At 37.9% G+C, this 115,343-nt stretch carries 95 protein-coding genes, 1 pseudogene, 3 riboswitches and 4 other annotated features (2 of these 103 running past the window's edge); of the genes and pseudogenes, 30 read left to right on the forward strand and 66 right to left on the reverse strand.

All coding sequences use genetic code 11. The features are described from left to right. Together AMET_RS16430 and AMET_RS16435 are read left to right on the forward strand one after the other, a co-directional pair. A protein-coding gene (locus AMET_RS16430) for an FAD binding domain-containing protein (protein ID WP_012064438.1) crosses the window boundary here: on the forward strand, positions 1 to 320 show its 3' portion. It extends 523 nt beyond the left edge of the window; only the last 320 of its 843 coding nucleotides appear in the window; its start codon lies off the left edge, out of view; its stop codon occupies positions 318 to 320. Further along, entirely contained in the window at positions 313 to 777 is a 465-nt protein-coding gene (locus tag AMET_RS16435; RefSeq protein ID WP_012064439.1) for a (2Fe-2S)-binding protein, read from the forward strand. The genes AMET_RS16430 and AMET_RS16435 overlap by 8 nt, the downstream gene beginning before the upstream one ends. A 78-nt stretch (positions 778 to 855) precedes the next feature. On the opposite strand, the gene AMET_RS16440 is transcribed toward AMET_RS16435, so the two are convergent. The 8 genes from AMET_RS16440 to AMET_RS16475 all read right to left on the reverse strand — a co-directional run bounded on the left by AMET_RS16440 (position 856) and on the right by AMET_RS16475 (position 9,484). After that, complete coding sequence (locus AMET_RS16440) at positions 856 to 1,128, reverse strand: hypothetical protein (RefSeq protein WP_012064440.1); 273 nt, start codon at positions 1,126 to 1,128, stop codon at positions 856 to 858. A gap of 393 nt (positions 1,129 to 1,521) precedes the next feature. Then, on the reverse strand, positions 1,522 to 3,702 hold the full coding sequence (locus tag AMET_RS16445; RefSeq protein ID WP_012064441.1) for a DNA topoisomerase III: 2,181 nt from the start codon (positions 3,700 to 3,702) through the stop codon (positions 1,522 to 1,524). Positions 3,703 to 3,833: 131 nt separating this feature from the next. Then, positions 3,834 to 4,451 (reverse strand): CPBP family intramembrane glutamic endopeptidase, encoded by a 618-nt coding sequence (locus AMET_RS16450; protein ID WP_198135357.1) that lies wholly within the window; start codon positions 4,449 to 4,451, stop codon positions 3,834 to 3,836. A 216-nt stretch (positions 4,452 to 4,667) separates the two neighbouring features. Then, on the reverse strand, positions 4,668 to 6,323 hold the full coding sequence (locus AMET_RS16455) for a DEAD/DEAH box helicase (RefSeq protein ID WP_242661310.1): 1,656 nt from the start codon (positions 6,321 to 6,323) through the stop codon (positions 4,668 to 4,670). Between the two features lie 455 nt (positions 6,324 to 6,778). Further along, positions 6,779 to 7,435 (reverse strand): CPBP family intramembrane glutamic endopeptidase, encoded by a 657-nt coding sequence (locus AMET_RS16460; protein WP_041720950.1) that lies wholly within the window; start codon positions 7,433 to 7,435, stop codon positions 6,779 to 6,781. 221 nt (positions 7,436 to 7,656) lie between these two features. Beyond that, positions 7,657 to 8,355, reverse strand: a complete 699-nt coding sequence (locus AMET_RS16465; RefSeq protein WP_012064445.1) for a HEAT repeat domain-containing protein — start codon at positions 8,353 to 8,355, stop codon at positions 7,657 to 7,659. Between the two features lie 181 nt (positions 8,356 to 8,536). Next, entirely contained in the window at positions 8,537 to 9,034 is a 498-nt protein-coding gene (locus AMET_RS16470; RefSeq protein ID WP_012064446.1) for a hypothetical protein, read from the reverse strand. 219 nt (positions 9,035 to 9,253) lie between these two features. After that, positions 9,254 to 9,484 carry a hypothetical protein gene (locus AMET_RS16475; protein ID WP_012064447.1) on the reverse strand — a complete coding sequence of 77 codons (231 nt, stop codon included), beginning with the start codon at positions 9,482 to 9,484 and terminating at the stop codon, positions 9,254 to 9,256. Positions 9,485 to 10,048: 564 nt separating this feature from the next. Here AMET_RS16475 and AMET_RS16480 point away from each other — a divergent pair. Beyond that, positions 10,049 to 10,255, forward strand: coding sequence for a type II toxin-antitoxin system HicB family antitoxin (locus AMET_RS16480; RefSeq protein WP_012064448.1), 207 nt, complete (start codon positions 10,049 to 10,051; stop codon positions 10,253 to 10,255). After that, positions 10,255 to 10,482 carry a type II toxin-antitoxin system HicA family toxin gene (locus tag AMET_RS16485; RefSeq protein ID WP_012064449.1) on the forward strand — a complete coding sequence of 76 codons (228 nt, stop codon included), beginning with the start codon at positions 10,255 to 10,257 and terminating at the stop codon, positions 10,480 to 10,482. The genes AMET_RS16480 and AMET_RS16485 overlap by 1 nt, the downstream gene beginning before the upstream one ends. Positions 10,483 to 10,689: 207 nt before the next feature. Here AMET_RS16485 and AMET_RS16490 read toward each other — a convergent pair whose 3' ends face one another. From AMET_RS16490 to ltrA, 3 genes are all read right to left on the reverse strand, one after another. Continuing rightward, a complete protein-coding gene (locus AMET_RS16490) occupies positions 10,690 to 11,580 on the reverse strand; it encodes an aminoglycoside 6-adenylyltransferase (protein WP_012064450.1) in 891 nt (296 codons plus the stop codon). Between the two features lie 302 nt (positions 11,581 to 11,882). Beyond that, positions 11,883 to 12,398: a cache domain-containing protein gene (locus AMET_RS16495; protein ID WP_012064451.1), complete on the reverse strand. Its 516-nt coding sequence runs from the start codon at positions 12,396 to 12,398 to the stop codon at positions 11,883 to 11,885. 166 nt (positions 12,399 to 12,564) lie between these two features. Then, positions 12,565 to 13,530 (reverse strand): group II intron reverse transcriptase/maturase, encoded by a 966-nt coding sequence (ltrA, locus tag AMET_RS16500; RefSeq protein WP_157047278.1) that lies wholly within the window; start codon positions 13,528 to 13,530, stop codon positions 12,565 to 12,567. Between ltrA and AMET_RS25905 the strand changes: the two genes are divergently transcribed. Further along, positions 13,503 to 13,871 (forward strand): DUF5372 family protein, encoded by a 369-nt coding sequence (locus AMET_RS25905; protein WP_157047279.1) that lies wholly within the window; start codon positions 13,503 to 13,505, stop codon positions 13,869 to 13,871. The two genes, ltrA and AMET_RS25905, sit on opposite strands and share 28 nt — an antisense overlap. Positions 13,872 to 14,128: 257 nt before the next feature. Continuing rightward, entirely contained in the window at positions 14,129 to 16,186 is a 2,058-nt protein-coding gene (locus tag AMET_RS16505; RefSeq protein ID WP_012062311.1) for a recombinase family protein, read from the forward strand. Here AMET_RS16505 and AMET_RS16510 read toward each other — a convergent pair. From AMET_RS16510 to AMET_RS16520, 3 genes are all read right to left on the reverse strand, one after another. Next, the gene (locus AMET_RS16510) at positions 16,144 to 16,587 is read right to left on the reverse strand and encodes a reverse transcriptase N-terminal domain-containing protein (protein WP_012062310.1); all 444 of its coding nucleotides are present in this window, start codon (positions 16,585 to 16,587) and stop codon (positions 16,144 to 16,146) included. The two genes, AMET_RS16505 and AMET_RS16510, sit on opposite strands and share 43 nt — an antisense overlap. Positions 16,588 to 17,854: 1,267 nt before the next feature. Then, complete coding sequence (locus AMET_RS24480; RefSeq protein WP_012064453.1) at positions 17,855 to 18,586, reverse strand: calcium-binding protein; 732 nt, start codon at positions 18,584 to 18,586, stop codon at positions 17,855 to 17,857. A gap of 445 nt (positions 18,587 to 19,031) precedes the next feature. Further along, positions 19,032 to 20,216 carry an IS91 family transposase gene (locus tag AMET_RS16520; protein ID WP_012064454.1) on the reverse strand — a complete coding sequence of 395 codons (1,185 nt, stop codon included), beginning with the start codon at positions 20,214 to 20,216 and terminating at the stop codon, positions 19,032 to 19,034. Positions 20,217 to 20,568: 352 nt separating this feature from the next. Between AMET_RS16520 and AMET_RS16525 the strand changes: the two genes are divergently transcribed. Both AMET_RS16525 and AMET_RS16530 read left to right on the forward strand, forming a co-directional pair. Next, entirely contained in the window at positions 20,569 to 20,793 is a 225-nt protein-coding gene (locus AMET_RS16525; RefSeq protein WP_012064455.1) for an AbrB/MazE/SpoVT family DNA-binding domain-containing protein, read from the forward strand. Further along, positions 20,790 to 21,182, forward strand: a complete 393-nt coding sequence (locus AMET_RS16530) for a type II toxin-antitoxin system death-on-curing family toxin (RefSeq protein WP_012064456.1) — start codon at positions 20,790 to 20,792, stop codon at positions 21,180 to 21,182. The genes AMET_RS16525 and AMET_RS16530 overlap by 4 nt, the downstream gene beginning before the upstream one ends. Before the next feature lie 195 nt (positions 21,183 to 21,377). Here AMET_RS16530 and AMET_RS16535 read toward each other — a convergent pair whose 3' ends face one another. From AMET_RS16535 to AMET_RS16545, 3 genes are all read right to left on the reverse strand, one after another. Continuing rightward, positions 21,378 to 21,941 carry a GNAT family N-acetyltransferase gene (locus AMET_RS16535; protein ID WP_012064457.1) on the reverse strand — a complete coding sequence of 188 codons (564 nt, stop codon included), beginning with the start codon at positions 21,939 to 21,941 and terminating at the stop codon, positions 21,378 to 21,380. Positions 21,942 to 22,313: 372 nt separating this feature from the next. Next, on the reverse strand, positions 22,314 to 22,832 hold the full coding sequence (locus AMET_RS16540) for a GNAT family N-acetyltransferase (RefSeq protein ID WP_012064458.1): 519 nt from the start codon (positions 22,830 to 22,832) through the stop codon (positions 22,314 to 22,316). A 219-nt stretch (positions 22,833 to 23,051) separates the two neighbouring features. Then, positions 23,052 to 24,068, reverse strand: coding sequence for a hypothetical protein (locus AMET_RS16545; protein ID WP_012064459.1), 1,017 nt, complete (start codon positions 24,066 to 24,068; stop codon positions 23,052 to 23,054). A 192-nt stretch (positions 24,069 to 24,260) separates the two neighbouring features. Here AMET_RS16545 and AMET_RS16550 point away from each other — a divergent pair, with 192 nt between their 5' ends. The 3 genes from AMET_RS16550 (at position 24,261) to AMET_RS16560 (ending at position 26,982) form a co-directional block, all read left to right on the forward strand. Further along, positions 24,261 to 24,617, forward strand: a complete 357-nt coding sequence (locus AMET_RS16550) for a type II toxin-antitoxin system RelE/ParE family toxin (protein ID WP_012064460.1) — start codon at positions 24,261 to 24,263, stop codon at positions 24,615 to 24,617. 2 nt (positions 24,618 to 24,619) lie between these two features. Further along, positions 24,620 to 24,889: a helix-turn-helix transcriptional regulator gene (locus AMET_RS16555; RefSeq protein WP_012064461.1), complete on the forward strand. Its 270-nt coding sequence runs from the start codon at positions 24,620 to 24,622 to the stop codon at positions 24,887 to 24,889. Positions 24,890 to 25,395: 506 nt separating this feature from the next. After that, on the forward strand, positions 25,396 to 26,982 hold the full coding sequence (locus AMET_RS16560) for an ABC-F family ATP-binding cassette domain-containing protein (protein WP_012064462.1): 1,587 nt from the start codon (positions 25,396 to 25,398) through the stop codon (positions 26,980 to 26,982). A gap of 151 nt (positions 26,983 to 27,133) precedes the next feature. Here AMET_RS16560 and AMET_RS16565 read toward each other — a convergent pair whose 3' ends face one another. From AMET_RS16565 to AMET_RS16585, 5 genes are all read right to left on the reverse strand, one after another. Continuing rightward, positions 27,134 to 29,068 (reverse strand): ABC-F family ATP-binding cassette domain-containing protein, encoded by a 1,935-nt coding sequence (locus tag AMET_RS16565; RefSeq protein WP_012064463.1) that lies wholly within the window; start codon positions 29,066 to 29,068, stop codon positions 27,134 to 27,136. 69 nt (positions 29,069 to 29,137) lie between these two features. Continuing rightward, a complete protein-coding gene (locus AMET_RS16570; RefSeq protein ID WP_012064464.1) occupies positions 29,138 to 31,507 on the reverse strand; it encodes a homocysteine S-methyltransferase family protein in 2,370 nt (789 codons plus the stop codon). Then, a complete protein-coding gene (locus AMET_RS16575) occupies positions 31,485 to 32,165 on the reverse strand; it encodes a vitamin B12 dependent-methionine synthase activation domain-containing protein (RefSeq protein ID WP_012064465.1) in 681 nt (226 codons plus the stop codon). The genes AMET_RS16570 and AMET_RS16575 overlap by 23 nt, the downstream gene beginning before the upstream one ends. A gap of 23 nt (positions 32,166 to 32,188) precedes the next feature. Then, positions 32,189 to 33,073 (reverse strand): methylenetetrahydrofolate reductase, encoded by an 885-nt coding sequence (locus tag AMET_RS16580; RefSeq protein ID WP_012064466.1) that lies wholly within the window; start codon positions 33,071 to 33,073, stop codon positions 32,189 to 32,191. 13 nt (positions 33,074 to 33,086) lie between these two features. Continuing rightward, positions 33,087 to 34,364 carry an O-acetylhomoserine aminocarboxypropyltransferase/cysteine synthase family protein gene (locus AMET_RS16585; RefSeq protein WP_012064467.1) on the reverse strand — a complete coding sequence of 426 codons (1,278 nt, stop codon included), beginning with the start codon at positions 34,362 to 34,364 and terminating at the stop codon, positions 33,087 to 33,089. A 162-nt stretch (positions 34,365 to 34,526) separates the two neighbouring features. Beyond that, positions 34,527 to 34,642, reverse strand: a riboswitch (SAM riboswitch). A 130-nt stretch (positions 34,643 to 34,772) separates the two neighbouring features. After that, positions 34,773 to 34,896, reverse strand: a riboswitch (SAM-I-IV-variant riboswitch). A gap of 162 nt (positions 34,897 to 35,058) precedes the next feature. Between AMET_RS16585 and AMET_RS16590 the strand changes: the two genes are divergently transcribed. Then, positions 35,059 to 36,021: a CAP domain-containing protein gene (locus tag AMET_RS16590; protein WP_012064468.1), complete on the forward strand. Its 963-nt coding sequence runs from the start codon at positions 35,059 to 35,061 to the stop codon at positions 36,019 to 36,021. 109 nt (positions 36,022 to 36,130) lie between these two features. Here AMET_RS16590 and carB read toward each other — a convergent pair whose 3' ends face one another. From carB to AMET_RS16665, 15 genes and pseudogenes are all read right to left on the reverse strand, one after another. After that, the gene (gene carB / locus AMET_RS16595) at positions 36,131 to 39,358 is read right to left on the reverse strand and encodes a carbamoyl-phosphate synthase large subunit (RefSeq protein ID WP_012064469.1); all 3,228 of its coding nucleotides are present in this window, start codon (positions 39,356 to 39,358) and stop codon (positions 36,131 to 36,133) included. Positions 39,359 to 39,402: 44 nt separating this feature from the next. Beyond that, positions 39,403 to 40,485, reverse strand: a complete 1,083-nt coding sequence (locus AMET_RS16600) for a carbamoyl phosphate synthase small subunit (RefSeq protein ID WP_012064470.1) — start codon at positions 40,483 to 40,485, stop codon at positions 39,403 to 39,405. Beyond that, the gene (locus tag AMET_RS16605) at positions 40,485 to 41,684 is read right to left on the reverse strand and encodes an acetylornithine transaminase (protein WP_012064471.1); all 1,200 of its coding nucleotides are present in this window, start codon (positions 41,682 to 41,684) and stop codon (positions 40,485 to 40,487) included. The genes AMET_RS16600 and AMET_RS16605 overlap by 1 nt, the downstream gene beginning before the upstream one ends. Continuing rightward, positions 41,599 to 42,549 (reverse strand): acetylglutamate kinase, encoded by a 951-nt coding sequence (argB, locus tag AMET_RS16610; protein WP_012064472.1) that lies wholly within the window; start codon positions 42,547 to 42,549, stop codon positions 41,599 to 41,601. The genes AMET_RS16605 and argB overlap by 86 nt, the downstream gene beginning before the upstream one ends. 12 nt (positions 42,550 to 42,561) lie before the next feature. Beyond that, complete coding sequence (argJ, locus tag AMET_RS16615) at positions 42,562 to 43,782, reverse strand: bifunctional glutamate N-acetyltransferase/amino-acid acetyltransferase ArgJ (protein ID WP_012064473.1); 1,221 nt, start codon at positions 43,780 to 43,782, stop codon at positions 42,562 to 42,564. A gap of 28 nt (positions 43,783 to 43,810) precedes the next feature. After that, entirely contained in the window at positions 43,811 to 44,851 is a 1,041-nt protein-coding gene (gene argC / locus AMET_RS16620) for an N-acetyl-gamma-glutamyl-phosphate reductase (RefSeq protein ID WP_012064474.1), read from the reverse strand. A 277-nt stretch (positions 44,852 to 45,128) separates the two neighbouring features. Further along, a pseudogene (msrB, locus tag AMET_RS16625) lies at positions 45,129 to 45,578 on the reverse strand (peptide-methionine (R)-S-oxide reductase MsrB); the annotation flags it as partial. Positions 45,579 to 45,732: 154 nt separating this feature from the next. Beyond that, positions 45,733 to 46,305, reverse strand: a complete 573-nt coding sequence (locus tag AMET_RS16630) for an ANTAR domain-containing response regulator (protein ID WP_012064476.1) — start codon at positions 46,303 to 46,305, stop codon at positions 45,733 to 45,735. A 103-nt stretch (positions 46,306 to 46,408) separates the two neighbouring features. Beyond that, positions 46,409 to 47,734 carry a type I glutamate--ammonia ligase gene (glnA, locus tag AMET_RS16635; protein WP_012064477.1) on the reverse strand — a complete coding sequence of 442 codons (1,326 nt, stop codon included), beginning with the start codon at positions 47,732 to 47,734 and terminating at the stop codon, positions 46,409 to 46,411. A gap of 243 nt (positions 47,735 to 47,977) precedes the next feature. Further along, positions 47,978 to 49,408, reverse strand: a complete 1,431-nt coding sequence (gene gatB / locus AMET_RS16640; protein ID WP_012064478.1) for an Asp-tRNA(Asn)/Glu-tRNA(Gln) amidotransferase subunit GatB — start codon at positions 49,406 to 49,408, stop codon at positions 47,978 to 47,980. A 2-nt stretch (positions 49,409 to 49,410) separates the two neighbouring features. Continuing rightward, positions 49,411 to 50,886 (reverse strand): Asp-tRNA(Asn)/Glu-tRNA(Gln) amidotransferase subunit GatA, encoded by a 1,476-nt coding sequence (gatA, locus tag AMET_RS16645; protein WP_012064479.1) that lies wholly within the window; start codon positions 50,884 to 50,886, stop codon positions 49,411 to 49,413. 39 nt (positions 50,887 to 50,925) lie between these two features. Then, positions 50,926 to 51,210, reverse strand: a complete 285-nt coding sequence (gene gatC, locus AMET_RS16650) for an Asp-tRNA(Asn)/Glu-tRNA(Gln) amidotransferase subunit GatC (protein ID WP_012064480.1) — start codon at positions 51,208 to 51,210, stop codon at positions 50,926 to 50,928. Positions 51,211 to 51,225: 15 nt separating this feature from the next. Then, on the reverse strand, positions 51,226 to 52,518 hold the full coding sequence (gene aspS / locus AMET_RS16655; RefSeq protein WP_041721788.1) for an aspartate--tRNA(Asn) ligase: 1,293 nt from the start codon (positions 52,516 to 52,518) through the stop codon (positions 51,226 to 51,228). A 116-nt stretch (positions 52,519 to 52,634) separates the two neighbouring features. Further along, positions 52,635 to 52,888: a binding site (T-box leader), on the reverse strand. A gap of 125 nt (positions 52,889 to 53,013) precedes the next feature. Further along, the gene (locus AMET_RS26600; RefSeq protein ID WP_012064482.1) at positions 53,014 to 53,376 is read right to left on the reverse strand and encodes a P-II family nitrogen regulator; all 363 of its coding nucleotides are present in this window, start codon (positions 53,374 to 53,376) and stop codon (positions 53,014 to 53,016) included. A gap of 69 nt (positions 53,377 to 53,445) precedes the next feature. Beyond that, positions 53,446 to 54,702: an ammonium transporter gene (locus tag AMET_RS16665; RefSeq protein ID WP_012064483.1), complete on the reverse strand. Its 1,257-nt coding sequence runs from the start codon at positions 54,700 to 54,702 to the stop codon at positions 53,446 to 53,448. 393 nt (positions 54,703 to 55,095) lie between these two features. On the opposite strand from AMET_RS16665, the gene AMET_RS16670 reads away from it, so the two are divergent. After that, positions 55,096 to 56,301, forward strand: coding sequence for an alanyl-tRNA editing protein (locus AMET_RS16670; protein ID WP_041720960.1), 1,206 nt, complete (start codon positions 55,096 to 55,098; stop codon positions 56,299 to 56,301). Between the two features lie 129 nt (positions 56,302 to 56,430). Here the strand turns inward: AMET_RS16670 and AMET_RS16675 are convergent, their stop codons facing one another. The 4 genes from AMET_RS16675 to gltB form a co-directional block, all read right to left on the reverse strand. Further along, positions 56,431 to 57,552, reverse strand: a complete 1,122-nt coding sequence (locus AMET_RS16675) for an RNA-guided endonuclease TnpB family protein (RefSeq protein WP_012064485.1) — start codon at positions 57,550 to 57,552, stop codon at positions 56,431 to 56,433. After that, a complete protein-coding gene (gene tnpA, locus AMET_RS16680) occupies positions 57,549 to 57,950 on the reverse strand; it encodes an IS200/IS605 family transposase (RefSeq protein ID WP_041720962.1) in 402 nt (133 codons plus the stop codon). The genes AMET_RS16675 and tnpA overlap by 4 nt, the downstream gene beginning before the upstream one ends. Positions 57,951 to 58,159: 209 nt before the next feature. Beyond that, positions 58,160 to 59,125: an AEC family transporter gene (locus AMET_RS16685; RefSeq protein ID WP_012064487.1), complete on the reverse strand. Its 966-nt coding sequence runs from the start codon at positions 59,123 to 59,125 to the stop codon at positions 58,160 to 58,162. 276 nt (positions 59,126 to 59,401) lie between these two features. Continuing rightward, complete coding sequence (gene gltB, locus AMET_RS16690; protein WP_012064488.1) at positions 59,402 to 63,895, reverse strand: glutamate synthase large subunit; 4,494 nt, start codon at positions 63,893 to 63,895, stop codon at positions 59,402 to 59,404. Positions 63,896 to 64,451: 556 nt separating this feature from the next. Then, positions 64,452 to 64,542, forward strand: a riboswitch (glycine riboswitch). Positions 64,543 to 64,717: 175 nt separating this feature from the next. Between gltB and AMET_RS16695 the strand changes: the two genes are divergently transcribed. Together AMET_RS16695 and AMET_RS16700 are read left to right on the forward strand one after the other, a co-directional pair. Then, positions 64,718 to 64,987, forward strand: a complete 270-nt coding sequence (locus AMET_RS16695; protein WP_012064489.1) for an ACT domain-containing protein — start codon at positions 64,718 to 64,720, stop codon at positions 64,985 to 64,987. A 20-nt stretch (positions 64,988 to 65,007) separates the two neighbouring features. Continuing rightward, entirely contained in the window at positions 65,008 to 66,366 is a 1,359-nt protein-coding gene (locus AMET_RS16700) for a PFL family protein (RefSeq protein WP_012064490.1), read from the forward strand. A 138-nt stretch (positions 66,367 to 66,504) separates the two neighbouring features. On the opposite strand, the gene ilvB (AMET_RS16705) is transcribed toward AMET_RS16700, so the two are convergent. The 4 genes from ilvB (AMET_RS16705) to ilvN (AMET_RS16720) all read right to left on the reverse strand — a co-directional run bounded on the left by ilvB (AMET_RS16705) (position 66,505) and on the right by ilvN (AMET_RS16720) (position 71,439). After that, entirely contained in the window at positions 66,505 to 68,169 is a 1,665-nt protein-coding gene (gene ilvB / locus AMET_RS16705) for a biosynthetic-type acetolactate synthase large subunit (protein WP_012064491.1), read from the reverse strand. Between the two features lie 18 nt (positions 68,170 to 68,187). Beyond that, positions 68,188 to 69,846, reverse strand: a complete 1,659-nt coding sequence (gene ilvD, locus AMET_RS16710) for a dihydroxy-acid dehydratase (RefSeq protein WP_012064492.1) — start codon at positions 69,844 to 69,846, stop codon at positions 68,188 to 68,190. Positions 69,847 to 69,881: 35 nt separating this feature from the next. Then, entirely contained in the window at positions 69,882 to 70,883 is a 1,002-nt protein-coding gene (gene ilvC / locus AMET_RS16715) for a ketol-acid reductoisomerase (RefSeq protein WP_012064493.1), read from the reverse strand. 76 nt (positions 70,884 to 70,959) lie between these two features. Next, complete coding sequence (gene ilvN, locus AMET_RS16720) at positions 70,960 to 71,439, reverse strand: acetolactate synthase small subunit (protein WP_012064494.1); 480 nt, start codon at positions 71,437 to 71,439, stop codon at positions 70,960 to 70,962. 77 nt (positions 71,440 to 71,516) lie between these two features. Continuing rightward, positions 71,517 to 71,765: a binding site (T-box leader), on the reverse strand. A 215-nt stretch (positions 71,766 to 71,980) separates the two neighbouring features. Next, positions 71,981 to 72,239 (forward strand) — a binding site (T-box leader). Positions 72,240 to 72,392: 153 nt separating this feature from the next. On the opposite strand from ilvN (AMET_RS16720), the gene ilvA reads away from it, so the two are divergent. The 3 genes from ilvA (at position 72,393) to AMET_RS16735 (ending at position 76,649) form a co-directional block, all read left to right on the forward strand. After that, positions 72,393 to 73,637 (forward strand): threonine ammonia-lyase, encoded by a 1,245-nt coding sequence (gene ilvA, locus AMET_RS16725; RefSeq protein ID WP_012064495.1) that lies wholly within the window; start codon positions 72,393 to 72,395, stop codon positions 73,635 to 73,637. 307 nt (positions 73,638 to 73,944) lie between these two features. Then, positions 73,945 to 75,402 carry a hypothetical protein gene (locus AMET_RS26960; RefSeq protein ID WP_012064496.1) on the forward strand — a complete coding sequence of 486 codons (1,458 nt, stop codon included), beginning with the start codon at positions 73,945 to 73,947 and terminating at the stop codon, positions 75,400 to 75,402. 182 nt (positions 75,403 to 75,584) lie between these two features. After that, positions 75,585 to 76,649 (forward strand): tetratricopeptide repeat-containing glycosyltransferase family 2 protein, encoded by a 1,065-nt coding sequence (locus AMET_RS16735; RefSeq protein WP_330368604.1) that lies wholly within the window; start codon positions 75,585 to 75,587, stop codon positions 76,647 to 76,649. A 140-nt stretch (positions 76,650 to 76,789) separates the two neighbouring features. Here the strand turns inward: AMET_RS16735 and AMET_RS16740 are convergent, their stop codons facing one another. The 11 genes from AMET_RS16740 to AMET_RS16790 form a co-directional block, all read right to left on the reverse strand. Continuing rightward, a complete protein-coding gene (locus tag AMET_RS16740) occupies positions 76,790 to 78,118 on the reverse strand; it encodes an aspartate kinase (RefSeq protein WP_012064498.1) in 1,329 nt (442 codons plus the stop codon). Between the two features lie 361 nt (positions 78,119 to 78,479). Continuing rightward, positions 78,480 to 79,367: a triphosphoribosyl-dephospho-CoA synthase CitG gene (gene citG / locus AMET_RS16745; protein WP_012064499.1), complete on the reverse strand. Its 888-nt coding sequence runs from the start codon at positions 79,365 to 79,367 to the stop codon at positions 78,480 to 78,482. 76 nt (positions 79,368 to 79,443) lie between these two features. Continuing rightward, positions 79,444 to 80,985, reverse strand: coding sequence for a citrate lyase subunit alpha (gene citF / locus AMET_RS16750; protein WP_012064500.1), 1,542 nt, complete (start codon positions 80,983 to 80,985; stop codon positions 79,444 to 79,446). 13 nt (positions 80,986 to 80,998) lie between these two features. Next, complete coding sequence (locus tag AMET_RS16755) at positions 80,999 to 81,871, reverse strand: HpcH/HpaI aldolase/citrate lyase family protein (RefSeq protein WP_012064501.1); 873 nt, start codon at positions 81,869 to 81,871, stop codon at positions 80,999 to 81,001. An 11-nt stretch (positions 81,872 to 81,882) separates the two neighbouring features. Further along, positions 81,883 to 82,146 (reverse strand): citrate lyase acyl carrier protein, encoded by a 264-nt coding sequence (citD, locus tag AMET_RS16760; RefSeq protein WP_012064502.1) that lies wholly within the window; start codon positions 82,144 to 82,146, stop codon positions 81,883 to 81,885. A gap of 9 nt (positions 82,147 to 82,155) precedes the next feature. Then, positions 82,156 to 82,713, reverse strand: a complete 558-nt coding sequence (locus AMET_RS16765; protein WP_012064503.1) for a Fe-S-containing hydro-lyase — start codon at positions 82,711 to 82,713, stop codon at positions 82,156 to 82,158. Positions 82,714 to 82,726: 13 nt separating this feature from the next. Then, positions 82,727 to 83,569: a fumarate hydratase gene (locus AMET_RS16770; protein ID WP_012064504.1), complete on the reverse strand. Its 843-nt coding sequence runs from the start codon at positions 83,567 to 83,569 to the stop codon at positions 82,727 to 82,729. Further along, positions 83,569 to 84,855, reverse strand: coding sequence for a methylaspartate ammonia-lyase (locus tag AMET_RS16775; protein WP_012064505.1), 1,287 nt, complete (start codon positions 84,853 to 84,855; stop codon positions 83,569 to 83,571). The genes AMET_RS16770 and AMET_RS16775 overlap by 1 nt, the downstream gene beginning before the upstream one ends. A 105-nt stretch (positions 84,856 to 84,960) precedes the next feature. Continuing rightward, positions 84,961 to 86,415 (reverse strand): methylaspartate mutase subunit E, encoded by a 1,455-nt coding sequence (locus tag AMET_RS16780; RefSeq protein ID WP_012064506.1) that lies wholly within the window; start codon positions 86,413 to 86,415, stop codon positions 84,961 to 84,963. 65 nt (positions 86,416 to 86,480) lie between these two features. Continuing rightward, entirely contained in the window at positions 86,481 to 86,936 is a 456-nt protein-coding gene (glmS, locus tag AMET_RS16785; protein ID WP_012064507.1) for a methylaspartate mutase subunit S, read from the reverse strand. Positions 86,937 to 86,949: 13 nt separating this feature from the next. Beyond that, positions 86,950 to 87,912: a GntR family transcriptional regulator gene (locus AMET_RS16790; RefSeq protein WP_012064508.1), complete on the reverse strand. Its 963-nt coding sequence runs from the start codon at positions 87,910 to 87,912 to the stop codon at positions 86,950 to 86,952. 645 nt (positions 87,913 to 88,557) lie between these two features. After that, positions 88,558 to 88,806, forward strand: a binding site (T-box leader). Positions 88,807 to 88,872: 66 nt separating this feature from the next. Here AMET_RS16790 and ilvB (AMET_RS16795) point away from each other — a divergent pair. After that, entirely contained in the window at positions 88,873 to 90,588 is a 1,716-nt protein-coding gene (gene ilvB / locus AMET_RS16795; RefSeq protein ID WP_012064509.1) for a biosynthetic-type acetolactate synthase large subunit, read from the forward strand. Next, positions 90,581 to 90,883 (forward strand): acetolactate synthase small subunit, encoded by a 303-nt coding sequence (gene ilvN, locus AMET_RS16800; protein ID WP_012064510.1) that lies wholly within the window; start codon positions 90,581 to 90,583, stop codon positions 90,881 to 90,883. The genes ilvB (AMET_RS16795) and ilvN (AMET_RS16800) overlap by 8 nt, the downstream gene beginning before the upstream one ends. Before the next feature lie 49 nt (positions 90,884 to 90,932). Here ilvN (AMET_RS16800) and AMET_RS16805 read toward each other — a convergent pair whose 3' ends face one another. The 3 genes from AMET_RS16805 to AMET_RS16815 form a co-directional block, all read right to left on the reverse strand. After that, positions 90,933 to 92,462, reverse strand: a complete 1,530-nt coding sequence (locus AMET_RS16805) for a DUF1846 domain-containing protein (RefSeq protein WP_012064511.1) — start codon at positions 92,460 to 92,462, stop codon at positions 90,933 to 90,935. Positions 92,463 to 92,695: 233 nt separating this feature from the next. Continuing rightward, complete coding sequence (locus tag AMET_RS16810) at positions 92,696 to 93,940, reverse strand: hypothetical protein (protein WP_012064512.1); 1,245 nt, start codon at positions 93,938 to 93,940, stop codon at positions 92,696 to 92,698. 103 nt (positions 93,941 to 94,043) lie between these two features. Continuing rightward, entirely contained in the window at positions 94,044 to 95,252 is a 1,209-nt protein-coding gene (locus AMET_RS16815) for an ATP-grasp domain-containing protein (RefSeq protein WP_012064513.1), read from the reverse strand. A gap of 106 nt (positions 95,253 to 95,358) precedes the next feature. Here AMET_RS16815 and AMET_RS16820 point away from each other — a divergent pair, with 106 nt between their 5' ends. Both AMET_RS16820 and AMET_RS16825 read left to right on the forward strand, forming a co-directional pair. Further along, positions 95,359 to 96,687 carry a YheC/YheD family endospore coat-associated protein gene (locus tag AMET_RS16820; RefSeq protein ID WP_012064514.1) on the forward strand — a complete coding sequence of 443 codons (1,329 nt, stop codon included), beginning with the start codon at positions 95,359 to 95,361 and terminating at the stop codon, positions 96,685 to 96,687. A gap of 59 nt (positions 96,688 to 96,746) precedes the next feature. Then, complete coding sequence (locus AMET_RS16825; RefSeq protein WP_012064515.1) at positions 96,747 to 98,147, forward strand: YheC/YheD family endospore coat-associated protein; 1,401 nt, start codon at positions 96,747 to 96,749, stop codon at positions 98,145 to 98,147. 211 nt (positions 98,148 to 98,358) lie between these two features. On the opposite strand, the gene AMET_RS16830 is transcribed toward AMET_RS16825, so the two are convergent. After that, positions 98,359 to 99,744, reverse strand: coding sequence for a YheC/YheD family endospore coat-associated protein (locus tag AMET_RS16830; RefSeq protein ID WP_242661312.1), 1,386 nt, complete (start codon positions 99,742 to 99,744; stop codon positions 98,359 to 98,361). Between the two features lie 51 nt (positions 99,745 to 99,795). Between AMET_RS16830 and AMET_RS16835 the strand changes: the two genes are divergently transcribed. Both AMET_RS16835 and AMET_RS16840 read left to right on the forward strand, forming a co-directional pair. Further along, positions 99,796 to 101,007, forward strand: a complete 1,212-nt coding sequence (locus tag AMET_RS16835; RefSeq protein WP_012064517.1) for a UDP-N-acetylmuramoyl-tripeptide--D-alanyl-D-alanine ligase — start codon at positions 99,796 to 99,798, stop codon at positions 101,005 to 101,007. 47 nt (positions 101,008 to 101,054) lie between these two features. Continuing rightward, the gene (locus AMET_RS16840) at positions 101,055 to 101,828 is read left to right on the forward strand and encodes a D-alanyl-D-alanine carboxypeptidase family protein (protein WP_012064518.1); all 774 of its coding nucleotides are present in this window, start codon (positions 101,055 to 101,057) and stop codon (positions 101,826 to 101,828) included. Positions 101,829 to 101,995: 167 nt separating this feature from the next. Here AMET_RS16840 and AMET_RS16845 read toward each other — a convergent pair whose 3' ends face one another. From AMET_RS16845 to AMET_RS24485, 3 genes are all read right to left on the reverse strand, one after another. Then, the gene (locus AMET_RS16845) at positions 101,996 to 103,096 is read right to left on the reverse strand and encodes a YheC/YheD family endospore coat-associated protein (RefSeq protein ID WP_041720967.1); all 1,101 of its coding nucleotides are present in this window, start codon (positions 103,094 to 103,096) and stop codon (positions 101,996 to 101,998) included. Positions 103,097 to 103,107: 11 nt separating this feature from the next. Then, on the reverse strand, positions 103,108 to 104,268 hold the full coding sequence (locus AMET_RS16850; protein ID WP_012064520.1) for a YheC/YheD family endospore coat-associated protein: 1,161 nt from the start codon (positions 104,266 to 104,268) through the stop codon (positions 103,108 to 103,110). A gap of 270 nt (positions 104,269 to 104,538) precedes the next feature. Beyond that, entirely contained in the window at positions 104,539 to 105,294 is a 756-nt protein-coding gene (locus tag AMET_RS24485) for a CAP domain-containing protein (RefSeq protein ID WP_012064521.1), read from the reverse strand. Between the two features lie 207 nt (positions 105,295 to 105,501). Here AMET_RS24485 and AMET_RS16860 point away from each other — a divergent pair, with 207 nt between their 5' ends. The 4 genes from AMET_RS16860 to AMET_RS16875 all read left to right on the forward strand — a co-directional run bounded on the left by AMET_RS16860 (position 105,502) and on the right by AMET_RS16875 (position 107,336). Beyond that, positions 105,502 to 105,780 carry a hypothetical protein gene (locus AMET_RS16860; protein ID WP_012064522.1) on the forward strand — a complete coding sequence of 93 codons (279 nt, stop codon included), beginning with the start codon at positions 105,502 to 105,504 and terminating at the stop codon, positions 105,778 to 105,780. Positions 105,781 to 105,814: 34 nt separating this feature from the next. After that, positions 105,815 to 106,111 (forward strand): hypothetical protein, encoded by a 297-nt coding sequence (locus AMET_RS16865; RefSeq protein WP_012064523.1) that lies wholly within the window; start codon positions 105,815 to 105,817, stop codon positions 106,109 to 106,111. Positions 106,112 to 106,176: 65 nt separating this feature from the next. Continuing rightward, complete coding sequence (locus AMET_RS16870; protein WP_012064524.1) at positions 106,177 to 106,518, forward strand: hypothetical protein; 342 nt, start codon at positions 106,177 to 106,179, stop codon at positions 106,516 to 106,518. 164 nt (positions 106,519 to 106,682) lie between these two features. Beyond that, a complete protein-coding gene (locus tag AMET_RS16875) occupies positions 106,683 to 107,336 on the forward strand; it encodes a hypothetical protein (RefSeq protein WP_012064525.1) in 654 nt (217 codons plus the stop codon). A gap of 64 nt (positions 107,337 to 107,400) precedes the next feature. On the opposite strand, the gene AMET_RS16880 is transcribed toward AMET_RS16875, so the two are convergent. The 3 genes from AMET_RS16880 to AMET_RS16890 form a co-directional block, all read right to left on the reverse strand. Continuing rightward, on the reverse strand, positions 107,401 to 108,195 hold the full coding sequence (locus AMET_RS16880; RefSeq protein WP_012064526.1) for a CsxC family protein: 795 nt from the start codon (positions 108,193 to 108,195) through the stop codon (positions 107,401 to 107,403). A gap of 286 nt (positions 108,196 to 108,481) precedes the next feature. Beyond that, positions 108,482 to 109,444, reverse strand: coding sequence for a glycosyltransferase family 2 protein (locus AMET_RS16885; RefSeq protein WP_012064527.1), 963 nt, complete (start codon positions 109,442 to 109,444; stop codon positions 108,482 to 108,484). Between the two features lie 305 nt (positions 109,445 to 109,749). After that, positions 109,750 to 112,341, reverse strand: a complete 2,592-nt coding sequence (locus AMET_RS16890) for an NTTRR-F1 domain (protein WP_012064528.1) — start codon at positions 112,339 to 112,341, stop codon at positions 109,750 to 109,752. Between the two features lie 574 nt (positions 112,342 to 112,915). Between AMET_RS16890 and AMET_RS16895 the strand changes: the two genes are divergently transcribed. Together AMET_RS16895 and AMET_RS16900 are read left to right on the forward strand one after the other, a co-directional pair. Next, positions 112,916 to 114,067 carry a DegT/DnrJ/EryC1/StrS family aminotransferase gene (locus AMET_RS16895; protein WP_012064529.1) on the forward strand — a complete coding sequence of 384 codons (1,152 nt, stop codon included), beginning with the start codon at positions 112,916 to 112,918 and terminating at the stop codon, positions 114,065 to 114,067. 39 nt (positions 114,068 to 114,106) lie between these two features. Continuing rightward, a protein-coding gene (locus AMET_RS16900) for a nucleotide sugar dehydrogenase (RefSeq protein ID WP_012064530.1) crosses the window boundary here: on the forward strand, positions 114,107 to 115,343 show its 5' portion. The gene runs 71 nt beyond the window's last position; 1,237 of the gene's 1,308 nt are visible here — the first part of the coding sequence; the start codon lies at positions 114,107 to 114,109; its stop codon lies beyond the right edge, outside the window.

A 115,343-nucleotide genomic window follows, 5' to 3' on the forward strand; every position in this document is an offset into this window, starting at 1 on the left:
AGTTGCCTTCCCTATGTATCAAAAAAAGAAAACACTGGGATGTTGGCTATCCCTTAATAACAGTTGCGGCTCTGAAAAAAAATGAGCATATTAAATTCGCCTTTAGTAGCTTATGTTCCTATCCTTTTCGTAATGAAAATATTGAACAAAGTCTGAATAATCAAGAATTATCTTATGAAGCAAGAATCGAAGACGCAATGCAATATATCCCAACACCTATATTGAATGATGTTCATGGATCTGAAGATTATAGAATGTTTGTATTGAAGAATACATTATTAGATATTCTAGATACGATAGGGGGAAAAGAAAATGTATAAATCTGAAATTACTTTAAATGTAAACGGTGAAGAGCGTTCTGTCTATGTACGTCATGCTGATACTTTATTGCATGTATTAAGAGGACAATTAGGTTTAACAGGAGCCAAACCCGGTTGTTTAAATGGTGATTGTGGAGCATGTACCATTGATGTGGATGGTGAAGCGATGAAGTCATGCTTAATGCTTGCTATAGAGGCCGTTGGTAAAAAAGTTATTACAGTAGAAGGGGTGCAGAATACATCAATTAAAACAGCCTTTATTGAAAAGTTTGCCTTCCAGTGTGGTTACTGCACCCCTGGCTTTATTATGAATTCTAATTCACTCATTACAAAATATCCTCAAGCAGATGATACTCAAATTAAAGATTGCTTAGAGTCAAATATTTGTCGGTGTACTGGATATAAAGAAATTGAAGATGCTGTAAAATCAGTACTCTCGAATAACTCTACAGGCTAAAGCATTCTAGCAAAACAATAACTTTAAAAACAATTACAAGTAAGGCACCTATTAAAAATAATTTAGGTGCCTACTGTGTTATGATTGATTTTGTAGCTGTAGCGCTTGTTCTAGTTGTTGAATGGCTTGTTGCAGTTGTTGTTGAACTAGCTGAAACTGTTGTTTTTGAGCAGGTTGAGCACTATTTTGAGCTTGATTTACCTGTTGCGTAGCTTGTTGGAGTTGCTGCTGTGCCTGTTGAACAGCTTGAGGATTAGCTGCTTGTGTGGCTTGTTGAATTGAGTTCAATGCTCTCTGAATCGTTTGCTGTGCTAGTTCAGCTGCTTGTTGAGCTTGTTGATTTTGTTGCATTTCGTTTATACCTCCTCTATGAGTTATTAATCCTGTCCTTTTATCATGCCATGATTATTTTAGGGTTATACGATTTATAATTTTGTTAGTCTTATCTTCAAAGATTTCAGTATAAATAAAATGATACTCCAAATAATATAATTATAAGCATCACATATGCTTATGCTAAAATGTTCCCTCTGGAGGTAAAAGTATAAATACTTACTCCGATGAATTAGCAGTCCAGCAAAGATTTTTCTCTCCTTTATTTAAATCTAAGCCTTGAATACTTGACTAACAAAGCAATTGTTGTATTACTCATGTCCACCTGGGTTGTGTAATGGTGGCGGAATTAACCACCCTTTCTCCTTTTCAAGAAAAAAACCTCCGTTGTATTAACGAAGGTTTTTATATTTAGTCTAATTTCAACTTAGCCAATGCATCCGCTAAGGCTGTATTAATAGGTTCTTCCTTTTTCTGTTGCTTCAAATACTGATTGACTTCTCCCTTTGAAGCTTTGTCTTGGTCTTTTTTCCTTCGTTCTTTAAAAGTAGAGAGTTTTTCTCGATGTCCACAGCTACAAACAAATATTTGTGCCTCGCCTTCGCCTCTGAGCTCCAGCTTTTTCTTACAGTCTGGGCATCTGGCATTGCTTTTTTGTGCAACTATTTTTCGATGACCACATTCTCGGTCCTGACAAACCAGCATTTTGCCCTTCTTGCCATTGACCTCTAGCATATACTTTCCACAGTCTGGACATTTGTTTGCTGTTAGGTTGTCATGTCTAAAGGCAGCCTCACTGTTTTTGATTTCCTTTACAATGGTTTTTGTATACTCCTTCATTCGATTGACGAATGTGTTTTTGTTCAACTTTCCCTTGGCAATGGCACTTAGATTCTGCTCCCATTCTGCGGTTAATCCAGGGGATTTTAGATCCTCAGGAACTAATTGTAGCAGTTGTTTTCCCTTTGAAGTGATGTGAATATCCTTTCCTCGCTTTTCAATTGAAAAGCTACTGAAAAGTTTCTCAATAATATCGGCTCTGGTGGCCACTGTACCTAATCCACCTGTTTCTCCAATGGTTTTAATCAGTGTTTTGTCTTCATTAGACATAAACTTGCTTGGATTCTCCATGGCCGTTAGCAGTGTTCCTTCAGTAAATAAGGCCGGTGGCTTTGTTTTTCCTGTGGTTTTAGATATGGCATTCACCTTCAAAGTATCTCCCCGGTTTAAATTAGGCAGGATTTGATCCGCTATGTCCTCATCTTCTGAGACTTCGGTCTGATGTCCATAAATAGCCTTCCAGCCTTGATGAATGACCATCTTTCCCTTGGCAATAAAATGCTCTTTACCTAACTTGGCATTAATTGTTCTTTCCTCATATTCAAATGGTGGATATAAAACAGCTAAAAAGCGCTTGACAACAAGATCATATATTTTTCGTTCCTGGTCACTTAAGGCACCAAGATAAATTGATTGCTCTGTTGGAATAATCGCATGATGGTCAGAAACCTGTGCATCATCAACAAAGGATTTGTTTGCTTTAATGGAGCTTTGCATCACCTTGGCGGCAAATGCCTTATAGGGGCCGACGCCACAGGCCTGCAATCGATCCTTCAATGTTCCCACAATATCCGCCGTAATATATCTTGAGTCAGTTCTCGGATAGGTTAAGGCCTTGTGGGTTTCATAAAGCTTCTGCATAATGGAGAGGGTTTCCTTTGCAGAATAGCCAAAAATTTTATTGGCATCTCTTTGAAGCTCCGTTAGATCGTATAGCCTTGGTGCATAGCTTTTTTTATGACGTTTGCTAATGTCTACGACCTTTACCTCTTGATTTTGTATAGATTGAATGACTTGATCAATTTTAGTTTCATCAAAAACCCTCATACTATTGGTTTGTTGATCCTGCCAGGTCAGTTTTAGGTCACCGGCTACGACCTGTGCTCCATAGAAGGTTTTAGGCTGAAAGCGTTGAATTTCTTCTTCTCTTTTGGCGATGATTGTCAATGTTGGGGTTTGAACTCTACCACAGGAGAGCTGTGAATTATATTTCGTCGTCAAGGCCCTTGTGGCATTGAGGCCGACGATCCAATCGGCTTCGGATCTCGCAACAGCTGAAGCATAAAGATTGTCATACTCTCTGCCATTTTTCAGCTTATTGAATCCATCCTTGATGGCCTTATCTGTTACAGAGGAGATCCAAAGGCGTTTAATGGTTTTCTTCACTCCGACTTTTTCAATAATCCATCGGGCTACTAGCTCTCCTTCTCGTCCAGCATCAGTAGCAATAATAATTTCCCCTACATCCTTTCGAACCATTTGACTCTTCACTGCATTAAATTGTTTTCCCGTTTTTTGAATCACAACTAGCTTCATCTCATCTGGGAGCATTGGTAAATCTTCAAGCTTCCATGATTTATACTTCTGACTATAGGTCTCTGGGTCAGCCAATGTCACTAAATGCCCTAAAGCCCATGTAACGATGTATTCCTTTCCTTCTAAATAGCCATTTCCTTTTTGATTACAGTTTAAAACCCGAGCTAAATCCCTTCCAACAGAAGGTTTTTCAGCTAATACTAATTTCTTTTTCATATTAACAATCCTTTCTAACTAATCGTTGTTGGTATCAATATTTTATCATTACTTTATTTAGCAGAACATAACGGTCATATTAAAACTGATTCTAACATAGTATTAAGTTAAAGTTTTTGTATATCTTCAAGTTACAATATCCCAAATAGCATAAAACCAATGGTATTAATCGCAAAATTAGCACACATATGAACCAGCCAAGAAGTATAAATAGTGCCACTTTTTTCATTGAGCCAATTGAACAATAGACCAGCTAAGAATAGGCTGATAATGAGTAATATAAACAGTAATGGTGTAAACCAGCTTGTCATAATTGCAATATGGTAGAATGAAAAAGCACTGGCGCTAAAAAGATAGGCAACTCTTCTGGATGTTGTCCTTTTTAAGGTTAAAAAGGCAAAACCACGGAAGAAAAATTCTTCCAATAATGAATTAATAAAGGAAATGTAAAGAGCTACAAAAATAAAATTATTTTTGTTTACTCCGATATTGTTTTCTAAGGTTATGGTAATATTTGTAAAATCAAAGTAGGGACCTATAATAAAATAAGCACCAATAATAAACAAGTATACCCCTATTCCCAGTAGGACAGAAAAGAGAACACTTTTTCTATGAAATATGAAAATACGACCAAGAGAAACATCCCTGTCAATTAAAGAATAACCAAGAGGTAACATTAAAAATATAATCAACTTAATAGCGGATTTGATCGCATAGTTAGGCGAAAGTATGGCATCTACCCATGTCATAATAAGACATCCTACTATAACAAGAAATATAATATTAAAAAGTCTCCTTTTATTTACCATGATTCTTTCCTTTCAGCAAAAAAACATTGCAATATTTATCATTATTTCATCCGTAATTATATCACAATTTTCTTACCAAAACACCTTTCTAACGAGGCTTTACTTCTAAAAACAAAACCGTACTTTTGTATCAGCACGGTTTTACATTTAGATTGATTATCTTGAACGCTTATTGTTACTTGAGGATTGATTGCCTCTAGTATTTTTATTTCCTTTATATCCGCTTTCTTTGTTATCTCCAGGTCTACCTTTATTATCTCCAGGTCTACCTTTATTATCTCCAGGTCTACCTTTATTATCTCCAGGTCTACCTTTATTATCTCCAGGTCTACCTTTATTATCTCCAGGTCTACCTTTATTATCTCCAGGTCTACCTTTGTTATCTCCAGGTCTACCTTTGTTATCCCCTGGTCTACCTTTGTTATCTCCAGGTCTGCCTTTGTTATCGCTAGGTCGATCTCTTTTATCTCCTGGTCTGCCTTTGTTGTCACTAGGTCGATCTCTTTTATCTCCTGGACGGCCCTTCTTGTCAGTAGGTCTATCCCTTTTATCTCCAGGTCTCCCCTTCTTATCTCCAGGTTTGCCTTTCTTATCTCCATATTTACCCTTTTTAAAGTCCTTAGACTTGTCATTACCTCGACCCTTGGGAGATTTCTTAGTATCTTGCTCTTCTTCATCCAGATCTATTTTTCCAGACTTACTTTTTTGTACATCTAAGTCCATCTTAATTACTTTTTCAATAATTTTCAGTTCATCACGATCCCTAGATGTCATAAATGTAATCGCCATCCCGGTTTCTCCAGCTCGACCTGTTCGACCGATTCGGTGAATATAGCTTTCACCATCCTGGGGAATATCATAGTTGAAAATATGGGTAACACCCTCTATATCTAATCCTCTGGCTGCAACATCCGTCGCTACTAAATACTGTATTTTTGATTTTTTAAAGGCCTTCATTACCTTTTCACGTTTAGCTTGTGTCAGATCTCCATGTAATTCATCTGAGTTGTATCCTAGATTGATCAAAGCCTCATTCAGTGCAATGGCCCGCCGTTTCGTACGACAGAAAATAATCGCCATAAAAGGATTGTATTCATCGAAAAGCTGACAAAGCAGGTCCTGCTTGCCTCGATCTGTTGTTTCAATGACCACTTGACGGATTTCATCTAGGGTCACTCGCTTACTTTGAACCTGTATTTGTACTGGATCCTTCATATACTGTTCTGCTAAGGTACGTACTTGGTTTGGCATTGTGGCTGAGAAAAACATATTTTGTCTTCGCTTTGGTATATGGGTCATAATATCTTCAACATCTCTTAAGAATCCCATATGTAGCATTTGATCTGCTTCATCTAAGACCAACATGGAAAGCTTTCCGAGGTTAATGGTTTTACGTCTCAAGTGATCTAATAGTCTTCCTGGGGTTCCAATAATGATATGGATGCTTCCCTTTAGCTTTCTCAGTTGTTGTTCTACATCTTGTCCACCATAGGCCGCTAAAATATTAATACCCTTTACTTCGGCTAGCTTTTTGGTTTCTGCTGTTATTTGAATTGCCAACTCCCGTGTCGGTGTAATAATGAGGGCCTGTATCGTTGGCTTTTCCACATTGACTCGCTCTAAAATTGGTAGAATAAAGGCTAATGTCTTCCCTGTTCCGGTTTGGGCTTGCGCCATCACGTCTCTCTGTGCTAACAGAGGTGGGATCGCCTGTAGCTGCACTGGTGTCGGTTCTGTAATGTCACTTTTATTCAATACATTTTCTATCTCTTCACTAATTCCTAGCTTTGCAAATTTATTTTTCATAATCATTACCTTTCTTTTTTACATATTTTCCATATGTATAATTGATTCATACATTCCATTATACTACATAATACCTCATTGATTGGTTTTTATTTCTATTTCATGAAATATATTAAACAAATGTGGTAAAATTCTACTGGTTTAGCCACAATAAAACAGTCTATTCTTTATATGTGCTTTTTTCAAGTTTTTTATTCGTTTTTCTTTAAAAACTACGCCATTAGAATTTTCCTTGTCATCATTTTCTTAATCGCTTCAATGCCTGATTTGACATTAATTTTCCTATATATTGTTCCCCTACTCTAAAACCGGCATGTGCCATGCATTCAGTTTTGTCAATATCAACTAAATTAATTTTTTCTACAATTTGTTCAAGTGTATTCCTTATTCGATGTTGTTATCAATTAACCCTTGAATATAATTGCAATCAATACTTGAGTTATACAAAATCATTAAAATTACTAATCTAATATATATAGCAAAGTCCAAGGTATGGCATCAGCTAAAAAATGTATGATTATCGCTGGTACAAGACCATTTTTATAATAAATATAGGCAAGTGTTCCTCCAAAAATACTTGCTTGTATATTAACGCCTCCATGTATTAATCCAAATATAAAAGAAGATATAATTATTCCCATTATGATAGATTTTTGTTTTGATTTAATTACCTTGGTGACTAAACATGTAACTAATGTAAAAACAAATAGCCTAAAAAGTATTTCTTCATATAATCCAGCCCTTAAGGAGAGCAAAACTATTTCTTTAAAATTTGAGAAGTTAAGCCAAGATACAGTTGATACATAATTCTGGTTGAAATAATATATTAGCGTATTGGGTATGATTATAACCAAACCTAGCATAATGAGAACGAAGAATTGTTTCTTAAATGATACACTCATATTTCTATACCACCATAAAGGAAATCCAACTTTTGATGCAAAATGTTTGCCTATAAAACCTACTATTACAATAATGATGATATCCGCAAGTATTTTCTCAAAAATGCCTTCATTAAGTTTGTCTTGAATGAATGATACCAATCCTATATTTATAATTGCAATACTAAATGCAATTACCAGGATGTCTGCTTTCAAAAATTTTTTTTTAATCTCCATATACATTTCCCCCATCAATACACTTCATGTCATCTGATCTATTTGTACCCACTATCTTTACTTTCCTTTACGACCTACCACTCCTCTTTGAAAATAGATACCACAGGAGCATAAAATTTATCGGTTTTCACATTAGCATAACGGAAGCCAAACCTATAGTAAACCGTGTAAGGCCATGGACATCACAAAAATGCCTCTAACCTCAATCCAGTAATATAGTTTTATCTCCTGTTAATCTGGTCTATACTTCTAGCTGATTCCCATCTAAATTGTTCAACACTTGACGTAGTATATGGTTTTAACAGACCAAGTACCTTTTCTCCTTTGAACGCTTGCAACGTCCTTAGCAGTTTCCATGTCATTAAGTCATCTTCTTGATATTTATGTAGAAGTCCAATGATATCATCTAAGGATGTTATATCATCATCATAATAAGAGATAAATCCAATTGCATCTATTGCTTCTAATACTTGCAAATAGTCGCCATCATACAAACAGCTTCTAAGTGGTCTTATCGCTGGTTTTCCTATCTTACACAAGGTCCTTGCAATTATATCTCTTGGCAAAGGATAATTATTCTTGTTAAATGGCTTACTGGGTAATGATGTATGCTGGTTATTTCCTACCTTGCCTAAATATTCAATTAATAATTTACTTGCTTTTTCACCGTGACTTCCTATGGATTCCGATAGTGCTATTTTTGTATATAGTTTTTTTTCAGTAACTAACTTAGCTATTAGAACTTTTACAACTTCTATATCCTTATATTCTACTAATAGCTTTGCAGCAATTGTTCTATCTGAAGCTATATCAGATTGCAATAGTTTTAATAATTGCACCTTTGTAAAAGGCCTATAACAGTTCAGCTCATCTTCTTCGATATATCCTCTTTTTCTTATTTGTTCTTCATTACTTTTCATAGACCCCACCCCTTCAAATCCGTTTTGAAAAACCCATAGAGACCTATGTACAACGCTTTTAAGAATATATAGTATCAATGATGCGAGCTTCCAATCAAGAGAAAATCATAGCTTAAATGGTTTGTTATAGGAAGTAGTGACATCTTTTATGAAGTATGCGAAATAAATGATTGAATATAATTTAGTTTAGTTTCTTTATCTTGTTTCCTGTAAATATCCCCATTAATGAGAAGATAACAAAACAAATATCTCTAATGGTCAGAGCATGGTAATAGTATACTCTGGGAATATATGTGAGTGACGCAATATGTTCTCCACCTGAATACATAATTCGAGCCAACTGTATTGTGCCCGTTGTAACAGACCATACAGTATTCCATTTTCCATAAAAGACGATAATGAAATGAAGCAATATAATTAAACTGTAAAACAACACTATTTCCCTATATTTAACTGGTTGCTGCTTTTTACCATACCTTCCGAAAAGAAAGAAAGAGGCTATAGAAAAAGATATATAGTGAGTCACAATGTTTGAGACTCGGGTAACCATTGTAGGACCCTGAACGGTTACTAAAAGCATCTTTAAAATCAAAGACAAAATACCAATTGTAAGATTAGCAATAAGAAAAGCCAAGGCATAATAAAATATAAAGACAAACCACCGCTTAAATAAAGTCATAATCAGACCTCCTTAAGGATATAGTTTCAAATTTTAAACAATATAGGTGAGTTAGTTTATATTTTTCTACAAGTGTGAATTAACAAAGCTCTTAAACTCCTCTTACATAATCCGTGGCAGGACGCCAAGGACGCGGCCCCCTGAGCCTCCGTATCATTCTGTGAGCTATATATGAATGATGTGTCATTTAAGCTATAGATTATGCTCATAACAGACATACTATTTTCTCTTGATTAACATTCCAATAAACATACCGATAAGAGGACAGATTGATAAACTGAGAGCAAATTTAACTATGTCATTTGATATGATAACAATAACCACACCTACCATTGCCCCTATGAGCGTACCTAAAAACATAAAGTTTCCTTTCGGAATCTTTTTATCAATCTTATCAGAAAAAATTGCCATGAAAATTGCGATAATAAATATCCACCAGTAATTTTCCATGAGGATTTTATCTCCATTTCATAAAAGCAAATTTTTATACTGCCAATTTCCCACAAGTGTGTACCGGCCACCAAAATCGTAATCCCCGCATGGACGCGCGGCCTTTGCGTACGATTTCAGATAACTCTTATATTCCTAACACATAGGGATAATATTCCCTATTTCTGTATCACAATTGATAGCTATTTTGTTAAAGCTTCTTACTTCAAGTGCTATAGTATAGTTGATATATTTTCTTCTACACCCTTCAATTAATAAATTGATTTGTCTTTTCCACAACTCCTTCCGCACAAATCTGGTTTTAATCCTATACCTGTTAACGGTCTCACATTTGCAACGCTCCTGAACCGGACCCGCAGTGATCTCCCCCTTTGGTGTAGCTCCGCTCCCGGTGAAGGGATGTGGTGCACTGACCTTTCCCTTGTCACGTGCTTCCAGCACCTTTATGCAAATGCATTGTTAGATGATGTTCAATAAATTGACCCTAACATTAAAATATATTTATTTCTAAAACCACTATGATATAATACTAATAACTAAACCTTTAAAGTGAGGTGCCTTATTATGAATATTAAAGTTACTGTCCTCGTTCAAAAAGAAGATAACTGGTATATTGCTAAATGTATTGAAAATGGTGTTGCTTCACAAGGTAAAACTATCGAAGAATCAATTAGTAATTTGCGAGAAGCCCTTGAACTGTATTATGAAGACACTACACCAGAAAATATTAATGTTCCTACTTTCTTGACTACCATGGAGATTAGGCTATAATGAGTTCTAAATATCCCGTATTATCACCTAATAAAATTATTAAAGCTTTAGAAAAAATTGATTTTCAGAAAGTTTCTCAAAAAGGAAGCCATGCAAAATATAAGAAGTTAGGCATTCCTACAAGAGTAGTGATTATACCTATGCATGATGAAATTGCAAAAGGGACCTTAAAAAGTATTTTAGAGCAAGCTGATATACAACTTGATGAATTCTTAAATCTTTTATAGTAACTCATTCTTAGGAATGAGTTTTTTCATACCTGTGAGATTATTGAATTTTATCTAACGTTCCTGCCATTCCCGACACTCACTGTTCCCTATAGCCCTACCCTAGGAGTGAGTCTGGTCTAACGTACTCCCCTGACCGCTCCCACCAGACCCTAGTAGGAATGGCTTGTTATAGGAAGTAGTGACATCTTTTATGAAGAATGTGAATTAAAGATTATATATATTTTGATAATGGGTCTCATCTGGGTTGTCAGGTAAGTTTTTTACATGTTGTAGATATTCTGACATCAATTTATCATCATCGTAAGGATAACAATAGGAAAATTGGTCTGCAATCTCTGTAGCTAATAATCTATATAATTTACATGCACAAAACAAAGACTTCCAAATGTCTTCATAGTTTCCAGTTGGAAAGGTATCCTTATATAAATTCCATAGGTTTTCATCAAGATATCTTTCAAGGTATTTACCCATTTTACCAGTTAAAACTTTAAAATCATGTTTCATCCCAATATACCAAGATGCAACAGTATCTAAATCGTTTCTAGCTATATTAAGCATTTTGATTGCATAAGGAAGTTCTCTTCTTTTAATTCCTTTTGCTACATTTTGAAGAATCCACCAAAAAGAATTACATGAGTTTTCAAAAGCTCTTTTCGTTGGTTTAGATACAAAATATACTTCAACCCCTGAGAATACTATGCTTTGTAATAATCCATCTTTATCAAGTAAAGTAATGCCAACTCTATCATTTTCAATAACAGTATCAATATTTTCAATTGAAGCGAAGGTTAAATCTATTCTATTACCATCTTTAAAAAGTATTTGATAGTTAAACCTGCCGTTATAGTCAGAGACTTCGTAGTCCTTATAAGAAGGCATTTCTAGCATAATTCTTTCTCCAAAAATATCAATCCATGAATGATTGCATGCAAAATATTCAAAGTCATTTACAAAATAAACTATATCATAATCCTGGAAACAATCTTTACTTGAAGGATTACCTACTCGTGAACCATTCATGACCACGGCACGAATGCGCTCATCTTCCTTTGCAGTATTTAGGATTCTGTCCATCATCTCTTTTTCCGTTCTCATTAATCAAACTCCTTTATTAATCAGTATTTAATTCGCCTTATCCTGTTATTATGTATTAGCCTTATCTTTCATAATAGATCAAAAAAAACAACCCCGATATCACTATTTCCGATAACGTCTCGCATTTGCGACGCCTTCGAACTGGACCCTAAAGGAATACCCCATAGCGGAGCTTCGCTCCCAGTGAGAAGGTGTGGTGCCTGACCCGTCCCTTGAAACGTGCTTCCAGCACCTTTATGCAAATGTATTGTTAGCAGATCGTTAAAGTGCTCTAATTCCTAGTAAGTATAATTCTTTTCAAGTTAATTCTTGTCAACAACTACATCTATACCTATAACTCCATATAGCTTGCTATCAATAACTATTTTTTTTGCAATAGTTATAATTTGTTCTCCAGTGGCAACATCTTCATAAATTTCTGAAATATATATTTCTTCTTTCATCGCTTGAATATACCAGGGCCGTGCTCGAACATCATAATCTTCTGGCATCTCTACAAAAGGATGTAAATAAAATTGACCTGTTTCCTTTGCAAGATAAATATACTTCATTACTAAATTACTATTATTTTCAAATGCATCTAGCACTTCACTTTCTGTCTGCTCCTCTATTATGTTTAGGTTTTCTATAAAATAATCTAACGATATTTCGATTTCTTTTACATCTATTGAAATATCGTAGTCTTCTTGCACAATTGTCTTTGTTTCAATCACCATATTTTCAAAGCCTATATCGAATGAAATCCCGCACCCACTTAGAAGTGTTGCAGTAAATATAACTGAAATAATTACAGAAACCATTTTTTTGTAAATCCTCATTCTATAACCCCCATATGATTAATGTCTGCGTCACGGTAGACGCGCCAGTTGCCTGACGCACCCCACAGTCGAGTAAACCAAGGGAGTTTCACCCCTAGCTTCTCACAGAACCGGACTTGAAAGTCTCCCCTCATCCGGCTCTTATCATTCAACTCATTACAACATTTCAATTACGACAATTCCAATGTGCAAATAAACTAGGTTCTCTTTTTCTAATTTCATCCAACCATTTTTCAGCCCTTCTTCTGTGTCCACGAAAGTTTTTGAATTTGCACATTGCCCACTTGACAATTCTTCTTTCAACACAATCTAAAGTATACTTAATAGCTGATGCATTATACTTTCCAAAGTAATTTATCCATCCTCTTACAATAGGATTAATCCATTGAGCTATCATATCAATTTTACAGCCAGTTTTCTTGTGAATTTTTAATGCTTTTATCTTAGCCCGAAACAATTTGTTTGCTTTCTTGCTAGCAGAAGCAATAAAATTAATTCCCATTTGCCCTGTTCTGTTTTTAATGAATGTCCCTTTAAATGTGTATCCTAGAAAATCGAATTCTACATTTGGATATTCGCTTTTCCTATCTTTGTCTTTACAATATACTATTCTAGTCTTTTGTGGATGCAGTTCCAGCTTACAAGATTTCATTCTTTCGTCCAAAACCTTTAGGATTTCCTCAGCCTCTTGCTCTGTTCTACAGTGTATTATTGCATCATCTGCGTAACGTTCGAACGGAGCATATGGAAAGCCTCTATCCATCCACTTGTCGAATGCATAATGCATAAACATATTTGCTAGCAATGGACTGATGACCCCACCTTGCGGTGTTCCAGTTGTTCTTGTAACCATTGTTCGGTCTTTTAAAGCAAACGGTGTTTTTAACCATCTTACAATATATAACTGAATCCACTTTTCTTTAACATGCTTTTTAACCACTTTCATCAATAACTCATGGTCTATATTGTCAAACAATCCTCGGATATCAAATTCTATAACAAAATCATATTTCCAACATCTTTTTCTTGCTTGACCTATTGCATCTATTGCAGACTTTTGTGGTCGGTATCCATATGAATCTTCATGGAACAATGGTTCAACTAATGGCTCAACATACATTTTTACTACCATTTGAGCAACTCTATCGGCTATCGTTGGCAGGGTCAGCACGAATTACACAAAAACTCAATCCCCTTTTAGGAAGTCTTACAATTACTCATCCATTTCATCCTTTATGTGGACAAAATTATGACATCCTTGAAGTAAAAAAATTCAACGGTTTGCAAAGATATTCTTTGCGTACGGATTCTGGTGTCATATGTATCCCTGAGTCTTGGACGGATCGGCAAATACACAAGCTGGATTCTCACATGACTCATTTTGATGCATTCACCCTAAAAGAATTAGCTCAACTTCTTCAAAGCTTAGAAGTATCCGTAAATCTTTTTGACAAATCTAAGCAAGAGGAATAAATCTTACTATGGCTACTAATGCTATTAATGAATTGAAAATACTTCCACCTTAGAGTTCAAAGAGGTACGTCACAAATACTACACTCGTTGTCCTCAATAAATACTGTGATTTGTAGAAAGGATGCTTATGATGTCTAGTTCAACATTAATAGCTTTAGTAGGGAATGATGTTTGTAGGGCAGACGAACTTGTTACTATTGTTGCAAATTTAGTTCGTTCTTGTCTGGCTGCAATGCATAAGGAGGAACAAGAACATAATGATATCAACATCGAAAGTGAGAGCAGAACACTTGAATCGAATGGCGATTGTTTATATCCGACAATCAACTTTGACCCAAGTTCGTTACAATCAAGAGAGCACCCAACGCCAATATGCACTTCAGGAGAAAGCTTTAAACCTTGGGTGGACCCAGGAACAAATTCAGATCATCGACGAAGACCTTGGAATTTCAGGTTCGGGGCGATCCCTTCGACAGGGATTTCAGCAACTCGTCGCACAAGTCTCTTTGGGTCAAGTTGGAGCCATTTTTGGTCTCGAGATTTCCCGACTAGCACGCTCTTGTGCAGATCTCCTGAGGCTTTTGGAACTCTGTGCGCTATTCAACACAATTGTAGTGGATGAAGACGGCATCTATGATCTTAGCGATTTTAACGACCGTCTCATTCTTGGATTCAAAGGGACAATGAGTGAAGCTGAACTGCATTTTCTTCGTTCCCGCATGCTCGGTGGGAAGAAGAATAAAGCTAAAAAGGGTACACTGCGTTTTCCGCTACCTGTAGGTTATGTCTACGATATTGATGGTCAAACAGCTCTAGATCCTGACGAAGAGGTCCAAATTGCTGTGCGCAATGTCTTCCACGCTTTTCAAGCCAGTGGCAGTGCTTATGGTGTCGTCAAGTTTTTTGCTAAAAACACGCTTCGTTTTCCTAAACGAGCTTATGGAGGCGCATGGGCTGGGAAACTTGTTTGGGGAACTCTTACCCACAGCCGAGTTCTCGGAATTTTGTATAATCCAAGCTATGCTGGAGCTTATGTATATGGGCGCTATCATGATCAGAAGAGTGTAGATCCTCAGGGGTTATTTATCCACCATACCATTCGTCTACCTATGGAACAATGGGAAGTCCTTATCCCTGATCATCATCCGGCCTATATTACATGGGAAAACTACGAAAAAAATCTCAAACAGCTGCAGAATAATCGTACCAATCTTGAGCGAAGTGGTCCAGCTCGAGAAGGTACTGCTCTACTTCAGGGTGTGGTGCTGTGTGGGAAATGTGGCCGGCGCATGACTGTTCGCTATACGGGCAATGGTGGTATTTATCCTGTATATGAATGTAAAGGAAGGTGGGAGCATGGTCTTCGAGCTACATGCACCACAGTTCCAGCTACAATAATCGATCAAGTTGTCACAACCAGGCTTATGCAAATCATTCAACCAGCAGAATTGGACCTTGCCCTTAAAGTCACGGATAAACTGTTAAAAGGAGAAGATGATGCCGATAAAGGATGGTCTTTGTCTTTGGAACGTGCAAAGTATGAAGCTAACCGTGCAGAACGCCAGTACCAGCAAGTAGAGCCTGAAAATCGTTTAGTTGCACGCAGCCTCGAAGCTCGATGGAACGAAAAACTTACAGAGTTAGCGCAAATTCAAGAGCAATATGCACAATACAAATCTCGTCAAAGTTGGCAACCTACTGAAGAAGATAAAGCTCAAATTCTTTCTTTGGCAAAAGAATTGCCTCGTATTTGGTATGCAGCTACTACTACAGCTAAAGATCGAAAACGTATATTGCGGATGCTCCTTGAAGATATCACTATATTTGCAGAAGCAAGACAATCTGATATTCGGCTGGGTCTACGATGGAGAAATCAATCTCATGAAGAAATTAATGCTACAAAACCTCTGCCGAAATCAATGGCTCGCAAACACACGCCAGAAACGGTAGAACTGGTCCGAAAATTATCTGATACAATGACTGACAGTCGAATTGCAGATTACTTCAACGAATCCGGCCACCATACACCAGAAGGAAAATTGTTTACAGTCGATTCCATCAAGTGGATTCGATATTCACACAAGATAAAAAGGCTTTCTATGCAACAGCAAGGGTTATCTGTAAAAGATGTAGCCGAACAATTCAATGTCGCACCTGGTGTCGTCTATTACTGGATTAAACATGGTATTTTAGAGGCAAAAAAATTCGCTCCAGGTTGGCCTTGGAATATTCAATTAGATAAACAAAAAGAAAAAGAATTGAGAGAATGGGTTCAAAAGTCGGGACACTTGTCAAAAATGACACAGGGTCTCTGAAGAACCTTTTCAAAACCAAAAACAGTCTTGGGAGGTGTGCAGTATGAATTCACCGTGGGTATACCGAGAGGTCGTTTTTCTTTCTTACCAAACTTCTCAATATATATTCTTTTAAGAGGGTTTGCATGGTACGAACTTACCTCAAGTTTTTGTATTGCTGTTGTCTTATCTCCATCGTTTTTCCATAACACACCATCAATTCCTGGTGTATTCTTACCTTTGTTTGTCACCACTCTTTTTATAGCTATTGCTTTTGCGTAGAATGAGTGAGTCAATAAATACTGTAGTCTTTTAATCAATCTCCATTTGTTCTCCAATGTTGCCTTTACAATCCTGATTTGTAGTCTATTAACGTATTCTTCTGCTTGATTCCAGTCTATTTGACTCCATTTCATTTTCATACGTCTACATTGTCCTCACTTTCGTGTCGTTGAACCTGATGCATTCATAGATTCCTTATCTTTCATGTAATCGATACGCACTGGAAGTCTGCCCTTTTTCAAGTGGGACAAATTTTGAATCCCTATCCTCAGCATTACACTAAGACTTTCGCTTTTTCCAGTATCCTCTACCTTCTGGGCATTGTACATCTCTTACGATTTGCCTACCTTTTCAGGAGCACATAAGGTTTACCTTGTTCCGCAATTAGAATAATTATGATGTGTTTAGATTCTGCCTATAAACCGGAGGTTCTCTGTCCTTCCCAACACAGTACCATAGTAATTACTGTGTCCCTGCCCTCGTACCATTTTGGTTAAGGTGTATCATTCACATTTCACCTTTTATCGCTGACGATTCTTACGGCAATTCACATTTGTTAACCATGCACATCTTTTCCTAGCAATAGAATAGTTGTGACTACTATTGTTTTCGCATTGTCCCGATTGCTTTACACCATTCATTACTTACTAGGCATTTATCGGTAGGAATACCACGGGATGGATGTGGTAGTACTCATGTACAATTCTAATTGCAACTTTCAAGTCGCACACTATGAGTTGATCCGAACCCTGTAGTGTCATTGACCGTCCTATTTTTCGGTTGGATGGGTCTACCAGCTTATGGCTGGAACCTACAGATCCTCCCAAGTTCCTGACATTTCTCTTCATACATGCCATGTTCTAGGACCCCGACAGACCCTCAAGAATCTCACCATTAGCGATTCTTTTGTATTGACTTCCGTGACGTTAAACACGTCGTCATCTGCATTTGTGTCTATTTCTAGAACTGCATTTTACGGGGCTGAATATGCTTCAGGGATTACGGTCTCCCCTATGGCCTATATGATTCTCTAGATAAAACAACTAAGTGATTCACACAAAATACTAGGTATTTTGGTTCTCTACTTATGTGTACGCTTCACCTTTGCCGTCGCCAGCATCGGCGCAACACTCGATACAGGTGGTTGGTTAGACCTTACCTGACAGGGACTTACACCCTGCAAGAGATGCCAAGCTTTGCTTGGCGCACTAACGGTCCAGGATTTGCGACGCCTTCGAACTGGACCTTAAAGGAATACCCTATAGCGGAGCTTCGCTCCCAGTGAGAAGGTGTGGTGCTCTGACCTTTCTCTTGACACTTGCTACCAGCACCTTTATGCAAATGCATTGTTAGTGGAAGTGACCTCGCCGCTCAGCAACAAATTACTGCTATTGCATTCTTAAATCTTTATCTATTGGAGAACCAGAAGTTATAATCATCAATTATAGTATAATTTGCTGAATTCTTCTCGCTTACTTCCAATTCACATAACGGAAAATGATACTTTCTACGACCTTTTCGAACCTCTACTATAATACCGTAAATATCAAATATTCCATCAATCCTTTTAACACTAACCATATCTCCAATATCAAAAGCTCCAGCGTCTTCATCTGTGTTGTTAATTATTGCATCAAAAGGGAAATCCAAATGTTCGTTTAGATATTCCTCCCACTTTTCTTCTACTTCCAATTCATTCTCCATGTTAACTCCTACCAAAATGCTCCCGATCCCTTTCTCTTGTTCGTCAAGTTCATTTCTTAAGGGCTCATTTCTTAAGACACTAGGAGTTGTGAACATACGTGCTGGATATTTAGCATTAATTTCTCTAACGGCATCATCTACATTACCCTCTGTATCCCTACCGCTAGCATGTTCGATATCATTAATACCTAAATACATTTCGCCCCACTCAAGATCTTCACGAATACTTTCTTCTATGAAGGAAGCTGGAATTTGTTTTAATGTTATGCTATCCCATTTAATTAAATAAATTGGCGTATCATCGTCCCCCACGAACTCCTCTATAATCCTACCTTGCCAATTTGCAATACAATACTCATCATTATCAGGGTCAAGTATCCCATTTTTCACTTTAACACATTCTCCCATTTTAAACCCTCTAAGTTCTTTTTTCATGTTGACCTCCCAACTTCATGTTTTTTTGTGAAAATAATATAAGTATTCCCATTAAAGTGTACCCCAAATAGATTTGATATTTTGCTTCTCATAGAATCAGAATAATAATCAATTACTACTAACATGTGCCTAAGGTCATTTCCACTAACGTTTTTAGGATTTGCGATGTTTGCTTAGACAAAAAAATCTCTATTTAACAAGACAACTGTGCGAATATTGCAAATCCTATGTTGAGCGAAGTGCAAGTACCACTTTCCTTACTCTATGGACTTTACTCTCTCAGTTCTCTTTTTAAATTGATGACTTTTTTGTTATCCTCTCAATATTTGGGCTTAACAACTCTCTCATTTTGTTTGTTTTTCTATTAGATTTATTTATTTTTCTTCTCTTTATCTTTTATGGCATCTTAAACAATTCCACCGAACAAATGGAATTGTTTTCTTTCTTAGGATGCTTTTTCAACTTTTATTGTTTCTAATCTATCTGATGGTTTGTAGTATGACATAATGCTTTCTTTACGTATCAGTTTTGTACCACATATTGGGCATTCTTCTGGATGCTTTTCTCCTTTTTTCTCGCAGTATTCTTGCCATGTTATCTTTTTTATAGTTTTTACTTTTTCTACTCCCAATAGCTCACGGCATTTATTTAGGCTTTTTTCTTTGCTGCTGGCATATATACCATAGTATCTTACTACTTTGGTTCCTGGTTTTGGGATATGTAATAAAAATCTTTGGATGAATTCTTCTGCTTTAAGCTTCATTGTTTTTTTCTTTGCTTTATTCTTTTCATCGGTTTCTTTGTTATCTTGATGTTTAAATATTACTTCACCATTTTTGATGCTTATTATTCTCTTGTTTGATATGCAGCCTCCTCTTATATAACGTCCTAGATAGGTTATTACTCCTTCTCCATGGGTATACCTCTCCATGATCCTTACATTCCAGTTCTTAGTTCTTAGTTTTTTTAGTAGATCATGAATTTCTAAATACTTCATTCCTTCTGGTCTTTTTATCTTGTTTTTGTGGGCTAATTTATGTAATTCATCTATGTATTTACCTCTAAATATTTCCATTAGCGTTTTGCATGGTACTAAATAGTCTTTGTTACTGTTTTTCCATTCTTCTGTATCTGTTAATCCTCCTCCTGTTATTAGACAATGGATGTGTGGATGTAGATATAGGGTTTGTCCCCATGTTTGTAAGGTTGCTATCATTCCTGGTGATGCACCTAGAAATGATGGATTCTTTAGCAATCCAAACAGGCTTTTTTTTACACTTTCAAAGAATATTTTGCTCATTATTTCTGTGTTTAATAGCCATAGCTCGTTTAGTTGGTGAGGTATGGTAAATACCACATGAAAATGATCTATGTCTAATAATCTAACTCTTTGTTTCTCTAACCACTCTTCTATTTGTATTCCTGAACACTGTGTACATGCTCTATGTTTGCAGGAATTATACCATATTCTTTGATAATGTTCTTCTGGACATGCTTGTACATGACCTCCTAATGCTGCTGTCCTGCATTTTTTAATCTTATTAGCTGCATCTCTTGCATGTTTAGGCAGTGTATGGGTCTTTTCATATTCTTTATAGTATTCTTGAAAGATTTCTTGAATTGCACCCATGGTCTCACCCTCCTGAATCAGTTTTTCTAAAGGTTTTTATGTTTTTTTCTATGCGAAGCATTTTGTTCAACGTTTCTGCCATTCCCGACACCTTCGAACTGGACCTCAAAGGAATCCCCCTTTAGCGGTGCTCGCACCCAGTGAGAAGGTGTGGTGCTGACCTCGCTACCTGACGGTGCATGCAGAGACGCTCTTCTTGACCGTGCTTCTTGCACCCTTGTGGGAATGGACATGTTAGATGATCGTTTTGTTATCTACCCTCATTACAAGCTAAACATAAAATTATTGGGAATTTTATTTTTATTGCATATAAAGTATTACAAATGTTATAATATATATGAGGTGATAGATTATGAAAACAACTAGACTGAGAAAAGTTGGAAATAGTTATGGTTTTACAATCCCTAAAGAACTCATGGATAAATATAATTTAAACGAAGGAGTTGAACTTAATATTATCGAGCAAAATGATGGTTTTGCTTTAACTCCCTATGATCCTGAATTTGACAAATGGGTTAATAGCTTTGATAAAACCAATAAAAAATATAAGAATACGTTGAAGGCACTATCAAAGTGAGTAATATAGTATTTATTCCAAAAGATATAATTCTATATTCCCATGATCAACTCATTCAACTTTATGGTGGTAGTTCAGGTATAAGAGACATAAAATTACTTGAATCTGCACTTGAACAACCTAAAGCAACCTTTGGTGGAACATACTTACATGATACAATATTTAAAATGGCTGCTACTTATGGTTTTCATTTATGCAATAACCACCCATTCATTGATGGCAATAAAAGGATATCATTAGTAGCAATGGATATTTTTCTTCAAAGGAACGGTTACGAAATAGTTGCTACCGAAAAAGAAACATATAAAACTATAATGCAGTTATCAACAGGAAATTTGTCTAAGGAACAACTAACTTCTTGGTTACTAGAGAATACTAAATCAGTATAGCTTCTTGTATTCGAGGGGTTTTTCTTTGAGCAAAATGTTATCTAACGTTTCTGTCATTCCCGACACTCACCACGCCCCAGAACTTTACCCTATAAGTGAGTGTGGTCTGTCATGCTCCCCTGACCGTTCCCATCAGACCCATAGTGGGAATGATCATGTTAGATGAAGTCCTACTCACTGTAAGTTTTAGAACTATTATTTCTTTAACCAATTTTTCTTTAATAAAGAAAACATTATTAGATCTTGATAAACATTTCGAAAAAATGCATACTCTTCTAGTAATCCTTCTTTCATGAATCCATGATTTATTAAGCTCCTTATTGAAGCTTCATTTTCAGGGTATACTACTGCTTCAATCCTATTTAAATCCATAATTTCATAACCATAATCTATAATTGCTTTTACAGCTTCTTTAATATACCCTTTTCTCCAAGCATCCTTAGATAATTCATAGCCTATCTCTGCTCTTGAGTGCCTTTTATTCCAGTTATGATAACCACAAGTCCCTATAATTTTATTTTCTTCTTTAAGCAAAATGCCCCATCTTATTCCCTTACCATTTTTAGAGTTTTCATCAAACATTGCGATTAAACTTTCAGCTTCTTCAATAGACTTCATTGGAAATCGTCCATAATCCTTCATGATTTCTTCATCGGCAAATATATGAAAAATTGATGCAGCGTCTTCAATCAGCATTTCCTTTAATATTAATCTATCGGTTTCTAATTTAGGAAAAACTAAATTATTATTGTCTGTCATTTTTATGAAAACTCCTTAAATTTTTTATTTTTGAATTCTATGTTTTAATTTTTTAAAGCAAATTTTATGCTTAATACTTCATAAAGATTTCATCTAACGGTCCGGCATTTGCAACGTCCCTGAACCGGACCCGCTTGACCCTTCTCCCTGGCGGAGCTTCGCTCCCGGTGAAGGGATGTGGTGCTCTGACCTTTCCTTTGAAACGTGCTGCCGGCACCTTTATGCAAATGTTTTGTTCTCCGTAGCTACACGCCCCGTAACTCAGAGGGCGACAGGACGTCGCCCCCTTTAACAAAGAACTTGCCCTATACTGCACATTATATAATTATTGCAACTTGACATAATACCTCAATATTCTTGTAACATACCATTCTATACGATATCTACTATTCCACTTATATTATTTAACGCTCCGTCAAACAATTCACGAACCATACAATATTCAGCATTTTTTGATTTGTCATCAATATGAAAAACATTATACTCATAAGAGGGCCTAAATCCAACTTTCTGATAAAAAGTTGGATCACCACATAGAAATACAGCTTTATAGCCCATTTTTTTTGCAATTTGAAAAGCCTTTTCCATCATAGAACGTGCGATTCCACGATTGAAATAATCAGGATACACGCATATTGGAGACAGTACCAGTTCGGTAATTTTTTTTTCAAATGAAGTAATCGTTGTTTTATATAAAACAATTTGTCCAACCAGTTTGCCGTCCTCATTCTCTGCAACCAATGAAAGTTCTGGAATAAATGTATCCTTTTTTCTTAATTCATTCAAATAATCCTGTTCTGTTCCGTCAGCATGAGGAGATGTTGCAAATGACTTTTTAACAAGTTTGTAAACTTCAGTATAATCAGCAGGTTGCTCTTGTCTTACTTTCATAAATGAAATACCCCCTATTATGTAAATGATCTTAACTACACACTATCTAAAAAAGGAATTTAACATAGCTATTTAATTCAACTCTCTCAACCCGCGGCAGGACACCGCGGTCTCAGCGTATGGTTTCGGAGAACGTCCTGTGGCTTAGCGATGTCGGACTTTCCCTAGAAACTCTCTTACCGATATCTGCTAAGCCTCTGTTATACGATGGGGTTTCCATCACAATTTATAGTAATAATCCCACATCATATTATCTGAATTTATCTTTTTGGTATATTCTTCATCAAGTTGCTCTTTATCAATCGATGAAAGTATATCTAAACAATGCAAATAAGTTTCCAAAGCATACCCAGTATATGCTGTAATAATATTAGGTGCAACTCCACTTCTTATCATCTCTATAATCCGAAACTTAGCTACTGATGCACTTTGCATAGTACCGAATAATTTTTTTAAAATGGCGAAGTATGCATTATTATTACCACATAATCTCACACCTTTACGGTTTACAAATAGATCATTTAACTCATTAGTATTACAGCTTGGCCTAACATTTTTTACATAATTATCCAATTGTGCACTTAACTTGTCTGGTAATCTCACCCAATAACCATTTACTTTAATCATTCCATATTTATAATTTTCATTAACTTTCAAACTATCTATCACACTGTTTTTGATAGCTGTCACAATAAGTAATTTTGTAATAATACCAGATAAGTATAATGAAAATTCACCATCGTATCCATTTTTATTTATATTTTTTATATTATAGTTTTCAATATATTCATCGCATTTGGCACATAATAAAACAAAAGCTTCTCTCGTCAATGGAGATTTTTGCTGTGACTTTTCTAGATTATATTTTTTTGCTAACTTATTTAATTCTTCTTTTAACTTATTTAGTTTATCTCGATTTTCAAAATTTTCATTTACAACCTTCATGTTATCTGCTATGTAATGAAAAAAATCTGTAAGTACAGTAAGATATCCATTTAGTGTAGTCTTGGTGTTTACGTTATAATTTTTCAAATAAAATTCCATACTTTTAACTATATTTTCTTTACTAAAACCCCTAAATAAATCTTTATAGTTTTTCTCACTTATCGAAAAATAAACATATGTAAACTCTTCAAATACTTCAAGCTTTCTCTCATACATCAGTTTTGAACTTTCATAAAAATTACTTTCTTTTTTTTGATTTAAGTAAATTTTAAAAACACTTAATTTCTTCATTATAAATACCCTCTCCATTCCCTGTCGTATAACGTTTCGAGGCTTAGCGATGTCGGACTTTCCTGCAAAACCCCTTTTACCGATGTTGATAAGCCTCTGTTAGCCGAATGTAACTGAGATACACCTTCTAAAATAATATTTCTATATTTGTAATTATAACATATATGTGATATAATGAGCTTATAAATCGAGGTGGTTAATTTGTATGAAATACATTACTACAGTGAAAAAAATAAATATCCCGTCTTTGAATTTATTTCTTCTCAATCACCTAAAGAACAAGCCAAAATATTAAGAGAAATTGATTTATTATCTGAATTCGGATTATCACTTGGGATGCCTCATATCAAAAAAATTCAAGGTATAGATGCTTTATGGGAACTAAGAATAAAGCATAGTAGTAATATATTTAGGATATTCTATTTCCATTTTGTTGAAGGAAAATTTGTTTTGCTTCATGCAATAAGAAAAACCACTACTAAAACACCTAAGAAAGAACTAAGTATCGCAGTTAAAAGAAGAAATCACTACTTGAAAGGAAGTGAGTAAAAATGAATCATGAAGAAGTTAAACATAAACTATTTCAATCCCCTGAAGTTAAAAGAGAATATGATGATTTAAAAGTCCTTTATGCTATAAAAAAGGAAATTATTCAATTGCGTTTAGCACAAGGTTTAAGCCAAAAGGAATTAGCTGAAAAAGTTGGAACAAAACAATCTGCTATATCACGTTTAGAAGGTGGAGAATATAATCCTAGCATTGAATTTTTAAGTAAAGTTGCTCATGCTCTAGGAAAAGAAATCCATATTAATTTTCATTAGCTAACAGTGGGTTTCCCACTGTTTTCCTTTTGATAGGTTATTTTGGCTAACTCTCATATTCCTAACACTTTGGTAATACTCCCAGAATTAAGGTGTTCCTGAACCTATTTCGCTAATACTCCCTATTCCTGTATAACCATTGATAGCTATTTTGTTAGAGCCTCTTACTTTCAAAAGCTATAGTATAGTTGATATATTTTCTTCTACACCCTTCAATTAATAAATTGATCTGTCTTTTCCACAACTCCTTCTGCACAAATCTGGTTTTAATCCTATACCTGTCAATAACTTTGTTTGTGACGTCCCTGAATCCAATAAGTTTACCTCTTATTTCTACATATGGTATCAATTCCCTCTATTTTTTTAGCAAATACTAACATGAAATTATGGTTAAACTCTTTTAATAACTATGGATCTTAATTTTTATTTCTATATAATGCAATGTCTCTTGGTATATGATATAATAGTCCGATAACGATTAAAACTTATGTAGAGGATGATATGATTTGATTACTGTAACAAATGTAAGCTTAAGATACGGCGAACGTAAACTGTTCGAAGATGTTAGTTTGAAATTCACTCCTGGTAATTGCTACGGTGTGATCGGCGCTAATGGTGCTGGAAAGAGTACTTTTTTAAATATTTTATCTGGGGAACTGGAGCCAAATACTGGAGACATCAGCATCCCACCTGACATTCGGATGTCAGTTTTAAAGCAGAACCATTATCAATATGATCAAAATCAAGTTTTGGAAACCGTTGTGATGGGAAACCCAAGACTTTTTGAAATTATGCAAGAAAAGGACGCCCTTTATGCCAAGGAAAACTTCAGTGATGAAGATGGTATTCGTGCTTCTGAGCTTGAAGGAGAATTTGCAGAGTTAGATGGATGGGAAGCAGAAGCAGAAGCTTCATCACTACTTCAAGGACTTGGCATTGGCACAGAGTTACATGACAAACAGATGGTAGATTTAATTGGTGCTGAGAAGGTTAAAGTATTGATTGCCCAAGCTCTATTTGGAAAGCCAGGCATTTTGATTTTAGATGAGCCAACCAACCATTTAGATATTAAATCAGTCAAATGGTTAGAGGAGTTTTTAATTAACTTTTCTGGTACCGTCATCGTGGTCTCCCATGATCGTTACTTCTTAAATAACGTTTGTACTCATATGGTGGATGTTGACTTTGGTAAAATCAAGTTGTTTGTTGGGAACTATGACTTCTGGTATGAGTCTAGCCAATTGGCCCTTCGGTTAATGAAGGATCAAAATAAGAAAAAAGAAGAAAAGGTGAAAGATTTACAAGCATTTATTGCACGTTTCAGTGCCAATGCTTCTAAATCCAAGCAAGCTACCTCCCGTAAAAAACTTTTAGAGAAGATTACCATTGATGATATTGAACCTTCTACTAGAAGATATCCCTTTGTTGGGTTCACTCCTTTAAGAGAAGTTGGAAATGACATCTTAATCGTGGATGGTCTTTCGAAGACCATAGATGGTAAAAAGGTTTTAAACAATGTGAGTTTTACAGTAAACAAGGGAGACAAAATTGCCTTTGTTGGTGCAAATGAATTTGAAAACACAGTATTGTTTAAAATTCTAACCGGTGAGATGGAACCAGACAGTGGAACCTTTAAATGGGGAGTCACCATTACCACTGCTAATTTCCCTAAGGATAACGCTGAATTTTTTACTGGTGTTGATCTGGACTTAGTAGACTGGCTTCGTCAGTATTCTGAAGAAAAGTCTGAAAGCTACCTACGTGGCTTCCTAGGAAGAATGCTTTTCTCCGGCGAAGAAGCCCTAAAACAAGCAAATGTTCTTTCCGGTGGAGAGCGGGTAAGATGTATGCTATCAAGAATGATGCTCAGCAGTGCCAATGTCTTGGTTCTAGATCAGCCAACGAATCACTTAGACCTAGAAGCAATTACGGCCTTAAACAATGGACTTAGGGATTATGCAAGTAATATTCTCTTTGCATCCCATGACCATCAGTTCATTCAAACCGTTGCCAATCGGATTATTGAAATCACGGATACAGGCGTGATTGATAAGAAAATGACCTATGATGAATATTTAGAAACCAAAGCATAAAATTCGTCTGGCGCTATCGCGCCGACTCATAGCGCACTTAAATCTTAAACGAGCGTTATTTAAGATTTCAAGTGCTTAAATTTAATTCGTCTGATGCTATCGCACCTAAATAAAAAGCAAGCCACTATTCTTTTAAAATAGTGGCTTGCTTTTATTTATTCTTTTTCTCCGCTTCTATTTTATCAGCTAAATCGTTGAGAAACACCCATCTTTCCATCTTTTCCTGTAGCTGTGTCTCCAGACCTTGCTTTTCAACTACCAACTGCTGCAAAAGTGTATAATCTGCTGCTGTCTCTCCGATTTGTTTTTCAGTTTCTTCAATTTGTCCCTCTATCCTAGCAATGACATCATCGATTTCTTCATATTCCTTTTGTTCTTTAAAGGAGAATTTTAATGGTTTCTCTTTTTTCTTATGATGACTGAACTCATCTGTTGTTTGTTCTTCCTTTGTAGAAGGAGCCTTTTCCACATTGTGACTCCCCTTTACATCACCACTGAATCCTTTTCGAATACTGGTTTTCTCTTTATAATCAGAAAAATTACCTGTGTATTCCACAACCTGTCCATTGGCTTCAAAGGCAAAAATCCTTTCAGCTATCCGATCCAGAAAGTATCGATCATGGGAAACCGTCAAAACAGCCCCTGGAAATTCGTCAAGATAATCTTCTAAAATGGTGAGGGTTTCAATATCTAAGTCATTGGTGGGCTCATCCAAAAACAGGACATTAGGCGCATCCATTAACACCTTCAATAAATAGAGTCTCCTCTTTTCACCACCAGAAAGTTTGCCAATGGGTGTCCATTGTGCTGCAGATGGAAACAAAAACCGCTCTAGCATCTGTGAAGCTGTAATTTTGCTACCATCTGATGTGGTTAAGTATTCTGCCACTTCTTTAATGTATTCAATGACTCTTAACTCATCATTCATATGCTGGGTCTCTTGGGAAAACATTCCGATTTTTACAGTCTCACCAACTTCTCTACTACCACTATCTGGCGCAAGCTCTCCTGCAATGATATTCAATAGGGTAGACTTTCCTGCTCCATTAGGTCCCACAATACCCACACGATCATCTCTTAACACAATATAGCTAAAATCTTCGATCAACTTATCTTTATCATAGGATTTATTGACATGGGCTAACTCAATTACTTTCTTACCAAGACGGCTGGAACCAACTGAAATTTCAATCTTATCCTCGGCTATATCTGTCCCATGCTCCTTTAAATCTTCATAACGACCAATTCTTGCTTTTTGTTTTGTGGTTCTAGCCTTAGCCCCTTTTCTCATCCAGGCCAGCTCTTTTTTTAATAGGCTCTGTCTTTTTTTATCATGAACACTTTCCATTTCTTGACGTTCAATCTTTTTCCCTAAAAAGCTACTATAATTACCTTCATATGAATAAAGGCCACCCCGATCCACTTCAACAATTTTATTAACCACCCGATCTAAAAAGTATCGATCATGGGTAATCATCAGCAAAGAGCCCTTTCTTGTATTTAAAAGCTGCTCTAGCCAATCAATGGTGTCATTGTCTAAATGGTTGGTGGGCTCATCTAATATCAGTAGATCAGAAGGGTTGATCAACGCTGCAGCTAAGGCAATTCGTTTTCGTTGTCCCCCGGATAATGTGCCTACCTTTGCATTAAAATCTAAAACCCCTAGCTTTGTTAAGATAGACTTGGCTTCACTTTCTAAGCTCCATGCGTCCATGACATCCATATCATTACTAAGCTTAATGATTCTTTCACTGGATGTATTAGGATCCTGAAGGGCTTTTTGATAGTCACGAATTAACGCCATAATAGGTGAGTTTCCCTTGAAAATTTGAACTAGCACCGTGGCCTCTGGATCAAAATAAGGATTTTGAGAAAGGTACTCTATTTGAATGTTATTTACCTTAATGACACGTCCCTCATCGGGTTTTTCAGCACCAGCAATCATTTTCAACAGTGTACTTTTCCCCGTCCCATTAATGCCAATGACACCAATTTTATCTCCTTCATTAATCCCTAAATTAATATTGTTCAATAACTCTTTTTCACTGTAACTTTTTGATATATTTTCTGCACTTAATAGATTCATTTTGCTCCCTCTTTACTGTCCATTTATTTATCTCTTTATATCATATCCACAGTAAAAGGGCAAATCATTTTAAATAAGTGACCCTTTGAAAAATGCTTTGGCAATACGGATTCCCGCCTGCCCATCTACTGTATAGTAATCTGCCCCAATCATCTGAGCATACTCCTCATTCAATACAGCGCCCCCAACCATTACTTTACAATGGGGTGCTTCCTCTTTAATCATTTTGATGGTTAACTGCATGTTCTTCACAGTGGTGGTCATTAAAGCACTTAAGCCCACTAATCTAATATTATTTTTTTTGATGGTCTCAACAATTAATTGGGGATCCACATCCCTACCTAAATCAATAATCTGAAATCCATAGTTCTCCATTAGCATTTTAACGATGTTCTTGCCAATATCATGAATATCTCCTTTGACCGTAGCCAGTAAAATACTTCCCCGATCTAGCTCTGGCATTTTTTCAAAGGAGGATGCCTTAATCACTGCCAAACCTGCTTTAACCGTCTCCGCCGCCCGCAGTAACTGGGGTAAAAAGAGATCCCCTACTTCATATTCCTTCCCCACTTGATCAAGGGCAGGAATAAAATAGGTTTCAATGATTTCAAAGGGAGATTCATTTTGTAAAAGCAGGTCTACCGCTGCTGCTACCTCTGTCTTTCTACCCTCTATAATCATGGTCTTAAGATCTTTACTACTTTGTACTGGCGCTTCTATTGATTTCGTATTATTTTTAAAGCGTCGGATAAATGCCATGGCTTCTTGATCCTCATTATTTAACACTCTAAAGGCTTCGATGGTGTCCATCATTTCCTTAGACAGCGGATCCATAATCGGCGCATCTAAACCTGCTGCTAAAGCAGTGGCCAAAAACGTTCTATTTAAAAGCTCTCGATTTGGTAATCCAAAGGAAACATTACTGACTCCTAGACTGGTTTTCAATCCCAGTTCACTCTTCACCAAACTCACTGCCTTGATGGTTTCCTTCACAACCGATTGTTGGGCTGAGGCGGTCATCACTAAACAATCTATGATTAAATCCTCCTTTGGAATCCCATAGGCCTTTGCTCTTTCCATGATGGTCTTTGCAATTTGAATTCTTTCTTCGGCGGTTTCAGGGATGCCCTTGTCATCTAGTGTCAATCCAATCAGAGTAGCCCCATATTTTTTGGCAATGGGAAACACAGCAGCCATGACTGCCTCTTTGCCGTTCACTGAATTAATAATCGGTTTACCATTATAAATTCTAGCGGCTGCCTCCATGGCCTCCACATTCACACTATCTATTTGAAGAGGTGTATCAACAACCTCCTGTATTCCCATGATGACTTCTTTTAAGACAGCTACCTCATCTATTTCTGGTAATCCCACATTGACATCTAATACTTGGGCTCCTGCATTGCTTTGGTCAATGGCTTCAGCCACCAACACTTCTAGCTGGTTGTTTCGTAGGGCTTCTTTTAACCTTTTTTTCCCAGTGGGATTAATCCGTTCTCCAATGACGGTGGTTCTTCCATCTAGTATCACTGTTTTAGTTGGAGAACAAGCACAGGTGACGCGTTCAACTTTTCTTTCAGGAGAATTAATTTGAAAAACAGCTTTTTTTAGTGCTTGAATATGTTCAGGTGTGGTGCCGCAGCAGCCTCCTAAAATCCCAACTCCTAGTTCGGCCATTTCTCTTCCATACAAAGCAAACTCCTCAGGACTTGCGGGAAAAATCGTATCATCTCCCTCCAGTCGAGGTAGGCCTGCATTGGATTGAACCATCACCGGCACCTTGGCATACTTAAGGATGTCAGAAAGTATGGGTAGCATCTCCTTGGGTCCAAGAGAGCAATTGACCCCTAGGGCATCTACTCCCAGACTCTGCAGTACCAGGGTAGCAGTCATTGGATCCGTTCCAGTAAATGTTCTTCCATCTTCTTGAAATGTCATGGTACACAGTACAGGCAGATCACTATTTTCCTTAGCGGCTAATATGGCTGCCTTGGCTTCATACAGATCTGATATTGTTTCGATCAAAATGCAGTCGGCCCCTGCCTTTACCCCAGCTTGCACCTGTCTTTTGAAAATATCATAAGCCCTATCAAAGCTAATCTCCCCTAATGGCTTCATCATCTGCCCCAATGGTCCTATATCTAAGGCAACATAGGGAGCTCCCGATGCCTTAGCCACCTTGATTCCCCCTTCTATGATTTCTTCAAGAGAATAAATGCTGTCCTTGAGCTTTAATTCATTGGCTTGAAATGTATTGGTCGTTACAACTTGAGCTCCTGCTCTCACAAATCTTTCATGGATTTGTTGAATAAGCTCTGGATGTTCTATATTATAAATCTCTGGCAAGGCACCTACCTTGAGACCTGATTTTTGAAGCATTGTTCCCATGGCGCCATCAAAAATCAACATGCCTTCTTTACAATCCCTTAGAAAATTCACAAGGATCCTCCTCCCGTCTAGAGCCACAATGTTCATAAGCATCACAGTCTCTACAGCTCTTCTTCTTATTATTTTCAAGCTGTGTTCCTAGCCCGATGCAAGCAGTCACTGACTTCCTTGGCACTAAAATACACTGTTCAGTGCTGGTGAGCCCTATTTTTGCAAAGGCATTTAACTGATTTAATACCTCAGGTTGTAGTTCAATAGGTAGATCTCCATATCCTGGACTAAACCGAAAAGTCGTATGATATCCCTTAACTAAATTAAGTTTCTTAATTTCTTCTTCTGCTTCATCACATAAAACCTCAATTGCAGCTGTTGCACAGGCATCTAACACAAGGGCTCGGGTCATATCCACCAACTGATATTGTTTGATTTGTCGATCTACATTGATTCCTAGGGTCCCTGCTAAAAGCACACATTTAGAACAATCCTTCAGATGGTTCGTAATAGACTTTCCCTTTAATGTAAGGGACTCATTCAATACAATGGCCGCCTCTTGCACCTCTGTTATCTCAAAGAACTCATACACATAACGGGGTTTAGCAATCTCAGTCATTTCCTTCATACAGCTATCAATTAATTGATTTAACCCTGCATCTATCTTTTGTTGCTTATGTCCTAGATAGCGTAAGACTTCAGATCTGCTCATTTCCATTTTTATGACTCCTTATAAGTGAATTAAAACTTGTCAATATGACCTGTTACAGTTTTTTTCTGTCTTTTCAAAATTCCCTTTGCTATGTCTGGTTGATTCATTGTATAAATATGAATTCCATCTACTTCATTTGCAATCAAATCCGCTACCTGCTCAGCGGCATACTCGATTCCTGCCTGTCGTAATAGCTCTGGCTGATGCTCATATTTTGATACCAATCGAATCACTTTAGCTGGAAGGGATGCCCCACACATAAATATCATCTTTTCCACTTGTTTTTTACTTAAAATGGGCATTACCCCAGCTAATACTTTGCTTTCTATTTTATATGCCTTTAGTTTTTCTAGAAATCCATAAAATATCTCATTATCAAAAAACAATTGGCTTACTAAGAAATTCGCCCCTGCCGCTTCCTTTTCCTTCAAGTATTGCAGGTCTTTTTCAACATCGTCACATTCAATGTGTCCTTCTGGATATACAGCAGCTCCTATATCAAAGTCTCCATATCCCTTTAATTCCTTGATTAAGTCCACCCCATATTGATATTGATTTTCTTCTCGTCGGATAAAATCCGAAGGAACATCCCCTCGGAGAGCTAACACATTCTCTAGGTTGTTCTCTTGAAGGGCTTTAATATTCTGTTGAATGACTTCCTTGTTAGAAGTAATACAAGTTAAGTGAGCTAATGCTTCGATTTCATATTTGTTTTTGATTATTGATGCAATTTCTATTGTCTTATTACTACCTGTCCCTCCAGCACCATAGGTTACACTGATAAAGTCTGGATTTAAATCAGCCAGTCCGTCTAAGGCTCCATAGATGCTACTAATAGGAAGCTCTTTCTTAGGTGGAAAAATTTCAAAAGAGATGACTGGTCTTTTATCATTAAATAATTTAGTTATTTTCATAAGATTTCCCCCCTTACAATTTTCCTAACACGTCTTCAATATCTGCAATTAGATCTGCTACATTTTCAATTCCTACAGAGATTCTCACAAGTTCAGGTAATACTCCCGCTGATAGTTGCTGCTCTTGGCTTAATTGTTGATGAGTGGTGGAGGCTGGATGAATTACCAGTGATTTTGCATCTCCAACATTGGCTACATTAGAGAAAATAGTAAGCTCATTGATTAACTTTTTTCCACCTTCATAGCCACTCTTTAGACCAAATGTGAAAATTGAGCCAGATCCTAATGGTAAATATTTTTGCCCAAGTTCATAGTATTTATTGGATTGAAGCCCTGGATAATTGACCCATGCCACCTGGGGGTGTTTCTCAAGGTAGGTTGCCACTTCCAATGCATTTGACACATGTCTTTCTACTCGTAGTGATAAAGTCTCTAACCCTAAAATCAATAAAAATGAATTAAAAGGAGAGATGGCCGCCCCAATATCTCTTAATAAGATAGTGCGTAGTCTAGCAATATATGCAGCGCCACCAAATGTATCCCAGTAGGATAATCCATGGTAGCTTTCATCCGGTTCAACTAACTCTTCAAATTTTCCATTATTCCAAGGAAATTTTCCTGAATCTACCACAACCCCTCCAATTGAAGTTCCATGTCCCCCGATAAACTTAGTTGTGGAGTGAACCACAATGTCCGCTCCGAACTCAATGGGCCTGCATAAATACGGTGAAGCAAAGGTGTTATCTACGATTAATGGGATGCCATGGTCATGGGCTATTTCAGCTATCTTTTCAATATCAATGACATTAATTTCTGGATTTCCAATGGTTTCAATGAACACAGCCTTGGTATTTTCATTAATGGCTTGATCCACTGCTTCAAAATCATCTGGATCCACTAAGACCACTTTAATATTTAACCTTTTAAATGTATTTGAAAATAGTGTGTAGGTGCCTCCATAAAGTGTGGCCGCCGCCACAATTTCATCTCCTGGCTTAGCGACATTCAAGATAGCATAGGTAATGGCACTCATTCCTGAGGCCGTAGCCACAGCCGCTACCCCACCCTCTAATGCCGCGATTCTTTTTTCTAATACATCTGTTGTTGGGTTTCCTATCCTTGTATAAATATTCCCTTCCTTCTTGAGTGCAAAAAGATCTGCTGCATCCTGTGCATCATCAAACACGTAGGATGTGGTTTGATAAATTGGGACTGCCCTAGATTTAGTGGTACCATCAACCACTTGCCCCCCATGAACTTGTAATGTTTCGAAAGATAATTTTTTTGTCATTATAATTCCTCCTTGTTTTGTTTTGTTAAAAATTCGTCTGGTGCTCTCGCATCGACTCATGGCCCACTTAAAGATTCAAGTGCTTATAGGAAAAGCCACTTCTCTTAAATTAATAAGAAGCGGCTTTTTCAAAATACCTTAATGGTATTGATGAAAATACTCTCCTTATCTTTCAGCCAAGGGCTGCAGGAATTAGCACATTTCAAGCTTGATTAATGCCTCAAGCTAGCTGTTGCTGGGTTTCATCGGGCCAGTCCCTCCACCTCTCTAGATAAGATATTCAATTTCGCTTTTACTTTTTTGTAAATCCAGATACAATTCGTCTGATGCTACCACAGCAACTCAAACTTTTAATATGCAATTTCTTCAAAATAGAAAAATCTTCTTAACATATCGTTAAGAAGATTATATTCACCGTATTATTGGTTTACTATACCCCCTTATCGTGTGTTAACAGGACCACCTTACTTTTTCTAGTAGGTTGGTATAGGATCATCAAGTCAACTCTCTCCCCTAATTCTTGATAAGTTTCTATTAAATTATAGTTATGATATCACAAAAGAATTAACTTGTAAATACCCTTTAGTTAAAATATTCAATAAATTCTTTATTTAATTTAAAGACATATAACCATTATTTTTGCAAATAATATAAGAGACTCATTTAGATAAAATTTGATTAACGGAGGTATGATATGCGAAATAAAGCTTTGCTTTTATTAACTTTTTCCCTTCTACTTACCACTGCCTGCGGAGGACCTCAGGACCATTTAGCCCAAGATAATCAGCCTAGAGAGACTAACCTTTCCGCTATTTTTCATATAGCTGATGTTGAATTTGCTCGAGTGACGGCTGATTCAGCAGATGTTAAATCAGGACTAGGAAGAGACTTCGATAGTCTTGCTACTTTAGAAAAAGATAGTGAGATTAGGGTTCTAAATCAATCACAGGACTGGTATATTGTCCAACTAGATAATAATCAAGTGGGTGGAATTGAAACTGCTGATGCAATGCCTATAGTAAGGGAAGGTGCTGATCGTCGTGAGGACCACCCCACTACCCCCAATGAAACACAGCAACCAATGTATCAACAGCAGGAAGAACTTCCCCAGAGACAGGTTGATGAGGATGCGACACAGCCTGGAGAAGAGGCTCCTGAAGAAGCCCCAAGACTGGAAGAGAAACCTACGCTACCACCAAATGAAAGACAACAACCGCAAACAGGACAGCAGGTAGACCCGGAGCCCCAAACCACTGGAATTCGAGCTCTATCTGCGGAAGAACAACAAATGTTCGACCTTGTTAATAGTGAGAGAGAACGAAATGGTCTTTCTACCTTAAGAGTTGACTTAGAAATAACCAGAGTAGCTCGAATTAAATCTCAGGACATGGAAGATCAAAACTATTTCAGTCATAACTCTCCTACCTATGGCAGTCCCTTTGATATGCTGGAAAGCTTTGGTGTGAAATACTTACATGCAGGTGAAAACCTAGCTGGTAACGCTTCAGTGGAACAGGCTCATACTTCATTGATGAATTCTGCAGGACATAGAAGAAACATTCTAAGTCCAGATTTTACCCACCTGGGCATCGGTATCGTTCCTAGTGATCGATATGGTTTACTGTTTACACAGGTATTTATTAGTAAACCTCAATAGAGCTGTTTAACCATATAGTTATTTGAATCCTATCTTTATTTTTCACTTGCGCATAAAAACGAGCAAGTGACTCAATTGAGTCACTTGCTCGTTTTTTGTGGAGACCTTATTATACAATATTACTTAATTTAGGAGAAATCTTGTCAATAGCTTGGGGTTCAAAAAGCTTGATGACTTGATATGTGTATGTTTTTGCAAATTTAATGACATCTAAAAATTGATAGGCAGTATCTAATGATGTAAAACAAGAAATGCTATAATCAATGGATTGTCTTCTGATTTGAAAACCCTGTCTCTCTATCTTCTTCCCTTTTGTTGGTGTATTAATTACCATTGCAACGGATCCACTCTTAAAGGCTTCTAATATTTCATCATTTGAGCCCAACACCTCTTTAATATGCACCCCATGCTTTACTAGGTGTTTGCCAGTACTTGAAGTGGCAATGATTTCAAATCCTTGTTCCTCTAGTTCCCTTGCCAGGGCAATGGCTTCCGTCTTATCACGGTCTGCTATGGAAAACAGCACCCTTCCCTTTGATGGAATGTGAAAACCTGCTCCCTCAAAGGCTTTTAGTAAAGCCTCTTGGTAATTTAAACCGATGCCCATTACCTCTCCTGTGGATTTCATTTCTGGGTCTAGCATCGTATCGACATCTCCTAGCTTTTCCAAACAGAATACAGGGGCTTTCACCACGATATACGGAGGATGAGCTGCGACTCCAGTCCCATATCCCAGATCCTTTAAGGCTTTCCCCATCATCACTTCCGTTGCAAGAGCCACCATTGGAATTCGAGTCACTTTAGAAACAATAGGCACAGTACGTGATGCCCTTGGATTGGCTTCAATCACCATTACTTGTTCATCCTTGACCACATATTGAATGTTAATTAATCCAACTACTCCTAAGGCCATGGCAATTTTCTGGGTGTAATCAACAATATCCTTTACTACTTTTTCACTTAAGCTTTGAACAGGATAGACACTCATACTGTCTCCAGAATGAACTCCTGCTCTTTCAATATGCTCCATAATAGCAGGGATCAAAATCTCTTTGCCATCGCTAATGCCATCTACTTCAACTTCTTTTCCCAAAATATATTGATCCATTAGGATTGCATTGTATTTGTTAAAGTCAGTTAAATGATTTGCATAATAAAGTAGCTCTTCCTCATCCCTTACGATTTCCATTGACTGTCCACCGATTACATAGGAGGGTCTGACCACTAATGGGAACCCAAGAACCTTTGCAGCTTCTTCTACCTCTTTGATATCACTGACCATAACCCCCTTGGATTGTGGAATATTCAGCTCAACCAATAGCTTACTGAACTTTTCGCGATCCTCCGCTAGGTCAATTCCTGATGGTGGGGTTCCTAAAATCTTAATGCCTGCTTCATGAAGTGGCTTAGTCAAATTGATGGCAGTTTGCCCACCATATTGTACAACAACCCCTTCCACATCCTCCATTTTAGCAATATTGATGACATCCTCTGGAGTTAGTGGCTCAAAATATAGTTTATCAGATGTATCAAAATCCGTACTGACGGTTTCTGGGTTGTTATTGATAATAATTGTTTCAATCCCTTGTTCCTTCAATGACCATGCCCCATGAACACAGCAATAATCAAACTCAATTCCTTGACCAATTCGAATGGGACCTGACCCCAGTATAATTGCCTTTCTCTTCTTTTCCTTATTGACTTCACATTCCTGTTCGTAGGTGGAATAAAAGTAAGGTGTGGTGGATTCAAATTCTCCTGCACAGGTATCCACCAGCTTGTAAACTGGTTTAATTTCATGATCATCTCTATATTTTCTAAGGATTTTTTCAGGATGCCCTAATACTTTGCCAATATGCGCATCGCTAAATCCAGCTTTTTTACATTCTTTGATTGTTTCAAGATTGAATCCACGTTGCTTTAGCTTTATCTCTAGCAGGATAATATCTTTCATCCTTCTTAAGAACCAAAGATCAATGGCGGTGATTTTGTGAACGTCCTCTACTGAATATCCATTTCTCAGAGCTTCAAATATTGCAAATAATCTCTGGTCATTTGGATATGAAAGTCGTTCCTTAAACACACTTTCATCTAAATCTGCGATGCCATCAAGGAACATCTGATATACTTTTCCATCTAGGCTCCGGATGGCCTTTAAAAGAGCCGCTCCGAATGTTCTTTCCATTGCCATGACTTCTCCCGTTGCCTTCATTTGTGTCCCTAGCTTCCGATCCCCTGTGGTGAACTTATCAAAGGGCCATCTAGGAATCTTCACAGCCACGTAGTCTAGGGCGGGTTCAAAGCATGCAGTTGTTTTTCCTGTTACAGGATTTTTGATCTCATCTAGGGTTAATCCTATGGCTATTTTAGCCGCTACCTTAGCAATGGCGTAGCCCGTAGCCTTTGAAGCCAATGCACTGGAACGACTTACCCTTGGGTTGACTTCGATGACAACATAATCTAAACTTTCAGGATGCAGGGCAAACTGGATATTACAGCCTCCCTCAACCTTTAGTTCTCGAATAATATCAATGGATGCACTTCTTAGCATTTGATATTCTTCATCTCTTAGGGTCTGGGAGGGTGCCACAACAATGCTGTCTCCCGTATGAATACCCACTGGATCAAAGTTTTCCATATTACAGATAGTAATACAGTTATCATTTCGATCTCTCATGACTTCATATTCGATTTCCTTCCAATTTGCAACACTTTGTTCAATTAACACTTGATTGATCATACTTAAACGTAGGCCTCTTACCACAATTCCGCGAAGTTCCTCCTGGTTTAATGCGATACCACCGCCAGTCCCTCCTAATGTATATGCAGGACGTACGATTAGGGGATATCCCACTTCTTCTCCAAATGCCATGGCTTCCTCTACCTTTGCCACTATGGCACTTTTAGGAACTGTATGCCCTAGTTTCTCCATTGTCTCCTTGAATAATTGTCTATCCTCTGCTCTTTTCACAGTGTCTACAGAAGTCCCCAGGAGCTCAACGCCATATTTTTGCAATATACCTTCTTCGTAGAGGGCTACCGCTAGGTTAAGACCCGTCTGTCCACCCAATGTAGGTAAAATTCCCTGGGGTCTCTCCGCTTTAATAATGAGCTCTATGGCTCTTGTATTTAAAGGCTCAATATATACATGATCCGCTATATTTTCATCAGTCATAATGGTCGCCGGATTACTATTGACCAAGACAACCTCTACCCCTTCTTCTCTCAGAGATTTACACGCCTGGGTCCCTGCATAATCAAACTCCGCTGCCTGGCCTATGATGATTGGTCCAGATCCGATGACTAATACCTTTTTAATGTGCTTGTGTTTCGGCATGATGCGTCCCTCTCTTTCCTCTTTGTTTATTGCCAAGTGTTATTTTACACTGCTTCTCGTTCTGAACACATTAAATTTAAAAATTGATCAAATAAATATCTCGATTCCTGGGGTCCCGGTGCTGCTTCTGGATGATACTGAACACTAAAAACAGGTAAATATTTATGTCTCAGACCCTCAACCGTCCCGTCATTCAGGTTTTTATGAGTCACAGTAAATTGTTGTTCGTCTATGGTCTCTTCATCCACACTATATCCATGGTTTTGAGATGTCATATATACTTTGTTTGTCATCAAATCCTTCACCGGGTGATTCGCCCCTCGATGACCATATTTTAATTTATAGGTCTGTGCCCCAGAGGCCAGTGCCAACAATTGATGTCCCATGCAAATCCCGAAAATTGGTTTGCATTGCATTAATTTTTTGATGTTTTTCACTGCAACCTGAAGACTTTGGGGGTCACCAGGTCCATTAGATAAAAAGATCCCATCCACATTCATCTTTAGTATTGTGTCTGCGGAAGTATCATAGGGTAGTATCGTAATTTCACAACCATAGGACTGCAAAATTCTAATAATGTTGAGCTTCACACCAAAGTCCATCAGTGCAATCTTGGGTCCTTTTCCTGGAATCACATAGGGTTTTGGAGTGGAAACCTGGGCAGTGAAGCTTTTAGCTAATGCTGCCTCTCCTTTAAGCTTAGCAATGAGCTCCATTTTGTCATCTAATGACTTGGTGATAATCCCCTTCATGGTACCATGATCTCGTAGATGCTTCACAAGCATACGGGTATCAATTCCCTCAATCCCCATGATGTTATTTTTGATCAAATAATCCTCTATGGTCATTTCGCTCTTCCAGTTGCTAGGTCCCTTACAAAACTCCCTGACGACCAATCCTCTGATCATTGGCTTTGCAGACTCCACATCCTCTTTGTTAATCCCATAATTTCCAATCATGGGATAGGTCATCACAAGAGTCTGACCAGCATATGAATAATCCGTAAATATTTCCTGATATCCAGTCATGGAGGTGTTGAAAACAACCTCTCCTATTTTTTCTTCATGGCTGCCAAAGGCACTGCCTTCAAATATCGTTCCATCCTCAAGTAATAAATATGCCTTCATTATACTCCCTCCATCTCCTTAAATATCTTAGCTAATGTGTTAATGGTCTGGTCAACCTCTTTTTCTGTAATAATCAAAGGTGGGAGAAATCTCAATATCTTTCCTGCGGTACAGTTAATAAGGACTCCTTGCTTAAAGGCTTCTGCCACAATGGGAGTTCCTTCTATTTCTAGCTCTAATCCTAGGATGAGCCCCATTCCCTTTACTTTTTTCACCCAGGAATACTGATTGACAAAACCCTGAAGTTTTTCTGCAAAATACATTCCTATTTGTTTTGCTTGATCAGAAAGTTTTTCCTGTAAAATTGTATCAATAACTGCTAATCCTACTGCACAGACTAAAGGATTTCCTCCAAATGTGGTGCCGTGGTCTCCAGGACACCATGCCTTTGCGACTTCATCCGTGGCAATGACTGCACCTATTGGAACCCCACCGGCTAATGCCTTGGCCAGTGTCATGATGTCTGGTTCAATTTCATAGTTCTCATATGCAAATAATTTTCCCGTTCTCCCTAAACCGCATTGTATCTCATCAAAGATAAGCAAAATATCATTTTTAACACAAATTTCCTTCACAGCCTTTAAGAACGTGGCTTCCACAGGCGTGACACCGCCTTCACCCTGAATGGGTTCAATAATAATGCCACAGGTGTTTTCTGTAATGACTCCTTTTAATGCCTCTAGGTTATTAAACTCACTGAATTTGAAACCCTCAGGTAGGGGTCCGTACCCCTCCTGGTATTTTGGATTATTGGTTATACTTAATGTCCCTAATGTTCTTCCATGAAAGGATCCTGTCATGGCAATAATTTCATTTTTATGACTACCATATTTTTTATAGGCATATTTTCTAGCCAGTTTGATGGCGGCCTCATTGGCTTCAGCACCACTATTACAAAAGAAAACCTTATCTCCAAATGAATTTTGGACTAACTTCTGGGCAAGAGCTACCTGGCCCTCTATCCAGTATAAATTAGAGGTATGCAATAATTTTTCAGCTTGATTTTTAATGGCCTCTACCACAGCCGGGTGGCTGTGTCCTAAACTATTAACCGCCAAGCCTGCTACCATATCTAAATACTCGTTTCCCTCTGTATCAGTCAAAGTACTTCCTTTACCGTCCAGGAAGGCTATAGGCGTTCTCCCATAGGTGCTCATTAAATATTGATTTCCATTGTTTATTATTTTTTGAATTTCCATTTTGATCTCCTCCATGTGTAATCATTGTTCCGACACCTTGGTCAGTAAATATCTCTAATAGCATTGAATGAGACTTTCTTCCATCAATGATATGTGCTCTTTCTACACCATTTGCCACAGCATCAAAGCAGCAACTGATCTTTGGAATCATTCCTCCTTTGATCACACCGGTCTCAATATATTCTTCTATTTCATTGGTTTTAATATCAGAAATCAATGATGCTTCATCATGTTGATCTCGAAGCACACCCGCTACATCGGTAATTAACATCAGCTTTTTTGCCCCTAGGGCAGCCGCTAGCTTTCCTGCCACTTCATCGGCATTAATATTATGACTTTCACCTGCCGGGCCACACCCAATTGGTGAAATGACTGGAATGTAACCTTTTTCGATAATTGTTTTGATTAAGTCCGTATCAATACTTGTGATTCCCCCAACCAATCCCAGCTCAGGGTCCTTTGGGACAGTTTTGATCATGCTTCCATCCTTGCCACAGATCCCAATAGACCGAACGCCATTTTGATTGATCCGTGTCACAATTTCTTGACAAACCTTTCCTAACAACACCATTTCCGTTATCTCCATTGTGGCTTGGTCAGTGACACGAAGTCCATCCACAAATTTACTTTCTTTATCAAATACTTTCAGCATGTTTGTAATTTCAGGTCCACCACCATGAACGACCACAGGATGCATCCCTACGTATTTCATTAGCACGATATCCTTAATAATGCTTTCCTTTAGCTCATCATTCACCATTGCACTGCCACCATATTTGATCACAACAATCTCATTGTAGAATTTTTTTATATAAGGGAGACTTTCAATTAATACATCTGCCTTTTGATTTGGTGATAAATTCATTGTCCTCTCCCCCTATGTTCGATAAGCGCCATTGATCTTGACATATTCATAGGATAGGTCACAGCCCCATCCCTTGGCTTTTTCAGTTCCTATTTTAAGATCGATTAAAACCTTGACTTCCTTTCGTTTTAAAAATTTAGCTAGTAATTCTCCTTCAACATTTGTTCCCTGGCCATTTTCAACAATTTGATATTGAATCTCTGGACTTGAAAGAAATACATCTACCTTTTCCATTTCTAAATTTGCACCTGAATACCCGACGCTACAGACAATTCTTCCCCAGTTCCCATCTTCTCCAAAAAATGCCGTCTTCACCAGACTAGAGCTTAAGACGCTTTTCACTGCTAACTTCGCATCATCCTTTGTTTGACTATTCACAACTTCTACTTCTATAAATTTCGTAGCCCCTTCTCCATCGGCAACAATAGATTTTGCTAAGTATTCGTTAAGATATTTAAAGGCTTCAATAAACTTTTCCACTTCTGGATGATTTTCATTAATCTCATTATTCTCCGCAAGACCATTGGCCATCACCGCCACCATGTCATTGGTACTGGTGTCGCCATCTACGGTAATCATATTATAAGTATCATCCACTACCTCTTTCAGGAGCTTTTGTAAAAAGGCTCCTTCTACCTTAGCATCGGTTGTGACAAAGGATAGCATGGTTGCCATGTTTGGATGAATCATGCCAGATCCCTTTGCAATTCCCCCTATTGTGATTATCTGGTCATCTATCTTCAAACTAACAGCAAGCTGTTTCACAGTTGTGTCCGTGGTCATAATGCCTTCACCTGCATCTAGTCCCCCATCGTAATTTAATGCTGTGGCAGCCATTTTGATTCCTTTTACGATCAGATTCATTGGCATTACAACGCCAATAATGCCGGTTGATGCAACAATGATATTTTCCTTTGCTATGCCCAAAGCTTCTGCTGTTGTGTCTACCATTTGAGATGCATCCTTCATTCCTTGATCCCCAGTACAGGCATTAGCATTGCCACTATTAATCACAAATCCTTGAATTTTACCATCCTTTATATTTTCCTGGGAGACCTTAACAGGAGCCGCACATGCTTTGTTAGTAGTAAATACAGCTGCTGCTTCAGCTAAGACATCACTGACAATTAAAGCAATATCTTTTCTTTTTTTCTTAATTCCCACATGTACCCCGCTGGCTTGAAATCCCTTTGGCGATGTCACATTACCTTCATATATATCAAAATTTTTCATTTTGTCATTCCTCCTCGAATTTTTCCATTTACGGCCAAATTGGCATTTGCTCTAGTCCTATATATTCTTTCAGGCCAAGCATCATATTCATATTTTGTACCGCCTGACCCGCGGCTCCCTTTACAAGGTTATCAATGGCACTGACTACAATTAATCCATTGGTACGTGGGTCTACTTTAAAACCAATATCACAATAATTTGACCCACTGACAGCTTTAGTTTGAGGTAATTTACCTTCTTTTAAAAGCCTGACAAATCTTTTTTCTTCGTAATAATGTGCATATATCGCTTCTATGTCGTTTTCTTTTACATTTTTTATATTGGTCGTATATATGGTACTCAATATTCCCCTGTTCATTGGCACTAAATGGGGCGTGAATTGAATTATCATCTCTTTTCCTGCTGCTAAACTCAGCTCCTGCTCTATTTCCGGTATGTGCCTATGTGTCCCGATGCTATAGGCCTTGATATTCTCATTACATTGAGAAAATAATGTTCCATCGTTTAAATTCCTACCAGCACCAGATACACCCGACTTTGCATCAATAATGATGGACTCTGTAGAAATAACATTTTCCTTTAACAAAGGATATAACGCCAGTGCGATACTGGTTGGATAGCACCCGGGATTGGCCACTAGCTGTGCTTCTTGAATCTCTTTAGGATAAATTTCACTCAGTCCATAGACAGCCTTTCCTAATTCCCCCAGAGCCTGATGCCTGACGTCATACCAGGCTTCATATACCTTGGGATCCGTTATTCTAAAGTCTGCCGATAAGTCGATGACTCTTTTCCCCTTTGCCATCATGCGTTTGACCGCTTCTTGACTTAACCCATGGGGCAAAGCACAAAATAAAATATCAATACCCTCAAAATCATTTTCCAGGTCAATTGAAGCACATTTCCCCTTCACGATGTTTTTCAGGCTTGGATAAACCTCTTCATAGGCTTTTCCATGGTAGCTCCTGGAATCAAGGAACTGAATTTCCACCTCCGGATGTCCCGTCAGCAGCCTGACTAACTCTGCCCCAGCATATCCTGTTGATCCTAAAATACCCGCTTTAATCATTTCCTTCACCCCTTATTTATGTTAGTGTTTATGTTTATCTGTATATAAGTATTTCTACCGATGAATAAATATTCATTTCTTTTTATAAATAATACACCATTTCCCGTGATAATTCAATACCTTTTTCAGGATTTTTATAAATATATATGTATAAATATTTTATTATTACATACATAAACTTCTTATTGACTAAAAAAAACGCTAAATTCTGCATTTAAGCTGAATTTAGCGTTTTTTTATCCATTAATCATTTAGAAAAGATTCAGTGTCACTATTATTATTTTTCAAATAACTTGACATATTCCCCATAGCCTTCATTTTCAAGCTCTGAAACAGGTATAAATCTCAAGGAAGCACTATTGATACAGTATCTTAGTCCTCCAGCCTCCTTTGGTCCATCGGGAAATACATGTCCTAGATGTGAATCCCCCGCTTTACTTTTCACTTCTGTTCTAATCATATTATGGCCCCTATCTTTCTTTTCAACGATACGTTCTTCTTCCACAGTCTTGGTAAAGCTAGGCCATCCGCAGCTGGAGTCAAACTTATCCTGGGATGTAAATAGCGGTTCACCACTACTGATATCCACATATAAACCGTCTTCCTGATGATCCCAATACTCATTTTTGAAGGGCCTCTCCGTTGCCCCTTCCTGTGTGACGCGATACTGTATGTCAGTTAATTTTTCTTTTAGCTCTTTTTCACTTGGTTTGTAATATGTTTTTTCTTTCATGAAATCTCTCCTCACAATGAACTGTTTATTTATAATATACCTGTTTTATCTGTGATCATTCACTTCCTTTGTGCATTTTCATGAATACATGTACATTTTACATAAAAACAGGAAAAAGTCTCAACTATACGAGACTTTTTCCTATGATTTATTTGCAATACTGATTGATAATTTGTTCAGCCATCTGATGAATTGATATACATTGGTCCATACTTTGCTTTCTCAATAACTGATAGGATTCATTTTCCATAATGCCTAGCTTCTCCATTAAAATTCCCTTTGCTCGATCAACCTTCTTTCTCCCTTCTAAAGCATCTTCTAGTTTTTGTATTTTCTTTGTTAAGGAATTCATCTTATTGGCGTTTATAATGGCAAATTCGATTACGCGATATAATTGTTCAGGCTGAATTGGCTTGATAATATAGGTATATAAATTCATTTCCTTCAACTTATTATAAAGGACCTCATCAACACGATTTGTCATAAATATGACTGTGGACAGTCTACCCGCTTCGATTATACTAGCCACTTCATAGGCATGCATTCCCCACAAATTTGTGTCTATCAGGACCAAATCAGGAAAAATACTTCTAGCGATCCGGATGGCTCCGGCGCCATCAGTTGCTTGGAATATTTTGTACCCCCGCTTACTTAGTAAATTGGAAATTTGCTTCCTAGAAGTTTCACCACTATCTACAACTAAGATCCGACTGTCACTCATCACACCACCCCATATAGAAAAACATCCTTATATTTCAAAACTCGATGTGCATCTTTTCCTTATTTATGGATAAACAACTCAACATTACTGATCTATATCACTACTAGTACTTTCTCAAATATCGATTTATCTCCCATTGGGAAACATCCTTTGAGTATTCATTCCATTCATATAGTGCTGCTCCAGTAAGTTTCTTAAATATATGCTGTCCAAGGGCCTCTTTAACCACCTCATTTGTAGAAAGCATTTTAACTGCTTCATATAGGTTTGCTGGTAACCCTTCTATTCCTTTCTCTTTCATTTCAAGTTCATCCATGTCATAAACATTGCTATCCACTGGCTTGGGAGGATCAATTTCATTTTTAATGCCATCTATCCCGGACTTTAAAACAGCAGCTAATGCTAAATATGGATTTGCCGATGGATCTGGATTTCTTAATTCAATCCTTGTAGAATTCCCTCTCTTAGCTGGTATCCTCACCAAGGGACTTCTGTTACTGGCTGACCATGCAATCAACACTGGCGCTTCATATCCTGGGATAAGCCTTTTATATGAATTGACAGTGGGGTTTGTTACAGCGGCAAACCCTTTTGCCTGCTTCAATACCCCAGCTAGGAAGTGATATGCTACCTTTGACAGTTTCAATTTATCCTTGTCATCATAAAAAGCGTTTTTGCCATCCATTGTTTCCAAGGACATATTGATATGCATTCCAGAACCATTGATTCCAAACTTGGGTTTTGGCATAAATGTGGCATGCAGCCCATGTCTTTGGGCGATAATTCGTACAACCATTTTGAAGGTCATAATTCTATCTGCTGTTACTAGGGCATCGGCATACTTGAAATCAATTTCGTGCTGTCCAGGGGCCACTTCATGATGAGAGGCTTCGATTTCAAATCCCATTTGCTTTAAGGTCATTGTCATATCCTTTCGAGCATTACCACCTAGGTCCACAGGGGCTAAATCAAAGTATCCCGCATTATCGTGGGTTTGAAGAGAGGGTTCACCCTTCTCATCTGTATGGAATAAGAAAAACTCGCATTCCGGACCAATATTAATTGTATATCCCATATCTAATGCTTCCTTCACTACCTTCTTTAATGCATTTCTTGGACATCCATGAAATGGCGTTCCATCGGTTTTATAGACGTTACATATTAACCTTGCCTCTCGTGGACTATCGGTCCATGGCAGCACAATAAAAGTTGATAAATCAGGTGCTAAATACATATCCGATTCTTCAATTCTTACAAAACCATCAATAGAAGAACCATCAAACATAATTTCATTGTCTAGAGCCTTTTCCAGTTGTTCAATCGTAATAGACACGTTTTTCATGACACCTAAAATATCAGTGAATTGTAAGTGGATAAACTCCACCTCTAGTTCCTTGGCTTTTTTCAAAAGCGCTTCCTTATGATTCATTGTAAATTCCTCCCCTTTTCATAGTGATAGATTAATTTAACTGCACCAATTGGGGTATAAGAAATGATCATTTCTTACAACAAAAAAGGCGTTCACAACGAAAGGATCTATTAATCCTTTAATCGTGGACGCCATTGCCCATTGATTTAGTATATTATTGTATACAATAATATACTAAATCCCAGGATTTTTCAACCGTTTTTTTGAAATATTTTTAATTTTCTGCCAACAAGTCATCTTCTATCATAATTGCCCTAATCTCTCTTCCAAAATCTTCTTTGTGGATTGAGGATTGGCCTTGCCTTTAGAAGCCTTCATCGTTTGCCCCATTAGAAAACCAAAGGCCTGGGCCTTACCACTTTTATAATCTTCAATGGCCTGGGGATTTTTAGAAAGTATATCTGTAATGATTTTGTGAAGTTCATCGGTTCCACTAATTTGACTGAGTCCTCTTTCTTGTATTATTTCTTCAGGACTTTTATCAGTATTGATCAATTCCTCAAATACTTCTTTACCTATGGAACGACTGATTTTACCTTCATCAATGATGTCTATTAAACCAGCGAGATATTCACTTTTAATTGGTATGGCTTCCTCTTCTCTTTCCTTCAATGCTCTTAACAACTCACCAATTATCCAATTAGCCGCTTCCTTAGGATTTGTACCTAAATCCACAACCTCTTCAAAGTATTCTGCCAGTGGTTTTTGAGCAATCAATATGTCTATTTCCTTTTCGCTTAGTTCATACACTTTTAAAAATCTTTCTCTTTTTTTCTCTGGTAGCTCAGGAAGCCCTTTGCTAATGGCTTGGATTTGCTCCTCCTTAATGACAACAGGAAGTAAGTCGGGTTCAGGAAAATATCGATAATCATGGGCATCTTCCTTGGATCTCATGGGCACGGTCTTGCCTTTAGCACTATCCCACTTTCTTGTCTCTTGCTTTATTTTGTATTCCTCTCCAAAACTATAGAGCTCTCGTTGCCTCTTTTCTTCTTTTTGGATCGCTTTTAAAATCTCCTTGAAGGAGTTTATATTTTTAATCTCTACCCTAGTATTCAATTTCACTTGACCGATTTTTCGAATGGATATGTTGGCATCACATCTCAATGATCCTTGTTCCATTTTGCAATCAGAGATTTCTGCGTACTCTAATATGGCCTTTAATGCTTTCAGAAAGGTCGTTGCCTCCTGGGCGGATCTCATATCAGGTTCTGTCACAATTTCAATTAATGGTACCCCTGTTCTATTGTAATCCACCAGGGTAAGGGGTTGATCCTCCATGTGAATGAGCTTCCCAGCATCTTCCTCTAAGTGAATTCTTGTGAGATTAATCCTTTTCTGCTGTCCCGCTACATCGATGTCTATGAAGCCCTTTTCACATATAGGTAGGTCAAACTGAGAAACTTGATAGGCCTTTGGAAGGTCTGGGTAGAAATAATTTTTCCTATCAAACTTATTGATGGTGTTAATCTCACAATTCAATGCCTTTCCTGCTCTGATTGCAAGCTTAACAGCTTCCTCATTGAGTACAGGTAATGTTCCCGGTAGACCCGTACAAATTGGACATGTGTTGCCATTGGGAGGTGCACCAAATTCAGTGGAACAAGCACAAAATATTTTGGATTTTGTATTGAGTTCTACATGTATTTCAAGTCCTATAATCGTCTCAAACATGATTATTTTACCTCCCTTTGTTGTGGCATCTCTTTAAAAATCCCCAGTTCTTGCTCTAGGCCATAGGCTGCTTGTAATAATTTCTTTTCACTATAGTGGTCCCCTATCAACTGTAGACCTATTGGTAGTTTTTCTTTGCTAAATCCACATGGAATGGAGATGGCTGGCACCCCTGCAATATTCACATTAACTGTATAAATGTCTGCTAAATACATTTCCAGTGGATCCCCGGTCTTTTCACCAATTGTAAAGGGTAACACCGGAGATGTTGGGGTTAATATGACATCATAGCTTTCAAAGGCTTTTTTAAAAACATTCCTTGTTTTCTTTCTAAAGTCCATAGCCTTTTTATAGTAAGCATCATAGTACCCAGATGAAAGGACATAGGTTCCTAGCATAATTCGTCTTTTAACCTCTTTACCAAATCCCTCACTTCTAGAATTTAACATCATTTCTTCAATCCCCTCATAGACTGCTGCTCTATGTCCATAACGCACGCCATCGTATCTCGCTAGATTAGAACTGGCTTCTGCAGAAGAAATAATATAGTAGGCCGATAGTCCTGAATCTGTCACAGGTAGGGAAAATTCTTCTACCACTGCTCCTAATTGCTCTAATACTTTGATTGCTTCTTTGATTGAATCTGAAATTTCAATGTTTAATCCCTCTTGGAAAAATTCCTTTGGTATGCCTACTTTTAACCCTTTCACTCCTTTGTCCAAATCCTTTACATAATCATCCATGGGTTCTTGCTGGATACTGGTTGAGTCTAGAGGATCATTCCCTTGCATCACTTGAAGACTTAGTGCACAGTCCTTGACGGTTTTTGTAAAGGGCCCAATCTGATCTAGAGAAGATGCAAATGCAATCAACCCAAACCGTGAGACCAATCCATAGGTAGGCTTCAATCCCACAGTGCCACAAAATGCAGCTGGCTGTCTAATAGACCCTCCAGTATCCGAACCAATGGTTAATGGTGCAAACCCCGCAGCTAAGGCTGCAGCTGACCCACCCGATGAGCCTCCTGGTACTTTAGTTAGGTCCCAAGGATTTTTTGTGACCTTAAATGCTGAATTTTCTGTAGAGGAACCCATAGCAAACTCATCCATATTTGTTTTACCAATAATAATCGCTCCCGCAGCCCTTAGTTTTTTCACAATGGTTGCATCATAGGGTGGGATAAAATCTGCTAGCATTTCGGAAGCACAGCTGGTTTTAATCCCCTGGGTACACATATTATCCTTGATTGCCACAGGAATCCCCCCCAACAATCCAATTTCCTCACCCCTACTTAATTTTTCATCCAATACAGCGGCCTCCATTAAAGCACTTTCCTCACATAATGTAATAAAAGCATTGATTTTGCCATCAAGTTCTTTAATCCGATCAATATATCCTTGAACAACATCCTTCACTGTAAACTGTTTTTGTACATAACCTTTTCGAATATCCATTATTGTCATTTCTTCGATTTTCATCTCATCACTCCTCGTATATCTTGACATATTATAAAATTGCTATTCGATTACCTTTGGAATGACAATATAATTATCTTTCATTCCTTTGGCATTTTTTAATAATGCTTTTTTATTTTCAAAATTCTTTGAGATATCTTCCCTAAGAACAGATTGTGTATAGGCTTGGGAACTGAAATCTATCTCAGTTAAGTCTTCATTATCAATGCTCTCAAAATGACTTAGTATCCCTTCAAACTCATTGGCAAAGTCTATGGCCTCTTCTTCTGTAAATTTTAGTTTTGCTAGCTTTGCAATATAATTAATTGTTTCAATATTTACCTTCATGATTTTCGCCTCCTTCTAAGGTGTAATTCTATTTAAATCTCTGGGAAACAATGTGGCTTCCCTAATGTTTTCTAAGTCCAGAATTTTCATCGTCAACCTCTCAAGTCCAATGGCAAATCCACCATGGGGAGGCATCCCATATTTAAAGGTTTCTAAGTAAAAATCGAAGTCTTCAGGATTGGACCCAAACTTAATGATGTTTTCCTTTAACATTTGATAGTCATGAATTCTTTGTCCTCCTGTGGTGATCTCTAGTCCTTTATAAATTAAATCAAAGCTTTTTGTCATGCCCTCTCCTTTGTCATCGGGCATGGTGTACATTGGTCTCTTAGCTGCGGGATATTTTGTGATAAATACAAAATCACTCTTGTATTTTTCTTTAATGTATTGTGAGAGTAAAATCTCACCTTCAGCGTCTATGTTCCCAACCGGTGACTTTTTATCATATCCATCAAGTAATATTTGTTGCACTTCAGATAAAGGAATTCTAGGAATTTCATTAATATCTGCTAAATCTTTTCCAAGCATTTTTAGTTCTCTTGAACAAGTTTCTTGTAAATGCTTAAATAAGTATTTAATAAATCCCTCTTCTAAATCCATCAATTCCTCTTCATTCTCTATAAAGCCAATTTCTATATCTAGACTGACATACTCATTTAAATGTCTCCAGGTGTTATGGAGCTCTGCCCGATAGGCATGACCAATTTCAAATACAGCTTCAAATCCAGCACCCACCATCATTTGCTTATAAAATTGAGGACTTTGGGCTAAAAAAGCCCTTCTATCAAAATAGTTTACTGTGAATACTTCTGATCCACCCTCAGTACCGGAAGCAACAATCTTAGGTGTATGGATCTCCGAAAAACCTAGTCCTCGCAAATAATTTCTAAAACTCTCCACAATTTCTTCTTGAACTTTAAATACGGCTCTTTTATTGGGTCTTCTAAGGCTAATGCTTCGATGATCAAGCTGGGTCTCTAAGGCTGCATTCATTTGTCGTTGGTTGATGCTAAATGGCAACAGATCATAATAGGTTTTTCCCACAGTTCTCATGTTTTTCACCTGTATTTCAACACCTTCAGGTGTTGTTTTATTGACAACAACCTTCCCCTCTACCTCCACAGCCATTTCCAGCTTTAATCCCTTAATCATTTCTTCATCATCTAAAACTAACTGTACGATCCCTGTTTTATCTCTTAATAAAACAAAAGCAAATTGACTAAAGTTTTTGATTTTATGAACCCATCCCTTTAATAAAACCTCCGATTGAATTTGTTCTCCAAGTTCTTGTATTCGTATTCTTTTCATCACCATTTCTCCTCTCCTGAAAATTTATTTTCGATGTATTACTAAAACGCCTTCTAAAACTTGTGTACTTTTTCAACAAGCTTTTTTATGCAATAAAAAAAGTCTTTCATCCCCTATGAAGGGACGAAAGACTATATTTCGCGGTACCACCCTGATTAACGATATTATCGTTCACTCAATCAGCACGGAATAAAATATTATTCGATGCTGCCCAACTAATAACGGATTGGACCCGTCTAAGCCTACTTTCAACTGATTTCGGTTAGCAACTCAAAGATGTTTTTCAATATGGGCTTCGTATTGGTCTCTCACTGTCACCAACTCGCTTTGACTCCGTTTCCATACTTACTCTTCTTATCATCGTTTTTAAATCATTTTTTTATCCTGTTTTTTGAATATTGTATACCCATTTAATTGCTTTGTCAATAGTATTTAGCAATAAATATTAAAATATTCAAAAAACTTTATTATTTATCATTATTATTAATTTTTTCCTTACTTTTCATTATCAAGGGCAACTTTTCCCTCATCCCCATTTCGGATTCGTATAACATTAGAGATTTCAGTAATAAATATCTTCCCATCTCCAACTTCACCTGTATAAAGAACTTTTTTAGCTGTTTCTACAACTAAATCTACAGGAACCTCACAAATGACGGTTTCTATTTTTATCTTTTCTATTAATTCAGGTATATAGGTAATGCCTCTATAGTTTTCCTTTCTACCTTTTTGAACCCCACATCCTTGGACTCTTGTTAATGTCATGCCCGTTACCCCAATGTCATTTAACGCTTCTTTTAATTCATCAAACTTACTGGGTCTAGTGATAATCTCTACTTTAGTGATCTTATCTGCCATTATATCCTCTCCTTTTTATGAATCTATACATAAGCCCTATCATTTCATCAGATTGTCTACATTATCTCTTCAGTTTTTCTCAGTGGCTAAATAAACAGGTCTTGGCTGAAAATCTGCGTAGCTTTCAGTACCATGCTCACATTTATCTAATCCTTCGATTTCCTCTTCTTTCGTTACTCTTAATCCAACAGTCAATTCGATTGCTTTAAACAATATAAAGGTCGTTCCCATAGTCCATAGGGCGACAGCAATCACACCGAGGATTTGAACCCCTAATAGTTCTACTCCCCCTCCATAAAGCAGGCCTCCATCTGTTGCAAATATACCTACTGCAATGGTTCCAACGGCACCACAGACTCCATGTACGCTGACTGCACCAACTGGGTCATCTATTTTTAATACATTATCGATGAACTCAATTGCAAATACAACAACAACGCCACCTATTGCTCCTATTACAACAGCTCCAACAGGGCTAACAATATCTGTTCCCGCTGTAATGGCTACTAGCCCAGCTAATGCGCCATTTAATGTAATACTCACATCTGGTTTTTTGTACCGTCTCCAAGATACGATCATTGCTGCTATAGCTCCAACAGCAGCGGATAAGTTTGTTGTAATAAATATGTGTGCAATATCATTATAATCTACACCGGATAATGTCGAACCTCCATTAAATCCAAACCATCCAAACCATAGAATAAATACACCTAATGCACCTAAAGTTAAACTGTGTCCTTTGATTGCTTTTGACTTTCCATCCTTTGTATACTTTCCAATACGTGGTCCTATAATCATAGCTCCCATAAGTGCTGCCCATCCGCCTAGGGAGTGAACAACAGTAGAGCCTGCGAAATCATGAAATCCTAATTCTTCTAACCAGCCACCACCCCATATCCAATGACCTGCTATGGGATAGATCACCGCACCGATCACAATACTATATATAAAATAAGAAATAAATTTTGTTCTCTCTGCCATGGCTCCTGAAACAATGGTTGCAGCAGTGGCACAAAACACTGTCTGAAAAATCAAGAAAGCTTCTTTAGGAATATCTAATCCTAAATGCTCAAAGGAACCACTAGAAAGTAAATTGATTTCACCCATGAACCCTCCAGTACCTCTACCAAACATGATACCGAAGCCTATTAACCAAAAGACAAAGGAGCCTATTGAAAAGTCCATCAAATTTTTCATAATAATGTTCCCAGCATTCTTCGATCTTGTAAACCCTGTTTCTACCATAGCGAAGCCTGCTTGCATAAAAAACACCAAGGCCGTTGCCACTAAAACCCATACCGTATTGATTGCAATTGAATAATCCATACTCATCTCCCCCTCTTATCTTTTTCATTTTTTTTGTTACTAAAAATCTTCTTACTTACCATGTCAACATCTCGTTAATTTAAAGTATAACTACCCTTTTTTACTTTGAAGTCCTGCCAGCTGTACATGACTTCTTGTGAAAATAAAAAAAGCGCCGACAACCAAAAGGATAGTAATCCCTTCGATTGTAGACGCCATTGCCTACTCCAATATATTGGTTTTTTAAATATAAATAGTAGTATAATACAAAACTTATATTTTTGCAATGACTTTTTTGAAAATTTCAAATATTTTATATTCAGCTCAGTCTCAAATTCAATGTATTTTACTCAAATGATAATATGGTGTAGAATATGAATAATGAATAATGAATTATGAAGGAGTGACTTGATTTTGCAAAAGAAATATTATGAAAACCTATATGAAAAGGAATTTACCACCTCAATCATAAATACAGTTGAAAAAGAAGGTCAGTATCATGTGGTCCTTGATGAGACCTATTTCTACCCAGAGGGTGGTGGACAACCTAGTGATACCGGTACAATTGATTCAATTCCTGTCATCTTTGTATATGAGGATGAAACCCAGGAGACCATTTATCATGTATTAGAAAAAAAGCCCAATAAGCTTAAAAGGGTTACATGTTCAATTGACTGGAATCGAAGATATGACCACATGCAACAGCATCTTGGCCAGCATCTCTTATCGGCATCTATATTTGAGCTATTTAACGGTGTTACGGTTGGCTTTCATCTCAGTGAGCACTATTGTACCATTGACATCGATAAAGCAATGAATGAAACAGGTATCCTTGAGGCAGAAAAAGCTGTGAATCAATCGATTCTTGATTCAAGAAAGGTACAAGGTTTATTCCCCACCTACACTGAGTTAAAGAAGCTCCCACTGAGAAAAATGCCCCCTCAAACAACAGGTCAAATCCGAATCGTTCAAATTGAAGGAATCGATGCCACCCCCTGCTGTGGGACACATCCCCATTCAACACTTGAAGTCCAGCTCATGAAAATCACCAAATGGGAAAAATATAAGGGTGGTACTCGGATTGAATTTTTATGCGGTTCAAGGGCCATTAGGGACTATGCTTTTAAGCATGAAACAATCAAAAAAACAGCGCAGTTTTTATCTTGTAACGAAAACACATTATTAGAGAGAACAAATCAACTCCTAGAAGAGCTCCGTCAATCCAATGCTGATCGCAGATCCTTGCAGGCACAGGTTACGGATTATGAAGTCAAGGACATATTCACATCGGCTGAAAGTGTTGGAGATAACAAAATTATTAAATCAATATTCAACAACGCTGAAATGAAGCAAATCAATTCGTTGGCTTCAAAACTAGTCTCATTCCCCAGAGTAATTGTCTTATTCGGCATTAAGTCAGAGGACAAAGCCCAGCTCCTATTTATGCGCTCAGAGGAATTAACAACCATTAGTATGAAAACCCTTTTACGGGATGCAATCACTTTAGTTGATGGCAAGGGCGGTGGCAGTGATCTATCGGCCCAAGGGGGCGGCAAAAACAAAGGAAATCTGGATTCAGCAATTGAATATGCCTATCGTCAAGTAAAACAAGTTTTATAGTGTCTTTTACGTGACATACTCCCACCACCTACGCTAACACTTAGAGGTGGGGGCTTCTTGGGACATATCAGCTCATGCTGATATAATTACCAAGCTAACCCCGTCTGCCCAACGGTTTCTTCATCTATTCTAGGCTACGCCTATTATTCTACATCCTTCATTCCTTATATTGATTGCAGCGTTTATATCTCTCTCGATTACTTCTCCACAGAAACAAGTCCAAACACGCTCCGAAAGAGTCAATTCTTTATTGACCCGATTGCAGAATCGACAAAGCTTACTAGAGGGATACCATTTGTCAATGACCACAAGTTGTTTTCCCTGTTCCTTGAGCTTGTACTCTAAAAATGTTTTTAGCATACCAAATCCATTATCATTAGTTGACTTAGCAAGCTTCAGTCCCTGTGCCATGCTTCGCATATTTAGATCTTCTATCACCACTACATCATAGGCATTGGCTATCTGCCTTGATTTCTTGTGTAAGAAGTCTTTTCTTTGATTTGCTACTTTTTCATGAAGTTTAGCTACTTTTTGACGTTGCTTTTCTCTATTTTGGCTACCTTTTTTACGTTTAGATAGCTTTCTTTGTTCTTTTTGAAGTTTTTCTTCCGCTTGGCGATAATATCTAGGATAGTTGCCTCTGTCTCCTTCATTATCTACATATAGTTCTTTCGAAGAGTAGTCTAACCCTAGGGTTGTTTCCTTAGTTGCCATGACTAAATCTGTTTGTATATCAAACTCCACAAGTATGGATATATAATATTTGCCTATAGCTGTTTGACTAATGGTAGCAGACTTAATCACTGAATTTTCAGGTAATTGTCTGTGCATCTTTATTTTTATGTCCTTTAATTTAGGCACCCGAATATGACTGTTATCCATCAGTCTAATGGTTCCTTTTTGATTATTGGTGGTATAGCTTTTTTTATCTCTATGTTTGCTCTTGAATTTTGGGAATCCAATTGAGTGATCTCTAAAGAAATTACCATAAGCTGTATTTAGATTGAGCTGAGCGTTGGCAAGTGCCAGGCTATCTACTTCCTTTAGCCATGGAAATTCACCCTTATAGTTGGCAGGGGTTAGATATTTTTCTTGTTTCAATGCTAGCTTGTCATGTTTATACTCTTCATATATTTCTTTTCGATTTGAAAGCATTTGATTGTAGACAAATCGAACACATCCGAAGGTCTTTTTGATGAGTTCTTCTTGCTCTCTGTTTGGAATGATTCGATATTTATAGGCTTTATTCATGACTTTTCACCTTGGCTTTCGATATATGCTTTTATCACCTCTACCGATACGCCCCCAGTGGTCAGTAGGCAAAAACTCCTGGCCCAAAAATATTCCTTCCATAACTTTTCTCTTATGGCAGGAAACTCTTTTTTCACTAGTCTTGAACTTGCACTTTTATATGCATTGATGAATTTTGATAGTTGTGAATTAGGATGTGCCTTGAACAAAATATGTATATGATCTATGTCTCGGTTCCATTCCTGTAAGGTAATATTATAATTTGACGCAATTTTGACAAATATGGCTTTGAGTTCTTCAGAAATAGGGTGATCAATTACCCTGCGTCTGTACTTTACCACCAAAACAAGATGATAGTACATCAAGAATACCGAGTGATTATTATTATCTAATTCCATGAGTACACCTTCTTTATATGGTATATGACTGATTATGTATATTATACCATATATTAGGTCGTTTCTCAAGGGACAACAATTCATCCCCCACCTATAGAGGATAGGGGACTTCTTGTTGTATTAAGTTAAAATAATCCTTATTGAAGAAGCCCCTACTGGATGTTAATAAACCAGTGGGGGCTTCAATTTTAACTGAAGTTTTAATATACTTATGCCATTGGGAAGATCATTCTTGCCATGTAAATCACAAATACAAGACTCACGGAACTAAACAATGTAGATGTCATCACTGCCTGGGAAGCAAAATCAGGATAATTATCATATTCAACCGCAATTAATGCCGTGTTCACCGCCGTGGGTAGGGCTGATGAAATCATAACAACCTGAGCAATGATGCCATTCATGCCAAACAAATAAATAAAAATCAGGGCCAAAATAGGTCCTCCCAAGAGTCTGATGATCACAGACAAATATACCTCTTTGTTTTTGAACTCAAAGGCTGTCCTTGAAAGCTGCACTCCTAATGTAAGCAGCGATGTTGGTACCAAAGCATTTCTAGCATAATCTAGGGCAGGCCAAATAGCTACCTGTGTCATATCATAGGGTATTGTTTTTAAAATCAATGCCAAAGGTACTGCATAAATGGTTGGCATTCCTAAAACCTTCCCCAGGGATTTTTTCCAATCGGTATTGGCACGGCCAGCATTTAAAAAGCCAATGGTGTTGGCAGTGATATTTTGCACAACTAACATCATAATCTGTGCAGTCAATGCCAGCTCTAAATAAGGTGTTTGACCGTTTATGACAAAGGGGACACTACTAAATACCAATGTGATCAAAGGAATACCTATATTGCCTGCATTAAAGAATATTGCCGAATTGGTAAATGCATTTTTTAGTCCTTCATCATAGCCACGTATTTTTGAGGTCAATGAAGCAACTGACATATTGATACCCATAATCAAAACAGCAGTAACCACCACTTTGATCATTTCAACAGGGATTTTTGTCGTATACAAATTTACAAAAGTAAAGGCCGGGACAAAAATGTAAAAATTGAATTTTGTTAATGTTTGTATATTCAAATCAAACTTTTTGTTCATCAGATAGCCAAGTGTAATTAACACAAGGATGGGCGTAATATTATTAGTTAGTATAAATAAAAATACATTCATAGATTTGTACCTATTCCTTTCTCAGTTTCAATAGTCATAAACAAAATTATACCCCGGATTCTGCTTTTTGGCAAACCACATTTGAGAAAATTGCATCATTCATCTTTACGAACCTAGTGATCTATTGCGAGATAATATCTTTCAATATTCACATGAAATTTAAAAACATAATTTCCTAGACATCAGGAAAAGCTCATAATCCTGTGATTTACCAGTCCTATGAGCTCTCAATCCTGTGTGCTACATATGTTTATTTTTCTTATGATTATTTACTCCCTAACCGATATTCTCCAACTGCTTCTGATAAAGCGGAGAGCATACCCGTATAAACTTACTCACATAGAAATTCCAATTATCTAGTATCCTCTTAGCCTGTACACTGCCTGTATATTGAAGATGCAGGTTGATTAAATCTTTGACTCTTTGAATATCCTGTGCGTTTATCAATGGCTCAACATCAACCATTTCTCGATTGTAATTATCACTGTATTTATTCTTTTCATCCAGAATATATGCAATCCCCCCACTCATACCAGCTCCGAAGTTTTTGCCGATTGGACCAAGAACAAGGACAACTCCTCCAGTCATATACTCACATCCATGGTCCCCAATCCCTTCTACCACTGCCACTGCACCACTGTTTCGAACACCAAACCGTTGTGCAGCACCACCCGCAATATAGACTTCACCAGAGGTGGCTCCATAAAGCAGTGTATTCCCTGCAATGATATTTTTACTAGGATCAAATGTTGCTTTTCGAGGAGGGACAACAATAATTTTCCCCCCGGAGAGTCCTTTCCCTAAATAGTCATTTGCATCGCCCTCAAGTGTCAGGGTTAAACCCTTGGCTGCAAAAGCACCAAAACTTTGTCCAGCTGAACCCTCCAGACGAACGCTGATGGTATCATCAGGAAGTCCAGCATCTCCATAGGCCTTGGCAATTTCACCGCTAATCATTGTACCAAAGGCTCGATCTGTATTTCTTATTTCTAAGACATGCTGGGTTCTCTCTCCATTTTCCAAGGAATCTTTTGCGTCCTCGATTAGCTTTTTATCTAAGACATTTATAATTTTATGTTTTTGACTGATCACTCGTTTACCCACAATACGGGAAGGTAGCTCTGGTCTATATAAAATAGAAGATAAATCAAGGTTCTTCAATTTCTTTTGATCAGTTTGTTTTTGTTCTAACACATCTACCCTTCCAACCATTTCATCTATGGTTTTAAATCCTATTTCCGCCATAATTTCACGAATTTCCATTGCCACAAATGTTAAATAATTAATTAAATGATCAGGTTCACCTATAAAACCTTCCCGCAAATCTATTTCTTGGGTGGCAATGCCTACAGGACATTTGTTTAAATGACACTGTCTACACATTTTGCATCCTAGAGCAATCAAGGGTGTCGTAGCAAAACCATATTCTTCAGCTCCCAATAAAGTGGCAATCACCACATCTCGTCCTGTTTTCATCTTGCCATCTACCTGTAGTGTGATTCTACTTCTTAGGTTGTTTAACAACAATGTCTGCTGGGCTTCAGCAATGCCTAATTCCCAAGGCAGTCCGACATACTTCATAGAGCTGATTGGTGATGCCCCACTACCTCCATCATGTCCACTAATCAACACGAAATCTGCAAAAGCCTTCGCAACCCCTGCCGCAACGGTTCCAACTCCAGTTTGAGCAACTAATTTCACTCCAACTGTCGCTTGTGGATTGACGTTTTTCAAGTCAAAAATCAATTGTGCAAGATCTTCAATTGAGTAAATATCATGATGGGGTGGTGGAGAAATCAAGTCAATTCCTGGTGCCGAGTGGCGTACCTTTGCAATTTCTGGGGTCACCTTATCCCCGGGCAAATGACCTCCTTCACCTGGTTTCGCTCCTTGTGCCATTTTTATCTCTATTTCATGACAATGGGCTAGATAATTTGCTGTGACACCAAATCTACCCGAAGCAACCTGTTTCACTTCACTTGTCATATTTTCTCCATCAAATCCCAGTTTGTATCTACTTGGATCCTCTCCTCCTTCGCCACAATTGCTTGTTACTCCTACTCGATTGGCGCCAATAGCCAAGGTCTCATGGGCTTCCGTACTTAATGAACCAAAAGACATCCCAGAGATTCTAAATCGTTTTAGAATCTCTTCTACTGACTCGACCTCTTCTATTGACACACTTTTTCTTTCCTTGAATTTCAATAGCCCTCGAAGTGTGGTTATGTTTACATCTTGCCCATTAACTTGATCTGCGTATAGGTTATAGGTCTCTCTATTATTTTCTACACATGCTTTTCTCAGATTACTGACGACCTTTGGACTAAATGTATGATATTCCCCCTTCGGGTTCCACTGGATTTCTCCCCCGACATCTAGTTGCTGAAGTTGCTGATAAGCACTCTCTTGTCTTATCAACACTTCCTTTACGATACCACCTAATCCGATACCAGAAAGCACTGCCGGTGTATCAGTAAAGTATTGATCAATCACATCTTGTTTGATTCCAATTGCTTCAAATATCTGAGCCCCACTGTAGCTTTGTAGTGTTGAAATACCCATCTTTGAAATGATCTTTAAAAGTCCTGAGCAAATTGCTTCAATATAGTGACCAAAGGCTTCTTCAGTATTTTTAACACCCTTCACACTTTTCTTATTTTCCACCATATATGCAATGGTTTCAAATGCCATGTATGGGTTCACAGCCTTGGCACCAAATCCTAGCAACAGTGCCATATGCATTGCATCCCGTGCATCACCTGCTTCTATCATAATATCAACAGAGGTTCTAAGCTTCTTTCTAACTAAATGATGATGTACCGCTCCCAGGGCTAATAAACTAGGAATAGGTGCATTGTACATATCTATATTTCGATCACTTAAAACAATAATATTATATCCGAGTTTAACATTTTCCTCTGCACGCTTACATAAATAATCTAATGCTTCCTTTAATCCATTATCCTCATGATCTGCTTGAAAAACAGTTGGTATGGTAATGGCTCTAAAATCTTCAGTATTAAGTCCACGTATATTCTCTATCTGGGAATTTGTTAAAATAGGATGTGCCAGCTTAATATATTTATTATCGGTATCTGTCTCAATTTTGTCTAATAGCCTCCCATATTTTCCAATAAACTGAATGAGGGACATAACCGATTCTTCACGTATCGGATCAATCGGTGGATTGGTTACCTGGGCAAATTTTTGTTTGAAGTAGTTAAATAATAATTGAGGCTTCTCTGACAAAATAGCCAAAGGTGTATCCACACCCATTGAACCAATGGGCTCTTTCCCATGCTCAGCCATATGAGCAATGACTTTTTTTAGTTCTTCCTCTGTAAATCCAAAGACCAAGTGGTTTTTATGCAGGGTTTCATAATTCATTTTCTTTGGTTCATAGGGTTGCTCTATATCCTTAAGAGTCATGCGATTTCGTGATACCCATTCTCCAAAGGGGTGTTTATTCATGGCCGTTGATTTAATTTCATCGTTTGAAACAATTCGTCCTTCCTTTGTATTTACTAGTAATATTTTTCCCGGTTTTAGGCATCCCTTTTTCAACACCATTTCCACCGGGACATCTACCACCCCTATTTCGGATGCCATAATAATCAGATCATCCTTTGTTGTTAGATAACGAGCCGGTCTCAATCCATTTCGATCTACCGTTACCCCTACATTGACGCCATCAGTAAAGGTTATGGTTGCAGGACCATCCCAGGGTTCCATTACCCTTGCATGGTACTCATAGAAGTCTCTTTTTTCCTGTGGCATTTTAATGCCTTTTTGCCATGCTTCAGGGATGAGCATCATCATTGCATCTTCGATTGCGTGATCATTCTTCACCAATAGCTCTAATACATTATCGATTGATGCCGAGTCACTACCACCAGGCTCGATGATTGGTAATATCTTCTTGAAATCATCTCCAAAACTTTCAGAATGCATGACACCCTCCCTTGCATTCATCCAGTTTATATTCCCTCTTATGGTGTTAATCTCTCCATTTTGGGCAAGGTAGCGAAATGGCTGTGCCAGTTTCCATGAGGGAAATGTGTTGGTACTATATCTTTCATGAACAAGTGCAATGGCAGTTATTACCCTTTCATCTAATAAATCTACATAAAATTCCTCAAGCTTATACCCTAGTATTTGTCCTTTATATATGATGGTTTTACTACAAAGAGAGCATACATAAAAATGATCTGTATAGGGCTTCTGGGCACTCCTCACCTCTTGTTGCGCTCGTTTTCGTACAACTAAGAGCTTCTGTTCAAACAGGGCTTTGCTTTGCCCTTTTCGAGCAAGGAAAAACTGTGCCACCACAGGTCTAGTTGCCTTTGCAGATTCACCACATCCAGCCTCATCTATGGGTACTTCCCTCCAGCCCAACAGGTTTTGCTTTTCCTCTCTGATGACTCTTTCAATCACGCCTTCGCAAAAGAGTCTGGCATTTGGATCTCTAGGTAAAAAAATCATACCCACAGCATAGTCTCCAGGATCAGGTAAGTCTATATTCAATGCTTCAACCTCTTCCTTAAAAAAATCCTGGGGAATCTGAATCAAAATACCCGATCCGTCACCAGTGGTGGCATCTGCTCCTACTGCACCTCTATGCTTGAGACTCTTTAATATTTGTAGTCCTTGTTTTAAAATTTCATGGTTTTGATGCCCTTTTATATGTGCAATAAACCCAAGTCCACAGCTATCTTTTTCCATACTAGGATCATACAATCCTTGTTTTTCAGGTAATTCAAATCTTTTCATTTATGTTTTCCTCCTTAGTAGATAGTATTAATTCACTCACTCACTCTCTTATCTTCATATAAAGACTAGTAATTGAATTAAATTATATTAACTAATTCATTTTTCTAAATTTTCTTTCAATTTGGTTTAAGTAATATTCTATCATAATTATTCATTGCATTCAATATTTTTTTGTGATTTTTTTGTGATTTTTTAATATAAATTAGATTAAACTCCAGCTAATTCAATGAAAACGTTGCCATTCGATCAAGTCCAACTAAAGTGTATATTTATACTGTTTGCATGAATTATAATTCATATAAGCTCATCTATATTTTCAATCTAAAAATCATCAGCATCTTTTTTTTCCTAGATGACAGATTTCATTTTTCCTATTTCATAACCTAATATTCTTGTGGTGACACCTTTTTTTCTTTATTTAATGCTCTTCTGCTCATTTAAAATGAGATTTATTAAATTTTTAATTGCTTTATACCATCATCTTGTGTTAGAATCATATTTAAATAATTTCATAGAATTGGATGAAGATAATGGGATAAGATATTAAACCGTTATTGGACGAGCCTCTGGAGAGACTCATAGGAGCACCGAAGGGGAAAGCCATGTATTTTGGTCAAACTCTCAGGTAAAAGGACAGGGGATTTTTGTTTTAATGAATAAGTCATTATTTATGTTGCTTTTTTTGCAGCTCCAGTGGCGGTTTACTATTAAAACATAAAATCTTTATTCTCCAGAGACTAAATTATTCAGTTTAGTCTCTTTGTATTTTTTGCAATGTGATCCACCACTTATACTTAATCAAAGGAAGGGGAGGTTATTAAAATGAAAGCATTTATAACCGTTATCGGAAAGGACAAAATAGGCATTATTTATGGCATTTCTTCTGTACTTCAAAAAAGTAGCGTTAATATTTTAGATATAAACCAAACACTTTTGCAAGATACCTTTACAATGGTAATGCTTGTAGATTTACAAGAAATGAACATTGAATTCAAAGAATTAAAAGAAAAGCTACAAGATTCCGCTCATACAATAGGTGTGTCAGTTAGAATTCAACAAGAAGCTATATTTAATTCAATGCATGTTATTTAATACACAAGGAGATGAACAATATGATCAATTCACAGAACATAATGGAAACAATTAATATGATTGAAAAAGAAAAGCTTGATATTAGAACAATTACAATGGGGATATCACTTTTAGATTGTTGTAGTAGCGATGGTAAAAAGTCTAGAACTAAAATCTATGATAAAATCACAAGACTTGCTGAAAATTTAGTCAATGTTGGAGATATGATTGAAACAGAATATGGCATTCCAATTATTAATAAAAGGATATCCATCACGCCAATTGCTCATATTGCACAATCTTGTGGTGATCATGATTATGTGGAATTTGCTAAAACCTTGGATCAAGCAGCAAAAGCTGTTGGTATCAACTTCATTGGTGGTTTTTCAGCCCTTGTACAAAAAGGGTATACCAAGGGAGATAAAATACTAATTGACTCAATTCCCGAAGCATTGGCTACTACAGAAAGAGTTTGCTCATCTGTCAATATTGGTTGTACAAAATCCGGCATTAATATGGATGCGGTTAGAGATATGGGAGAAATTATCAAGAGAACAGCTTATTTAACAAGGGATCAAGATAGCTTAGGATGTGCAAAACTTGTGGTTTTTGCCAATGCCGTAGAAGATAACCCTTTCATGGCTGGTGCTTTTCACGGTGTCGGTGAAGGCGAATGTGTTATCAATGTTGGCGTAAGTGGTCCTGGGGTTATCAAATCATCCATTGAAAATTTAAAAGGAGAAAGCTTCGATGTGATAGCTGAAGCAATTAAAAAGACAGCTTTCAAAATCACACGTATTGGTCAACTTGTAGCCAATGAAGCTTCCACTAGACTTGGCGTACCCTTTGGAATAGTAGATCTGTCCCTAGCTCCTACTCCTGCAGTTGGTGATAGTGTGGCACGAATTTTAGAGGAAATGGGTCTTGAAAGTTGTGGCTGCCATGGAACAACTGCTGCTCTAGCCCTCCTCAATGATGCCGTAAAAAAAGGTGGTGTCATGGCATCCTCACATGTGGGTGGTTTAAGCGGTGCTTTCATTCCAGTAAGTGAAGATGAGGGAATGATCAATGCAATAAAAGCAGGTTCATTAAACCTAGAAAAATTAGAAGCCATGACATGCGTATGCTCTGTTGGTCTAGATATGATTGCAATTCCTGGAGATACCCCTGCATCGACTATCTCTGGAATTATAGCTGATGAGGCTGCCATTGGTGTGGTCAATAATAAGACCACCGCCGTTAGAATCATCCCTGTACATGGTAAAGTCCTTGGGGACGAAGCTGTATTTGGAGGATTATTAGGAAGGGCTCCAATCATGGCTGTCAGCAAGTTTTCAAGCGCAGATTTTATTAATCGAGGAGGTAGAATTCCAGCGCCTATCCACAGTTTTAAAAATTAATTCAGCTTAATTTCTACCATACAGTCAACTCACAATAAAAGCACCAAAATAAAAGAACGAGAAACCTACATCAAACCAGGTTTCTCTTCTTTATTTATGGATTAAGACATCTCAAATAAAGTAACTAAAGACAATCCTTTACTCCATAATCAAATCCTTGATATCAGCCCCCGGTGGAACCATGGGTAATACCAGTTCATCTCGATCAATTTCACAGTTGATGACCACTGGTCCCTTGATTGCCATGGCTTTTTTCAAGACATCCTCTACCTCTTCATTTTTGGTAATATTAAATCCTGTGGCCCCATAGGCCTCTGCAAGTTTAACAATATCTGTTTTTCGATCTAAAGTTGTATTAGAAAACCGTTTTCCATAAAACATTCCCTGCCATTGCCTTACCATGCCTAGTACATGATTGTTAAGCACAATGACTCTAATGGGTAAATTATAGTGTACTGCAGTGGCTAGCTCATTGCAATTCATATAAAAGCAACCGTCTCCAGCTATATTAAATAATTGTCGCTCAGGCAATCCGATCTGCGCACCAATACAGGCTCCCAAGCCAAAGCCCATTGTTCCCAGTCCCCCAGAGGTAATAAAGGAGCGTGGTTGTGTAAACTTGTAAAATAGTGCTGTCCAAATTTGGTTTTGCCCAACCTCCGTAGTAATAACCGCATCCTCCGCTGCCAATTCTTTCACTTTTTCAATGACAAATTGAGGTTTTAGGGTTGTGTTTTTTTCATAGGTCAGGGGATAATCCCTTTGCCAAGCCTTAATTTTCTCAGTCCATTCTTTTCTCTCTTGTTTTTCTAGCCGAGGGTTTAAATCTTTTAATACCTCCGTAATGGTTCCAATAATTGAATAATGAGTTCGAATATTTTTATTGACCTCAGCAGGATCAATATCAATCTGTAATATTTTTGCCCCTGGAGCAAAGCCTTCCACCTTTCCAATGGCCCTATCACTGAATCGAGCCCCAACTGCAATAATCAAATCGCATTCTGTGGCAGCCATGTTTGAGGCCTTGGTGCCATGCATTCCCAATAGACCTGTGAAAAGCTCATGGGTAGAGGGAAATCCCCCTAAGCCCATCATGGTAGAAGCCACCGGAGCTTGCACTTTATCAACAAAGTCTTTAAATGCTTCCGCAGCTCCAGAGCGGACAACGCCACCCCCCATATAGATGAGGGGTCTTTTAGCTGTCTTAATCATTTGAATTGCACTTAATAAATCTTCCTCTGGTATAGGTGCTGACACGGTCTCGATTGGTCGGGGAGCCTCATAGATATACTCAGCCACTTGCGCTGTGATATCCTTAGGCACATCCACCAATACCGGTCCTGGCCTTCCTTCCTGGGCAATATAAAAAGCCTTTCTAAGGGTAGACGCTAATTCATTGATATCCTTAACAATATAATTATGCTTTGTAATGGGCATGGTAATACCAACAATATCGACTTCCTGAAAGCTATCTCTCCCCAGTAAGGCCAAGGGTACATTGGCGGTGATGGCCACCATAGGAACGGAATCCATATAGGCTGTGGCAATGCCTGTTACCAAATTAGTAGCTCCAGGTCCTGATGTAGCAAGGCATACCCCCACTTTTCCAGTGGCTCTGGCATAACCATCAGCTGCATGGGCTGCTCCCTGTTCATGGGCCGTCAAATAATGATTGATCTGATCCTGATATTTATATAGGGCATCGTAGATATTGAGTATTGCACCTCCTGGATAACCAAATACAGTGTCAACACCTTGCTCTATCAAACATTCTGCTATGATTTCACCACCTGTTCGTTGCATATTACCCGCCTCCTTATGTTATCTCAATATAGCCCCGGTACTGGCTGAAGTCACTAATCTTGCATATCTAGCTAAATAACCCTTTTTAATCTTCGGCTCTGGGGTCTGCCACCGTTGTTTTCGTTTTGTCAGCTCTTCTTCACTGACCAATAGTTCAATCTTTCCCTTTGTAATATCGAAGGAAATGAAATCTCCCTCCTCTACCAAGCCAATAGGACCACCCTCTGCCGCTTCTGGTGACACATGACCAATGGAAGCCCCTCTGGTAGCACCACTAAATCGCCCATCAGTAATCAGTGCAACACTTTTGTCTAATCCCATTCCTGCTAATGTTGATGTCGGTGCAAGCATTTCTCTCATCCCTGGTCCCCCTTTAGGACCTTCATAACGGATCACTACTACATCACCAGGCTTAATTTCTCCTCCTAAAATTCCTGCAATTACCTCTTCTTCAGACTCAAATACCCTGGCAGGACCTTTATGGGTCAGCATTTCTTTTGCAACAGCCGAACGTTTTACCACACAACCATCCGGTGCTAAATTCCCCTTTAATACTGCAATACCTCCGGTTTCATTATATGGATTCTCAACAGTTCTGATGACTTCATCATTAAGGTTTTGTGCTTGTGAAATATTTTCTGCCACGGTTTTTCCTGTTACAGTTAATAAGTCCAGCTGGATTAAGTCTTTTTTAGCAAGCTCCTTTATGACTGCCTGAACCCCTCCTGCAAAGTATAGGTCTTCTATGTGATGCTGTCCCGCAGGAGCTAATTTACATAGGTTAGGTGTTCTTTCACTGATTAAATTGGCTGCTTCAAGATTTAACACCACCCCAGCCTCATGTGCAATAGCTGGTAGATGTAGCATACTGTTGGTGCTACACCCCAGTGCCATGTCCACAGTTAATGCATTTTCAAATGCTTTCTCCGTCATAATATCTTGAGGGCGAATATTTTTCTCTAAAAGTGCCATCACTTCCATCCCTGCTTTTTTAGCTAATCTGATCCGCTCAGCGTAGACTGCTGGTATGGTTCCATTTCCAGGTAGCCCCATTCCTAATGCCTCGGTTAAGCAATTCATACTATTGGCAGTATACATCCCTGCACAGGAGCCACAGCTGGGACAAGCCTTTTCCTCATATTCATAGAGCTCATCCTCTGTCATTTTCCCTGCTTTGACAGCTCCAACAGCTTCAAAGACATTGGAAAGGCTAACGGACTTGCCCTGTACCTTTCCTGCCATCATTGGCCCTCCACTGATAACCACTGTTGGAATATTGACCCTAGCCGCAGCCATCAGCATTCCCGGTACCACCTTATCACAATTGGGAATCATGACTAAGGCATCAAATCCATGGGCAATTGCCACTGTTTCAATTGAGTCAGCAATTAATTCCCGAGAGGCCAAGGAATACTTCATCCCCACATGGCCCATGGCAATCCCATCACAGACACCAATCGTCGACACTTCAGCCGGGGTTCCTCCCCTTAATCTTACCCCAGCCTTAACAGCATCTGCAATCTTGTCTAAATATATATGTCCTGGTATAATTTCATTTTGTGAGTTAATCACACCAATGAGAGGTGCTCTTATTTCTTCATCTGTGTATCCCATTGCTTTAAATAAGGATCGATGGGGTGCACGTTCAATGCCTTCCCTTGCTCCATTGGTTTTCATATCCTTCACTCCTTCGCTGCCTAAAATGATGTCATCTATTTTTTGGATTGCTTACTCCAGCTCATCATATCTCTCAATTCTTTACCGACTACTTCAACTTGGTGACTTTGCTCCATTCTTCTTCTTGCAGTGAAGGCTGGTCGATTGGCCTTATTCTCTAAAATCCAGTTCCTTGCAAATGTGCCATCCTGAACTTCGTGAAGTACCTTCTTCATTTCCTTCTTTGTTTCATCAGTAATGATTCGCTTTCCAACAGAGTAGTCTCCATATTCTGCTGTGTCACTAATGGATTGTCGCATATTGCCCAAACCACCCTCTACCACCATATCAATGATCAGCTTCATTTCATGAACGCACTCGAAGTATGCACTTTCAGGCTCATAGCCCGCTTCAACCAATACTTCAAATCCAACCTTCATCAGTTCAGTAACCCCACCACAGAGTACCGCTTGCTCACCAAACAAATCAGTTTCAGTTTCTTCTTTAAATGTTGTTTTCAATACGCCTGCCCTTGCGCCACCGATTCCTGCTGCATAGGCTAATGCCACATCCATGGTGTTTCCAGTTGCATCCTGGTAAACTGAAACTAAGCAAGGAACGCCTTTTCCTTCTTGGTATTGACTTCTAACCGTATGACCCGGTCCTTTAGGTGCTACCATAAAAACATTAACATCTTCAGATGGAACAATCTGTCCATAATGAATATTGAATCCATGGGCGAACATTAAATATTTTCCAGCAGTCAAATTTGGCTTAATACTTTCTTCATAAACCTGTACCTGTTTTTCATCGTTCACTAGGATGACAACTACATCTGCCTCCGCCGCTGCATCAGATGCCACAGCCACCTTCAAACCTTCTGCCTCTGCTCGTTCCCATGATTTACTACCTTCATACAATCCAACCACAACATCAACACCAGAGTTTTTTAGATTTAAAGCATGGGCATGACCTTGACTTCCATATCCTATGATTGCTACTTTTTTCCCTTTCAATACCTCTAAATTACAGTCCTTTTCATAATATAACTTTGCCATTTTCATCTTCCTCCTATTGGTTAATTTATTATTATATTAAAATTCTAAACAATTTTAAATGTTAGAATATTAAAATCTAATTCACATGACCTAGGGCCATCACCCCTGTACGAGCCATCTCTTTGATTCCATGCTTTGTCATTAAATCAATAAAAGTATCCACCTTCTGTTGATCTCCTGTCATTTCTACTGTTAGATATTCTGTGGCGACACTAATGATTTTCCCTTTATAAGCCTCTAATTGTTCAAGAATTGATGTTCTGTCTTTCTCTTCAGCCTTTATTTTAATCAATACCATTTCTCTATAATCAGATTCCTCATGCTTTAGTTCCTCAATTTGTCTCACATCAACCAGCTTGCTGAGTTGCTTCGTAATTTGATCAAAAAACTGGTGATCCCCAGTAAATACAACGGTCATTCTAGAGAGCTCAGGATTTTCAGTTTCTCCAAAGGAAAAGCTATCAATGTGATATCCTCTCTTACTAAATAACCCTGCCACTCTATTTAATACACCATCATGCTTTTCTACTAAAATTGATACCACATGCCGTTCCATACCATTCACTCCTTCTTTTTTGTTATTTTCTTATTTATGGGTAAATAAAAAACCCCGCCTCTGCATAATACTGCCTTTGCAGGGACGAGGATTATCTCCACGCGTTACCACCCTAATTGTCTCTATAAAAAAAGACCACTCTGTCAGGTTCTATCAAACCCTTTGTCTGTAACGGGACGTCCCGTTTACCCTTACTAGTACCCTTGGGCTACTTTCAAGGTAACTGCTCAGGAGTGATTTGTATTCTACCACAGTACTGGTTCACAGCGACCACCAGCTCTCTGAAACTGTTTTGGTAAAAAACCATTCTCCCTCATAACATTTTGTTTATCGTTTTTTATTTTGCTTTGATTTATTTTTTATATTGTATTCTATACTAACAGGAAATTTCTCTGCCGTCAATATGTTTTTTTAATTATTTTTATTTTCTGTTAATTATATTTTTACTCATTACTATTTGTTATTATTTATTTAGAATTTTCAAATTATATGTTGACAAACAAATAAAATCCTGATATGATTTTCAACAATTACATAATTCATATAAGCAATGAAGGAGATCCGTATTTATAAAAACAGTCCCAGAGAGTCGGTGATTTGCTGAAAGCCGATACTGTTGATAAATAACCAATCACTCCTGAGCTGTATCTTTGAACATTCTAAAGAAGTAATCTTCTTTGGCTATTAAAAGATACCGACTAGTCTCGTTATAGACTTAGGTTTGTTGGAACTGAAATAGAGGTACTCAATTTACTTTGAGTACAATCAAGGTGGTACCGCGGGTAATGCTCGCCCTTGAAAGATTATTCTTTCAAGGGCGGGCTTTTTTGTATTTTTAAGCACTTGTAATTTTCAACAAAGAGGAGTTGAAAATTGAGTGCGCCATGAGTCGGTGCGATAGCACCAGACGAATTTTAACCTATCTTAACCATATAAAACGAGGAGGAAATAACATGTCATATCTTAATCAAAATCCATTACCCCAGCTCCAACCACTCACAGCCTCTCTTGATTTTCAGGAGGCAAAAAAACGCCTGTCAGGTGTTTTGAAGGAAACCAAATTAATATACAGTCCTGTTTTCAGTCAGGAGTTTTGTAATGAGGTGTATATTAAGCCTGAAAATTTACAAATCACTGGTTCTTTTAAAATTCGTGGCGCCTACAATAAGATTGCCAAGCTCACATTAAAGCAAAAGCAAGATGGATTAATCGCTTCATCTGCAGGAAATCATGCACAGGGAGTTGCCTATGCAGCAAAAGAGCTTGGTGTTGAAGCAACAATCGTAATGCCCAACACAGCCCCCCTTGTGAAAGTTGAGGCGACAAAAAGTTATGGTGCCAACGTCGTCCTCTGGGGAGATTGTTATGATGAAGCCTACGCAAAGGCCTGTCAGTTACAAAAGAAATACGGCTATACATTTATTCATCCCTTTGATGATCTTGATGTCATAGAGGGCCAAGGAACCTTAGCCCTAGAAATACTTGAAGAGCTACCGGATGCAGATTGTCTATTAGTTCCTATTGGTGGTGGCGGTTTGATAAGTGGTATCGCCGCTGCTGCAAAAGCAATCAATCCTAACATCAAAATCATTGGTGTGGAGCCCGAGGGTGCTAAGGCAATGAAGGTTTCTGTAGACTGCAATAAACTGACCCACCTAGATTCGGTTCATACCATTGCCGATGGTGTGGCAGTTCAAAAACCTGGTGATTTAACCTTTCCAATCATTCAAGATCTTGTAGACGAGATCATCACCGTTTCAGATTTAGATATTATGGAGGCCTTTATACTTCTTTTAGAAAAACATAAATTGGTGGGAGAAAATTCTGGCGTCTTGTCTCTGGCAGGGCTTAAAAAAATCCAGGAGACCTATAAAAAAGTCGTCTGTATCGTCAGTGGTGGCAATATAGATGTACTCACAATATCCTCTCAGGTTAATCGTGGACTTGTATCACGAGGACGTACTTTCTGCTTTACCGTAGCACTTCCTGATAAACCAGGAGAGCTTTTAAAGGTTTCAGAAATCCTAACTCGGCTTAATGGAAATGTCATCAAGTTAGATCACAATCAGTTTAAAAATCTTGATCGTTTCATGGAGGTGGAACTTGAGGTCACTGTTGAAACCAACGGTCATCAACATATCAATCAAATTACCACCGAACTAAATAAAGCGGGATACAACATTTTAAAAGTCTATTAGAGCAATTTATAAGAGAAGCCGTACTGTGATCACAGTACGGCTTCTCTTATATTTAAGTGCGCTGTAAAACGATACCATAACATAACATAGACAAATTATATGTAACCATTCATTCCCCTACTGCATAAATTACTATTGAGAAAAAGGAGATTCAAGACGCAGTAAGGAGCACCATTTAATAAATCAAGAAATTCTTCATGACTCCAAATTCTCAACGAATCCTATGGCTCAGTGAAAAAAAATCATATCATTAGTCATCTTTAGTCATAGCGTAGTTACAATCAATATTCACTTAAGGAGGTAGCGTATGTATATGAGTAGTAGTCGATCACGTCAATTCTATTCACATAAATTAGGTGTATTACCCTCTCCAGACACAGAACAGCAGGCACATCATACAGGATATACACCTAAACCTTGTCCACCTAAACCTTGTCCGCCTTGTCCTCCAGGGCCTCCAGGACCTCCAGGACCTACTGGGCCTCAAGGACCTCAAGGTATCCCTGGTGCAGTTGGACCCCAAGGGCCCATTGGACCTATTGGACCTGAAGGACCCCAAGGACCTCAGGGTATCCCTGGTGCTGTCGGACCTCAAGGGCCTATTGGACCTCAAGGACCGCAAGGTATCCCTGGTGCTACTGGGCCTCAAGGACCTCAAGGTGTTCCTGGACCAATTGGATCTCAGGGACCAATAGGGCCACAAGGACCGATCGGTGCACAAGGGCCTATTGGACCTCAAGGACCTCAAGGTGTTCCTGGTGCCACTGGACCTCAAGGACCTGTTGGCGCTACTGGACCTCAAGGACCTCAAGGTGTTCCTGGTACCACTGGACCACAAGGACCTGCTGGACCGCAAGGACCTCAAGGTGTTCCTGGTACTACTGGACCTCAAGGACCTGTTGGACCTCAAGGTATACCCGGTGCCACTGGACCCGAAGGACCTACTGGACCTCAAGGGCCTATTGGACCTGTTGGACCTACTGGGGCCACTGGGGCTACTGGACCTATCGGACCTATCGGACCTATCGGACCTATCGGACCTATCGGACCTGTTGGACCTACTGGACCTATCGGACCTATCGGACCTATTGGACCTACTGGACCTATCGGACCTGTTGGACCTACTGGACCTATCGGACCTATCGGACCTACTGGACCTATCGGACCTGTTGGACCTACTGGACCTATCGGACCTATCGGACCTATCGGACCTATCGGACCTATCGGACCTACTGGGCCTACTGGGCCTATCGGACCTCTTGGACCTATCGGACCTCTTGGACCTACTGGACCTCAAGGGCCTATTGGACCTACTGGACCTGTTGGACCTATCGGACCTACTGGACCTCAAGGACTATCTGCATATGCCTATATCTATAATGTAGTCGCTCAAACAGTTCCAGTAGAAGCAGATGTCACATTTAGTAATAATGGTGTGGTAAGCGGAAATATTACCCATGTACCAGGAACTGCTGCAATTATTCTTGGTACTGCTGGTGATTATTCAGTATGGTTCTATGCTTCAACCTTAGAACCAAGTCAATTTACACTATTCCAAAATGGCCTTCCTGTTCCTGGCGCCACCTATGGTGTTGAAGCTGGCACATCCCCTAACCCGGGTTGGGTCATCATTAGTGCTTCCGCTGGTGACGTGTTAACAGTTCGAAATCACACCAGTGAAGTCCCTGTTATTTTAGAAACATTTGCAGGGGGCACACAGGTCACTACCAATGCATCTATCCTCATTCAAAAGATAGATAGTTAGATAAAGTAAGCCAAGAGAAAAGGATATCAACCGATATAAGAAGGAACGACAAGTGGTTTTGCATCTTAACATTACAGCAGGGTGATGTCCAATACCCTGCTGTAATTTATCTATAATTTAAAATTGTATATCAAGACTATAAATTTTTTTGAGGTGGTTATGTGATTACCATTAGTCTATGTATGATTGTCAAAAACGAAGAAAAAGTAATTACTAGATGTCTTGAGTCAATTAAAGATATTGTTGATGAAATCATTATAGTAGATACAGGATCTACTGATCATACAAAAGCAGTTGTTCAAAGATACACCAACAAAGTATTTAATTTTAAATGGATTGATAATTTTTCAATTGCCAGGAATTACGCATATTCTAAGGCAACTATGGATTACATTCTGTGGTTAGACGCAGATGATGTCGTCCTGGAGACAGATCGGATGATGCTTAGACAATTAAAACAGGATTTAGATCCATCAATAGATGTTGTTATGATGAAATATAATGTAGGTTTTGATGAACAGGGTCACACCACACTGTCTTATTTTAGAGAGCGATTAACAAAACGAGCAAACAATTATCAATGGCATGAACCAGTACATGAGTATTTAGCAATTGATGGAAAAATCATCAATTCCGACATTTGTATCACCCATCAAAAAGAATACAATTCCAGTCCAGATAGAAACTTATCCATATATGAAAAAGTTCTTTCAAGAGAAGGTCCCCTAAGTACTAGAGGTCATTATTATTACGCAAGAGAGTTATACTATCATGAGAGGTATGATGATGCAATCATATATTTCAATCGCTTTCTAGATTCTGAAACAGGTTGGATCGAGGATAAAATATGTGCTTGTTATCACCTATCACTCTGTTATCAATATAAAAATCAAAAAGAAAATATGCTTCAAACTTTACTCCGAAGCTTTAGTTACGATGAACCACGGGCTGAAATTTGCTGTCTTTTAGGCTCTACTGCCATGGAAGACGCTAATTATCACAAAGCTATTTTATGGCATCAATTAGCGACCCAAGTGCAAAAACCCCAGCACACCTGGGGGTTTATGCTCCATGATTATTGGGGTTATATTCCAAACCTGCAGCTATGCCTCTGCTTTTACAAATTAGGAAAAATAAAAGAAGCCATTTACTATAATAATAAAGCCGCAGAATATAAACCTGAGGATTCTGCCGTCGTACAAAACAAGCGTTATTTTTCCTCCCTTACGAAGAGAGACATCAATTAGCCGGAAGCTTTTCTGATCTAAAAGTCATGGTGTGCTTCCGGTAGTCACTATAATAGATTGGTCTATTAAGTAGATTCAGCTTTTATCATGCTGTGTCTACTTTTTTATGCTGGCTACAGTAGTGAAGCTAAAAATACTAGCTATGCTTCTTTCTTTTGAAAAACCTTATATAAGACTGAAATGCCTCTTTCAAAATCACTATTCTCAATTCCTACAATGATATTAAGCTCACTTGACCCTTGGGTAATCATCCGTACATTGATCCCTTCCTTTGCCAGGGCACCAAATACTTTTGCAGAAATACCTTTTGTTTTAATCATTCCTCTTCCTACAACAGCAATCAAAGCCATATTTGGATACGCAACAATTGAATCTGGATTCGTTTGCACCCTGATTTCATTGATCACTTTCTGGATATTATTTTTAAGCCCCTTATCAGAAATGACCAATGAAATAGAATCAATACTTGACGGCATATGTTCAGCAGAAATTCCATTAGCTTCTAGGATAGTCAGTAGCTTGTGGATAAATCCCTTCTCTGCGTTCATAAGCATTTTTTCTATAGCAATGACAGTAAAATCCTTTTTTCCTGCAATACCAGTAATTGTTCTTGTATAATTAACCGGAGACAGATCATCAACAATCAATGTCCCAACATCCTCTGGTGCATTGGTATTTTTGATTCGAATGGGTATGCTTTCTCTTTTAACAGGAAAAATTGCTTCTTCATGCAAAACCGATGCCCCCATATAGGAAAGTTCTCGCAGCTCCCTATAGGTAATCTTTTTGATATACTGGGGATTCTCTACAATACGGGGATCTGCCATACAAAATCCAGAAACATCCGTCCAATTTTCATATAAATGAGCTCCTACTCCCCTAGCAATAATAGCACCAGTTACATCTGATCCACCCCTAGAAAATGTCTTGATTTGACCACTCTCCATTGCCCCATAAAAGCCTGGTATCACCGCTTTTTCAATGGATTTCAGTGTCTGATTCACTCTTTTTTGTGTGGCTTCTGAATCAAATTGTCCATTTTCACTAAAAATAATTAATTCCGATGCATCAATAAATTCATACTTTAATAGACTTGCTAAAATCAAGCCATTTAAATATTCTCCACGACTTGCAGCATAATCAGCTGAGGCACCGGCGGTAATGTTATCCTTAATCTCATTAAGTATGGTCTTCATATCCAAAGTAAGCCCTAGCTCTAAGCAAATGTCTATATACCTTTTTTCAATAATTTTATATACCTCATCAAAGGGCACCCCTTGCTCCACATGTTGCTGACACAGATACAAAAGGTCCGTCATCTTATAATCTTTTTCATGGCGCTTTCCTGGTGCAGAAGGAACAATATACCTTCTATTTTTATTGGATAATACAATCTCTTTTACCTTATTAAATTGCTTGCTATCAGCTAATGAACTTCCACCAAATTTAGAAACAATGACCTTACTCATTTTACTTCCCCCTTTATAGCTTTGAATTATCAATACAAAAAAGCACCCACCCTGAGCAGGACGGGACCTTGTGGTATTCGCTATTGTTTAATATTTTTACAATTTTATAACTTTTCTATCTATTTGTCAACACCACTTTTCTATCATATCCATAAGTGTTGTTGTATTACTTATCTATAATAGACCTGTTTGATTTTTCACTCCACAAAAATAAAGACCACATCAAATGCGGTCTTTACCATAGGACAATCATAGGACTCCATTCCTTATTCACCTCAAGAATGAATTTTTATTTATACTCAATGTATTTTTATACATCTTCCATGTATTTTTACTCATATTTTATCTATTCTTATCTCTCCTAAGGTTTCTCTAAAAAATACAGCATCAATGTCACTGCTAGGAGATCTGCTGATCCTCCTGGACTGATATTTCCCTCAATGAATTGTTTATCTGTTTCTACAATTTTCTTTCGACCTTCCTCTGTGAACATGCCACCCACGGAAAGTATGTCTTTGGCTATTGTCTTTACTTCTTTCAGAGTGGTTAGATCATGTCTTCCTAGCACATTGCTATCCTCGGTGACTTCCATTAAATGAAATAGTACCTGTACTAGAATATCATTTGTCTTCTGGTTACCCTTCATAAGCTCTCGTAATATGGGCAGGGAGTAAGTGCGTACCGTATTAAATCCTGACTCCACTTCTCCTCTAATGCCTTTGACTCCATGATTTTTAAAGAGCCTTTCCCCATAGGTTAAGTCTGTCCTATGGTGCTTTATGTCCTCTAGCTCTTTCTTTGAAATGCCTTCTGTCATCGCCTTTATTTTATGACAAATCTCATCTATATTCATTTGTTGACTTTGTCTCTCTCTATACTGCACTCCCGCAGCAGCTGAAATAATGCCTAAGGAAAAAATCAGTCCTTTATGGGTATTTACCCCTTTAGTTGCAGCAAACATTTTATTTTCTCCTGCAATGCCTATGGGTCTAATCATCTCTAATAACTCTTGGCTATTTCTTTTACCAAAGTTAAATCCAGCCAAAGCACATTGGTGAAATGTATGGACTAAGGAACCACTGCTCTCCAAAAACAGATAAAAATCCATGTCTTGATGGGCACCTGAATTATGGCGGTCCACAAGACCCGGCTTAGGTGTCGCCGATACTTCAAAGAGCATTGATTTTAGGGCTAATTCACTGATATATTCACAGACATTGAATTCACTAGACACTATTTTTTCCTTCATTGTAAAAAACTCCTTAAAATGTATTCATAAGTTGCGTCACGGTTTTAAATGCTTCCGAATCTAATTGTCTATCTCTTTAGTTTTTTATCTTCTTCACAGTGTCAATCACTGTACCGTCTCGATATTCAATCACAGCCACCAGCTGATCATCTAATTCAATTTTTTCTGGCACCCCTGTCATTGCTTCAGCCATTTCCTTCAATGCCTCGATAGACAAAATGGGTAGATTTGTTTTTTCTAGTTTTTTCATTAAGTCTAGACGATTGGGATTGACAGCGATGCCTCTCTCAGTCACCAATACATCAATGGTTTCTCCAGGTGTGGTAACAGTTGTCACATGATCCACAACAATGGGAAGTCTTCCCTTGACTAGCTGTGTCACAACAATGGCTAGCTTCGCTCCTGCAGCTGTGTCACTGTGTCCACCTGATCCACCCATGATCATGCCACTAGATCCCGTTGTCACATTGGCATTAAATCCTGTATCGATCTCCGTTGCTCCTAAAATCATTACATCAAGATTATTCACAACAGCGCCTTTATTATGGGGATTGCCGTACATGGAAGCTGACATATTTTGATGTCTTTGATTTTGTCGATAGGACTCCACTGCCCTTAGATCAAAACATTGCACATCTAAGAGGGATTCAAATAGTCCTTCCTTAAACATATCTACCATATAGCCTGTAATCCCACCAGCTGCAAAGCTTCCTCTTATCTCTTTTTGCTGCATTAATTTTTTCACATAGGATGCCACCGCTAGGGATGTGCCTCCCGCTCCAGTTTGAAATGAAAAGCCATCCTCTAAAAGTCCTGATGCTTCAATAACCTGAGAGGTCATCTTTGCTATTTTCAACCCCACAGGGTCATTGGTAATTTTTGTTGTACCGGATACAATCCCCTTTGGGTCTCCAATGCTGTCTACCTGCACCACATAATCAATATGCTCTTGGGTGATTTCCATTGGACAGGCTGGATAGGCTACTAAGTTATCGGTTATGGCCACAACTTTTTCAGCATACATGGCATCAGGAACCGCATATCCTAATGTACCACATGCAGATTTTCCCTCTACACCATTGATATTCCCATAGGTGTCACAGGTGGGTGCTGCAATAAAGGCAATATCAATCAAGAGATCTCCCGATTCAATGGCCCGTGCTCTTCCTCCATGGGTATGCATCACCGCAGGATACTTCAATAGGCCCCTTGAAACCGCCTCTGCCACAGGTCCTGACATATAATTTGCATAAAGCCCTGTTACCATGCCACTTTTCATATGCTCAACTAAGGGAGCATGCATTGGGAATATGGAACTGGCCGCCACTTTTATATCCTTGACACCGATCTTTTTCAGTTCCGCTAATACCATATTAAGCACGTGGTCCCCATTTCGCAAATGATGATGAAATGAAACCGTCATACCATCTTTGATTTCACATTTTTCAATGACCTCATGAATGGATGCTACGACCTTTTTTTCTCCAGGTACGGCGCTCTCCAGCTTAACAGCCTTTTTCTGCACCACTCCTAGACTTGCCAAGGCACCTTTAAACGGCCTCACTGTTCCATATCCTTGAATATATTCTGGCATTTCTCTACCAAGTATATTTTTCAAATTGACCACTCCTTTACATCAAACCTGTACGCTTTGCTTTTTGAATCACATTTTCTGCTCTAGCGATAATCGGTGCATCAATCATTTTACCGTCCATAGAAAACACACCCTTACCCTCTCGCTGTGCTTCTTCCATTGCCTCAATGACTCCTTGGGCATATCTGATTTCCTCCTGAGTAGGAGCAAAAATCTCATGGATTGTATCTACTTGTCTAGGGTTGATGGCAGCCTTCCCCGTCATCCCTAATGATTTGCATTTAGCAATATCCCTCTCGAACCCCTGACAGTCATTTAAATCCGCAAAGGGCGTGTCGATGGCATCAATTTTATGTGCTCTGCAGGCAGAAACAACTTTGGCTCTTGCATAAGAGATTTCTTCGCCTTCTGGTGTTCGCTGGATTCCAAGATCAGCCGTCAGATCCTCTCCACCCAACAAAATTCCGATTACCCGTTCAGAGGAGGTAATAATCTCATGTATGGTTTCAATTCCATAGGCACTTTCAACTAAAGGAAAAAGCTTGATGCTGTTCTTTTCAAATCCTTCTTCTGCTTCAATTTTCGTAAGCATTTCACAGACGGTCTTGACATCTGCTCTCGTTGCCTTTGTGACCATCAATGCATCAGGTTTCACCTTAGCTATTTCCGCCACATCACCTAATCCAAAACCAGAGGAAAGGGGATTAATTCTCACCACAACCTCAGAATCATAAAAATCGATGGTTTTAATGGCACTTCTAACCAGTATTCTAGCCGCATCTTTTTCAGAAATACTAACTGCATCCTCAAGATCTAAAATAATACTATCTGCCCCAAGAATGCCTGCATTTTGTAGCATACTGGGATTATTTCCTGGCATAAATAGCATTGTTCTTCTGAGCCTTTCCATTAAATCACCCCTTACATTCCTCTTTTGACTGCTGTTTCAACTCTTGCTTTTATGGTATAATCTAGGGCACCTCTGTCTTTAGCAATCATATGGATATTTTTAATCTCTAATTCCATTAATGTCTGTTCTATCACCTGTCTAATTTGCTTGCCAAACTGATCCATGACAATACTTTCAAGATCAATGATAATGCCCCCGTCATCCTTTGGCTGAACCATAATATAGATATCGTTTGATTCCATGGTTCCAGCCTTTGCTGCGGTTTTAATATTCATAACCTACACCTACCTTAGTGTTTTTAAATATTCTTCCTGGCCAATTTCATAATAGTTGTTTCCTTTCGCATCAATCACAACGATCAATGGAAGATCCTCCACATAAAGCTTTCTGATAGCCTCTGCCCCTAAGTCTTCATATGCTATGATTTCAGCTGATTTAACACATTTAGCCATGAGGGCTGATGCGCCACCGATGGCTGCAAAGTATACCGCTCCCTGTTGCTTTATTGCCGTTATCACTGATTCCCCCCGAAGTCCCTTTCCAATCATTCCCTTTAAACCCTGTTCCAAAAGTGCAGGGGTGTAGGAATCCATTCGATAACTGGTTGTGGGTCCTGCTGAACCGATGGGCTGTCCTTCTTTTGCTGGGGTGGGTCCCACATAATAAATCACTTGATCTTGAAGTTCAATGGGCAGGTCCTCACCTGCTTCTAGAAGATCCACCAATCTTTTATGGGCAGCATCTCGAGCTGTATAGATCATACCAGTCAATAAGACGCTGTCTCCTGCCTTTAAACTCTTGACCTTTTCTGCTGTCAGAGGCATGGTTATTTTTTTACTCATTTGATCTTACCTCCTATATATGGGCTTCACTATGTCTCGTTGCATGGCAGTTGATGTTCACCGCAACGGGTAATCCTGCTATATGGGTACCATAGGTCTCGATATTCACCGCAAGTGCTGTGGTTCTGCCCCCAAAGCCCTGGGGTCCGATTCCTAAATCATTTATTGCAACTAATAATTCTTCTTCTAATCTTTCATAAAGTGACTTCGGATTTCTTTCACTTGTAGACCTCAAAAGGGCCTTTTTTGCAAGAAAGGCTGCTTTATCAAATGTACCACCAATCCCGATCCCCACAACAATAGGGGGGCAAGGGTTAGGCCCCGCCTCCTTCACTACCTGTAGGACAAACTCCTTAATGCCTTCAACCCCATCAGCCGGTTTTAACATCTTCAGCTGACTCATATTCTCACTTCCAAATCCCTTGGGTGCAACCGTGACTTTAAAGCCATCCCCAGGAATAATCTCATAGTGAATCACAGCCGGTGTATTGTCCTTTGTGTTGATCCTTTCAATTGGATCCCCTACCACAGATTTTCTTAAATATCCCTCAGTATAGCCCTGACGTACCCCTTCATTGATTGCCTCTTCTAGACTCCCACCAATGACATGTACCTCTTGTCCTATTTCAATAAAGACTACGGCCATTCCTGTATCCTGACACATGGGCCTCTGTTCATTTTGAGCAATATCTGCATTCTCAATGAGTATATCAAGAATGTTTTCAGCCATAGGAAAATCTTCTCGTTCCTTTGCTTCTTTAAATCGATCTCTTATGTCTTGTCCAAGATAATAATTTGCATCGATACAGAGTTTTTTAACTGTTTCAATAATCTTTGAAACATGTAATTCTCTCATTACATCGCACTCCTCGTCATTTCTTGTACGGTTTCTGATAATAAGAGCTCCCGTCTCTTTGCTAAGGCAAGGACTCTATTCATTTCGTTATTCACAATCATAAAGCCTTCATCTACACCCATTCCTGGCTTTGCAAGGCATTGATCAGCACCACAAGCAATGGCGATATTTGTACATACCTGAGCAGATCTGTCTGTTTCATTGCAGGTACCACCGGAGTAGGCTCCCACACCCTTTTCCTTACAGTATAAAAGGGCCTCTACAATATTATTAATGCCACCAAGATCCGGAGTCTTGATTTGAACCATATCTGCAGCTTCTTCATCCACAAATAACTTAATGTCTTCCCAGGTGTTACACCATTCGTCTGCAACTAATTCAACAGCGATACCTTTTTCCTTCAATGTCACCCGTAACGCCTTTAGGGCCTTTACTTGCTCTTCTCTATTCTCAACATCCATAGGACCTTCTATTCTTAATTTAAATGGAGCAGCTGCTTTTTCAAGCTCTCCAAGATAACTGCTCATTTTTTCAACATCGTTATCAAAGGCGATACCGATTGTTCCATATACATCGATATGCATGATGAAGTCTTCTTGTTCACTGGCTCTTAGGGTCTCGATTCGATTCTTTAACCAGCCTATATATTCCTTGAGCTTACCACCGTCTCGACCCAGCTTCGTGTCCACATTATTGATTAAGGCATGAGGCAGAACATCGGCCCCCTTAATAATCATTTTATCTACATTGTTATATCGATCATCCCCACACTGGGTAAAAATAGGGATTCTTTTTAATGCTACATTTGTTTGATACTCTTCTTTGATTACCTCTGCCATGGTCATCCTTTTAACCTTAGCTGCTGCATCTAAAATCGCTTGGGTAATGCCATATCTAATGGCTGTGTGAAGTCGCTCACCCTTTACCATCATCCCGTCAAATTCCTCTGCAAGCGCTTTAAATCCTGTTACATCTCTTCCAATTAATCTTGGTGCGATGTGCTGCTCTATAATTGGTATAAAGTCATCTGCTAAAAATAATGGATCCCGTCCTCCGGCACCAGAGTATTGCACCGCTGCACAATCACCATATGCTGTTTGACCATCCTCTAAAATAAACATGATAGAGATAGATTCTCCCGCCTGTCTAACACTTGAAAACCCCTCTGTCACTGCCTCCCCTATATAGGTGAATCCATCCTGTTGGGCCCCTTGCTTGATGGCTCGCTGATCGTCAAAGTAAAATCCAGTTCTTCCTGATGAGCATACAATATCTATAATTTTCATTTTAATAATTCCTCCAGTTTTAATTTCGATTGTTATTGGTATCTGCTAATCGTTTTTACCTCCCATTTTTTTAGATGGGAGGTAATGAGTTCCTTACATTAAATTTTACTTGATTTCCGGTCTCCCCACAAGGGTCCCTTTTCCTACAGCATATATATCATCTACAACCATTTGGAAGCTCACTTCTCGTCCTTCTAGTTTGGCTCTTTCAGCTAATAGTTGATTATTGAAATCCTTTATTTCCTTGTTCATTGGAATATTTCCAAACTCTAAATATCTCACTGCGCCATTATTGTCTCTGGCTGGTAGAATCTTACCTGCATTGTAATTACTTGGAGCAAAGGGAATATCCATGACACCTGTTTCGAAGGCCTTAACAGCCCCTACCGCTAGGTCTCCATTTCCCAGTTCAAATACCTTGTCTAAAATACACTTTGTCTCTGCTTTTATCAGTTCCTTTTCCATTCCAAGATCCTTTGAAATTGAAAGTCGCTGTCCCTTAAGTAGGTTTAATGTCTGCTTTGTGGATCTGATTCCCTGTGCATTAGCTTCCATTGTTGGTATCCCCATGGCCTCATGTGGTGTCTTGACAATTACCTTTGTGGCGCCTGCCAATGCTGCTGTGGCTGCTCCCCATGAAATCACACCGAATGATTTTGCTTCATCTGCCGGAAATCCACCCATCCATTGATGCAGTACCGTTGTCAGATCGATCTCGTATCCATATTCCTTAAAGTATTCCGTTGCTTGTTCTTCCAGTGCTCTAATGGCAGCCACATCCTGGGTTAAGTTTCCGCATTGTCCATAGCCTAATGTTAGGTTTTTGACACCCTGCTCAGCCGCTAACAATCCTTCAATAATGGCCACTGCATTAGACATACTAGGTGGAACAAGGGTTCCTGTTAGGGGTCCAAATGGCTCTCTATTTATTTCAACACCCATCTCTTCATATAATCCTGTCACCCGGTCACAATATTGCCAATGACGTATGGTTTTCTCTAGACTAATGCTTTTTGCATAGGGAATATTATAAGAGATACCGCCACCTTCGTTTGACGTCCATCCACCTGCATGAATAATCTCTGTTAGTAATCTTGCATCTGGCGTACCATGTCTTGCCTGTAGTGGTAGCTCAACTGCGTCTAGGACTTTTCTACAATTGTGTACCCCATGATTGACAACAGGAAACCCATTGAGCATAGAGCGGTTTTCTCTCATGCTTTCATCGATGGCTGCTTGACCCTCTTGATATCTATTTTGTCTTGTATAACTATCAATTGTATTAGGCAGTAAATCTGCACCACCTTCATTTTGAAGGTATTGTAATAATTTAATATGCTCATCAACTAAGGCTACCCCTGCCCTTGGTTGTGCTAAGGTGATACCATCTGCCTTAGCCTTCCTCATTTTCAGCGCAAAGTTCTTATGCTTAGGGATCTGTTTTAAATAATCCACTGCCTCTTGTAAATCAACGTCTTTACCAGTAACCCAATGGGTCAGCACCTCTTTGCGTTCTTGGAAAAAACTTTCTTCACTCAACTTTTTATTCTTCAGTTCCATTTATTTTGTCCCCCTACTATAAATTCCTCAGGTATGATCTCAGTATTTCAATCGTTGGTTCTCTTTTATGAAACCTTTTTAAAGTCTTGCTTGTAGTGTGCCATTTCTTCTGCTTCTGCTAGATCCGTCTTCAAATCCGCTATTCCTGCGTCTGGTGAAGTTCCTGGGGCATACACTCGGTCAAATCCCATTTTTTCAAATCTTTCCTTTACAGAATCAAAGTCCTGCTTTCCTACCACAAGGTTTCCACCAGCATATAAAAGAATATCCTTTAGCCCTGCTTCTTCACACTTTTCTCTTAATCCTCGACAATCCATTTCTCCGTGTCCATAAAGAGAAGAGACAAGAATCGCTGCTGCATTTGTTTCAATTGCTGCGTTGATAAAATCCTCCTGTGCACTGAGGACCCCAATATTGATTACCTCAAAGCCACCCTGTGTAAATGCATAATCAAGCACCTTATTTCCTACCGCGTGACAATCTGCTCCAATAACACCAAGTACAATATTTGTTTTCATCATTAATCGCTCCCTTTTATAAGTGTCTTTTAATTTCGATAACCTTCGATATAATTGCTTTAACCGAGTACTGATCTAAAAAATAATCAAAGCCAATAACATCTTTCTTGCCTTTTACAAGCTGTCTTATGCTTTCTTTTCTTCCCGGTGACACAATGATCACATCCGATGCATCAATCACTTTTAACACTTCTTCTTCCTCTTGACTGACTGAACACATCATCTCAAGATTATCTAATCCAGCCGATTCTAATGCATATTGAACCTTAAATTGAAATTCCTTTGAAAGACAGATTTGACCAAACTTTGTTTTCTTGGGGTATTTTGCAATCTTGACGATTGTTTCCAGACTTGGATTGATGGCAACGCCACATACCTCCTTCTGTTGGTCCACAATCAAATTTTTCACTTGATTAATATGGTTAAATGTCGTAATAATGATTTGGGCTTCCTTCAATAACTGTTCATTTGTTTGATTTCTACTTTGAAGTTCAGCGATGGTCATTGGTAAGACATTGATATCTGTAATTTTACTTAACTCTTTAGCAAAATATCTTGCCTGTTCGATATTACATTCTACAAATAGGGCATTCATGTTTTTAATGACTGCTTCTTTTTCCTTGACTCTTTCCTTCACAATACTGATAAATTCCTTTGTATCAAAGCCTGTCTCAATGGCTTCTTCCAATGCTAAATCAATCATTCTAAAAACTTTATCCTTAATATTGTGCTGTTTCCATGTTTGTTCTTCTTCCCCAACAAATGTGCCCCTACCTTGATAGGAAACCAAAACACCTTCCCGCTCTAGCAGCTTATATGCCGAAGAAATTGTGTTTCTACTGACATTCATTTTTTGAGATAATTCTCTTTCAGTTGGAAGCTTATCACCTATCTTTAGGGTACCGTCTTTGATGTCATCCATGATGGTGTTTTTGATTTGTATGTAAATAGGTACACCACTTTGCTTATCTATTTTCATCGATAGGATTCCACCTCTTTTTATCAATTGGCACAATGGACTAGTCCATTAACTCATCTGTAGTGTAACACGTTCCAAAACCTTTGGGAAATCCCATTTAAGCCTATATATCCTACTCTCACCCGCGAAAACGTTTTCTCTTGTAATTAATTTCATAATAATCTGTTATGGTCCTATATAGTCTTGTTTTCTCCCCTTTGTGTGAATTGATTTTTACTAAAATACATCCTGCATGACACTTTTTGTCATCCTTTAATGCCATTATTGCAAGTATGATTCTTGACTCATTCACGAATAAAGCAGTCCAATTCAGAAAATTGGACTGCTTTCCTTTTTAAATGGACCTATTGTGCTTGACATATAACCTGATACCACACTTTCGTAAATACGTCGTCCCAGATCCATTGAACTTTTTAACAGGTCTTGAGCAATTTCCCTGGAGTTTTTCTGCATAATTTGTCTAACCCCAATTCATTTATTTGATATTTACGGCCTCCCTTTAGCTAATTAAAGCGGTTTGTATGTAACAAAAACGTAATATCTAAAATCAAAAAATAAAAACAAATAAAAAAACTTGAAAATAACCATTGACAAAAGCACGATAAAGTATTAGAATATTGTGAATATAACAAATAATTTAATATGAGAAAAGCTTCGACGAGGAGGAGTACATGTATTTCGAAAGCCTAGAGAGGAAATGATGGTGAAAATTTTCCCTGAGGAATATATGGAAGGTAGCCTTTGAGCTTTGGACCGAAATTGCAAAAAAGTAGACTTCAACGGATTCCCACCGTTACAGGGGAAATAGTATCGGAGTGATTCCTGTACTATCATTGAGCTGTATACTTTGTATAAAATTAGGTGGTACCGCGGAGTTTAACCTTCGTCCTATTAATAATAGGATGGGGGTTTTTTATTTTACGATTTTTATGAATATAAATTTGAAGGAGGAAAAAGAAAATGATGAAGTATAGTGGTGCTGAAATTATCATTAGATTATTGGAGGAGCAAGGAATCAATATCATTACTGGCATTCCTGGTGGAGGCAATCTTCCCATGTACAATGCCCTTGCTAAAAGTACTCAGATACAACACATCCTTGCAAGACATGAGCAGGGTGCCGGCTTCATCTCCCAAGGGATGGCCAGAACCACTGGCAAAACCGCAGTTTGTTTTGCTACCTCAGGTCCAGGTGTCACAAACCTGTTAACAGCCATTGCCGATGCAAAATTGGACTCAGTTCCAATTGTTGCAATCACAGGACAAGTTCCTTCTTCATTTGTAGGTACTGATGCTTTTCAAGAAGTAGATACATGTGGTTTAGCCATTCCCATAACCAAGCACAACTTTTTCGTACGATCAGCCCAGGAATTATTTCATATTATTCCAGAGGCCTTTAAGATTGCATCATCAGGAAGGCCTGGTCCTGTTATTGTGGATATCCCTAAGGATGTTCAGATGGCGGAAATAGAGCTTGAGAATTGGCCTATCCTCACTGATGAAAGTCCTTTGCATGACAATGGCAAGAAAACTAGCATCCCAAATGAAACCAAAATCAGTTTAGACGAAATTGAAAAAATAGCTAACATGATCAACAGTTCAAAAAGGCCTTTGTTTTATATCGGAGGAGGAATCCTCCAGTCTAATTCCCATGAGCTTTTACATCAATTGGCTAAGAAAAATCACATACCTGTGGCCTCCACATTAATGGGATTAGGATGTTTTCCCTCAAAGGACAGTCTTTATTTAGGAATGCTTGGGATGCATGGGGCTCCCTATACAAACCTCATTTTAAATGAAACAGATTTATTGATCGCCTTTGGTGTGCGCTTTGATGACCGAGCAACAGGCAATATTGCTAAGTTTTGTCCTGATGCTTCCATCATCCATGTAGACATTGATCCTGCCGAGTTGGATAAAAACAAAGCCACTCATTTTTCAATGGCAGCAGATATTGGTCTTGTACTACAGGCGCTGATCCCATTAATTCATTTGGATCCTCGAAGCAAATGGATTGAGGAAGTAGCAGCCATCAAAAAGGCAAACCCCTTGTATACTCCTGAAGATAATGATTTTTATCATCCGGTAAATTTTATAAAGGAAATTAGTAATATAGTAGATTCTGATACCATCATCACAACAGATGTTGGACAGCACCAAATGTGGGTTGCCCAGACCTATCCCTTTGAAAAACCTCGTACTTTACTGACATCAGGTGGTTTAGGTACAATGGGATTTGGATTACCCACTGCCATTGGTGCCGCCTTGGCAAATCCGACTAAAAAGGTCATTTGCATCAGTGGTGATGGTTCTATTCTAATGAACATACAGGAGCTTGCCACCTTAGCAGATCATAACTTAAATATCAAAGTGATCATTCTAAACAATGGATGTCTAGGCCTTGTTCGGCAGCTACAGGAGTTCTTTTTTGACGAGAATTATATTGCCTCTAGCTTTACGACCCATCCAAACTTCGCTGCCATTGCCACCGCCTTTGGTATTGAGGGCTTTGATTTTAAGGACACGAAACAACCCATTGCACAGTTGCAAAAATTATTATCAGCATCAGGTCCCTGTGTTATTAATGTCCCAATAGATCCTAGGGAAAACGTGCTACCCATCGTTCCTCCAGGAGCAGGAAATCATCAAATGATTGGAGTGAGAAAAGGTGCCTAAAAATATAAATATCATTATTCAATTGACTGTTAACAATCATCCAGGGGTAATGTCTCAGATTACAGGGCTCTTTACACGACGGGCCTTCAACCTAGAAGGAATCCTATGTGGTAGATTAGAAAGTACTCAGGTAAGTCGGATGTATTTATTGGTTAAAAGAGACCATCAAGTTGAACAGATTGTTAAGCAGTTGGAAAAGCTATATGATGTATTAGATGTGTCCCTATCTGAAAGCTATGATTTCATGCTATTTGACCAGGTTCATGAATTGATTAAAGGAAATTCATCATCATAAAACAATAGAAGCCGCATTAAATGCGGCTTCTATTGTTTGTCCCATAATCCTATAATAACATATAATACAGACTTTCCGTTGGATACTCAGCATCAGCGGTGATATCGATCCCAAGCTTTCTAAAAATCTGTTCATCATTCAAACTTAAAATCGTTGTTGAGTGAGCTTGGCATCCCTTTAGCATGGCTAATTTTTCCATGGCCACCTGAGCTGTGGGGTTTGTAGCAGCACAGATGCTTAATGCGATCAATACTTCTTCACAGTTCAAGGCTGTATTTATATTTCCCAATGTCTTTGATTTTAGACTTCTAATAGGTTCTAATATTACCGGTGAAATCAAATGAATTTCATCGGATATATTGGCAAAATACTTCACGGCATTTAATATGAGAGCCGCCCCAGCATTCATCTCATCGGAGCCTTTCCCAGTTAATATAGTTCCATCATGAAACTCAATTGCCATAGCAGGATAGATTTCGCTTTTATTGGCGTCACCATTATTATTGGACTCTTCTTTTAATCTAGAGGAACGCTCTCTTGCAGGAATCACAACACTTCTGTCTTCTTCCTTTAACTTGATCTCCTCCATAATCAGTTTGGAACTATCAAATGTTTCCTTGTCTTCATGGCCTTTTTTATACTCACAGCCTACTTTGAAGTATCGTCTGATGATCTCCTGCTTAGATGCTTCCTTGATTACCTCATCGTCAATAATTCCAAATCCCACTCGATTGACTCCCATGTCTGTAGGGGATTGGTAGACTGATTCGTCTCCTGTGATCTTTTCAATAATCCGCCTCAGTACTGGGAATGTCTCGATATCCCGGTTGTAATTGACTGCAATCTTGCCATAGGCCTCTGCATGGAATGAATCAATTAAATTGACATCCTTCAGGTCCACTGTTGCAGCTTCATAGGCGATGTTTAGGGGGTGCTTTAATGGCACATTCCATACGGGGAATGTTTCGAACTTTGAATAACCAGCAGCTTTTCCTCGTTTATGCTCATGATAAAGCTGACTCAGACAGGTGGCTAGCTTTCCACTTCCTGGTCCCGGTGCAGTGACAACAACAATAGGCTTTGTGGTTTCAATATAAGGGTTTTTACCATATCCCTCGTCACTCACAATGGTATCCACATCTGTCGGGTATCCCTTTGTTTTGCTGTGGGTATACACCTTGATTCCTCTTCGTTGAAGCTTATTAATAAAAACAGTTGTTGCAGGTTGTCCATCAAATCTTGTGATGACGACACTGTTGACATCAAGCTCATATGCTCTCAGGTCATCAATCAGTCTCAGGGTCTCCATATCATAGGTAATCCCAAAGTCGCCTCTCATTTTGTTTCTTTCGATATCTCCTGCATAGACACAAATGACCACTTCAACTTTTTCCTTTAGCTTATGCAGTAGCTCAATTTTTGCATTTTCATTGAATCCTGGTAACACTCTCTTGGCATGAAGGTCACATAATAATTTCCCGCCAAATTCTAGATAGAGCTTGTCATAATAATTTACCCGTTCTAGAATATACTTCGATTGCTCTTCTAAATATTTTTCATGATCAAATCCGATTTTCATCTAAACGCCTCACTTTTTAAAATCATTATATACATTTTACCATTATATATTTTATCATTACACATTTCTACAAATATCAACAAAAAATATTATATTTTATTATTATCACGTAACTTTGAACTAAAGTAGATTATATTATTTTTCACATAATAAGAATAAAAAAGACCGCACTACATTCACCTTGTATTACGGTCCTTGACTTTTTATCAGCTACTACTTGTTCCTTATTTTATCTATACTCCCTTTGGGTACATGATACTATATATATTATTTACTTTCATGGCATTTTTATTTGTCTGATTTGAAGAATTTTCTTTTGTCTTCTTATCATTTGCACTTACACTCTTTTCTATGAAATTTGGTGGTAATTCTGCACTTTGAGTGTCTGGTCTTGGTCTTTCAAACTGATGTACCGGTCCTTTACCTGGATATGTCAATGTACGAGGTAATTGTTGGTACCAACGTCTTCGACTATTATCTCTTTCAGGATTCATTGGCAAATATGACTTGTTGGTCTGCTTTATACTGCGTTTCCTTCGATTCCTTCTTGCTTTTATCTTTTCACCGTCTTCCGTCGGTTTTGTTTGTGCTTCCTCATGGGATATCAATTCATCTTCTTCTATATCCTTTGATTTTTCACCCTCTAATTCTTCCAAAGACACTTTTCCTGTATCAATCTTAATTTTTTCTAATTGCGCTTCTGCTTCTTGGTAAAAACCTTTCAATTCATCTAACTCACTTTCACAGCACTCTAATTTAGCAGCAATTTCTTGTAGGTCCTGCTTTTCTTTACTCAACCTTTTTTCATCAATAAGACTCTTATTTAGATCATTCAAAAACTCCAAAGTGCCTTCCTGCCCTTCAGTGGGCCACTTATAACCAAGTTCTCTAATAATACTTTTTACTAAAACATCTCTAAAGCTACTTAAGAAACTTTCAGTTAGATTAGGCATTGCGATTTCAAAGACTACCGTTGGCGGAACACTACTAAATGTATATTTCCAGTATTTACCTGTCTTTAGTTTATCCCATGTATCAGCCACTTTATAGGTAATTCTCGGTTCTACAAATGCAAGTTGTCTAAAAACCTGCTTTGTTATGGAAGTGCTGGTTTTCTGACTTTCAAATGGCAGGTATGCAATTAACTCTGCTTGCTTTACACCAAAGGAAAAATCAATAATGATCTGAGCGTCACAATATCCCAAAGAAATTTTATCTGCAAACTTTTCATCACATATTACTGCAGCCCCTTCATTAATCAGATCATTTCCCATAGATTCAATCGATTCTTTTATTTCATCTTGCTCTGTCAACATTTTCAGTATTAATGCTTTATCCAATAAAGATGGGAATATGACAATATTTTCACTTTCTGAAACATATTTAATACCCTTGTAATTAAAGTGATCAATTACAAAATCTGTATTCCTGTCATCAAACTCTAAAACTTTTTTTTGATTCCATATTATATTTCCCATGACTTCTCCCCTCCTTCTTTATGGCATGTTACTACATACTATGCCCTTGAGAGAAATTTGTGTAGGAGTTTTATATACTTTTTCTAATTATACGATATAACTTTTACATGACATTTGTCATGCACACATTTAAACATTCCTCCTTTTCTAGTATCTCTTCTTTTGAGGACCCGAATATGACACCAGAAACATAACAAGCTGTATCAGGATTAGAGTTGGATAAAGGATTATTGAACGCTAGAGGTATAAAGTTTAATTCTTCTACAGCCTGCTGGCAAACAGCAAAAAAATCATCCCATTTTAAATGTGAATCCCAGTTCTGGAATAATAAAATCGAAGCATTATAAGCGCTAAAAATACTTTCCTTTAAAAGTAGTGGGGCTGTAGATCCATTTAAACGAAAGTTAAGATCAATAACAAATTGACGATTATCATTAGAAATAACAATATCAAACCCACCTATCCCGATAAATCCCAGAGAGCAAGCGTATTCCATAATAGCAAGACCTACTTTCATCAATTTTTCAGGTGGTTCGTGATCTCTTTCAAACCAATTACCTATATAAATACCGTCGGCCGTAGCTATTTGCTCAGATGTACCAAGATAGATGATGTCTCCCTTTATTGTTTTTGCGAACTGAATATTATAACTTTGTTCTATTTCAATATACTCCTCTACCACTACTGTACTACAAGTATTGAAGTAATTGTATGCATAAGAAACATCCTTTTTACTTTTACAGATGACAACATCGTATCCTCCACCATTTGGCTCATCAGATGCAACTTTGATTACTACAGGCAATTTTTTAAGTTGATCGACTGTCTTACTTATCTCATTAGGGTGTATTACCACTCTCCTAGGAGTATGTCCTATAGGCACCAATTTTTCTAAATTGGCTTTGTTATTTAAGAATCCGATAAGCTGTGGATCGATCCAGTATCCGCCTCGATTAATCTCAGAGCTGGGGTGAGGATGATTCACTACCATTTGCTTTTTTTGACCGTTAAATAAATCTAGGGTATCTTGATAACTCCTCTCTGAATGGTATATGTGTCGAAAAGGTGCGACCTCAAGATTTACTCTCTTTAGCAAAGATATTATTTCTTGGGAAACAACAGAGTCACTACAAATTACAGGCATATCACCAGCTACGGTAAGTGGTGCCCCCGTGAGGAAATCTAGTTTTTCTCTGTTTTTAGGCAACCATCCATAATTTGAAAAAGAAGCCCTAGGATTTAATATAAGATCCTTACCAAAAATATCAGATAGTGAAACAATAGGTAGTAAAACAGTATTATATGGATTCATAAGGTATCCCCTTTCATGTAAGTCTTTCTTCAATAGTAGTGTATTCACACCTATGAAAAAAGGTTGCATAGAATATATAAAAAAGAAAACTTTAGGAGTGAACAAGATGAAAATTTTATGGGTAAATTCACTAGCACAAAATCAAATAGCATTAAATTTATCCCTCTATAAGAAATTACATCAGCCTAATAGTATGAATGTCCATTTTGGAATGTTCAAAACAAAAGTAAATACTGTCATCCATGATGATCTTTTAGAAGGAACCATAGGTCTACCAATAAATTTGGGAGATAAATATACAATTCCTACAAACATCCCCTATGAAATTTATTATAAAGGGGGAGACATTCATATTGGACCTGTTATCGGTCATATTGTTACTAAGTATTTTGAGAACTTAAACGATAAAACTTTATCATCTTATTTATCTAGATTGACAGAGTACCAATCAATAAAAGGCTTAGTTTTTATTTGTACTAAAGATTCTATCTATCCAGACCAAAATTTAATAAAGGGTTATTACTACAATCCTGAAGGGAGAAAAACAGGCAGTACTTGGCAGTTGGGTGAATTCCCACTTCCAAATGCCATCATTAATCGCTCATTTATCAGCCAGAAAAAAATCAAAATATTACAAGAAAAAATCGGCGACAGGATTTTTAATACCTATTGGCAAAATTTGAATAAATGGAATATCTGGAAAAGGCTATCTAAGGACAAAAAACTCATCAAACATTTACCTTATACAGAGAAATATGTGGACATTAAACAGCTTAAAATGTTTTTAAAGAAATATAACGGTGCCTATTTCAAACCATTTTCCAAATGCAGAGGAAGAGGCATTCTGAATGTATCTAAGATAGCAAATGAGAAAAAAATCTTAGTAATTGATGAAAGAAAAAACAGATATTACTTTGAAGATTATAAAAACTTAGATGATTTTCTAAATACGAAGTTATCAAAACCATCAATTATACAACAAGCAGTACCATTTCGTGTAGAAAAAAAGATGGTTGATTTTAGGGTTATTCTACAAAGAGATAAGGATAAAGAATGGTCCTTCAAAGGCTCATTTGCTAAGATTTCTCAGCCAGGTAGTGTGATCACAAACCGTCGAAGTAGAGAAAAACTGATAGATGGAAGAGAGGCACTCATTTCTATTTATAATATGAGTGAAGAACAAGCAGTTAAAGTAGAAAAAAAAATGATTATTTTAACAATAAGAGCTATTGATATTTATGAAAAAAAAGGAATGCATATTGGAGATGTGGCAGCAGATATTATTTTAGACTCTAGTCTACATTTATGGTTATTAGAGCTCCAATTAAATCATGGAATATCTAAAAACCTTCCACCTGAAGTCTATACAGAGATCAAAGTCACGCCACTTAGATACGCTAAAGCCTTATCGGGCTTTATTCAATTGTCACGATGACTTAATCATGAAGTCTTGAGAAATGGTAAACTAGAGTCCAAAATAAAGGAGTGTATAGAATGGAAGTATCGTGGTTGAATTCACTAGAATCAAATAATATAGCTATTAATAGTAATTTATATGAAGAATTATTGCAACCTCAAAAGATTGTCGTTCATTATGGGATGCTAGAAGTTAGTTTAGCTGTTCTGATCAATAATGAGCTCTCAGAAGGAACAATAGGTTTACCAATGAACTTTACAGATCAATATACCATTCCGAAAGATATACCCTATGAAACCTACTTCAAAGAGGGTGCACTTTATATTGGCCCTATAATTCTTCATGTATCATTGGGCTCTAAGCAATTTAAAAGAAAATCTTACGCTTTTAACTTGCCTATGTTTTTAGACTATGCATCTATCAAAGGATTAATTGTTACCTGTACTGAAAAGTCTATAGATGTAGACTCTGGTATAGTTGAAGGTTACTATTTAGATCCAAAGGCTAAGAATCTTAAAAATGCATGGAAATATGGCAAATTTCCACTTCCAAATGCGATATTTAATCATTCATTTATGTCTCAAAAGAAAGTTACTGCTATACAAAATAAAATAGGAAATAGAATTTTTAATACTTATTTACTAAATCTTGATAAATGGAATACATGGAAATTCTTATCCCAAAATGATATGTTAAAAAAATATATACCCTATACCGAAAAATATACTAGCACAAAACAACTGAAATCTCTTCTTAATAGATATGGCTCTCTTTACCTCAAACCTTGTAACGATGGTGGCGGTATGGGGATCATGAAGCTGGATAAAACAAAGACTGGTATCACTTTGATTGATAATAACCGTAAAAAACATTCCTTTAGCAATTATCAAGAGTTGTCTCAATTTTTAAAAACTAGAATCGCTTCTATAGCTCAACAATCAGCCCATTTTAAGACAAATAGTCCTCTCTTGTCTCAATTTTTGGGAAATAAATTAACAACATCTTATATTGTTCAACAATCAGTTCATTTCAAAAAAAATGATCATCATGTGGATTTCAGATTGGTTTTGCAAAAAAATAGTAATTTGGAATGGCATTTCACAGGTTTAGTTGCACGAATTGCTCATAAGGGAAGTATTATTACGAATAAACGTGGTAGACAAAAGATGATTTCTGGAAGAACAGCATTAACATCTATTTATGGCGTTAGTGAAGAAAGAACTCAAAAGATTGAAACAGAAATGACTAATGTCGTTATTAAAACAGTTGAAATGTATGAAAAACTTGGCTACCATTTAGGAGATGTGGTTGCAGACATAGCCTTAGATTCAAATTTTAATATTTGGCTATTAGAATTGCAATTATATTATAGTATCAATGGATGGCGTACAAAAGGATTACGTAATTTCTTTGTAAATGTTGCAACAACACCATTTAAATATGCTAAAGCATTAGCTGGGTTTATTGAAAGTCAATGAGATGACGGTACCTCATTTTATAGACGTGGTTATTAATCACAAATAGTCCAAATGAAAATATGCTTGATTATTAGCTAAAGCAGTAATAGCGGATGTTCTTGTAATTATCAAGGCAAACCCCTCTTTTAGTTAATCTCACCCAGATTGCTTTGGAGGGGTTGTTCATTTCCCCTTTCTTTTTATCGTCTCAATGCCCCTATATAACTTATTCTTACTTCTCAAATCCTGCTAATGCCTTAGCATATTTGAAGGGAACAGATATCACTTTTTCAAAAAAATCACGTAAACCTTCAATGGTTCTTGCATTTACTCCGTAATTCAATTGCAGTTCTAGCAACCAGACCTTAAGGTTGGAATCTACAGCTATATCTGCCGCCACATCCCCGAGATGATACCCTTTCCTTTCGTACATTTTAACTGTCTCTATAACAACTTGAGTCATATCCACTTCAATTTTTTTTGCCCTTTCCTCACTCACTTTAAAAATACTTGTTAATGCTTTTCTTCCAAGAATAGATTTTTCTCTTCCTTTTTTATTTGTAATGATACTTCCTTCCTGGGCGATTCTTGCTATTAAGCCAGTGAGAGACCACTCTTTTTTGCTATTTTTTTGTAAAATTAATCTAAAATCTACATGACGATCATTTTTTTTGAAATAAACTGCTTGCTGAATAATGTAGGGTATGGCCAACTTATTATTCAAGAATAAAGCAAGACTCTGATTATCATTAAAATAGTATTTTTTCTTTTTATAATCAACCAAAGATATTCCTGTGTTATCTTTATCCAATTTCATAAGACCTATCCCCCGTGCTCTTTTCGCTGGTTTAAGATAAATAGAACTGTATTTTTCTAGTAAATAATTCAATTGCTTAAACCCTAAAAATTTCTCCGTGTATGGTAAATGATCTTTTAACATTGGATTATTAGATAAAAACTCCCAGGTTTCCCACTTATCAAGATTTAACCAATAGGAATTAAAAACTTTGTCCCCCATTTTCTTACGCAAAGCAGAAATTTTTTCTTGACTCATTAAAGAATGGTTCAATATAGCATTTGGAAGTGGAAATTCTCCATATTTCCATTCAAGTTCCGAATCGGTAGCCCTTGGATCAAAGTAGTATCCTTTTATCATACCTGAGTCCACATCAATAGAGCCTTTTGTGCAAATAATAATCAATCCTTTGATAGAATTATAGTCTAAAAAGGAGGGTAAACTTCTAATGTATTTTTGTTTTTTCAACTGTTTGAAGCCCCCCCTTGAAACAAATGCGATCACGGGGCCAAGATAAATCTCTCCAGCTTTACAATAAACATCATAAGGAATATTTGTAGGAATTGTATACTTATTAGAAAAATTCTTTGGCAAACCGATTGTATCATCAGATAGGTTATTTTTGATGATAACTTTGAATTTCATTATCAACATACCAAAGTGTAGGATAATTATCTTGGGTTGTTTTAACTTTTTAAATAAACTTATATTTAATGCCATTTCATTTGGTTTTAGTGATTTTAGCCAAAGAAGTTTCATTTTGTTCACTCCTAAAGTTTTTTTATTTATACATTCTATGCAGTCCTTTTCAAATGTTTCCATAGGTTCCTATTGGTAGGGATCAGATGACATTATGAAAATAAAACAATAAACTTGTTTATTTTAAAAAAAGTTTCACATCATTGCTCATTTCTCATAAATTATACTGACTACGTATCCTCATTTAATAAAGAGCAAAATCAAAGGGGGTTAATTTACATGAGCCAAGTCATACCTACAGTTCCCACTATTGCAATTACAGGTAGCGCTGGTAAAACCACTACTAAAGAGATGCTTGCCTCAATATTACAAACGAAGTGGAAGATCTTTAAATCAAAAGAAAATAAAAATTTTCAGAAAAACACTCAAAAGCATGCTCGTATGATCAAGCCATGGCATCAAGGAGTCGTCTTAGAGTTTGGAATGGGCGAAGCAAATACAGGTAAAATGCATTGCAGCCATATCCAACCCAATATTGCTGTGATTACAAATGTAGGCTCTGCTCATTACGGTGTATTTGGAAACAGTATCAAACTAACTGCTAAAGCAAAGTCAGAGCTTATCAAGTATATGAAGCCCGAGGGAATTTTATATATTAATAACGATGATAATAATTCAAAACTATTACAGATAAAAGGTTTTAAAGGTGAGATCTTTACAGTTAGCATTAAAAATAAATCAGACTATCAAGCTGTTAATATAAAATATGTAGACCAAGGCATGACATTTCAGGTTAAATTAGATGATCAGCTGGAGGATTTCTTTATTCCTACTTTTGGCTACCATAATGTAATTAATGCATTATTTGCTATCGGCGTTTCTCATCATCAAAAATTTTCCCCTTCAGAGATAAAGGTAGGTTTAAAGAATTACGAGGTACCAGTCCGTAGATTAAACCATTACGAGCTTCCTAATGGGTTAGTTATCCTTGATGATAGTTATAGTGCTAATCCAGAAGCAACTAAAGCTGCTATAGATGTACTGGTTGAGTTAGGGAAAATCAAAAAAAAGTTAGTTATATTAGGGAGCATGTTGGAGTTAGGAGAATATTCAATTGAGGGTCATAAAGAAGTTGGCAAATACCTAGCTCAGAACAAGGTAGATAAAATAGTGATCATTGGCAAAGAAGCCCGATGGATTGGAAAAGGTGCAGTCGAAGCTGGATACCCCCCTTCCAGAATTTTACTATTTACTAAAAGTCGCAATAAAATGCATTTATATCTGCAAAAGCTGATTAAACCGAATATGGCTATTCTTGTTAAAGGATCTAAGCTTATGCAAATGAATAAAACACTGAATTATTTATTAAAAAATTTCTCAAAGTAGTCGTTATGTATATATATCATTTTAAAAAGATATTGAGGAGGGATTCAATGGGAAAGACTATCCTTGCACAGAATGCAAGGGCTGCCATTTTATTTAAAGCTAGCCCTAATAATAAGGTGTTGTTTCAAAAGCATGCTACTAAAAGACTCCCTATAGCCAGTATCACAAAATTAATGACGATGCTGGTCCTATTAGATGGTATCGATGCGGGGAAAATAAAATGGACCGATAAGGTGGAAATGAGTCCTGCTGCAGCTTCACTATATGGCTCTAAAATTCATTTAAAGCCTGGGGAGAAATTACCTGTAGGAGATATGTTTAAGTCGATGATTATTGCCTCAGCAAATGATGCCGCTATTGCTTTAGCAGAGCATCTTTCTGGAACCATGGATAATTTTATAGATAAAATGAATCAAAAAGCGAAGACCTTAGGTCTTAAAAATTCACATTTTGTAAATTCTCATGGTTTGTTTGAAGATAACCACTATTCTTCAGCTATTGATATCGTTAAAATGGTAAGTATGGCATTAAGAAGAGAAGAGATATTAAAATACTCAAGATTAAAATATGATTACATTAGAAAAGAAGACAACCAGTTGCAAAAGCTAGTAAATACCAATAAATTAATTGGAACCATACCTGAAGTAGATGGTTTGAAAACTGGGTATACTCCTTTAGCTGGTTGTTGCTTGGCTGCAACTGCTCTCAAAGACAATGTTAGATTAATAGCAGTTGTTTTAGGAGAACCTAGAAAAGCTGTCAGAGATAAAGAAGTTATAGAAATGCTTAATTATGGGTTCAAAGCCTCTCTCTTAACATAAATTACGGGAAAATTGAAAAAGTAAAGAGTGGTATTTCCTAGTGAAAGGGAAATAGCTCCGACTCCTATTGCGCTCCTCCCTGGTAAACATTGTGATAAATTACCAGGGAGGAGCTTTATGATTAGTATAGTTTCTTTAAAATGGGACTGATTTCAATTTTAAAGCTGTTACACGTTTCTTTTAATTCTATACTTTCCATATTCCAATAAATTTAAGGATGATTCATTGATTGTCTTCTTATCATAGGCTTTGAAAAAAGATACTTTTCTAGACTGCGAGTTACACTCTATAAACCACAGATGACCTTTTTTGTCTAAACCAATATCTATCCCGATTTCTCCAATGGGTCCATAATCTTTTTCTATAGATTGATAGGTAATATTTAAAAATTGATTTAATTTATTTTTTAATTCTTTAACTTCAATATCTGAATAGTTCATAATATGTTTGAAAAAATAATCAAAGCTATAACTCTGGGCATGTGTTGTTATTGGTGCATTATTTTGACTCATTCGGACTGGAATCCCTGCTACTGTTATTTGTCCCTTACCATTTTTCTGTACTTCTGCCCTTAGGTCTACAATTTTTTTATCTATTGTGATTAGATCAATCGCTTGTTGAATCAGAAACTTTTTTTCACCAAAGAAGCTCTGAATTTTATTGACTACATCATTGTCGTTATCTATCTTATGGACATATAATCTATCTTTTAGATAACTAAGTTCGTATCCTCCTTCAGGCAATTTAATGACACGAATCACTTGCTTGCCTTGACGGCCTACACAAGCTTTTAAATATACTGTATCAGTTGTTTTCAACATTTCAAATAAGTCATTTGGACTGTTATACATAATTGTTAATGGTAAATACTGTTTACATCTTTCATCTCTTGATAAATTATTATAAACCTCCCATTTATTAAATCCATTTAGATAGTTTAACGGTTTAACTTTTTTTTTCAGTAAGTGCACTCTTAATTTATCAGTTAAAACACTGGTTTTATATATGAGATTCGGATAAGGAAACTGTGCTTTTTCCCAAAGGGATTTTTTTTCATTATAATAAACACCTCTAATCCTTCTTCTTTTAGTATCAACGTCCTTAGCTGAAAAAAAATACAGGCTTATATTTGCATACTTATTTGCTTCTTTAATGGATGTGATTTTTTCTGTTTCTTTTTGCTTCAAAAGTCGCTTTATTGTACGCTCCGCAGCACACACCCCTAAAATAGGTTGTTTTGAGTTTAAATTTGTTTTATATCTACTCAACACTTCTCCTCCTAACTATCTTCACTATATAAAAAAATGGCGTATTCCAATAAATTCAAATATGATTGTTGAATTTCTCTTTCATCATAAGCATGATGGAAAGATGCTTTGCTAGAATACGCATTACTTTCAATGAACCATAGGTGATCATTGCTATCCAAACCAATATCCATAGAAAGCTCTCCACTTTGTCCATAGGATGCTTCGATGGCATGATATATCATTTTTAGAAATTTTATTATTCTACTTTCTAACTTTGCAATTTCCACTTCCGAATAATCCATGAAATGTTTAAAAAAATACTGAAAAGTATAGCTCTCTCCATGGGTTGTGATTGGAGAATTATGATTACTAACCCGAACAGCAATGGCTGTTATCACAATCTTTCCGTTGTCTTTTCTTTGTAATTCTGCTCTCATGTCAATGATTTTACCTTCTACTTTTATTAAATCGATGGCTTGCTGTACTATAAATTTCCTGTTTTTATAAAATAATAATATTTCATGTATCAGACTGTCGAAGCCCTTCGCTTCATTCTCATATAATCCATCGATAAAGTAACGATAGGTGTATCTACCTTCTGGTAACTGCTCTACGCATACGACGCCTCTTCCTTTCCCGCTCTGACACGCCTTTAAGTACACCTTATGACTAATCGCTAACATTTTTTTTAAAGAATCAGGACTATCATACAATACAGATAATGGTAAATGAGGTGAAATATTTTGATAGTCCGATAAATGCTCATAGATCTCCCACTTATTAAAACAATATAGATAATTGATTAATTTAATATCGAATTCTTTTATACGGTTTATAAATTTAAGACTTAAGTCTTTCTTGTTTTTTGATCCATAGGCCTTATAAATGATGTCTGGATAAGGCAATTTTTTCTTTTCCCATTTGTCGGTTTCTTGGTTATAATGAACACCTCTTACAATTGGTTTATTGATATGGAAATCATCAATGGAAAAGAAATAAAGCAACATCTGTATTTGTTCATTTGCTTCTATAAACTTTGCATGTTTTGAAAGTGGCTGCTGTTTAGAGAGCATTCTCTTAATATGATTAGCTTTAATTAGAATCCCCATTATGGGTTTAGCCAGTTCCTTTTCTGAGCTTAGCTGATTAATCTGATTTAAGTTGTCATCCTTTTTATCACTATCACCCATTGAACAAACCTCCATAATAAATTAAATACATACACATCGGTGTTTTGTATACACAAAATACATTTAACCCCTTGGGGTCTTCTCGCTCTCATTGGAATTACACTATATATTATGCTGATGAGATAAAACAGTGTACAATATGGAAATATTTAATACCAGCATAAAAATAAGAGAAGATCTCCTATGTAGTTACATAGAAGGTCATCTCTTATTAAACAAGTCGATTTGTTTTTTAACTTTTCATTACCCAATATAAAATACTCCAATGGACTACTGCCGTATAAACAATTGAGTAACCACAATACCATGACTATCTCTAGAAATCCCTATTCCTATGTGAGTAAATGATTCACTTAAAATATTATTTCTATGACCGATGCTCCCCATTAGCATCATATGCGCTCTTCGAACATCTCCTGCCTTAGCAAGATTTTCACCTACTTGTCTATAAGAAATACCCGCATTAGATACCATTTGATAAAAAGACCCATGTATAGGGGAGGTGTGAGCGAAATAGTTATTATCAACTATATCCTGGCTTTTCACTCTAGCCACATCAGTCAATTTCACATGTAATTTTAGAGGTGACAGTCCATGTTCTCTTCTTTCCTGATTAATCATATCTAGCATTGTGCTTTCTACACCAGATAAATTTGTTTGATTGCTGACTGGTGGAGTCGGCTGTGAAGGTAATGGTGCAGGATTGTTATTAGTGTTGTTGGTGGTGGTGGTGTTACTTTGTGATGCTGATGGATTGTTACGCATACCGCGAATCAAGTCAGCTGTGGATTGGTTTTGATTGCTTTCTTGTGCTACTGAGGGACTTGGAGCATATGTATTACGTTGTGCTTGTGGTTGCCCTTGTGGTGCTATGTTGTTCGGTGTACTTGGTGCGGTGCTGATAGTCTTATTTTGGTCCTGAAGCCGTCTTTGCAGTCCCCACGAGGCATATGCTGTTGTGGTCACTTGACTTAGAAATACCATGACAAGTGTAATCGTTACTATTTTCTTAAGTAAATTTTTCAATGTCTTTCCCCCTATTGTTTTTATGATATGAATCTATGTCTCCATACCATTATACTCGACAAAATACGACAAAACCAAAGGATAGTATTGGTAATTCAGAATTGGTCTTATATTCACAAACTATAATATACTTTTTTCTGTCACCTTTAATTATTAACTCTAATATACTAAAGCACTAGGAATTTAAGATAAAGGGGTGAAATAGATTTGAAACCCAAAGGAAGAATGTATATCGATGCTAGACAAGAAAAATTTCAGCTTGGGGATGCAAAGCAGGTCATCTATATCATTAAGCAAGTAGCTGAGGACCATGTTAAACAAAGAATTTATGATTGTATTGGCCTTCATACTTTGAAAATAGAGGTTATTCCTGCCAGTGAAAAAGTAATCGTCACATACTACGAAAATATCATTAGCCCAAGCTTTATGGACTATCAATTTCAGTTAAAAAAGCTAGATTTCAAAAGAGTAGAATCCTTAATTTAAATAGGAATTTCTATACTTACCAGGGGGGACTAACTTGTCTATTTATAAACGTATTCATCAATTTCAACAGGAGAGAACTGCGTCAATGACCTTGTTCATTAGCAATATGACATCAAATGAGGATTACACACGCATTGTTGAAGCATTACAACAACATAATGGTATTAAAAATATAGGACCCTTCACAAAAAAAAACACACTTGATATCACCTACAATCCATCTATTTTTAATATAACTGCCATTCATTATTTAATTGGCCAGTTAGGCTATAGACTAGGTGTTAAAAGAAATCATACCTACACACCTAAAGCGCAAAAAAAAGGTGGCTGATGCGTCAATAAAAATAGCAGGTAGGTACCTGCCTAAATCATACTAGGTCCACAAGGAGGCATCTAATGAGTTTATACAGAGATCAATTATCTAAAACAAGAGAAAAAATAAAAGAAGAGTTTTCTACTTCATTCACGCCACCAAAGTACAGTGAGTTATTAAAAAAGCATCAGGCAGATCAAACTTCCAATGCGATCATTTCAGTTACGATGAACATTACAAACCTCAATACCAATGAAGACTACAATCGTATAGCTGTGGCCCTTAAGGAAATTGTAGGTGTAGAGGATATCACTCCCTTACAACAGAAAAAAATATCCATCGCCTATAACCAACTTCAAACCAGCTTAGAAGAAATTGTGTATCGTTTATCAAGAATGGGATATCGATATGTTAATCGCTTCTGAAAAAAGTGCTAAGCCTGGATGGCTTAATACCCTGTAGATGAATATAAATAAAAAAATTAAAAGCATCTTCAATCTGTAGCAAAACACTGTTTCAATTAATAGTATGTAGTATAAGTTAAAATAGATTTAACTTAGTTAAAAAAAATAAAGGAGGAATATATAACATGTCTGAAGTAAAGAAAGCTCAAACGCCAATTCAGCCTGGCCAATGCCCCATTGATCCAGTGACAGGACTTCCAGTATGTCCACCACCTAGCATAATTGAATGTATTGTAGTTGACAAGGTATACGATAGTTGCTTCCAAGTAGATGACCGAACTCGAGACGTAACAACTGATTCAGATGAATTTGGAACAGGACTTGTACAGGGAGATTCCGTTTTATGTGCACTACAGGAAGGTGCAGAAATTACTTGTAATGAAATCAGTCGCGTTCCAGTAGGAGATGGTTTCTTCACAATCACTTTCTCTGTAAATGTTCCAATTACCCTTACCAACCCAGAAGCAACAAATGATGAAGACGATGAAATCGAAAGAACTTTTACATTTGTTAAGACCGTCACCCTTTGTATCCCTGAAGGTGTTGATTTAGACTGTAGCGAAAGTGTCTTGTTAGCATGTAACTGTGTTGTTACTGATGTAGATGAAATTGATGAAGAATTAGAATATACCATTTCTTGCGACATTCAGGTATGTTTAGTTGCAAAGGCTATTTTAAGAGTACAGCTTCTAGTGCCAAGTTATGGCTTTTGTGTACCCGCACCATGCGTTACATTACCAGGAGTTTGCCCTCCACTTCCACCAGATCAATGCTTCTAATCAAATTATTAAAGGAGTCATCCAAAATGACTCCTTTTTTATTTAATTGGAAAGATTTATTATCCTATTTACGACATGGTCTTGGTGCCACCGCTCCAATTACCACCTGTCGATTCTGAAGCAATTTTAAAGTTAAAAAAATAACCATCTTTTCCTCAATTTCATCAAATACTTTTTCTGCAAAAGGTATTTTGCTATTCACTGGAGTTCTTCGATTAAGAAACTCATCAAATTCGATAATTCTACTACTCACTAATTCACAGAAGGGAAGTTCATTATAATATTCTGTACTATTTTGGTTAAACTCGGAGAAATCACCAGAAAGTAATTTATCTTTATTAGCAAATTCAGGTGCTTTTAAATCTTGCTCACTAAAATATTGAAACTCATTACTAGTTGAGTTCACTACTGGCAATGGTTCAATACCATTAAAGTTAATCGGTGTTACACATTGAAAAGGAACATCTATTGTGCAATGGCGGATATCTCCGCAAACCCCTTGTGAATTTGAACACTTGCCAGCTGTAGCATATTCAATATTCTTGCGAACAACGCCTTTGATGAACAACTTATTGGTATCTTGTATTAGTAAACACTGAGTGACCATTAATCGTTTTTTAATTCGTTTAATCTCTAATGCATCTTCGGGAAGCTTTACAATGGAGTCAACATCTATTTGAACAGTGAATTCAGCAAGAACAACAGGGATCTTGGCCACAGCACCTGTAGTTAAGCCAGCTATTGGCACTATTGTATTTTCACAGTTACTAGTAGCTCCACCTTCAATCTTTATACAATCCTTTTTAGGAGGATATGGAAACTTTTTAACAGGTCGTTTTCTGTTATAGTATTGGGACATAATTTTTATGCTCCTTTCTCTTTAAATGGGATTTTAGGAATTAAGACCTTGTCTCTTTTTCCTACTTCATCATATTCTACTATCTTAAATTTGTTACATCTAACAAACCATAAGTTCATATATATTTATTGATATTTGTCAAAAATAATTAGGTTGTGAATGATTCATTATTTGTGATTTGTTCCCATCCTTTCCTCAAGTATTTTTTTATTGTCCTGCATCCGTTTATCCTCTGGTCGGTACTTTCTAGCCTGTTCATTATGATAATAAGATTTTTCATATTCCTTCAAATTATAGTAACAAACGCATAATTGCAGATGAGGGTACCAGGTATAATATGCCATATAAATAAAGCTCCACCTATTAGGATCTGGAACTTGTTGGGTACCAATTCATACCAGAAAGCAGCTGTTTTATAACTCTTCTGCCGGTGAAAGTGATAGCCAATACGAGCGCATGCCTCAGCTCTAGGTGGTGCAAATTTAAAAGAGTCAAATAGGGAAGATAATTCATTGTTCATATCTCCCAGATAACGATAGCAGTCTGCTCGAAAGATACAAGCAAATATCTTATCTTCTATCCAACCTTCTTTCAACGATATGTTTTTACTATAGCTTTCTATTGCTTTTTGATAGTGTTTGTTTTCTCTTAACTCATTTCCATAGTAAAAGTAGTCTCTTGGTGTAAATGTATCTCCCCGTTCTATCTTTTTTTCATAAATCGAAACCGTACGCCCCACAGCGTGGCGAATTTTTTTATGCGTTATCGCAACGTCTGAATTGATAATCTTCCCATGAACATCTAAATATTGATGGCAGTCACCCTTCCATTTATAATTCTTTTCCCTCTTCACAAGTCGATTACGCCGGTATCTTAATGTAACATTACCATAGGCATCAGTACCCGCATCGTAATACATGGAGACTGAATCTACTGAGGGATCAAGGGTCTCTTTTAATTTTTTCAATTTAACTCGATTTTCCTCTGAGATCACATCGTCTGCATCCAGATATAAAATGTAATCTTTTGTGGCATATTTAAAGGATTCATTTCTAGCAGCTGCAAAATTGTCAATCCACTCAAAGTAGAAAATACGGTCCGTATATTGAGCAGCAATTTCTTTTGTTCGGTCTGTGGAACCAGTATCAACAATATTGATTTCATCAACTATATCTTTAATCGTATCTAGGCAACGACTAAGTAATTCTTCCTCGTTTTTTACAATCATACACAAACTTATGGTAATCATCCCATCATCCCTTTCTTTTATTATTGAAGTTAAATCCTTTTAAAAAGGATGCCTACCTTGCAGAAGGCATCCACAACTTTAACATATTTAATGTCAATTATAACATTCTGAGGGTCATTATCTATCAAATACATCCCTAAAGTTCATACAGAACCAAAGAATATCGACCCGTTAATCTTGACGTTTTACAACCTTCTCCATCATCAATGCTACTGCTGCTACTATACCTAACAGTGCTGTTCTACCACCTATTTTTTTTATTGATGATAGACTGGCCTATCATAGCATCCCACAGCTGCAATTCTCTAATGAAATTCTATGATATTTAAATTGCGGTGGATTGCATCAGCAGAGGTAACATTAGTAGCAGTGGTATAAATTATTCTTACATTATAGTTTGCTAAACCTTCAATGGTTACAACATAGGCAAAAGTATCTGCTACAAGGAGACGTTGTACTCCTGCTGCCTGAATATTTCTCTGTATAATCCTTGTGCTTAGTAAGTTATTATCACGGTAAAGTCGTGCTTCCAATACTTGGTTGGAGTTTGCTGTGGTTAATGAATCTACCGACAGGACATAATCAATTTTAAGAATCTCTCCGATTTCCACGTCAACCAAAGTGCTAACTACAGTTACTTCTGTGTCTATTGGAGGAAACACAGTTATTGATTCTGTTTCATTAGAGAAAAATAAATCAACTCCATTATCTGGTCCTGTTGGTCCAGTAGGTCCAGTGGCACCAGTTGCTCCATCTTCTCCATCTTCTCCAGTTGGTCCCGTAGCTCCCGTTGGACCAGTAGCCCCTGTTGCTCCATCTTCTCCATCTTCTCCTGTTGGTCCCGTGGCTCCCGTTGGACCAGTGGCCCCTGTGGCCCCATCTTCTCCATCTTCTCCTGTTGGTCCCGTAGCTCCCGTTGGACCTGTGGCCCCTGTGGCTCCATCTTCTCCATCATCTCCTGTTGGCCCTGTGGCTCCCGTTGGACCTGTGGCACCTGTGGCCCCATCTTCTCCATCTTCTCCGGTTGGTCCCGTAGCTCCCGTCGGACCAGTGGCCCCTGTGGCTCCATCTTCTCCTGTTGGCCCCGTGGCTCCCGTTGGACCAGTAGCCCCTGTGGCTCCATCTGCTCCTGTTGGCCCCGTGGCTCCCGTTGGACCAGTAGCCCCTGTGGCTCCATCTGCTCCATCTTCTCCGGTTGGTCCCGTAGCTCCCGTCGGACCAGTGGCCCCTGTTGCTCCATCTTCTCCATCTTCTCCGGTTGGTCCCGTAGCTCCAGTCGGACCAGTGGCCCCTGTGGCTCCATCTTCTCCTGTTGGCCCCGTGGCTCCCGTTGGACCAGTAGCCCCTGTGGCTCCGTCTTCTCCATCTTCGCCAGTTGGTCCCGTGGCTCCCGTTGGACCTGTGGCCCCTGTGGCTCCTGTGGCTCCGTCTTCCCCATCTTCTCCAGTTGGCCCCGTAGCTCCCGTTGGACCTGTGGCTCCATCTTCCCCATCTTCTCCAGTTGGTCCCGTAGCTCCCGTTGGACCTGTGGCTCCATCTTCCCCATCTTCTCCCGTTGGTCCCGTAGCTCCCGTTGGACCTGTGGCTCCATCTTCCCCATCTTCTCCCGTTGGACCAGTGGCACCAGTTGCTCCATCTTCTCCAGTTGGCCCTGTGGCTCCAGTCGGACCAGTGGCCCCTGTGGCTCCATCTTCTCCATCTTCCCCAGTTGGCCCCGTAGCTCCCGTTGGACCAGTAGCCCCTGTGGCTCCGTCTTCTCCATCTTCGCCAGTTGGTCCCGTGGCTCCCGTTGGACCTGTGGCCCCTGTGGCTCCTGTGGCTCCGTCTTCCCCATCTTCTCCAGTTGGTCCCGTAGCTCCCGTTGGACCTGTGGCTCCATCTTCCCCATCTTCTCCAGTTGGTCCTGTGGCTCCCGTTGGACCAGTGGCACCAGTTGCTCCATCTTCTCCAGTTGGCCCTGTGGCTCCCGTTGGACCAGTGGCACCTGTGGCTCCATCTTCCCCATCTTCGCCAGTTGGTCCCGTGGCTCCCGTTGGACCTGTGGCCCCTGTGGCTCCATCATCTCCTGTTGGCCCTGTGGCTCCCGTTGGACCTGTGGCACCAGTTGCTCCATCTTCTCCAGTTGGCCCTGTGGCTCCCGTCGGACCAGTAACACCTGTGACTCCATCTTCCCCATCTTCGCCAGTTGGTCCCGTGGCTCCCGTTGGACCTGTGGCCCCTGTGGCTCCATCTTCTCCATCATCTCCTGTTGGCCCTGTGGCTCCCATTGGACCTGTGGCACCAGTTGCTCCATCTTCGCCAGTTGGCCCCGTAGCTCCCGTTGGACCAGTAGCCCCTGTGGCTCCGTCTTCCCCATCTTCTCCAGTTGGCCCCGTAGCTCCCGTCGGTCCGGTCGGGCCTGTTGGACCCGTTGTACCTGTACCGTTTTCTACTTCCAATAAAGATACATCATCTACAATTATATCTGCACTGCCTGCATGTGTTAATTTATTTACTAGTACAAGGGCTTGTGTTGCACCTGCTGGCACAGGAGCAGTAACGTCATATACGACAAGCCAATCTTGCTCATCAACACTAGTAATTCCGTTAGCTGGTATATTGGTAATCAGCCCATAGCCAATAAAGTTAAAGTTTACATCATAATAGGGTATAGATAATGATACTGGCGGACTAGGCGCTGTTCCAACCTTCGATAAAGACACAAGCAACTGAAAGCTTTCACCTTCATTTATAGGAACGATTTGATAAACAAATGAGTTGACTGCTCCACCTGCCAATCTTGCAGCAAAAAAGCCAGAATGACTAAATTGAGAAGTTATGGTTGCATTAAATGGAACCCATGGTGAAAAAGTTCCTGTTTCAAAACCACCATTAATTATTAAATCGTTGATTGACATAATTCATCACCCCTTTTCACCAACATTATATGTGCCTGCCTTATATGTGTTACATATATGATATATTGGGAAGTTTAGCACATTCAAAACCTCTTTAGAATCAAAATAGGCCAACAATTGAGTAGTTCTCTTTATGCTACTTATATTTTCAGTCTTCAGAATTGCAATTGTCTTTTTATGTTAGCTCAATACATCAAAAGGAACAGCCATCCATGTTTCACATATACTATATGAGATAAGAATGCAAGATCATAAAAGCAAAGCAATCTATTGAAGTCAAATAGAAGACAATTAAGTATCAATTATAATGTGCTACTCATATATTGTATAAAAAGAGCGTCTCCGACGCTTTCGCTGGATGAAACAACTAAGCGATCAACACAATTTAGAAAACTAAATTGGTTGCCTGCTTATAGGGGACCCTAGGTCCCCTTCGACGACTGTTTCCACAGTCTGAGCACCCTCCTGAATGAGGAAGGGGAATGTTTCCCCTTTCAACCCCTGTTTTTTATATAATAGGAAAGCACAACTTTCCTATTATATAAAAAAACAGCAGAAAGGACTGAGTGAATCAATGAACGATTTGTTAACTCAAATCAATCAAGTAAATATCCCCAGCTTTACTCTCTGTCGTCAAAACAATGCACTACAGAAAGAACTACTTGAATGCTTTTTACATGTTGTTGATGGGGGTATCTTTGTACTTTATGAAAATGTAAAGGCTTTAGAAGATAAGATAGCTAGCTTTTGTCAATCTCACTATGGCATTGGTGTCGCCAGTGGGAGCGATGCCCTTGATCTATCTCTACTGGCCTGTGACATAGGTTCTGGAGATGAAGTCATCACAACCCCATTCACATTTTTTGCTACTGCCGCTTCAATCAGTAGAGTAGGTGCTAAGCCAGTTTTTGTTGATATAGATCCTGAAACCTGGAATATTGATGCAAATTTGATAGAAGAAAAAATAACACAAAAAACCAAAGCCATCATCCCTGTTCATTTATTTGGTTGCCCGGCTGAAATGGATCTGATTACTCAAGTGGCTAAATCAAATAAGCTTAGGGTGATAGAGGATGCAGCCCAGGCCATAGGAGCCAAGTATCATGGCCAAAGGGTAGGTTCTTTTGGGGATACCGGTTGCTTTAGCTTTTTCCCAACTAAAAACTTAGGTGCTTTTGGTGATGGCGGTATGGTTGTTACCAAAAACCCTCAAATAGCTGACCAAATAAAGCTCTTAAGAATCCATGGAGCCAAACGTAAATACTGCCATGACATACTGGGATATAATAGTAGATTAGATGAACTACAAGCAGCTATTTTAAACCTTAAATTTAAATATACTGAGCTTTGGACCCAAAGACGACGGGAAATCGCCCTATTATATAACAGTCTTTTTCAAGAACACATAAAAACGGGTAGGTTATCGGTAAAACTGCCTCAGGAACCAGACTATGCTTACCATGTGTATCATCAGTACACAATACAAACCAGTGAACGCCACCAACTACAAGACTATTTAAGAAGCTTGGGAATTGCCTCCACAGTTTATTATCCAATTCCATTACATTTACAAAAAGTATATTCTTCCCTGGGTTACTCCCAAGGTGATTTTCCAGTATCCGAAATTGCTTGTAATGAAGTTTTATCATTACCCATGTTTCCAGAACTGACTGACGAAGAAGTTGCAATTGTTGTTGATAAAATCGCAGACTTTTTTGCAAGATAGCTTTTTAATCATAGATGAAACAAAAAGAGGTGTAATATAATGAATCATATATTGAAAGAAAAGATAACAAAGAAAAATGCCCATATTTGTGTTATTGGTTTAGGTTATGTTGGTTTACCCTTGGCAATTGAGTCCGCAAAAACAGGCTTTTCGGTTACCGGTATTGATCATAATCAAAACCGCGTTCAACAAGTTAATAATGGTGAGAATTATATTTTGGATACAAAAGATAAAGAACTTGAGGAGCTGATTTCATCGGGGAAGCTTAGGGCAGAAACTAATTATTCTTCTGTAAAAGATGTGGATATTATTGTTGTTTGTGTTCCCACAGGGTTAACCCAAAATCTAACTCCGGATCTTCAACATATCGAAAATGTTGCACACAATATTGTCAGTATTTTAAAAAAGGGACAATTAATATGTATCGAGTCTACTATATATCCAGGCACTACCGAAGAAATAATTCTACCGATATTAGAAACCTCAGGTTTAGTGGTGGAAAAAGACTTCTATTTATGCCATTCACCCGAGAGAGTTGATCCAGGTAATCAAAACTTCATGACTAAAAATATTAACAAGGTTGTGGGTGGAATCGGTCCCCAATCACTTGATGTGGCAGAATGTTTTTATGAACAGTTTATTGAGCATGTGGTCTCTGTCTCGAATGTTAAGGTGGCAGAAATGTCCAAGGTTCATGAAAATACTTTTCGGGCCATCAACATCGCCTTAGTTAATGAGCTGGCTCTCCTATGTGATAAAATGGATATTAGTGTATGGGAAGTTTTGGATGCTGCTTTCACAAAGCCTTTTGGTATTATGGCCTTTTATCCTGGTCCTGGTGTAGGTGGTCACTGTATTCCCATTGATCCCCATTATCTAGAGTGGAAGGCTCGTGAATACAATTTTATTACCAAATTTATTGGTATAGCAGGGGAAATAAACAGGAGGATGCCTGAATTTGTGAGAGAAAAAGTATTACGTGGGCTTAATGCAATTGGCATCGCACCCTCTAAATCCAAAGTACTGATTCTTGGTATGGCCTATAAAAAAGATACCCCTGATTGTAGAGAGTCTCCTGTCATCTCAATAGTAGAGTTGCTACTAAAAGACGGTATCGATATTTCCTACCACGATCCTTATGTGGATCAAATTGAAATTGCATCTCAAGTGTTACAATCAGTTCCCCTCAATAAAATTACTATCCAAGGTGTAGATATTGTGTTAATTGCCACTGACCATTCTAAAATAGATTATCATTGGCTTGTTAAAACGGCAG

The sequence above is a fragment of the Alkaliphilus metalliredigens QYMF genome (genome assembly GCF_000016985.1).
Lineage (GTDB): Bacteria > Bacillota > Clostridia > Peptostreptococcales > Natronincolaceae > Alkaliphilus_A > Alkaliphilus_A metalliredigens.

Coding starts and splice junctions, on each gene's coding strand:
- AMET_RS16435 (WP_012064439.1), top strand. CDS start 313: ATGTATAAATCTGAAATTACTTTAAATGTAAACGGTGAAGAGCGTTCT.
- AMET_RS16440 (WP_012064440.1), bottom strand. CDS start 1,128: ATGCAACAAAATCAACAAGCTCAACAAGCAGCTGAACTAGCACAGCAA.
- AMET_RS16445 (WP_012064441.1), bottom strand. CDS start 3,702: ATGAAAAAGAAATTAGTATTAGCTGAAAAACCTTCTGTTGGAAGGGAT.
- AMET_RS16450 (WP_198135357.1), bottom strand. CDS start 4,451: ATGACATGGGTAGATGCCATACTTTCGCCTAACTATGCGATCAAATCC.
- AMET_RS16455 (WP_242661310.1), bottom strand. CDS start 6,323: ATGATTATGAAAAATAAATTTGCAAAGCTAGGAATTAGTGAAGAGATA.
- AMET_RS16460 (WP_041720950.1), bottom strand. CDS start 7,435: ATGGAGATTAAAAAAAAATTTTTGAAAGCAGACATCCTGGTAATTGCA.
- AMET_RS16465 (WP_012064445.1), bottom strand. CDS start 8,355: ATGAAAAGTAATGAAGAACAAATAAGAAAAAGAGGATATATCGAAGAA.
- AMET_RS16470 (WP_012064446.1), bottom strand. CDS start 9,034: ATGACTTTATTTAAGCGGTGGTTTGTCTTTATATTTTATTATGCCTTG.
- AMET_RS16475 (WP_012064447.1), bottom strand. CDS start 9,484: ATGGAAAATTACTGGTGGATATTTATTATCGCAATTTTCATGGCAATT.
- AMET_RS16480 (WP_012064448.1), top strand. CDS start 10,049: ATGAATATTAAAGTTACTGTCCTCGTTCAAAAAGAAGATAACTGGTAT.
- AMET_RS16485 (WP_012064449.1), top strand. CDS start 10,255: ATGAGTTCTAAATATCCCGTATTATCACCTAATAAAATTATTAAAGCT.
- AMET_RS16490 (WP_012064450.1), bottom strand. CDS start 11,580: ATGAGAACGGAAAAAGAGATGATGGACAGAATCCTAAATACTGCAAAG.
- AMET_RS16495 (WP_012064451.1), bottom strand. CDS start 12,398: ATGAGGATTTACAAAAAAATGGTTTCTGTAATTATTTCAGTTATATTT.
- AMET_RS25905 (WP_157047279.1), top strand. CDS start 13,503: ATGGCTCAACATACATTTTTACTACCATTTGAGCAACTCTATCGGCTA.
- ltrA (WP_157047278.1), bottom strand. CDS start 13,530: ATGGTAGTAAAAATGTATGTTGAGCCATTAGTTGAACCATTGTTCCAT.
- AMET_RS16505 (WP_012062311.1), top strand. CDS start 14,129: ATGATATCAACATCGAAAGTGAGAGCAGAACACTTGAATCGAATGGCG.
- AMET_RS16510 (WP_012062310.1), bottom strand. CDS start 16,587: ATGAAAATGAAATGGAGTCAAATAGACTGGAATCAAGCAGAAGAATAC.
- AMET_RS24480 (WP_012064453.1), bottom strand. CDS start 18,586: ATGAAAAAAGAACTTAGAGGGTTTAAAATGGGAGAATGTGTTAAAGTG.
- AMET_RS16520 (WP_012064454.1), bottom strand. CDS start 20,216: ATGGGTGCAATTCAAGAAATCTTTCAAGAATACTATAAAGAATATGAA.
- AMET_RS16525 (WP_012064455.1), top strand. CDS start 20,569: ATGAAAACAACTAGACTGAGAAAAGTTGGAAATAGTTATGGTTTTACA.
- AMET_RS16535 (WP_012064457.1), bottom strand. CDS start 21,941: ATGACAGACAATAATAATTTAGTTTTTCCTAAATTAGAAACCGATAGA.
- AMET_RS16540 (WP_012064458.1), bottom strand. CDS start 22,832: ATGAAAGTAAGACAAGAGCAACCTGCTGATTATACTGAAGTTTACAAA.
- AMET_RS16545 (WP_012064459.1), bottom strand. CDS start 24,068: ATGAAGAAATTAAGTGTTTTTAAAATTTACTTAAATCAAAAAAAAGAA.
- AMET_RS16555 (WP_012064461.1), top strand. CDS start 24,620: ATGAATCATGAAGAAGTTAAACATAAACTATTTCAATCCCCTGAAGTT.
- AMET_RS16565 (WP_012064463.1), bottom strand. CDS start 29,068: ATGAATCTATTAAGTGCAGAAAATATATCAAAAAGTTACAGTGAAAAA.
- AMET_RS16575 (WP_012064465.1), bottom strand. CDS start 32,165: ATGGAAATGAGCAGATCTGAAGTCTTACGCTATCTAGGACATAAGCAA.
- AMET_RS16580 (WP_012064466.1), bottom strand. CDS start 33,073: ATGAAAATAACTAAATTATTTAATGATAAAAGACCAGTCATCTCTTTT.
- AMET_RS16585 (WP_012064467.1), bottom strand. CDS start 34,364: ATGACAAAAAAATTATCTTTCGAAACATTACAAGTTCATGGGGGGCAA.
- AMET_RS16590 (WP_012064468.1), top strand. CDS start 35,059: ATGCGAAATAAAGCTTTGCTTTTATTAACTTTTTCCCTTCTACTTACC.
- carB (WP_012064469.1), bottom strand. CDS start 39,358: ATGCCGAAACACAAGCACATTAAAAAGGTATTAGTCATCGGATCTGGA.
- AMET_RS16600 (WP_012064470.1), bottom strand. CDS start 40,485: ATGAAGGCATATTTATTACTTGAGGATGGAACGATATTTGAAGGCAGT.
- AMET_RS16605 (WP_012064471.1), bottom strand. CDS start 41,684: ATGGAAATTCAAAAAATAATAAACAATGGAAATCAATATTTAATGAGC.
- argB (WP_012064472.1), bottom strand. CDS start 42,549: ATGAATTTATCACCAAATCAAAAGGCAGATGTATTAATTGAAAGTCTC.
- argJ (WP_012064473.1), bottom strand. CDS start 43,782: ATGAAAAATTTTGATATATATGAAGGTAATGTGACATCGCCAAAGGGA.
- argC (WP_012064474.1), bottom strand. CDS start 44,851: ATGATTAAAGCGGGTATTTTAGGATCAACAGGATATGCTGGGGCAGAG.
- AMET_RS16630 (WP_012064476.1), bottom strand. CDS start 46,305: ATGAGTGACAGTCGGATCTTAGTTGTAGATAGTGGTGAAACTTCTAGG.
- glnA (WP_012064477.1), bottom strand. CDS start 47,734: ATGAATCATAAGGAAGCGCTTTTGAAAAAAGCCAAGGAACTAGAGGTG.
- gatB (WP_012064478.1), bottom strand. CDS start 49,408: ATGTTTGAGACGATTATAGGACTTGAAATACATGTAGAACTCAATACA.
- gatA (WP_012064479.1), bottom strand. CDS start 50,886: ATGAAAATCGAAGAAATGACAATAATGGATATTCGAAAAGGTTATGTA.
- gatC (WP_012064480.1), bottom strand. CDS start 51,210: ATGAAGGTAAATATTGAAACAATTAATTATATTGCAAAGCTAGCAAAA.
- aspS (WP_041721788.1), bottom strand. CDS start 52,518: ATGAAAAGAATACGAATACAAGAACTTGGAGAACAAATTCAATCGGAG.
- AMET_RS26600 (WP_012064482.1), bottom strand. CDS start 53,376: ATGGCAGATAAGATCACTAAAGTAGAGATTATCACTAGACCCAGTAAG.
- AMET_RS16665 (WP_012064483.1), bottom strand. CDS start 54,702: ATGGATTATTCAATTGCAATCAATACGGTATGGGTTTTAGTGGCAACG.
- AMET_RS16675 (WP_012064485.1), bottom strand. CDS start 57,552: ATGAATAAAGCCTATAAATATCGAATCATTCCAAACAGAGAGCAAGAA.
- tnpA (WP_041720962.1), bottom strand. CDS start 57,950: ATGGAATTAGATAATAATAATCACTCGGTATTCTTGATGTACTATCAT.
- AMET_RS16685 (WP_012064487.1), bottom strand. CDS start 59,125: ATGAATGTATTTTTATTTATACTAACTAATAATATTACGCCCATCCTT.
- gltB (WP_012064488.1), bottom strand. CDS start 63,895: ATGAAAAGATTTGAATTACCTGAAAAACAAGGATTGTATGATCCTAGT.
- AMET_RS16695 (WP_012064489.1), top strand. CDS start 64,718: ATGAAAGCATTTATAACCGTTATCGGAAAGGACAAAATAGGCATTATT.
- AMET_RS16700 (WP_012064490.1), top strand. CDS start 65,008: ATGATCAATTCACAGAACATAATGGAAACAATTAATATGATTGAAAAA.
- ilvB (WP_012064491.1), bottom strand. CDS start 68,169: ATGCAACGAACAGGTGGTGAAATCATAGCAGAATGTTTGATAGAGCAA.
- ilvD (WP_012064492.1), bottom strand. CDS start 69,846: ATGAAAACCAATGGAGCAAGGGAAGGCATTGAACGTGCACCCCATCGA.
- ilvC (WP_012064493.1), bottom strand. CDS start 70,883: ATGGCAAAGTTATATTATGAAAAGGACTGTAATTTAGAGGTATTGAAA.
- ilvN (WP_012064494.1), bottom strand. CDS start 71,439: ATGGAACGGCATGTGGTATCAATTTTAGTAGAAAAGCATGATGGTGTA.
- ilvA (WP_012064495.1), top strand. CDS start 72,393: ATGTCATATCTTAATCAAAATCCATTACCCCAGCTCCAACCACTCACA.
- AMET_RS26960 (WP_012064496.1), top strand. CDS start 73,945: ATGTATATGAGTAGTAGTCGATCACGTCAATTCTATTCACATAAATTA.
- AMET_RS16735 (WP_330368604.1), top strand. CDS start 75,585: ATGATTGTCAAAAACGAAGAAAAAGTAATTACTAGATGTCTTGAGTCA.
- AMET_RS16740 (WP_012064498.1), bottom strand. CDS start 78,118: ATGAGTAAGGTCATTGTTTCTAAATTTGGTGGAAGTTCATTAGCTGAT.
- citG (WP_012064499.1), bottom strand. CDS start 79,367: ATGAAGGAAAAAATAGTGTCTAGTGAATTCAATGTCTGTGAATATATC.
- AMET_RS16755 (WP_012064501.1), bottom strand. CDS start 81,871: ATGGAAAGGCTCAGAAGAACAATGCTATTTATGCCAGGAAATAATCCC.
- citD (WP_012064502.1), bottom strand. CDS start 82,146: ATGAATATTAAAACCGCAGCAAAGGCTGGAACCATGGAATCAAACGAT.
- AMET_RS16765 (WP_012064503.1), bottom strand. CDS start 82,713: ATGAGTAAAAAAATAACCATGCCTCTGACAGCAGAAAAGGTCAAGAGT.
- AMET_RS16770 (WP_012064504.1), bottom strand. CDS start 83,569: ATGAGAGAATTACATGTTTCAAAGATTATTGAAACAGTTAAAAAACTC.
- AMET_RS16775 (WP_012064505.1), bottom strand. CDS start 84,855: ATGAAAATTATAGATATTGTATGCTCATCAGGAAGAACTGGATTTTAC.
- AMET_RS16780 (WP_012064506.1), bottom strand. CDS start 86,415: ATGGAACTGAAGAATAAAAAGTTGAGTGAAGAAAGTTTTTTCCAAGAA.
- glmS (WP_012064507.1), bottom strand. CDS start 86,936: ATGATGAAAACAAATATTGTACTTGGTGTTATTGGAGCAGATTGTCAC.
- AMET_RS16790 (WP_012064508.1), bottom strand. CDS start 87,912: ATGAAAATAGATAAGCAAAGTGGTGTACCTATTTACATACAAATCAAA.
- ilvB (WP_012064509.1), top strand. CDS start 88,873: ATGATGAAGTATAGTGGTGCTGAAATTATCATTAGATTATTGGAGGAG.
- AMET_RS16805 (WP_012064511.1), bottom strand. CDS start 92,462: ATGAAAATCGGATTTGATCATGAAAAATATTTAGAAGAGCAATCGAAG.
- AMET_RS16810 (WP_012064512.1), bottom strand. CDS start 93,940: ATGGGAAATATAATATGGAATCAAAAAAAAGTTTTAGAGTTTGATGAC.
- AMET_RS16815 (WP_012064513.1), bottom strand. CDS start 95,252: ATGAATCCATATAATACTGTTTTACTACCTATTGTTTCACTATCTGAT.
- AMET_RS16820 (WP_012064514.1), top strand. CDS start 95,359: ATGAAAATTTTATGGGTAAATTCACTAGCACAAAATCAAATAGCATTA.
- AMET_RS16825 (WP_012064515.1), top strand. CDS start 96,747: ATGGAAGTATCGTGGTTGAATTCACTAGAATCAAATAATATAGCTATT.
- AMET_RS16830 (WP_242661312.1), bottom strand. CDS start 99,744: ATGGAAACATTTGAAAAGGACTGCATAGAATGTATAAATAAAAAAACT.
- AMET_RS16840 (WP_012064518.1), top strand. CDS start 101,055: ATGGGAAAGACTATCCTTGCACAGAATGCAAGGGCTGCCATTTTATTT.
- AMET_RS16850 (WP_012064520.1), bottom strand. CDS start 104,268: ATGGGTGATAGTGATAAAAAGGATGACAACTTAAATCAGATTAATCAG.
- AMET_RS16870 (WP_012064524.1), top strand. CDS start 106,177: ATGAGTTTATACAGAGATCAATTATCTAAAACAAGAGAAAAAATAAAA.
- AMET_RS16875 (WP_012064525.1), top strand. CDS start 106,683: ATGTCTGAAGTAAAGAAAGCTCAAACGCCAATTCAGCCTGGCCAATGC.
- AMET_RS16880 (WP_012064526.1), bottom strand. CDS start 108,195: ATGTCCCAATACTATAACAGAAAACGACCTGTTAAAAAGTTTCCATAT.
- AMET_RS16885 (WP_012064527.1), bottom strand. CDS start 109,444: ATGATTACCATAAGTTTGTGTATGATTGTAAAAAACGAGGAAGAATTA.
- AMET_RS16890 (WP_012064528.1), bottom strand. CDS start 112,341: ATGTCAATCAACGATTTAATAATTAATGGTGGTTTTGAAACAGGAACT.
- AMET_RS16895 (WP_012064529.1), top strand. CDS start 112,916: ATGAACGATTTGTTAACTCAAATCAATCAAGTAAATATCCCCAGCTTT.